Genomic DNA, 115,343 nt, shown 5'->3' on the forward strand with positions numbered 1-115,343 from the left:
GGTGGTAACCGGTTTTCTGCCAAGCATCAAGGGATTACCCAGACGGCACCGGTTCTTAATCTCGCTGATATTGAGGCGGAAGAAGTGCCACGTTTTGGCACCGGTATTGACGAGTTTGACCGGGTATTGGGCGGCGGTCTGGTGGCTGGTGGCGTGGTTCTGATCGGCGGTGACCCGGGTATCGGCAAATCAACCTTGCTGTTACAGGCTTTGTCGAATTTATCGAAGATCAAAAAAGTCTTGTATGTCAGCGGTGAGGAGTCCGGTTCTCAGATCGCCTTGCGTGCAAAGCGACTGGCCGTTGATGCGAGAGATCTGCAGTTGCAAGCAGAAATTCAACTGGAAAAAATCCTGAATACGCTTGCCGATCACAAGCCACAGGTCGTCGTGATCGACTCGATTCAAACCATGTATTCCGATGCACTGAGTTCGGCGCCCGGATCGGTCGCGCAAGTGAGAGAATGCGCGGCCCAATTGACTCGTGTCGCCAAAACGATGGACATCACGATGATATTAGTAGGACATGTGACCAAGGAGGGTGCTCTGGCAGGCCCTCGTGTGCTTGAGCATATTGTTGATACGGTGCTGTATTTTGAAGGGGATACGCATTCGAGCTTCCGTCTGGTGCGTGCCATCAAAAATCGATTCGGTGCGGTCAATGAGCTTGGTGTATTTGCCATGACGGAGCGTGGCTTGAAAGGCGTTTCCAATCCTTCGGCCCTGTTTTTGTCGCAGCATGACACTCAGGTCGCCGGATCGTGCGTGATGGTAACGCAAGAAGGCACCAGACCTTTGCTGGTCGAGATACAGGCCTTGGTCGACAGCTCGCACGCACCGAATGCCAAGCGGCTCTCTGTCGGGCTGGAGCAGAATCGTCTGGCGATGTTGCTGGCCGTGTTGCATCGCCATGCCGGTGTGGCGGCCTTTGATCAGGATGTATTCATTAATGCTGTGGGCGGCGTCAAGATCACCGAGCCAGCGGCGGATCTCGCCGTCCTGCTGGCGATTAACTCATCCATGCGCAATAAACCCTTACCAAGAGGTCTGGTGGTATTTGGCGAAGTGGGATTGGCGGGAGAAATTCGCCCGGCACCGCGCGGTCAGGAGCGTCTGCGAGAGGCTGCCAAGCTCGGTTTTTCGATTGCGATGATTCCGAAGTCCAATGCACCGAAACAAGCGATTGAAGGATTGACGCTGATTCCGGTGGACAGGATTGACGAGGCTTTGAATAAAATCAGGGATGTAGACAGTTATATCAAAGACGATAAGTAAGCTGTCTTTGACCAGGCGTTTTTACAATCTTCGCACTCATTGCTGAACTTATATCTGATGGAGCCGCTTACTCCGGCCTCTTCTCTGCGTCTCCTGGTCTCTTTAGTGAGGAGTCTTGATTTTTGCATCAGTCCTATCGACGGCACTTTTCAATTCAGAGATTTTTAGATGTTTCTGATTTGAATCCACTAATGTTCATGCGGCCTTTAGCCTGAAATATGCCGGAAAGCCGCGTCTCTATTGCGGATTGGTTGTTGAGATTGGAATTTTGATGCATGTGCTGAGCTTGTCTGCATCCACTGATTTGTGCATAAATTCATGCGATTTCAACACGGCTGTTCATAGTGCATCAACAAAGCCTGGCTGCGGCAATACCGCTGCGTACGGCGGCTTCCAGTGTTGCCGGGTAATCACACTTGGTGTAATCCCCGGCGATGAAGCAATTTTCTAATCCTATCTGGTTGTCCGGTCTTTGCAAGGAGGGCGTGCAGGAGAAGGTGGCGCGCTTTTCTGAAATAATTTGCTGCCACTTCGGTTTTGCCAGCTCGGGCATCTTAAACATGGTCGCCAGTTGCAAGGCGATTGCGTTACTCAGAGCCTCATTACCCAGATCGGTCGCCTGATCCGATGCACTGACGACGACTGCCAGCAAGCCGGCCTGGTCCGCGTGTAGTTGACCTCGATCAAAGACAAATTGTCCCCAATGTTGCCGTTCTGGCTGGTCTCTTAAGGCAAAGAACGGGCGGGACAAGCGCAGCTCAGGTGAGTATTGCAGATAGCAAGTTGTGATCGACTCGTACTCCAGTGCTGGTAGTGGCGTGATTTTTTGCTCAGTTAATACTGTGTTGAGCAAACGGCCAGCCTGTTCGGCGCCAGTGGCAATAATCACGGCGTCAAATTCCTGGTTACTGAGGACCTCATCGGTATCGTATCCCAGCCGCCACTTCATTATGTTTTTTTCAGTAGTATTTTTATTTTCTCTATTTTCTATCAGACGTTTGATATTCATGCCTGATCTGACACTGCCACCTGCGTTTTCAATGAATTTTTGTGCATTTTCGGGGAGCAGCGCGGACAAATCCCATTTGGGAATCAGCATGTCGGATGCTGCACGACCGGCTCCGAGGCTATCTCTTAGTACATGTAAAAATACTTGTGCCGATGCGCGCTCCGGCGGTGTGTTGAGCGCCGCGATACATAGAGGCACCCACATCAACTGGCATAGTGCTGGCGTTTGATCAAAACGTTCCAACAGCTCACTGACACTGCAATCCTGATGTAGTTGCCAGCCCATCCAGCGCGCCGTTGTAGAAAAGCGTGCCAGCGCCATTTTGTCCTGCCTGCTTAAGCCTTTGGCCCGAAGCAGGGCGACCAGCAGATGCAGTGGGGCCGGTAATTGCGGTGCTATAAATTCCATGCCCTCGTCGAGCGATGGATAGACCATCTGCAAAGGGAGCCGCAAAAACGCTTGATTCAGAGGAATACCGATCTGGCGCATCATGGTCAGCGTAGCATCGTAGGCGCCGAGCAGGATGTGCTGGCCGTTGTCCAGAGTATGCTCTTGAATCGCGACTTTGCGAGCCCGTCCACCCAACGTACGTGAGGCTTCTAGCAGGGTGACTTGCGCTTGACGGCGACTTAGTTCGACCGCTGCTGCGCAGCCCGCCCAGCCGGCACCAATGACGGCAATGCGTTTACCGGCAACGGACTTGTCTTTAGCCACGGATATAAGTTTTCCAGGCTAGCCAGAGTTTGCGGATTGGCGTTAATGAAATGCGCTGATTGAGTACATGGAAGCCATCATGCTGAATCTCTACCAGCAAGGCACGATAAATGGCCGCCATGATGAGTCCCGTGCGCTGAGCTTTACGATCCTCTGCAGGTAATAACGCGAATGCCTCGTCGTACAGACGCTGCGCGCGCTCGTACTGAAACTGCATCAAGGCGACAAATTCCGGGCTGTGACGCGCATTCAGAATATCGGCTACTGTCACTTTATATTGTTGCAGCTCATTCACTGGCAGATAAATGCGTCCTTTGCGGGCATCTTCTCCGACATCACGGATGATATTCGTCATCTGAAACGCCAGTCCCAATTTCTCGGCAAATTCTTTGGTTTGCGGATTGGTGATACCGAAAATACTTGCAGACAAAATACCAACCACGCCCGCCACATGCCAGCAGTATTTTTGCAGGGCGATAAAATCGAGGTAACGGGTCTGGTTTAAATCCATCTCCATGCCGTCGATGATGGCCTGTAAATGGGCACCGTCCAGAGCAAAACGTGTCATGTGAGGTAGCAGTGCTTTCGTCACGGGGTGGGTCGGACTATTCGCCAGCATGGCTTTAATTTCGCCTCGCCACCAGTTCAACTTGCTGCGCGCGACGGTATCGTCGGTACTTTCGTCAACAACATCGTCGACTTCACGACAAAATGCATAAAGCGCTGTAATTGCCAGCCGTCTTTCTTGCGGTAAAAATAAAAAGCTGTAATAAAAACTAGAGCCGCTTTGCGCTGCTTTTTGTTGGCAATATTCGTCTGGTGACATATGGGATGCGGTATGCGGATAAGGGATGCGTAATAAGCGTTTAGACTGCTGTCAATAAGGTCAGCAAGCCGAAACAGGCATGGAAGCGTTATTGCAGCATGAAAGCCGCTATGTTAACCGACTGTGGCGGAGACCACAAATGTTGCCTGTTAAAATAGTGTGCCTGTTCAATCTGTTGTAAATAAAAATGGATATGGCAAGCCAGCTTTTTGGTAAAGCGCGCATCGCCTGCTTGCCATGACCTGTAATAGTTTGTAAGCGGAATAAAGCTTTTTGTATCAGGCATGCACTTTTTGACTCAAGCTCATATACCATTACGAACTTGCTGAAATTTTGCGTTGATTGATCAGTTACATTGATCTAATCGATTTAAGCCGCAATCAGTTTCCCCCGTTTGACCTAGACCAATTTGGAACATCGAATGAATAAAATGAAAAAAATGAGCCTTTTCGCCCTTGCAACAGGCTTGATTCTCGCTGTGGCTGCTTGTGGCGGTTTTGTGTACACCACGATTGGTGGCACTGTGAGTGGTCTGGGTAGCGGGACCACATCAGGCGGAACTTTGGTATTGGTGGATACGGCCGGATACAAACAGTCCTTAACTTTAGACGGTACTTTTTCATTTAAAATTGCCAGTAATGCTGACTACAACATTACAGTAGGAATCCAGCCTGCACAGGTGAATTGCACCGTGACTAACGGTTCTGGTCATATGACCAGTGACGCGGCAGTCAGCAATATTGTTGTTAAGTGTGTGCCAAAAGTACCTGTTACTGCGACCGTGTCCGGATTAACCTCAGGATCAGTTGTTTTGTACAATAATGCGAACGTTAACTACGATGCGCTGACATTGTCTACAAACACTGCCGGAACGTTTAGTTACTACATTGCGAGTGGTCAGACGTATGCGGTAACCGTAGGCGTACAAGCCGCAGCACAGACATGTACGGTACAAAACGGTACTGGCACGGTAGACAACAGTAATTTAACTGGCGCCAGCAATGTGCTTGTGAAGTGTATCCCTAGCGTACCAGTCTCAGTCGTACTGACCGGTTTAGGTTCAGGTAAAACAGTGACGATTGCTGATAATGCGACTGATTTCCTGTATCTGTCGGCCACGGGTACCTACACTTTTACTAATTCGATTGTTGACGGACAAACCTATGCGGTGACGGTAACAACTCAACCGACTGGTCAGACGTGTACTGTGGTGAGTGGTTCCGGTACTGCGCTATTAAGCAATCCTACAGGTGCGAGCAATATTGCGATTAATTGCGTGAATAACTAAACGGGCATGCAATAAGATCCATTCAGCCTGTTTGAATCGATAAAAAGCCGGCATCTTGATAGATGCCGGCTTTTTTAATTTTGCGTGCTTATTAAATTTTCTTGGGTTTGCTGATATTCAGCTTGGGGGCGTCAATCCCACTAAGTGCTAGAGACTCTGTAACTGTCCGTCTTGATTGAAGAAGAAAATATCTTCATGTTTAAAGCCCCAGCGACCACCTTTGAGGCGAACAAATGGTTCAAAGCTAAAGAATGGCACATCTCCCAGCGTAGCGTTGTTGCGCGCTTCAATAAACTGGCGTTGATCGCGGCTGGTCGCAATGCTATGCCCAACATTGCCACGATAATCAAGGTTCACAAAACCGCTCTCGCGAATACGGACATTCGCCCATTCAAATAATTGCTCAAACGTAGTGTTTGGTTTGACCAGTCGTAGCATTTGCCGATGCAGTTGTTGTAAAAAATGTAGCCCATTTTTAAACTCCAGCTGTTTCGGCTGCGTAATAACCTTTCCATCTTCGACCACCAGAGAGCGTGCATAGTCGCCCCAATACTCGCTTCTCGCCGGACTCAGGTCGATCGTGATCAGGTTGGATGTGCCTACTGTTTCCGTACTCGCCTGATAGTCGCGCCCCGAAATTGACACGCAACTTCTTGATCCAAGTAACACTAAGGCAGGGCACTGGTAGTACCAGGTATCTTGATAACCGGCTTCGCACAGGAACTCATGTGCTTTGCGGGCGATACTTTGTTCTGTATCGCTTGCATCGATCACGACGGCAAGATGCGCCATTGCCTCTTTCGCAGCCTGTTGCGCTTTGCGATGCTCGGCAATTTGGTGTTCAGTTGGCATGGCGGTTTGCTATCGCAGAGAAAATGGGTTTGATGTGTGTTCTGACGCAAGGCCTGGCAAAATATGACACGAATGCTATTTTTCTTTATTACTACTAGTTACCGCTCTTACGCCAGCGGCGGTGACATCGACAGCCGTACCAACGACGGCGCTGCCAACTTTCACTGTCGTTGATACGGCGGCATCTGCGACGGCTAATACGGTGCAGCCGCTACTTAACACTATAGTCAAAGTCATGACCACTAGCGGATAAATACGTTTCATGATGGTTTTGTCTGCGTTTGAGCGTTGTTAAATTCGTCATCACGAATCATAGCGGGATAGTCAGATTCAGTCATGTTCTTTGAAAGATTAATTTTGAAACAAGCTGTAATGGCATGCTTGTTTGGGGCGCTTATTTACCGCTCATCCCTCTCAGAGCGGCTACATCCTGAGTGCACGCCATAGCATGATGAGCCAATCTGCTTTTCCTAATTGAGGGCGATGGTGAAACACGTCGCCCTGAACGGCGTCTATGCGTTCCAGTATTCTTAGCCCCCCCTGACTTACCAGACGCAATTCCCACCCTATCCGTCCGGGTAACCGCTTGCACAAAGGCATACCGCTGATGAGCAAAGCTCTTGCCCTGCTTGTTTCGAATTGCATCAGGGCTGTCCATTGAGCGTTATGGAGTTGATTGGCGATCTGTTCTTCTTGTATGTCGAACCGGATCAAATCCTCCTGAGGGATATAAACACGTTGCTTGTCCCAGTCGATTGCGACGTCTTGCCAAAAATTAATTAATTGCAAAGCGGAGCATATCGCATCTGAATCACGCTTATTCTCTGCTGATGCGGCGCCGTAGAGGTGTAGCATCAGTAGCCCGACTGGATTGGCAGATCTGCTGCAATAATCGAGTAAGGCCTTGTAATTATTGTATCGGGTAGTCGTAACGTCTTGCTTAAAGGCAGACAGCAAGTCCCGGAATGCCGGCACAGGGAGGGCATACTCCAGAATGACTTTTCGCAAGCGTGTGAACAAAGAATGCCCGGGCGGTTGGTTTGTTATTATTCTATCCAGCTCAGTTTCATACTGAGACAATCCTGCTAAGCGTTGCTCAGGCGTTGCATCTCCTTCGTCCGCAATATCATCGGCGGTTCTGGCGAAGGCGTAAATAGCCTCCACTGCCGGACGTAAACGTGCCGGAAGTAGAAATGAGGCAACAGGGAAGTTTTCGTAATGCTCTACAGTCATATTCAGGCTTGAATCGGTGAGTGCCATACAGGCTTAAAATTAATGACCCAAAAGTCATTGGCAAAAAAATGACTCGCTACTATAATTACTAACCATTAAGTCAGTAACAGAATTTAATCGGCTGATTCGCGAGCCATCAATCACAGCGATATGCCTGAATTGACAGTGCGCTCCATGCATCGAATCACAGTAACCGGCAATTCGTACTACGCATCAACGAATAACCTTGGCTTTTGTAGCCAGCATAGTAAAGGAAAACTCCCGTGCCAACATCGCAAAATACCGTTTTTAATGAGTCAGCCAGATCCACCGGCAGACGCTTTTTTACAGGAAAACCCTTCAATCTTTTACCTGTTATCGCTTTGTTGTTGCTGGCTGGATGTTCAAAACCAGCTGAAAAGACGGAGGATATCCGTCCGGTAAGAGTTATTAAAGCGAGTACAGATGGTGCAGATCAATCAGCAGAGTTTTCGGGGGAAGTGCGTCCTCGTATTGAATCTCGCCTGGGATTTCGTGTTGGCGGAAAAATCGTTGCCCGTAAGGTGGATGTCGGTAGCATAGTGAAGCGAGGTCAGGTTTTGATGCAGCTAGATCCGCAAGATCTTGCATTGGCGCAGTCTCAGGCAAAGGCTGGTCTGACCGCAGCAGAGAGCAACCGCGATCTGGCGAAGGCCGAGTTAAAACGTTATGAAGATTTAAGAGAAAAGAATTTTGTCGCTGCGGCGGTTCTGGATGGCAAAGTGACTACGTTTAAAGCAGCACAGGCCAGCTACGAACAAGCACTCGCTTCCTACCGGAACCAGACGAATCAATCTGGATATACGACCTTGATATCGGATGTTGATGGCGTGGTGACGGGGATTGATGCTGAAGTAGGGCAAGTCGTTGCGACGGGCACATCCGTGGTACGTGTGGCGCAGACGGGGGAAACCGATGTTGTGGTCGGTATTCCTGAGGATAAAGTGAATTCGATCCGGCAAATTTCTGACATTCGTGTGCGTCTGTGGGCGAACCAGGGCGAGGTATTGAGTGCCAAATTACGCGAGCTTTCCCCAATTGCCGACCCTGTTACCCGCACCTTTACGGCTAAGCTGGCCTTGCTGGCGAGCGCGAAAGATGTCAAGTTGGGCATGACTGCATATGTCACATTTGCTGCGAAAAATCCGAACGCAATGATCAGATTACCGATGACAGCTTTGTTTAATGATAAAAACACCACTTCCGTCTGGATTGTGGATGGTGGTGTTGTCAAACTAAGTCCTGTCGTGGTTGCCGGATCTGCCGGACAAGATATTCTGGTTGCCAAAGGCGTGACCTCAGGCCAAAGCGTAGTAACAGCCGGTGTAAATTTGCTTAAAGTTGGTCAGCGGGTAAGCATTCTTGGCATGGAGTCTGGCAGCACGGATAAAGCAGGCGAGAAAGCACCTGAAAAAGTTAGTGCAGCTTCCGCTAATGATGTTGCTGCCGCAGGAGTTGCTAAATGAGTGAATCCTCAGGCGGTTTTAATCTGTCAAGGTGGGCGTTAGAGCATATTCCGCTGACGCGCTATCTGATTGTCGTCTTGTTATTGGGCGGCATCATGAGTTATGGTCGTTTGGGGCAGGATGAAGATCCGCCTTTTACTTTTCGTGCGATGGTGGTCCGAGCAATCTGGCCCGGTGCGACTGCTTTGCAAATGGCAGAGCAAGTTACTGACAAGCTTGAGAAAAAGCTTCAGGAAACACCGTATATCGACAAGATTCGTAGTTACTCCAAGCCTGGGGAAACTTTAATCATCTTGCAGTTGCGCGAATCGACGCCACCAAAAGAAACAGCGCAGTCCTGGTATCAGGTGCGCAAGAAAATCGGGGATATAAAAAGCACCTTGCCGTCAGGTGTATTAGGACCGTTTTTTAATGATGAGTTCGGTGATACTTACGGTTCTATTTTCGCTTTGTCTGGCGATGGGTTTACCTATGAGCAGGTCAAAGAATATGCGGACTTTGTCCGTCAGCAATTTTTACGCATTCCTGCCGTATCTAAGGTCGAGTTATTTGGCGTTCAGGATGAGAAAATCAACATTGAATTTTCTCAGAAAAAATTCTCGCAATTGGGCGTTTCATTTGATGCGATTGTCAGTCAGATTAATTCGCAGAACACGGTCGAGGCAACGGGTGTTTTAACCACGTCGAGTGATAATTTGCAGGTCAGGATTTCCGGCGCGTTAATGACTGTTAAAGATCTGGAGAACCTGCAGTTGCGCGCGAATGGAACGACATTCCGCCTGGGTGATTTTGCCACCATCAAACGTGAGTACAAAAACCCGCCGCAAGACAAGATGCGCTTCAATGGTAAAGAAGTCATCGGCCTTGGTATCTCAATGGAAAAGGGTGGCAATATCATTGAGCTGGGTAAAAATTTGCAAAAGGTGACGAACGATATCAAGAGCAAAATGCCGGTGGGTATTCAGGTTGAGCGTGTTTCTGATCAGCCTAAAATGGTAGCGTCGTCTGTCGGCGAGTTCGTTAATACCTTGATTGAAGCTGTCGTGATCGTATTGGCTGTCAGTTTCTTGTCGTTGGGTCTGCATACCAAGCCGTTTCGCCTGGATATCTGGCCAGGTCTGGTTGTTGGTTTGACGATTCCGCTGGTACTGGCAGTGACTTTCTTATTTATGCGCATTTTGGATATCGATCTGCATAAAATTTCATTGGGAGCCTTGATTATTGCCTTGGGCTTGCTGGTGGATGATGCAATTATCGCGGTAGAGATGATGGTGCGCAAAATGGAGGAAGGCTTCTCGCGTTTTGATGCGGCGACGTTTGCATACACCTCAACAGCGATGCCGATGTTGACGGGGACCTTGATCACTGCGGCAGGGTTTTTGCCTATCGGTCTGGCGAAATCCGCCGCAGGTGAGTACACCTTTTCCATGTTTTCGGTGAATGCGCTGGCGCTGATCATTTCCTGGTTGGCTGCCGTTCTATTTACCCCTTATCTAGGTTACCTGCTGCTGAAAGTAAAGCCGGCAGCGAACGCTGATGGTCACCATGAGTTGTTTGATACGCCGTTTTATTCACGTTTTCGCAAGTTGGTGAACTGGTGTGTTGAGTGGCGCAAAACCACCATTGTGATTACCTTGGCTGTATTTGGACTGGGGATATTTGGATTCAAATTCATTGAGCAGCAATTTTTCCCTGATTCAAGCCGTCCTGAATTGATGGTGGAATTGTGGCTGCCCGAGGGGAGTGCGTTTGCTGCGACTGAGGCACAAGCGAAAAAGTTTGAAAATTTCATTCAAAAACAAGAGGGTGTCGAGAGCGTTACCAGCTATGTCGGAACCGGTAGTCCACGTTTTTATTTGCCACTGGATCAGATTTTCCCTCAGACTAATGTAGCGCAAATCGTTGTACTGCCTGTCAATCTGAAGTCCAGGGAAGCCTTGCGATTGAAAATTGTGAATGCTTTCAAAGTTGACTTTCCTGAAGTGCGGGGCCGGGTGAAAATTCTGCCGAATGGACCGCCGGTACCTTATCCAGTGCAGTTCCGTGTCACAGGTCTGGAGGTGGCGAAAGTGCGTGAAATCGCCGATCGCGTAAAAGATGTGATGCGCGCTAATCCAAATGCGATAGGGGTCAATGACAACTGGAATGAGTCGGTGAAGGTAGTGCGCATCGACCTGGATCAGGATAAATTGCGTGCTTTAGGTGTTACGTCGCAAACGGTCATGCGTGCAGCCAATACGATTTTGACAGGAACAACGGTCGGACAATTCCGTGATGATAATAAATTGATCGATATCGTTGTTCGTCAGCCTGTTGATGAACGCTCTACGATTAATGCGTTAGGTGACGCGAATATTCCGACAGCAAGCGGCAAGTCTGTACCATTGTCGCAATTGGCGCGTATTAAGCTGGTCTGGGAGCCGGGTGTGGTGTGGAGAGAAGGTCGTGAATGGGCTGTCACAGTTCAGTCAGACGTGGTGGATGGCATCCAAGGTCCAACGGTCTCCAGTCAGATTTCACCCAAGCTGGATAAGATTCGCGCAGAACTTTTGCCTGGTTATAAGATTGAACTGGCCGGTGCAGCAGCAGATAGCGGTAAAGCACAGGAGTCAATCGCTGCCAACGTTCCCTTGGTTATTTTCATCATCTTTACTTTACTGATGCTGCAATTACATAGTTTCTCCCGCTCGCTGCTGGTATTTCTTACCGGCCCACTTGGTGTTGCCGGTGCGGCAATGGCATTACTCTTGTTGCAAAGGCCTTTTGGCTTTGTTGCTCAGCTCGGCGTGATTGCTTTGTTCGGTATGATCATTCGTAACTCTGTGATCTTGATTGACCAGATCGAGCAGGATATTCAAGCAGGTGCTCCTGCCTGGGATGCGATTGTTGAGTCAGCGGTAAGGCGTTTTCGTCCAATTATCTTGACCGCAGCAGCAGCGGTGCTGGCGATGATCCCTCTCTCAAGGTCGGTATTTTGGGGTCCAATGGCGGTGGCGATCATGGGTGGTTTAATTATCGCCACTGCATTGACTTTGTTATTCTTGCCGGCTTTGTATGCAGCCTGGTTCAGAGTAAAAAAACCGGCATAGCTAAATAGTCAGATGAATGTTGCGGGCTTGCTTATAATTTTTGAGCAAGTCCGCACAGGATTAATTGCAAATCAATACGAAAAAAAGAGACACATGAGATTAAAATCCAGTAGAATACGCGGCTGGAGTTGAAATGCCACATACGATAGTTCTGGGCGACACTTGAATTTCGGGTCGCCCTTTGCTTTTGTGCCAGTTTTTAATTTGGTTAGTATTCTCATCCCGCGAGGATGGCGAAATTGGTAGACGCACCAGGTTTAGGTCCTGACGCCAGCAATGGTGTGGGGGTTCGAGTCCCCCTCCTCGCACCACAGAATTTTTTTATATTTGGACGATTTTCATGGCAACTGCAGTCGAAACTTTAGATAAATTGGAACGCCGTATTACTATTTCCTTCCCGATTTCAGAAGTGCAGTCGGAAGTGGAAAAGCGTTTGAAGGTACGTGCACGTACAGCAAAAGCACCGGGTTTCCGTCCTGGCAAAGTGCCTATGAAAATGGTCGCTGCGCAGTATGGCTACCAAGTGGAAACCGAAGTCCTGAACGATAAAGTAGGTCAGGCTTTCAGTGTTGCTGCAAACGAAAACAAATTACGCGTTGCTGGCTATCCAAAGATTGAGCCAAAAAATACGGAAGGTGCTGTCGAAGGCAGTTTGGCATTCGATGCAACTTTTGAAATTTATCCGGAATTTGTCGTCGGTGATTTGTCTGCTGCAGAAGTAGAGCAAGTTAAAACGGAAGTGTCTGACGCTGAGATCGATAAAACGATCGATATTCTGCGCAAGCAACGCGTCCATTTTCACATAAAAGGTGAGCAGGGTGCTCACGGCGACGGCGGTGAACCAGTTGCTCAAAATGGTGATCGCGCAACCTTGGACTTCGTCGGTAAGATTGACGGCGTTGAATTTGCAGGTGGCAAAGCGGATGATTTCGCTTTTGTCTTGGGCGAAGGTCGTATGTTGCCAGAATTCGAGGCCGCAACTTTGGGTTTGAAATCCGGCGAAAGCAAAACTTTCCCACTGGCTTTCCCTGAGGACTATCACGGTAAGGATGTAGCAGGAAAAACTGCTGAGTTTACTGTCACTCTGAAAAAATTGGAATGGGCACATTTGCCAGAGGTTGATGCAGAATTCGCTAAGAGTTTAGGCGTGGAAGACGGCGACCTGGCTAAAATGCGTGCTGATATCAAAGAAAATTTAGAGCGTGAAGTCAAGGGCCGTGTAAAAGCAAAAACTAAAGATAGCGTGATGGATGCTTTAGTGAAAGCGGTTGAGTTTGATGTGCCTAAAGCTCTGGTAGAGCAAGATGGTCAGCGCTTAGCTGAAATGACTCGTCAGGATATGGCGCAACGTGGTATGAACGTCAAAGATGTTCCATTCCCGCCAGAACTGTTTGCTGCGCAAGCTGAACGTCGCGTTCGTCTGGGTCTGATCTTGGCTGAGTTAGTCAAAGCGAACAATCTGCAGGCAACCGCAGAGCAGATCAAAGCGCAAGTAGAAGATTTTGCACAGAGTTACGAAGATCCGCAGCAAGTTGTAAAGTACTACTATAGTGATCGCAACCGCTTAGCGGAAGTCGAAGCCCTTGTATTAGAAGAAAACGTCGTTAACTACGTATTAGGTAAGTCGAAGGTTACGGATAAAATGTTGCCATTCGACGAATTAATGGGTAACAACGCGCAATAATTAAAGGAAATCACATGACAGGCATCATTCAGAATTCAGCATTAGATACCAATATGCTAGGCATGGTGCCGATGGTCATAGAGCAAAGTGGTCGTGGGGAGCGTGCTTACGATATCTACTCACGTTTGCTGAAAGAACGTGTGATTTTTTTGGTTGGTCCTGTGAATGATCAGGCCGCTAATCTGATCGTAGCGCAATTGCTGTTTTTGGAAAGTGAAAATCCAGATAAAGATATTTCACTTTACATCAACTCTCCCGGTGGTTCAGTGTCTGCTGGCATGGCGATCTACGATACGATGCAATTTATTAAGCCTGACGTCTCAACCTTGTGTACGGGCTTGGCTGCATCAATGGGTGCTTTTTTATTGGCCGCGGGTGCGAAAGGTAAACGTTTCTCTTTGCCGAACTCACGGGTTATGATTCATCAGCCTTTGGGTGGTGCGCAAGGACAGGCATCAGATATCGAAATCCAGGCTCGCGAGATTTTGTATTTGCGCGAACGCCTGAATGGTATTTTGGCTGATAAAACAGGCCAAACTATCGAGCAGATAGGTAAAGATACTGACCGCGATAATTTTATGTCAGCAGATGCCGCCGTAGAATATGGTTTGATAGATAAAGTTCTGACCCATCGCGCTTGATGTACTAAAAGAATATTGAAAATAGAGAAAGCGCCCGCACTTACAAGTCCGGGCGTTTTTTATTGAACGCTACAAAATAATTGTGGCAAGATTTTTTAAATCATTTATAACCTAAACATGTTCGATGACTTATGTCGAATTTGCAGGTAATATCAAAAACAAATCCGCTAAATTTTCGTTAAGAACCTAAGTACCATGCCCGATAAAAAATCCTCCACTGGCGAAAAACTGCTCTATTGTTCCTTTTGTGGCAAGAGTCAGCATGAGGTTAAAAAACTGATTGCCGGGCCTTCTGTTTTCATCTGCGATGAATGTATCGACTTATGTAATGACATTATTCGTGACGAGGTTAGTAATCTGGAGTCCATTTCCAGTGCCAAAACTGATTTGCCAACTCCGTCAGAAATAACGGCCCTATTAGATCAATATGTGATTGGTCAGGTAACGGCTAAGCGTATCTTGGCCGTTGCTGTTTATAACCATTACAAACGCCTTAAGCATCTCGGTAAAAAAGACGATGTTGAACTGGCTAAAAGTAATATTTTGCTAGTAGGGCCAACCGGCTCAGGCAAGACTTTACTGGCGCAAACTTTGGCCCGTATGCTGAATGTTCCTTTCGTCATTGCCGACGCGACGACTTTAACCGAGGCAGGTTATGTCGGTGAGGACGTTGAAAACATCATTCAAAAATTATTGCAAAATTGCAATTATGAAGTTGAACGTGCACAAAAAGGGATTGTCTACATTGATGAAATTGATAAGATTTCGCGTAAATCCGATAATCCATCGATTACACGCGATGTATCCGGTGAGGGTGTTCAGCAAGCTCTGTTGAAATTGGTTGAGGGTACTATGGCTTCCGTGCCGCCACAAGGTGGTCGTAAGCATCCCAATCAGGACTTTATTCAGATTGATACAACTAACATCATGTTCATCTGTGGCGGCGCTTTTGATGGCCTTGCCAAGATTATTTCTGATCGCTCTGAGCGCAGCGGTATCGGTTTCGGTGCCAGCGTAAAGAGTCAGTCGGAAAAAAGTGCCAGTCAGGTTATGCAGGATGCTGAGCCGCAAGATTTGATCCGGTTTGGTCTTATTCCAGAATTGGTTGGTCGTTTGCCAGTTATTGCCACGCTGAATGAATTGGATGAAGCTGCCTTAATTCAGATTTTGGTAGAACCCAAAAATGCGTTGATCAAACAGTATTCAAAACTGTTGGAAATGGAAGGGTCTGAACTGGAGATTCGTCCTGCAGCACTGCAAGCGATTGCGAAGAAAGCAATTGCCCGGAAAACTGGTGCGCGTGGATTACGTTCGATTCTTGAACATGCATTGCTTGATATTATGTATGACTTACCAAGCGAGCAAAATGTATCAAAAGTCGTGATTGATGAAAATACCATCAATAATGGCGCTAAGCCTTTGTTGATTTATGACGAGCAACCGAAAGTCTCGGGCGTGAAGTCTTAATTCCTAAAAAGTGTGGGTGAATGTCACAATTGATCCTCTAATACTAGGAATACGCAGTACAATTAATTACACAATAAAATTGAGCTTCAATCGAAAAGCTACCCGGAGGTGCCTCTGAGTGGCTTTTTTTATTGTTTTTCGGATGACGGGCTTGAGTTTTAGCCTAGTGCGCCAATCTATCTACTAGAAATTTTGAATAAGGTGCGCCATGACAACTTCCATAATCACTGAACAAACAGAATTGCCGTTATTGCCTTTGCGCGATGTGGTAGTTTTTCCGCATATGGTTATCCCCTTATTTGTTGGCCGGCCAAAGTCTATCAAGGCTTTAGAAGCGGCAATGGAGCAGGGAAAGAGCATTATGCTCGCAGCGCAAAAAGCTGCTGCCAAAGACGAACCATCCGCTGACGATATTTATGAGATTGGTTGTATTGCCAACATTTTGCAAATGTTGAAATTGCCAGACGGTACCGTCAAAGTATTGGTTGAAGGTGCGCAGCGTGCGCGTATCCATAAGATTACTGAAACTGAATCGCATTTTACGGCGGACCTAACTCCTGTGCCTCCAGAAGAGGGTGATGATTCCGAGGTTGAGGCAATGCGACGCGCAATCGTTCAGCAATTTGATCAATACGTCAAACTGAATAAAAAAATTCCTCCTGAAATTTTGGCTTCTTTGTCTGGTATTGACGACGCTGGTCGTCTTGCCGATACGATTGCGGCTCATCTGCCATTAAAACTTGAGCAGAAGCAGGTTATTTTGGAAATTTTCAGTGTGTCCAAGCGGCTCGAACATTTACTTGGACAATTGGAAGGCGAACTCGATATTCTGCAGGTAGAGAAGCGTATCCGTGGACGAGTCAAGCGTCAGATGGAAAAGTCTCAGCGCGAATATTATTTGAATGAGCAGGTCAAAGCGATTCAAAAAGAGTTGGGTGAGGGCGATGAGGGTGCGGACATCGATGAGCTCGAAAAGAAAATTGTTGCCGCCAAAATGCCCAAAGAGGCACGCGATAAGGCGATGGCTGAGCTGAAAAAACTCAAGATGATGTCTCCTATGTCGGCAGAGGCGACCGTCGTAAGAAATTACATCGATACCATCGTTAATTTACCTTGGAAGAAAAAATCCAAAGTTAATAATGATCTGACCAATGCAGAAAAAGTGTTGGAAGATGATCACTATGGCTTAGATAAGGTCAAAGAACGGATCTTGGAATATCTTGCCGTTCAGCAGCGCGTCGACAAGTTAAAAGCGCCGATCTTGTGCCTGGTCGGTCCCCCGGGTGTTGGTAAGACTTCACTAGGACAGTCGATTGCTCGTGCAACGAATCGCAAGTTTGTGCGTATGGCTTTGGGTGGAGTGCGCGATGAAGCTGAAATCCGTGGCCATCGTCGTACTTACATCGGTTCTATGCCAGGTAAAATTTTGCAGAGTTTGTCTAAGGTTGGCGTACGCAATCCCTTATTCTTGCTGGATGAGGTCGATAAAATGGGGGCTGATTTCCGCGGTGATCCGTCGTCTGCATTGCTGGAGGTTTTGGATCCTGAGCAAAATCATACTTTTTCAGACCATTACATCGAAGTTGACTTCGATTTATCCGATGTAATGTTTGTGGCGACTTCTAATTCGTACAATATTCCGCCCGCTTTGTTAGACCGGATGGAGGTAATACGTCTGTCAGGTTATACGGAAGATGAAAAAACCAGTATTGCTCAGCGTTATCTGTTGCCAAAACAGATTAAGAATAATGGCTTAAAAGACGGCGAGATCAATGTGTCCGAAAGCGCGATTCGCGACATTATTCGTTACTACACCAGAGAAGCTGGCGTGCGCTCCTTGGAACGTGAAGTTTCAAAGATTTGCCGTAAAGTAGTGAAGATGCTTTTATTGAAAAAGAGCGAGAAAAAAGCAACGATCACCTCTAAGAATCTTGATAAGTTCCTTGGTGTCCGTCGCTATGATTTTGGCGTTGCAGTGAAAGAAAATCAAGTGGGGCAGGTCGTTGGCCTGGCATGGACAGAGGTCGGCGGCGATTTGTTAACGATTGAGGCAGTTGCAATGCCCGGAAAAGGCGGCGTAATACGTACAGGCACTTTGGGTGATGTCATGAAGGAGTCAATTGAAGCCGCTCGTACAGTAGTTCGTAGTCGTGCTAAGCGCTTAGGTATCAAGAATGATGTTTTTGAAAAAAGTGACATTCACATTCATGTACCAGAGGGGGCAACTCCTAAGGATGGCCCTTCAGCCGGTATTGCGATGACGACGGCACTGGTTTCTGTTTTTACCGGTATCCCTGTTCGTGCTGATGTTGCGATGACTGGCGAAATTACTTTGCGCGGCGAAGTTTTACCTATCGGAGGATTGAAAGAGAAATTGTTGGCAGCTCACCGCGGTGGTATTAAGACGGTATTGATACCAGAGGAAAATGCCAAAGATTTAGCCGATATTCCTGATAATGTAAAAAATAAATTGGAAATTATTCCTGTGCGCTGGATTGACAAGGTTTTGGAAATTGCACTTGAACGCATGCCGGTTGCGTTAACTGATGAGGAAGTTTTGGTTGCTGCTGCAGCCAAAACAGAAACTGTCAGTGATACGGGCGTCGTAAAACATTGATTGTTTAATCTCCTAGGTTTTACCTCGAAAATAGCCGCTGTTTAAATCAGCGGCTATTTTATTTGCATCGTAATTTAAATCACGATGCTATGGATTTATTTTGGATTTAATCGAGAAATCAAATAATGATTCATATTAAAAAAGACCAATGGTTCAGTGATGTGTATGGAAGGGCTATATATTTAATGGATGTATTGAGACATCCTGAACCGGCTTACTTATCGATGAGCTCCGATGAAAAAGACCGGTTCCGTCAAACTCAGTGCGATGTCGGAGAAGTTATCCGGATACTTGGTGCTCACCTTGATTTTGCCTTAGTTATGAAGTGGGATGGAGTGATAGGCTGGGTTCCTGCTGCTGCAGTTAATATTGATGCAGATATTCATGCCTATATTCCTGTTGAATCTTTAGGCCAAAGTTCTGATGTATTTTTTCAATATTGGTATGCAACGCCTTATATATGGGGCGGTATAACTCGTGCAGGAATTGACTGCTCTGGTTTTACTCAGCGCTATTATTACGATGTTTTGGCTAAGAGCATTCCTAAAAATTCTTATGATCAACGTCGCCTTGGTCGTTCAAAAAAAATATTAGAAGTGGTTAATCATGACCTGATTTTTTGCACAAGAAAAGGTGGCAGAGGTATCCACCACGTTGGCATATATTTTGAGGGTGACGTCTGGCATGCTCATTCTGAGCGGGGTGTTACCTGTCAATCAATGGCTGAATTTCTTGCGAATTATGAAGTACTGCAGGTGGCGGATATAGTTGAAAAATAAAGTCACTATTTTTGATCAACATGCGCAAGCCAGTTGTTTGATTGCGCATGTTTAGAGTCTTGCTAAGTTTGCTTAAGTCCAGGCGCGGACTAAGCCAACGGCCAAACCCTCCAGAGAAAAATCTTCATCCTGTTCAGCAATTTTAATGTTGGGGTAGTCGGGATTCTCAGCGAGTAACTCAATAATGTTACCGTTTTTTTTGTATCGTTTGACAGTCACATCATCGCCCATACGAGCAATAACGATCTGTCCATTTTTTGCCTCACTCGATTTTTTTACAGCGAGTAAATCTCCATCAAAAATACCTGCGTCACGCATAGACATGCCGCGGACTTTGAGTAAATAGTCAGGTATTGCAGAAAATAATGCAGGGTCAACCTGGTAATTTGTGTCTACATGTTCTTGAGCCAGAATGGGTGAGCCAGCGGCTACTCTGCCAACTAAGGGCAGACTAAGTTGCATCAAAGCAGGGTGAGGTAGTGCCATTTGCGTTCCAGAGCTAAATTTTCCTTTGACATTACTCAAAGCAGAGTCAAGCAGACGGATGCCACGGGATGTTCCGGGAGCTATTTCAATAACTCCCTTGCGGGCTAGTGCTTGCAAGTGCTCTTCTGCTGCATTGGTTGAACGGAACCCTAGTTCGTTGGCAATCTCTGCTCTGGTCGGTGGAAAACCGGTATTTCGAATGGCATCTTTAATCAAATTCAGAATCTGTTCTTGGCGGGCAGTAAGTTTGAGCATGTCAGAATTCCAATTGGGTAAAGTTTGACTGGGTTTATAAGCAGCCTGTATTTTTGTACAGTATAAGCGTAAATTTCTGAATAGCCAAAATTTTTTCATTTAGAACCTTGGTCTGATACAGGGAAAGTGCATTGAAAATTAATAATTTTTCTGCGTACGCAATAAGTGCTTGAAACTATTGAGTAAATTCAAAAAGTGCAGTATAGTCATGGGCTTTTCCTCTTCCCGCACTCGTCTTGACGCCGAGGCGGGCTATTTTATTGTCCACAAGGAGAATATATGCGTCATTATGAAATCGTATTTATCGTACATCCTGATCAAAGCGAGCAAGTGCCTGCAATGATCGAGCGTTACAAAGCTTCTGTAGTAGCACGCAGTGGCCAAGTACATCGCGTCGAAGACTGGGGCCGTCGTCAATTGGCTTACATGATTCAAAAACTGGCTAAAGCACATTATGTTTGCATGAACATTGAGTGCGATGCTGAGACTCTGCTCGAGTTGGAAACCGCATTCAAATTCAATGATGCAGTTCTGCGCCACCTCACAGTCAAAATGAAAAAAGCTGAAACAGCACCATCTCCAATGATGAAAGCTGTACAGAAAGAAGATGCTGCTAAAACGCAACGCGTAGAAGCGCCAGCGGCATAGTTGACCTTTAGAGGACGCAACATAAATCAGTGAATCAGCTTAAAGTTGTTGCCAGTATTTTAGAAAAATCGGCGCTGCGCTATACGCCAGCAGGAATTCCGATAGCTTCCGCGGTACTGACGCATACTTCAAAGCAAGAGCAGGCAAATACTCAGCGTGTAGTCGAATTTGAAATTAATGCCATTGCAGCAGGCAATATTTCAAAACGATTTTTGGAGATAGAGCTGGGAGTGGTTATGCAATTCACGGGTTTTTTGTCGCGCAAGAACCGTAACAGCAAAAGTCTCGTATTTCACATCACTGATTTCGAGACGACTTTACTAGATTAGGAGCCAAAAATGGCATTCGGTAAAAAATTTGACAAAAGCAAACTGAAACAAAAGCGTCAGCAACAAAATCCTTTGTTCAAGCGCAAAAAATTCTGCCGCTTCACCGCAGCGCATGTAGCGCAAGTTGACTACAAAGACGTCGACACATTAAAAGATTTCGTGCAAGAAAACGGCAAAATTATGCCAGCACGTTTGACAGGTACTAAAGCACTGTACCAACGTCAAGTTGACACAGCGATCAAACGCGCACGTTATCTCGCGTTGCTGCCGTACACTGATCTGCACACAGCGTAATTGACGACAAGGTACTAGGAGAAAAATATGCAAGTTATTCTGATTGATAAAGTCGTTAATCTCGGCAATCTGGGCGATGTAGTTAAAGTTAAAGACGGTTACGCACGTAACTTCTTGATCCCGCAACGTATGGCTCGTCGTGCAACAGCTGCTGCAATCGCTGAATTCGAAGCGAAACGTGCAGACTTAGAAAAAGCTGCTGCTGAACGTTTGGCTGTAGCGCAAGCTGCTGGTGAAAAACTGTCAGGTTTGACAGTTCAGATCTCGCAAAAATCTGGTGTTGATGGCCGTTTGTTCGGTTCTGTGACTAACTTTGACATCGCTGAAGCTTTGGTAAAACAAGGTTTCGCGGTTGAGAAAGCGCAGATTCGCATGCCACAAGGCCCATTGAAAATTGTTGGCGATCATTCTGTTGCTGTTGCATTGCACACAGACGTCGTTGTTGACGTGACTGTTGCTGTATTGGGCGAACACGCTTAATACGCTTATTTCAGCAGCATAAAAAGCCGGGCTTGCCCGGCTTTTTTACGTTAATAACAGCTTGATGTATGTTCAGTGATTTTTTGATGATGTTTTGCATGCTTGCTCCATCTTTAATGTGTCAAATGCGTATAGTTTGGGTAAGGCGTTTGCTTTGCTTTCTTTGTTTTTGAAGTTGAATAAAAAGGTATAATGCGCGCCATGAAAGCACCTTCCGATCCGCAATTAGATTCCATTCGCGTTCCCCCGCATTCCATCGAGGCAGAGCAGTCTGTGCTTGGGGGGCTGTTATTGGATAATGCCGCCTGGGACCGGATCGCTGACTTCATCCGTGAGGATGACTTCTACCGCTATGATCACCGTATTATTTTTCAGGCGATTGTTAAGCTGATTAATGCGACAAAACCCGCTGACGTCATCACGGTATATGAAGCCTTAACCGGTATCAATAAGGCTGATGATGCCGGTGGCCTGACCTATCTGAACGCATTAGCACAAAATACTCCGTCTGCAGCCAATATTCGTCGTTATGCGGAGATTGTGCGTGACCGTGGCGTCTTGCGTAAATTGATATCTGTCTCGGATGAAATTGCCGGGAATGCGTTTAATCCGCAAGGTAAAGAAGTTAAGCAGATGCTTGATGAAGCTGAGTCCAAGATTTTTGCGATTGCGGAAGAGGGAGCGCGCGGCGCTCAAGGCTTTACGGCGATTCAGCCTTTGTTGACGCAAGTTGTTGAGCGGATTGATGAGTTATATAACCGTGACCATACGAGTGATATTACAGGAGTCCCTACTGGCTTTGCTGATTTGGACCGTATGACCTCAGGATTGCAACCTGGTGATTTGATTATTGTTGCAGGTCGTCCATCGATGGGTAAAACGGCATTTTCTATTAATATCGGTGAGAACGTTGCTATTGAAAGTGGTTTGCCAGTTGCCGTGTTTTCGATGGAAATGGGTGGCGCGCAATTAGCAATGCGTATGCTGGGATCCGTTGGTCGCCTCGATCAACACCGGTTGCGTACGGGACGCTTGGTAGATGAGGATTGGCCGCGCTTAACCCATGCAATTCAAAAAATGAACGATGCGCAGTTATATATTGATGAGACGCCGGCACTGAGTTCTATTGAGTTGCGCGCTCGCTCACGTCGTTTGTCACGTCAATGTGGCAAATTGGGATTGATCATTATCGATTACTTGCAACTGATGTCAGGTAACTCTGGCGGTGAAAACCGGGCAACAGAAATTTCTGAAATATCTCGTAGCTTAAAAGGTCTGGCGAAGGAATTACAGTGTCCTGTTATCGCATTATCCCAGTTGAACCGCTCGCTTGAGCAACGTCCTAATAAACGCCCTGTTATGTCGGATTTGCGCGAATCTGGTGCGATTGAGCAGGATGCAGACGTGATCTTGTTTATTTATCGTGATCAGGTCTACAACCCTGACTCACCTGATAAAGGTACTGCAGAAATTATCATCGGCAAACAGCGTAATGGTCCGATTGGCAGCGTACGCCTGACATTTCTGGGTGAGTACACCAAATTTGATAATTACACCGGATCATTGTCTGTCTATGGCGATAACGAATAATCGACTTTTCGTCGTTAGTTTTAGTAAATTTATTCAATATGAAGCAGCGTCTGAAGTTGCGGGACAAGGTCCTGTAGCTTCGACACAATTTTAGTGTTACTACTTTAGTGAGAAAAAAATGTTTGGACGATTGATGCCCACAGAGGGAAAGTTTTTTGAACTCTTTAATCAGCATGCTGAGTTGTGCGTAAAAGGATCGAAGGAAATGGTTGCTCTGATGACTAATTTTGATGATCTGGAAATCAGGGTTCATGCGATCGAAGCAATTGAAAAGCAAGCAGATACCGTTACCTACAATACAATCGAACTGCTGCATAAGACATTTATTACACCGCTAGATAGAGATGACATTCATAAGCTGATTACTCGCATGGACGATATTCTTGATTTGCTGGAGGATGCTGGTCAGACTATTTCTTTGTATGATATCCGTGAGATTACGCCTGAAGCAAAGCGTCTCGCCGAACTCTGCCTGGCTTGCGCTGAAAAAGTGAGAGATGCTGTAGCGCTGTTACCGAATATGGCGAATTCACGTCAGATGTTATCGATCTGCGAAGAGATTGATCGCCTGGAGTCCGATGCAGATCACGTCATGCGTGCTGCAATGTCCAAGCTGTTCCGTGATGAACCGGATGTGCGCAATCTGATCAAGCTGAAAGCGATTTACGAGATTCTCGAAACCGTCACTGATCGTTGCGAAGATGTTGCTAATATCATTGAAGGTATCATTGTCGAAAACGCATAAATTCAAGCGTGAGGGTGATTGAGCCACCTTCACCTGCCTTGGTTTGTGGCTGTCCCCTGCTTAGCCGACGGGGCAGATAAGTTAATAGATTTAACAAGTACTCGTTCTCTATCGTTCAGAGTTTAGAGAATTGACATGAGAACTTAAAAGAGAAGTGAATTCCATGCAAACCGTCCACATGAGCCTGTACGTTATCGCCTTACTGGTGATCTTGGCTTTGTTATTTGATTTTATGAATGGCTTCCATGATGCCGCTAACGCAATTGCGACAGTGGTATCGACAGGAGTTTTAAAGCCGCAGCAAGCGGTCGCGATGGCAGCGTTTTTTAACGTCATCGCTATTTTGTTTTTTCAGCTGAAAGTCGCCGCCACAATCGGTAAAGGCACAATTGATCCATCTGTTGTTGACCACTATGTGATTTTCGGTGCGTTGGTTGGCGCTATTTTTTGGAACCTGGTTACCTGGTATTTTGGTATTCCATCCTCATCATCACATGCCTTGATCGGCGGTCTGGTCGGTGCTGCCGTAGCCAAAGCGGGTACTGGTGCTCTGGTTTCTAAAGGCTTGTGGACCACGATTACTTTTATTGTGTTATCACCGTTGCTGGGTTTCGTGCTTGGATCGGTCATGATGCTGATTGTGTCATGGCTATTTGTGAAGTCGACGCCATTGAAGGTTGATAAGTGGTTCCGGCGTTTGCAATTAGTGTCCGCTTCAATGTTCAGCCTTGGTCACGGCGGCAACGATGCACAAAAAACTATCGGTATTATCTGGATGTTGCTGGTGTCTGCTGGCTATGTATCTAATAGCGATGCGTTACCCCCAATGTGGGTCGTCATTTCCTGCTATGCATCCATCGGACTGGGTACTCTGTTTGGTGGCTGGCGCATCGTAAAAACCATGGGCCAAAAAATCACTAAATTAAAACCTGTCGGTGGTTTTTGTGCTGAGACTGGTGGTGCTATCACCTTGTTTGTTGCATCCCATTTTGGCATTCCGGTATCAACTACACATACCATCACGGGTGCAATCGTTGGTGTCGGTTCAGCGCAAAAAATGTCTGCCGTCCGCTGGGGGGTTGCCGGCAATATTGTGTGGGCCTGGATTTTGACTATTCCGGCTAGTGCATTTGTCGCGGCAATTGCATGGTGGATAGGGCGGCATATTCTATAATACTCCCTGCTAAATCAATACAAACAAGGTTGATTCCGCACTATTGACAAGGGTCTTTAAAAAATACATGAGGGGAGTATGTTTTCTCATTAAAGCCACATCCATTTAATATGGCGGTGGCTTTTGTATTTTTGGGAGGCGTCATCGCCGGTCCCGGAATCCTAATGTTGTTTGTACTTGCCCGAGGCAAGACCAACTAAGCCTAGTGTATTCATCCTCTGAATCTAAGGCAGCTTGCAAGTCTTCAATTTTCTCCAGTTCATTCTTAACGAATGGCATCCATACACGGTTAATTTCATCGTTTAGTTGCTCCTTGGTTTTTCCAATAGGGCCGATTAAAGGTGTGTTCTCATAGCGTCTGCCCATCTTTGCTCGTACTAGGTCAGCTAAAGCAGGTAATTTTTCTTTGTAAAGTTTTACATGCTGCATTTCATGTTCGAGAATTTCGTTATAAGCGCAGGAATTTTCTGGAAACTCTTTGCCTACATAGACATTAATTGCAGGATGTTCCATGTTTATTTCGATACGTGGAGCAAAACATTCTTGATTACTGTTCTTGTCATCAATGATCGGACCTTCAAAATCGATTTGAATAATACTGTGCCTGGCAGTGAGGCCGAGAATGTAGTCAGTGGAGTAGGTTTTCGTACTCATCGTACGCAATTTTTGGCTGCTAACGTTGTTGTGTACGAGGTAGGGACCTTCAGACTCGGAGACGACGATACTGGTTTGTGGTAATTCTTTGTTACAGCGCCATTCAAAATTGTTTTGGCTCAAGGCAACATTAGTGAGTAGTGCAGAGAGACAAAGGGGCAATATCGACAATAGTTGATTTTTCCTCATTGTTATTCTCCTTCTTCCTGTTCGCCATTTCGATAAGCTGATGGATTGATTTTCTCAGCGCAACATCCTTACGCAAGCCGGTTGAATTTGCTAGAGATACCATGATGTTCGCCTGGCAAATCAGTATGATCAATATAAGTAATTTTTTAACTAGAGGAATATGTTTTTTTAGAGGGCGATATAGATCAACTTAGTTATGAATGCCTCTTTACTCAGCCCGTGGAAGCAGCATTCGAAAAATGTCAGATTACATTTGCTTAAACAAATGCACAAAGCTGCGGCTGACTTCGAGTTTTTCTGTCAGTCCTTTTATCTGTACCAAGTGGCGGCCCCTTAAATCACGGACAACACCTGATATTGCTTTTGCGTTAACTAATGTTGCGCGATGGATTTGCCAGAATAAAGCCGGATCAAGCTCTTCAGCGAGATCGCGAACCGGTTTTCTGATTAACGCCTCATAGCTTGCTGTCTGTACACGGGTATATTTTTCATCCGACTGAAAAAATAAAATTTCCTCTACCGGAATCAGGCGTAGTTCCTGCCCGATCGATGCTTGTATCCATTGCAAATAATTGACTTTGGTACCGATACCCATTTGCTTGGCAAGCTGGGCCAGCATATTGCTCATGTCATTTGGTTCATCTTTACTACTCAGCCGTGCTTTCAATCTGTCGACTGTTTTGGTTAGCCGTTCTATGTCGGCTGGTTTCAATACATAATCAACAGCGCCATGATCAAATGCTTCAATTGCGTATTGATCGTACGCCGTAATGAAAACGATATGCGCTTTGCCTCCGATCTCTTTCGCCGCCTCTAATCCGGTTTTGACTGGCATGCGTATGTCGAGGAATACGAAGTCTGGCATCAGGCTATCAACCAGTTGTACGGCCTCTTCGCCATTTTTTGCTTCATCAAGGATGTGCAATTCTGGCCAGACCTGCTCCAGTCGTGACCTTAATTGGTCGCGCATCAGTCTTTCATCATCGGCTAGTATCGCTGTAGGCATAGTAAAAGTTCTGGTTAATTAGTTGGCTAACTCATAAGGTATTTCTATAGTAACGCAAACTCCTGTCGGTTGATTGGGTGTAATGATCATTTGTGCTTTTTCTTTGTAAATGAGCTTCAAGCGTTCGCGAATATTTTGTAATCCCAGACCGGTACCGTTGCTAGGCATTGCGCCGAAACCGAGACCATTGTCACTGACGGAGACGCGTAATTTATTGTGCGCGACCTCAGCATGAAAGCGAACGGTGCCGCCTTCCGCTTTAACTTCCAATCCATGCTTGATCGCGTTCTCAACCAGTGATTGCAACATCATGGGTGGGAATGATGCGCTGCGTAATCCTTCCGGCATATTAAAGTCGACTTCCAGTCGTTCTTCCATCCGCATTTTTAAGAGTTCGAGATAAGACTTCACCATGTCGGCTTCGCGTCCGAGGTTCGTTTTGGCCGCATTCTCGCGCATTTGCGGCAATACGGCACGCAGGTAAGAGATCAGACTGCGTTGCATCGCTGCTGCTCTTGGCGGATCGGTCTCGATTAAATACTCGACGGATGCCAGCGTGTTGAAAAGGAAATGCGGCTCGACTTGGGCCTGCATCATTTGCATTTGTGCTTCACTTACCTGGCGTAATAAAGATTCCCGTTCCGCGGACAGATTGGCTTCTTTGGCTTTTTCTTCGGCACGAACTTTGCCGCCCATTAATGCCTTCATCCCGAGAAGGCCAAAGATCAGAAGCATGACAAAGTTCATAAACCACTTAGATGATTTCTTCTGGTAGCTTTTTACTTCCTCATCGGCAGCGTCGGCAACAGCATCTTCAATGTCGTTACTGATTTCCTGGGCAATGTCTGGCGGTAGTTTGATATGGATGTCATCCTGGCCGGCTTTGGGCATGACTGGTATTGCCGGGGCGTTTGGCGGTGAGGCTGGATTGGATGCATTGGGTGCCTCAGGTGGTGCCGGTACTGCCGATGGAGCAGGTGGTGTGGAGGGGCCGCCCTCTTTCAGAACACGGATGCCATTTTCATCTATTTCGATTTGCTTGCCGCCACCATCGGTCTTATTTTTGCGGATATGAATCCCTGTGCCGTCGATCTCAATATTCGTATCACCATCATTGATACTTTTTGTCTTACTTGCTTTCTTCGCAGCTTTTTTATTGGTGACAATGACACCATCGTCTGAGTTCAGAATATTGTCCTGGAAGATGGAGCCGGTAATCATCATGATTAACGCGAACAGAAAAAATTTCCACCAGGATAAGGTTGTTACCCAGGCAGCAGTTTTATCAAACGCTTTGCTTAACCAATGCAAGAATGCAGTGATAAGTTCTTTGATGGTTTGGATCGCGTTGGGATTCATGATGAAGCTTTCTGATAATGATTTACTTTTTTGCGTTGCCAATCAAGTTGAGATCAGGCTTTGCATACTGTTTTGCTGCATGTTGTCACTCTAAAGAAATAGAGTAGCGATTACCATCAGCATGCGACAGTCTGCAAAATCGGGGGAATAGAAATAGAAAATTCTATTCTGGTGTGCAAACGAAAATACAGACAAAAGCCTAGATGGAAGCGAAGCTAATGGATAACTCTTCGCCTGGAGACTGTTTGCGGTGGCAATCTGTGGTGAAATAGGCAATTTAATGGCAACACAATTCATTTGTGTGCAATATAATAAAAATGGCATACGTAGTGGCTTGAAGCCATCACATATGCCATTTTTTGATCTGGGAAATTAATTGTTCTTGAGTTGCCGTTTATTTTCTAACCAAGGGTGTAAGTCTTCTCTGGTCATTGGTTTTGCATACAGATAGCCTTGCGCTAAATGGCAGCCGAATGAGAGCAGCGTCTGCGCTTGCATCTCGCTTTCTACTCCCTCTGCGATGATGGCGATGCCTAAACTTTTGCCTAGTTGAACGACCATTTTGGCAATGCTGCCTTCACCTGAGTCTTGTCTTATTTCATTGACAAAAGCCCGGTCAATTTTCAGTTTGTCGATATCGAGTTTTTGTAAATGGCTCAGTGATGAGAATCCTGTACCAAAATCATCAATCGAAATCTTAATGCCCAGTTGTTTAATCTGATGCAGGGTTTTGATCAGCAGTTCCGGGTCCTTCATCGCCATCGATTCGGTGATTTCCAACTCAATTGATTCTGGCGGTGCCTGGGTATCTAGTAAGGCACTGTTGAGTGATTGCATAAACAGCGGATGAGAAAATTGTGCCTGCGAGACGTTAATCGCCATCTGGAAGTCGTTATACCCAAGACTGCGTAAATGTACCAATTCACGACATGCTGTGCGCAGCACCCATTCACCTATATCAACGATCAGGCCGGAATATTCGGCGATCGGGATAAATAAATCGGGCGGAACAAATTTGCCTTCCTCAGTTTTCCAGCGGAGTAAGGCTTCTGCGCCGACTACCCGTCCATTTGACATATCGATTTGAGGCTGGAACACCAGAAATAATTTTTCATTTTCAAATGCTGCGCGCAAAGCGTGCATCAGACGCACACGTTCCCGTATTTCCACGCCCATATCCCGTGTGAAGTAGACGAAACTACCTCGCTGGTGTGTTTTTGCTCGTTTGAGTGCAATGTTGGTATCTTTGAGGGCTTCAGACCCGTCACCATCGTAGTCAGATAGTGCAACCAAACCGATGGTTGCTGATAATTGCACATCCTGACGGTCGACCTGAAAGGGCGGAGTAAACAAGGTCAGGATCGCTTGCGGACACACCATTTCTTCGTCACCCAGCAGGGCAAAAGTATCGCTGCCTACGCGTGCAAGCTGACAATCTTCGCCAAAATGCTTGACCAGACGCTGAGCAACTGCGCAAAGTAACATGTCACCAAACTGATGACCTAAGGCATCATTGGTTTCAGCGAAATGATCGATGTCGATCAATGATAGTGCACTATGTTTTTTGAGTGGCGATTGCAGTGTTTCATTTAGTGTCTGCAATAATTTGAGCCGGTTTGCCAGGCTGGTCAGCGGGTCATAAAACGCATAGCTGTGTAACCGTGAGGTCAGCATGACGTTATCCAGGCCAACCGAAACATTATTACAAAAGACTTCGAGCAGACGCTTGTCCATCTCGCTCAGATTTAGTCCTACATTCAGGTAGACCGTCAAATCTCGATCTGCAACATTGCTAAAATATAGTGTTGTTGATTCAGCCTCGTATAAATTGTAGCGTTCTTGCATTGACCTTTGTACGATGGCATTCGCTTTCTCATCGACGACATCGCTTACGGGATGATCGATCAGGTGTTGGAATGAATTAGTCGCTGCGATAATTTTAAGTTCTTTTTCTCCATCGGCTCCCTGTTGTGAACATACAAAGCCTTCTGCCTGATTGCCAAGCAAGCCGGAGATTTGGGTGAGCACGCCTGAGGAAAAATTTTGTAAACCACGCAATGCCATCAGCTCAGTACTGGCATTGATAATTAGTTCAAGTCCGCGACGGCTGGCGCTAATTGCGCAAATTTGTTCGTAGGAGCGTATGGCAGATGTAACTGCAGTGTAGAGTTTAGTGCGGGTTAGTTCGGATTTGGTTTTGTAGTCATTGATGTCGTAGTCGCGTATGGCATCAATCTCGGGCGCATAACCTGGTTGGCCTGTGCGCAGGATAATGCGTACATCCACCAGACCCAGCGTTTTACGTATGTGGCTGACGAGCTGGAGTCCCGCATCCTCTTGCTCCATCACGACGTCTAGCAGAATGATTGCTATGTCTGTTTCGTTTTGCAGTATGTCGCGAGCTTCTGCTGCCGAGTAAGCATGTAAAAAGCTTAGCGGACGATGCTGGATCTCCAGGCTGCCCAGGGCAAATGTTGTCGCTGAATGTACATCCGGATCATCGTCGATGATCATGATTCGCCACGTGGGGTGAAGCCTGGTCACTGCCGAAGACTCACTTGCCTCTGGTTCATCCAGAAAGACCAGATCATCTTCGGAAGAGTGGATCATTGCATTCATCTGAGAAGCGACTCCAAGGATGGATTTATATATTGACTACAAATCTTAATGATTATGTTTGTATGGAACTATCGCATTAAATTTACAAACAGCCAAGTCACAAATGCTCTGTGTACTCAGTATAAAACAAGAAAACTTAATAAATGGCAGTTTGCCTCCATAAAAACTGATTTTGTAGATGCATGTCGATGTTTTGTCGGTAGTTTTTGATGTTTTGGATCGGTCTGTTTCAGGGTTTTTGTCCGGTTAATGGGTGATCGCTGTTAAAATTGCGTCAATTCTGAATAAAATTTTGCAAAACACTATGTCCGGTAATACTTTTGGAACTTTATTTACTGTAACCACATTTGGCGAGTCTCACGGACCAGCGATTGGTTGTGTTATTGATGGTTGTCCTCCGGGTCTGGAGTTATCTGAGCTGGATATCCAGCCAGAACTGGATCGTCGCAAACCTGGTACTTCGCGCCATGTCACGCAGAGGCAGGAGCCGGATACGGTAGAAATCCTGTCGGGTGTGTATCAAGGTAAAACGACGGGTACGCCGATTGCCTTGCTGATTCGTAACCAGGATCAGCGTAGTAAGGACTATGGCAATATCACCGAAACCTTTCGTCCGGGGCATGCCGATTTCACCTATTGGAACAAGTACGGCATCCGTGATCCGCGCGGTGGTGGCCGCTCCTCTGCACGTTTGACAGCACCTGTTGTCGGCGCCGCAGCGATAGCTAAAAAATGGTTACATCAGCAATATGGCACCACATTTAAAGGTGGCATGAGTCAGTTGGGCGATATTGTGATTCCCTTCCAGTCTTGGGATTATGTGCCTGAAAACCCATTTTTTGCGCCAAACAATGATGCGGCGTTGATTACGCTGCTTGAAGATTATATGGACGCGCTGCGTAAAGACGGCGATTCCATCGGGGCGCGTATTGATGTGGTTGCCAGTGGTGTACCGGTAGGCTTGGGCGAGCCTATCTATGACAAGCTGGATGCCGAGATCGCTTACGCCATGATGGGAATTAATGCGGTCAAAGGTGTAGAAATCGGTGCTGGATTTCAATGCATCGCTCAACGTGGTTCCGAGCATGGCGACGAGTTAACGCCGGAAGGTTTTGTCGGCAATAATGCAGGTGGTGTCTTGGGTGGTATTTCAACCGGGCAGGACATCACTGTGTCGATCGCGATCAAGCCAACTTCCTCCATCCGGACGCCGCGCCGATCAATCGATAAGGACGGCAATGCTGTAATGGTGGAAACCTTTGGTCGTCACGATCCGTGTGTTGGTATTCGCGCCACGCCGATCGCTGAGGCCATGCTGGCATTGGTGCTAATGGATCATGCGTTGAGGCACAGAGCGCAATGCGGTGATGTGCAAGTCAGCACTTTTAAATAGAAAAATATGAAATAAGGGGAGTATGCTTAAAAACACCCTTAATTGCGCTGTTCTTTATTGGCGCTGAAATATATACTTATCCTGAGTATGTTTAATTTCCATCAAGCTCGTCCTTGACGCATTGTTTTATCTCAGTACGCTTGCAGCGCCAAATAAAATAGGGGAATTTTTCTGATTCCCCTGATTTTTCCAACAAAAATTTTGCTTTAAGTCCCTATTCAGCTTTTTTATATTGAAACCTGAATGCCTTAAATTGATGCGTGACACGGTTCTGCAATGCACAATTGTGGCATAATCAAACGCAAATCTTGCATAAGAGTCTCCCGGGCTCGGTCTTCAAGGCCACAAAATCACTTGCGTGGTGCACGATTGATCGGTTTTGCTGCATAGTCATCCGACAGCGCTGTGTAAATTCGCTCATCCATCACGCTTAATTCTTTGTGTTCGCTTAATGGTTGCTCCAATCAGATTAAACGAATCGATGTCCGGCATCCTCTGTGTATGTGTTGTGTCTCTGATGATCAATTCTTGGCCTATTTCTGCCGTTTGTTCATTTTTTTCACAGCATATGATTTGTTTTTCACCATTTATCGTTTTTTAAATCATCGCGCAGGCTTCAGATCATGCTTAAAACGCTTTACGACAAACTGTGGGAATCCCACGTAGTTCATGCCGACGACGATGGTACGGCTATTTTGTATATTGACCGTCATTTGCTGCATGAAGTCACCAGCCCGCAGGCTTTTGAGGGGCTCAAACTGGCAGGGCGCCAGCCCTGGCGCTTGTCGGCGAATTTAGTCGTTGCGGATCACAATGTACCGACGACGAATCGCATTAACGGTATTGACGATCCTACCTCGCGTTTGCAAGTGGAGACGCTGGACGCTAATGCAAAGCAATACGGACTGACTTACTTTGGTATGAACGATAAGCGTCAGGGAATTGTGCACGTCATCGGACCGGAGCAGGGTGCCACTTTGCCAGGAATGACGGTTGTCTGTGGTGATTCGCATACCTCGACTCATGGCGCGTTTGCCTGCCTGGCGCATGGCATTGGTACGTCAGAAGTCGAGCATGTATTGGCCACGCAAACACTGATTGCTAAAAAATCCAAAGCCATGCTGGTTCAGGTGGACGGTGCAATGCCAGCAGGCGTTACCGCAAAGGATATTGTGCTTGCCGTCATTGGCAAAATTGGTACGGCTGGTGGTACCGGCTATGCGATTGAATTTGCTGGCTCAACGATCCGAAGTCTGTCGATGGAAGGTCGTATGACTGTCTGTAATATGGCCATCGAGGCAGGTGCCCGTGCAGGGATGATCGCGGTCGATCAGACCACGATTGAGTATGTAAAAGGTCGTCCATTTTCGCCTGTTGGCCCGCACTGGGATACCGCGGTCTCTTATTGGAATACATTACATACGGATGCCGGTGCGAAATTTGACATGGTCGTCACGCTGAATGCTGCGGAGATCAAGCCGCAAGTTACTTGGGGCACATCGCCAGAGATGGTGGTCAGTATCGATGCCCGCGTACCAGATCCTGATCAGGAAAAAGATGCCGTTAAGCGGGATGCAATGGAAAAGGCCCTGGTTTACATGGCATTGAAGCCAAACACAGCAATTGAAGATATCCGTATCGACAAAGTATTTATCGGCTCTTGCACCAATTCCCGTATCGAAGATTTGCGTGCTGCGGCTGCGGTCGTGCGCGGCAAATTCCGCGCGTCGAATGTCAAACTGGCCATGGTGGTGCCTGGCTCTGGTCTGGTCAAAGATCAGGCTGAGCGCGAAGGTTTAGATAAAATTTTCCGTGATGCAGGTTTTGAATGGCGTGAGCCGGGTTGCTCGATGTGCTTGGCCATGAATGCAGATCGCCTGGAGCCGGGTGAGCGCTGCGCCTCCACATCTAATCGTAATTTTGAAGGTCGTCAGGGGCAGGGCGGCCGTACTCATCTGGTGTCTCCTGCGATGGCTGCTGCGGCAGGTATTGCTGGTCATTTTGTTGATGTCCGCGCTTTGCGCTAATTTTTATTTGAAGGAATTAACATGAAAAAATTATTTACTTTGGCTATCTGCGTGTTTGTTCTGGCTGCTTGCAATACAGTGCAAGGCATTGGTAAAGACGTCAAAAAAGCAGGCGAAGTGGTTGAAGGCGCCGGTAAAAAATAATCATGGAAAAATTTACCGTTCTTGATGGTCTCGTTGCGCCTATGGATAGAGCCAATGTCGACACCGATGCCATCATTCCTAAGCAATTTTTAAAATCAATACAGCGTAGTGGTTTTGGCCCTAACCTGTTTGATGAGTGGCGCTATCTCGATCACGGTGAGCCGGGAATGGATAATTCCAAGCGTCCGTTAAACCCAGATTTTGTGTTGAATCAGGCGCGCTATCAAGGCGCGTCGATTTTGTTGACGCGTAAAAATTTTGGCTGTGGTTCTTCTCGTGAACATGCCCCCTGGGCGTTAGATCAATTTGGCTTTCGTGCGGTGATTGCGCCTAGTTTTGCGGACATTTTTTTTAATAATTGTTTTAAAAATGGACTGCTGCCGATTGTTTTGAGTGAGTCCCAAGTTGATCAGTTATTTAACGAGGTCAAGGCTTTTCCCGGTTTTCGCCTGATTGTAGATCTGGAAAAGCAAGTCGTGACCACATTGAGCGGGAGTGTGAGTTATCCGTTTGACGTGGATACCTTCCGCAAATATTGTTTGCTCAATGGACTCGATGACATCGGTTTGACCTTGCGTCAGGCCGACAAGATCCGCGCATTTGAAGAGCGTCATATCGCAATGCAACCCTGGTTGACTAATACGATTTAATTGAATTTGGTAAAACATGAAAATAGCAATTTTGCCGGGTGACGGCATTGGTCCCGAGATTATCGAACAGGCGGTAAAGGTTTTGAATGTGCTGGGTGAGTCATTTGAAATGGAAACAGCGCCAGTCGGAGGTGCGGGCTACGAAGCGAGCGGACATCCGCTGCCAGAAGCAACGCTGAAACTGGCGCTGGATGCAGATGCGGTGCTGTTTGGCTCGGTTGGTGACTGGAAGTACGACACATTAGAGCGTGCGTTGCGCCCGGAGCAGGCGATTCTTGGTTTGCGTAAGAACTTGAATCTGTTTGCGAATCTGCGTCCAGCGATTTTATACCCTGAACTTGCGGGCGCTTCGACTTTAAAGCCTGAAGTGGTTTCTGGTCTGGATATATTGATTATCCGTGAATTGACTGGTGATATTTATTTCGGTCAGCCGCGTGGTGTAAGAGAATGCCCGGATGGCCCGTTTAAAGGTCAGCGCGAAGGTTTCGATACCATGCGTTACGCAGAGGGGGAAATCCGTCGTATCGCTCATGTCGCTTTTCAGGCAGCGCAAAAACGTTCTAAACGTCTGACCAGCGTTGACAAGGCGAACGTACTGGAGACTTTTCAGTTCTGGAAAGATATCGTGACCGACGTGCATAAAGAATATCCTGACGTGGCTCTGGATCATATGTATGTTGATAACGCTGCGATGCAACTGGTACGTGCGCCGAAAAAATTCGATGTGATTGTGACCGGCAATATGTTTGGTGATATTTTGTCTGACGCGGCGGCAATGCTGACTGGCTCGATCGGCATGCTGCCATCTGCGTCTCTGGATGCAAATAATAAGGGTCTGTATGAGCCTTCGCATGGTTCTGCACCGGATATCGCCGGTAAGAACGTGGCAAATCCTTTGGCAACGATACTCTCTGCGGCCATGATGTTGCGTTTTTCTATGGGTAAAGCTGAGCAGGCTGACCGTATTGAGAATGCTGTTAAGAAGGTCTTGTCACAAGGTTTGCGTACACCGGATATTTATGAGGCGGGTACAACGAAAGTTGGTACCGTCGAAATGGGTAATGCGGTTGTAAGTGCCTTGGCTTAGAAAGTGGTTGGCGTGTAAATCAGCAGGGATTGCCTGCAAATTTTAGGGAAAGATGATGAAACTAGTTGGTCTGGTAGGTTGGCGTGGAATGGTGGGTTCAGTCCTGATGCAGCGCATGCAGGAAGAGGGTGATTTTGCTCATATCGAACCCGTGTTTTTTTCAACATCCAATACAGGTGGCACGGCTCCTGCGGTGGCAAAAAATGAAAAAACATTGAAAGACGCAAATGATATTGATGCGCTGAAGAAGTGCGACATTATTATTACCTGCCAGGGCGGCGACTACACGACGGAAATTTTCCCTAAATTACGTGCATCGGGCTGGGACGGCTATTGGATTGATGCGGCATCTACTCTGCGTATGGACGACAATGCAGTGATTGTTCTTGACCCGGTTAATCTCGACGTGATCAAGACCGCATTAAGTCGAGGCGTGAAGAATTATATCGGCGGTAATTGCACGGTCTCATGCATGTTGATGGGCTTGGGTGGACTGTTTCAACATAACCTGGTTGACTGGATGTCTTCCATGACATATCAGGCTGCTTCTGGCGGTGGGGCGCAACACATGCGTGAACTGTTGACGCAATTTGGCAGTATCAACGCCGAAGTTAAGGCCTTGCTGGATAACCCGGCAGCGGCAATTTTGGAAATTGACCGCAAAGTGCTGGCTAAGCAGCATGCCTTTACTGGTGATGAAACCAAGCAGTTTGGTGTGCCATTAGCTGGCAATCTGATTCCTTGGATTGATAAAGATCTGGGAAATGGCGTTTCTAAAGAAGAGTGGAAAGCTGGTGCTGAAACTAACAAAATCTTAGGCAAAGGCGCTGCCTTCGGTTCTGAGGCAATCCCAGTCGACGGTTTGTGCATCCGTATCGGCGCGATGCGTTGTCACTCTCAGGCATTGACCATCAAGCTCAAGAAAGATGTGCCCTTAGATGAAATCAACGACATCATCGCGCAAAATAATCAATGGGTTAAAGTTGTGCCGAACGAGCGCGAAGCATCTATGCGTGATTTGACTCCCGCCGCAGTGACTGGCAGCTTAACTATTCCTGTCGGACGTTTGCGTAAAATGCAGATGGGTGGTGAATATTTATCTGCTTTCACGGTTGGCGATCAACTATTGTGGGGGGCTGCAGAGCCGTTGCGTCGTATGTTGCGTCTTCTTGTCGCCGATTAACTTGGTACTTTATATTAGCAGAGCGAAAAGGAGTGAATTCACTCCTTTTTTAATTTTCTGAGGGGTTTTTACCGTTCTTATCTCTGGATTGTCAAACTGCAACAACGATTTATACTAAACGGAAATAGTTTGACCTCTTAATGTATTTACCATACTGACAAATCGAGTTAAGCTTGCACGGCTAAGTTTGTAATGTTATCTTGCGACAATATGATGCATCCATCCGCTATTTGATGTGATTGCTATCGCCAACTGGATTGACCAAATTACCCAAATATGTCCTATAAAATGCATAACTATAAACGCTCACCAGTCATTTCTCTGGGAGGCAAAATGCTGGGTGCAGCGGTAGCCTCATCTTTATTCATGTTGTCCAGTGCCTATGCAACAGGCCTGGGTAAATTAACTGTCTTATCCTCTCTGGGGCAACCTCTGCGTGCAGAGATTGAGCTGACATCTCCCAATAAGGATGAGATTGGTTCACTAGTGCCAAAATTGGCATCGTCCGAGTCTTTTCGTCAGGCAAGTATTGATTTTAATCCTGCCTTATTATCTTTGCGCTTTAGTGTGGAGCAGCGTGGGGCCGGATATGTGATACGTATCAGTTCAAATCAGGCGATGAACGAGCCTTTCGTCGATATGTTGCTGGAGCTGAATTCAAGTAATGGCAAGTTGTTGCGCGAGTACACCTTTTTGCTCGATCCTGCAGAATTAAGAAATAGCCAGTCAGCACAGGTGGCAAATCCTGTGACTGTTGCAGGTTCGACACAGTCGACGACTCCCAATGTTGTGCAGACACGTCCTGTTACGAATTCGGCGCAGCAACCGGCTCAACAGCCAGCACCTGTAGAACGCAAAACATCAACACCAAAAAATGAAACAGCAGCACAATCCAAGCCGGCCGGTGACTATCAGGTAAAGCCTGGTGATACCTTGAGCAAAATCGCAGGTAGCTACAAGGCAGAAGGCGTTTCTCTGGATCAGATGCTGGTCAGCTTGTATAAAGCTAATCCGCAAGCATTTGCTGGCAACAATATGAATCGCCTGAAGAGCGGGCAGATTTTAACTGTTCCTGATGGTGAGACTAGCCGTTCCTCGATTAATGCCTCAGAGGCACATTCAGTTGTCATGGCGCATGCCAATGACTTTAGCTCGTATAGAAACAAACTTGCAGGACAAGTCGCAACTGCCCCAGCGGAGAAAGTAACCGCTACTAAGCAGACTGCCAGCGGTGTTATTACCGCCAAAGTGAAGGAAGTGCCTACAGCAACGAATGAGTCATTAGATAAACTGAAATTATCAAAAGCGGCTCCTAGCGCTTCAGCGAAATCGGCGACGGGCAAGGCGACCGATGAAGATAAAATTGCAAAAGACAAAGCAATAGCAGATGCAAATGCCAGAGTAAAAGAGTTAGAGAAGAACGTTGAAAGTTTGCAAAAAATTCTTGAAGTTAAAAACAAGGATTTAAGTGACAAACAAGCTGCTGCAAAATTGGCATCGGCATCAGCGAAAGCTGCTTCTGCATCCTCCCCATTGCCAGCAGCATCGGTGCCAGCATCAGCTTCTACTCCAGTGCAGGCTGTAGCACCAGCTATTGCGTCCAGTCCGGCGCCTGTAATTGCCAGTGTGGCCAGTGCAGATGGTGTAGCATCTGCACCACCTGCAAAAACACCGCCCAAGAAAAAAATACTGCCACCTCCGCCACCTGAGCCAGGATTTTTTGATAGCTTGATGGATAGTGGTTTCCTGTTACCTGGTGCCGGTGTGTTATTGGCCTTACTTGGTGGTTACGGTATTTTTGCAAGCCAGCGTAAGAAAAAGTTACAACAGTTCGAAGATAGCATCCTGACTGGTTCCAGCATGAAAGCCAACTCAATGTTTGGCTCCACTGGTGGTCAGAGTGTTGATACTAATAACAGTGTCTTTAACTCGAATTTCGCACCATCGGCAAGTCAATTAGACGCGAATGAGGTTGATCCGGTTGCTGAGGCAGATGTGTACATTGCCTATGGACGTGATTCTCAGGCAGAGGAAATTCTGAAAGAGGCTTTGCGCACTCAGCCAGACAGACATGCAGTCAGAGTGAAATTGCTGGAAATTTATTTTACTCGTAAAGATGCTAAATCATTCGAGCGCCTGGCAGGCGAATTGTATGGCATGACCAGCGGTGAGGGTGATGATTGGGCTCAAGCCGCTTCCATGGGCATTTCATTGGATCCAACGAATCCTCTGTACGCGGGTGGTAAGGCGCCTGCGGATGCGACTGGTGTGATGGGATCAGGCACTCAGCCATTGGAAGATCTGGATCCGGATGCACTGCTAGCTAATTCTTTGACTCATGATATGTTGGAATCTATCAGTATCATTGATACTGCTCATGGTTCGGGTGATGAAAAAGCGCCTGAGTTACATCAGGAGGACATGAGCTTTACCGCTGTTGATGCAAATGCGGGTCTAGGTGCATTGGATTTTGATTTGGAAATACCAGGAGCTGATACTACTCCTGCGTTGGCTGAGTTGGAAGTGCCGAAAATACCTGAGACGTCCGCAAGTTCTCATGCAGCGAAACATGTAGAGCCAGTTGTCGAGGAAATCGTTGATTTTGCCTCAATTGATTTTGACATGGGTGGAGAGGCGCATGTTGCTGAGCCTGCAGTTGTCGATATTCCTGTTGCAGTTCATGCCGGGCATACTGATAATCAATTCAATATTGATCATCTTTCTTTAGATTTGAACGCACCTGAGAGTGTTTCAGATGACCTAGGTGGCATTGCTTTTGAATCTTCGGTACAGCCAGACCCGCATATGCCCGTATCTGAGGTTGCTGAGCATGTAGTGTCGCAAGCGATTGTTCCTGATGCGCCTGCTGCTTTTGAATTTGATTTGTCCGGCATTGATCTGGATCTCGAGCCGGAAGCCAGTAACTCGGAAGTGGTCAACCTGGATCACCAGGAATCGCCAGCTTATAACGCTGAAATGGCAACCAAGCTTGATCTTGCTGTTGCTTATCATGAAATCGGCGACAAGGATGGGGCGCGTGAATTATTGGATGAGGTTGTCAAAGGCGGAACACCAGATCAGGTAATCAAAGCACAGGAGATGCTGGCTCAATTATCTTGATTCTGCATTGACGCAACGACGGGCGCGGCATTTTGCCTGCGCCCGTTTTTATTTTAACGGTTAATTAAATGGATTTGAATTGAAGCGCTTGGTATTAGGTGTGCAATATGACGGTAGTTGCTGGCAGGGCTGGCAAACACAGCCGTCGGGTAAAACGGTTCAAGATCAACTGGAGAAAGCACTTTCTGCTTTTGCTCAAACGCCAATCGCTACTGCTTGTGCTGGCCGTACGGATGCCGGTGTTCATGCGGTTGAGCAGGTTGTGCATTTTGATACTGAACTTGATCGATCCATGTATTCTTGGGTCAACGGTGTTAATGCGTTTTTGCCAGACTCGGTATCAGTTCAATGGGCGACGGAAGTCCCTTTTGCTGATCCCGATGCTCAAGATAATTTTCATGCACGATTCAGTGCTTATGCAAGGACATATCATTATGTTTTGTACAATAATCCAGTGAGGTCAGCACTGTTATCGCAACGAGCAGGTTGGGTTTTTCGGTCTTTGGATCTTGAGCGAATGCGGGCAGCGATCCCTTTTTTAACTGGTGTGCATGACTTTACCGTTTTTCGTGCCGCAGCATGTCAGGCGAAATCTCCGGTTAAACACATGTATGACGTTCAAATAAGCCAGGAGGGATCTCTGTTTATTTTTAGTTTGCGAGCGAATGCTTTTTTACATCATATGGTTCGTAATATCGTTGGTGCCTTGATTTTTGTAGGTACTGGTAAGCGTGAGCCAAAGTGGATTGAGGAACTGATATCGAGTCGCGATCGTAGTATGTCAGCGCCTACCTTTATGCCTGACGGGCTTTACCTTGCTCGTATAGATTACGACCCTAAATGGTGTTTGCCGCAGCGTAAAATAGAGGCGAATTTTCATTTTTCTCCTTTTGTGTAAGTGTCTGATTAGATTTTGCGTATTCTTTATTTTGTTTTATTGTTATTGATTTAATTCGTTGGGATTAACGTTTGCCCGATGCAATATCATTTTTGGGCTTTCTGTGGCGAAATCCGGTAAAATGTCATTTTGCATAACCCAATATTAAGGCGCTCGCCTAGGGATTTTTTGCCCGGCTAAGAGCGCCTTTTTCGTAATAGGCCTCCTGTCCCCCTAATGAAGAACATTCGCAATTTTTCAATCATTGCCCATATTGACCACGGTAAATCTACGCTTGCTGACCGAATTATCCAATTGTGCGGCGGATTGTCCGATCGCGAAATGGAAGCTCAGGTGCTGGACTCGATGGATATCGAGCGTGAGCGTGGCATTACAATTAAGGCACAAACTGCCGCACTGCACTACAAGTCTCTCGATGGCCAGATCTATAACTTAAATCTGATCGACACCCCAGGTCACGTTGACTTCAGCTATGAGGTAAGTCGCTCGCTATCTGCCTGCGAAGGTGCATTACTAGTAGTGGATGCATCGCAAGGGGTAGAAGCGCAAACCGTTGCAAACTGCTATACAGCAATTGAATTGGGCGTGGAAGTCGTTCCTGTTCTAAACAAGATTGATTTGCCTTCTGCTGACCCGGATAATGCCATCAATGAAATTGAGGAAGTGATTGGGATTGAGGCTGGTGATGCTGTACATTGCTCCGCTAAGACCGGATTGGGGGTGCAGGACGTACTCGAGTCATTGATCAAAAAAGTACCACCACCAAAAGGCGACCCCGATGCGCCCTTACAAGCTTTGATCGTTGACTCCTGGTTTGATAACTATGTCGGCGTGGTGATGCTGGTCCGCATCGTCAATGGCACTTTGCGTCCCAAAGACAAAATCTTGTTTATGGCAACCGAAGCTCAGCACCTGGTTGAAAGTGTCGGCGTATTTACTCCAAAATCATTATCTCGTACCGAGCTGACTGCAGGTCAGGTTGGCTTCATTATTGCAGGCATTAAGGAGCTCAAAGCAGCCAAGGTTGGCGATACGATTACTATCGTTGGTAAGGCAGCCAAAGAGCCGTTGCCAGGATTTAAAGAGGTTCAGCCACAAGTTTTTGCCGGATTATTTCCGGTTGAGGCAAATCAGTATGATGCCTTGCGCGATTCTCTGGAAAAGTTAAAACTGAACGATGCTGCTTTAATGTACGAACCAGAAGTGTCGCAGGCCTTGGGTTTTGGATTTCGTTGCGGGTTTCTTGGTCTTTTACATATGGAGATTGTGCAGGAGCGTCTTGAGCGTGAGTTCGATATGGACTTGATCACGACAGCACCTACCGTAATTTACGAAGTTGTCATGGGCGATGGCAGTATTCTGATGGTAGATAATCCGTCCAAAATGCCTGAGCCATCACGGACAGAGGAGATTCGTGAACCAATCGTAACGGTGAATCTTTATATGCCTCAAGAGTATGTAGGCGCCGTCATTACTCTTTGTACTTCAAAGCGCGGGGTGCAGCTTGATATGAATTATCACGGGCGACAGGTGAAGTTGACCTACGAAATGCCGATGGCTGAAATCGTACTCGACTTTTTTGATCGTTTGAAATCGACTTCGCGCGGTTATGCATCGATGGATTACGAATTTAAAGAATATCGAGCAGCAGATGTGGTCAAAGTCGATATGCTGATTAATAGTGAAAAAGTCGATGCGTTGGCGATTATTGTGCATCGTGCCAATAGCCAATATCGTGGTCGCGCAGTTGCAGCGAAAATGCGTGAATTGATTCCTCGTCAAATGTTTGACGTAGCAATTCAGGCTGCGATTGGTGCAAACATTATTTCCCGAGAGAACGTCAAAGCTTTGCGTAAAAATGTATTGGCAAAATGTTATGGTGGTGACATAAGCCGAAAGCGTAAACTGCTTGAGAAGCAAAAGGCAGGTAAAAAACGTATGAAACAAGTTGGTTCTGTGGAAATTCCACAAGAAGCATTTTTGGCAATTTTACAAGTGGATGAGAAATGAGTTTTCAATCGATTTTGGGTAACTTTGCATTAATTCTCTTCGTACTTACCATTGCGACGGGAGTTATCTGGTTTTTGGACATGTTTGTATGGAGCAAGCAACGACGACTTACAGCAGATCAGGCGCTGGCTGAGTTTGATGCACGCACAGCCAGGTTAACGTCCGAAGGAATTCGTGTTGAAGAGGGCGGCCGTAACGAATTGGAGTCAAGATTGCTGAAGCAGCCAACCTGGATTGAATATTCCGGTAGCTTTTTTCCTGTGATTGCCTTGGTATTCTTTTTGCGTTCGTTTCTTTACGAGCCATTTAAGATTCCATCCAGCTCGATGTTGCCGACACTTTTTGTTGGTGATTTGATTCTTGTTAATAAGTTTACTTATGGGATTCGCTTACCAATTCTGAATAAGAAAGTTATAGAAATTAACAATCCGCAGCGTGGTGATGTGATGGTGTTTAAGTACCCAGAAAATCCGGCAGTGGACTATATTAAACGTGTGGTTGGTGTTCCAGGCGATAAAATAATTTATAAAAACAAACGATTATCTGTAAATGGTAAAGATATTTCCTACGAAATGTTGCCTGATTTTCTGGATGAGGAGCGGCTGAGTTATTCAAAGCAATTAAAGGAAGATTTAACTGGCGTACAACATAGTATTTTGAATGACGAGCAATCACCAGCGTTCGTACGGGATCCCCATCAGTTTCCTTTGCGAGAGTTATGTAATTATGATAACGAAGGATTTAGCTGCACTGTACCAGCCGGACAATACTTTATGATGGGCGACAACCGGGATAATAGCTTGGATAGTCGTTATTGGGGGTTTGTGCCTGACCAGAATATTGTTGGTAAAGCTTTTGCAATCTGGATGAATTTTAGCCATTTGAAAAGAATTGGCAGTTTTAAATAATTGATTGGAGCGTACATTTTATGCAAACTATAAATGATAGAAGATTCACTCAGCAAAGCGGTATTTCCCTTATTGGATTGATACTTACGTTGGGTGTTTTAGTCATGATTGCTATGTTGGGGATGAAAGTGGTGCCCACGGTTGTTGAGTATTTGTCAATAAAAAAAGCTATAGTAATTGCCAAGCAAGCTGGCAGCACTGTGCGCGACATACAAATTTCTTTTGATAAGCAATCTGCAGCCGGATATTTTGATGCTGTTAGCGGAAAAGATTTATCTATCGTAAAAGGTGCTGATGGGATGGATGTCAGCTTTGCTTATACAAAAAAAATTCCCTTATTTGGCCCTGCAAGCTTACTGTTAGAGTACGAGGGAACAACAGCTAAAAGCGGTGCTCCCGCTAAAAGGCTGGAATAATCAGAGCTGATATGAACGACCAATTATTGCAAAAACGACTGGGGCATCAGTTTTCAAATGCGGCGCTATTGCAACAGGCCTTGACGCACCGCAGTCACAGTGGTTTGCATAACGAACGCCTGGAATTTTTAGGCGATTCAATTTTAAATTGCGTTATCGCTTCTTTATTATTTGATAGTTTTGCAAATATAGATGAAGGTGACCTCTCGCGTGTGCGTGCCAATTTAGTAAAGCAACAATCTCTATATGAAATTGCTCAAAGAATCGAGCTGTCGCAATTTCTGCGTTTGGGTGAGGGGGAGCTGAAGTCAGGTGGATTTCGTCGACCATCTATACTGGCAGATACGCTCGAAGCCTTATTTGGGGCGATTTTTCTCGATGCGGGATTTGATGCGGCTCGCGAGGTAATCAAGTCACTGTATGCGCCAGTGTTAAGCACTGTTGACCCGACTACACTAGGTAAAGACGCAAAAACCTTGCTTCAAGAATTTTTACAGAGTAAAAAAATCGCTTTACCTCAATACAATGTAGTCGCTACTCATGGTGCTGCCCACAATCAAGAGTTTGAAATCGAATGCTTAGTGCCAAAGCTGGAAATCCAGGTTTTTGGAGCCGGTGGCAGTCGCCGAGCTGGTGAGCAAGCCGCGGCCAAACTTGCACTGGAAACAGCGCTGACTCTATTGGCAAAATCACCTGGATCACGCAAGGCTAAACCTCGTACCTCTCAATTAAAACTTGCTGGCATTGCTACCGTTCAAACTGAGGTGAGTGATGAAAAAAAATTGAATATTGCCTCACAAAAATCGTTGCTGGATACAGCAAATGATCAAGGAGTGCCCTCCGCTGAACTTAGCGTACCTACCCAACGTCCAAAGACCGCATGACAGATCAATTGAATAATACCGAATTCCGTTGTGGCTATATCGCCATTGTCGGCCGCCCAAACGTTGGTAAATCGACTTTGATGAACACCTTGATTGGCGCCAAAGTCAGTATCACTTCTCGCAAAGCGCAGACTACTCGTCATCGAATTACAGGTATTCAGACCAAAGATAATACCCAGTATGTGTATGTTGATACGCCGGGATTTCAGACTAGGCATTCGAATCCTTTAAATCGTACCTTGAACCGCACGGTTACAAATACCTTGACCGCATCTGATGTCATTCTCTTTATTATTGAAGCAGGTACCTTCGGCGCTGCGGATCAGCAAGTTATCGATTTATTGCCGAAGAATGTGCCTTGTATTCTGGTAATCAATAAGTCTGATCGCGTCAAGGACAAGGCTGTCATGATGCCTTTTGCGCAGAAAATCATGGCTTTATATCCTTTCGCTGCGGTAGTGCCAGTCTCTGCGACTTTGCGTTTTCAGTTAGAGAATTTAGAAGGCGAAATTAAAAAGTATTTGCCATTCAATCCGCCGATTTTTGCTGAGGATGATATTACTGACCGTAGTGAAAAATTTTTGGCAACGGAAATTGTTCGGGAAAAGTTATTTCGTTTTGTCGGAGACGAACTCCCCTATACGAGCACAGTTCTGATTGAGAAATTTGAACAGGAAGGTAACTTGCGACGCGTTTTTGTGGCTATCCTGGTCGATAGAAACACACATAAATCTATGGTCATCGGCAATAAGGGGGCGAGATTGAAAGAGATTTCAACGCAATCGCGGCAAGATATGGAGAAGTTGTTTGGCGGCCCTATTTATCTTGAAATCTGGGTAAAAGTAAAATCCGGATGGGCGGATAACGAAGCTGGTTTGCGCGCATACGGTTACGAATAATTTATCTATGAATACCCAGGTGATAGACCTGAAGATAGACGATGTAATGCCGCTCGATAGCATTGCCGATGTACCTTTGACTGTAGTACTCCCAAAGACGTCGAAGGTGTCTGTAAGAAAAACGAGCTCGCCTGCGCGGCCAGTAAGAGCTTTTACCAAAGATATTCGTATCTTTGGTCAGCCCGGTTTTGTGCTTCATTCCTATCCCTACAAAGAAACTAGTCTGATCATCGATGTATTCACGCGTGACTACGGTCGCCTGGCTTTAGTGGCAAAAGGGGCAAAGCGGCCACATTCTCAATTGCGAAATATCTTACAGACCTTTCAGCCGTTAACGATGGCCTGGAGTGGAAAATCAGATATCAAGACGCTAAGCGCAGCAGAGTGGGTAGGCGGCATGCTGCCATTAGAGAAATCGGCGTTGTTGTGCGGATTTTATCTGAATGAATTGCTCGTCAAATTTTTAGTCCGGGACGAACCTCATCCTGAGTTATTTGATCAATATGTGTCAACACTCAATCAGCTTGCGCATAATGAACCTGCGCTGACTGTCTTGAGAAAATTTGAACATACCCTATTACAGCAGTCCGGTCTGGTCGGCGATCTTACCCGCTGCACTCTGACCCAAATGGCGGTTTTTCCGCAAGAAAATTATGTGGTGGATCCTGAACGTGGAGCCCGACCTGCCAGAGCTGCGGATACCAGCCCCAGGGTGAAGGGTAAGACTCTGTTGGATATGCACACGGGTGATTATCAGGATCCCATAACGCAATCTCAAAGTAAAATGTTGATGCGCTTTTTACTGGCGCATCATTTGCATGGCGCATCGCTGAATACGCGCCAAATTCTGATTGATTTGCAGAATCTATGAACATACATCAACAAACTCAAACAATTGATTTGGGTATTAATATCGATCATGTTGCTACTTTGCGTAATGCCCGTGGCACAAGTTATCCGGATCCTTTAGATGCTGCTTTAATGGCGGAGGAGGCGGGAGCGGATTGTATTACCCTGCACATGCGTGAAGATCGACGTCATATCAAAGATGCAGATGTTGAGCGTATTCGTCCCCGCCTGATTACCCGCATGAATCTTGAGGCGGCGGTCACCAATGAAATGATTGATTTCGCTTGCAAGATCCAGCCTCAAGACGTTTGTCTGGTGCCAGAACGTAGAGAGGAAGTCACCACGGAAGGCGGCTTGGATGTGGTGAAATATTTTGTCCAGGTACAGGCCGCAGTGCGTCAGCTGCAAGAAAAAAATATACGTGTCAGTTTATTTATTGATTCCGACGTTCACCAAATTCAAGCTGCGTCAGAAACCGGTGCCACAGTAATCGAGATTCATACCGGTCGTTACGCTGATGCGCATGATGAGGCGCAGCAATTAGCTGAATTGCAGCGTGTCAAACTCGGTGCTTTTGAGGGAATCAGGCGCGGACTCAAGGTTAACGCCGGACACGGCTTACATTACTTGAACGTTCAGGCTATTGCATCGATTCCTGATATCACTGAACTCAATATTGGACATGCCATCGTTGCTCAGGCAGTTTTTGTCGGCTGGAAAAAAGCAGTCAGCGATATGAAAGCGATCATGACGCAAGCCAGATTGCATCACCTTTAATCGAATATAAATGATCTACGGTATCGGTACCGATATTCTGCAAATTTCACGTGTCGAAGCTGCGTTGCAGCGACACGGTGATCGTTTTGCAGAAAAGATTTTAGGCCCGGATGAATTAAAGAAATACCATAGTCGCAAAGCCAAAGTAGAGGTCCGGGGTTTACGTTTTTTGGCGACTCGTTTTGCGGCGAAGGAAGCCTTTTCCAAAGCCATTGGTTTAGGTATGCGTATGCCGATGACCTGGCGATCTGCGCAAATAATAAACGCCCCTGGCGGACAGCCGATTCTGGTAACGCATGGCGCATTAGCCGATTGGATGCGTGAGCAAAACTTAACAGTGCGAGTCTCTATCACCGATGAGGCTGACTATGCTGTGGCATTTGTGATCGTTGAAAAAAATACTTCACATGTCTGATCAGTCTCCACAATCTCCAGTAATATCAAATTCAATTGCAGATGCGCGCAGTACGGTGCTTGATACTGTTGCCAAGCTTCCGAATCTGCCCGGTGTGTATCGCTACTTTGATATGCAAGATCAAGTGCTATACGTCGGCAAGGCACGTGACCTCAAGAAACGTGTTTCCAGTTATTTTCAAAAGACCTTAAGCAGTCCCCGTATTGCTATGATGGTCGAAAAAATTACCCGATTAGAAACGACAGTAACGCGCAGTGAGGCAGAGGCCTTAATCCTTGAAAATAATCTGATCAAGGCTTTGCGCCCACGTTATAACATTTTATTTCGAGACGACAAGTCTTATCCCTATCTGAAGATAACAAATCAAACATCGCCACGCATGACGTACTACCGTGGTGCGGTCGATAAAAAACATCAATATTTCGGGCCATTTCCTTCCGGTTGGGCGGTCAAGGAGTCAATGCAAATTTTGCAGAAAGTGTTCTTGCTGCGAAGCTGCGAGGATAGCGTTTTTTCGAACCGTACTCGCCCTTGCTTATTGCATCAGATTCATCGTTGTAGCGCACCTTGTGTCGACATTATTTCACACGAAGACTATATGGCAGATGTTGATAATGCTTCCAAATTTTTGCGAGGGAGACAATCTGAAGTAATGCAAACGCTAGAGAAAAAAATGCTGGCTTATGCGCAAGATCTGAAATTTGAACAAGCTGCGATTGTACGAAACCAAATGTCTGCCTTGTCAAAGGTGCTGCACCAGCAAAGCATGGAAACGACAGGCGATGCCGATATAGACATCATTGCAGTGATTGTCGAGGGTGGACGTGCTTGCGTGAATTTGGCAATGGTACGTGGTGGTCGCCATCTTGGTGATCGTGCTTATTTTCCTGCCCACGTCGACGATGCGCAATTGGCGATGGAAGATTCAATTGAAGTCGAAGTGCTATCGGCTTTTTTGGCGCAGCATTACGTCGATCAGTTTATTCCTTCGACTTTGATTTTAAATATTGAGCTAGATGCACCAGATCTTATTCTGGCACTGACAGCGCAATGCGGGCATAGGATTCACCTGTCGTTTCAACCTCAGGAGCAGCGCCGTGCCTGGTTGGAAATGGCAATCAAGGGTGCACAACTGGCGTTGGCGAGGATGTTGTCCGAGCAAGGGTCGCAACAATCCAGAACCCGTGCGTTAGTGAGTGTGCTGGAGCTAGAGGTGGAAGACCTTGAGGCGTTGCGCGTAGAATGCTTTGATATCAGTCATACCCAAGGCGAGGCGACGCAAGCCTCCTGCGTGGTATTTCATCATCATGTAATGCAGAACGGGGAATATCGTCGCTATAACATCAACGATATTACACCCGGCGATGATTATGCCGCCATGCGTCAGGTTCTGATGCGGCGGTATGAAAAGGTTGCAAATGGCGATGGTGTGATGCCGGATGTCGTTCTGATTGATGGCGGTAAAGGACAAGTCGAAATGGCACGGCAAGTGTTTGTCGAGTTGGCACTGGATATCAGCCTGATTGTCGGAGTTGCTAAAGGTGAGGGGCGTAAAGTAGGTTTGGAGACCCTGATTTTTGTAGATGGCAGAGCAGAGAAAGAGTTGGGTAAGGAGTCAGCTGCGTTGATGTTAATCGCACAAATTCGCGATGAAGCTCATCGCTTCGCTATTACCGGCATGCGCGCCAAGCGCGCTAAGGCAAGGCAAACATCACAGCTAGAGGAAATTGAAGGCGTCGGACCAAAGCGCAGGCAACGCTTATTAGTGAGGTTTGGCGGGCTAAAGGGAGTCGCCGATGCAAGTGTGGACGATTTGGCTTCAGTCGATGGCATTTCCCGTCAATTAGCTGAAGAAATTTACAAGCGATTGCGTTAGACAAATATAATACAAAAATTAATAGGTAAATACCTTACGCAAATCATCCATGCCTTTCAATATTCCCATCTTGCTCACCTGGTTACGCGTCGCGCTTATTCCGCTAGTAGTCGGCGTTTTTTATTTGCCTGATTCCTGGCTGAGTTCTTTTGATCGGGGACTAGCCTCCACTCTGGTGTTCATTGTCGCGGCAGTCACTGATTGGTTTGACGGTTTTCTTGCACGCCGCTGGAACCAAACCTCTGCGTTTGGTGCTTTCCTCGATCCGGTTGCCGATAAATTGATGGTGGCAGGTGCTTTGTTGGTGCTGGTTCAGCTGGACCGTGTCAACGCAGTCATTGCTTTTGTAATCATAGGACGTGAGATTACGATCTCCGCATTGCGTGAATGGATGGCGCAAATCGGAGCATCAAAATCGGTAGCAGTAAGCTCGTTAGGTAAGATTAAAACGACCGCACAAATGGTCGCTATCCCTATGTTGCTGTATTACGATGTGCTCTTCAATGTGATTGATACAGCGTATTGGGGCGCATGGCTGCTCCTGATTGCAGCTGTGTTGACTGTGTGGTCTATGTTTTATTATTTGCGCCGTGCATGGCCTTTAATCAAAGAGACAACGGACAAAATGTCTTGACAGAGTAATTGGCTGATATATAATGTGCGCCTGTCGTTGATGCGGGAGTAGCTCAGTTGGTAGAGCGCAACCTTGCCAAGGTTGAGGTCGAGAGTTCGAGACTCTTCTCCCGCTCCATTAATGACAGGGCGTAAAAAATTCTGCGGGAGTAGCTCAGTTGGTAGAGCGCAACCTTGCCAAGGTTGAGGTCGAGAGTTCGAGACTCTTCTCCCGCTCCAGATTTTTTAAGCATAGATGTTTGTTTCGAATGCGGGAGTAGCTCAGTTGGTAGAGCGCAACCTTGCCAAGGTTGAGGTCGAGAGTTCGAGACTCTTCTCCCGCTCCAGAATTTGAAGGGAAGCAGTGCTTCCCTTTTTTATTCAGCGAGTTGGCTGAAATAAGTTTTAGATGTAAAGTGATCTTAGTGACTTCATAATCCAAGTTCAGTTTGTTCGCTTTAAAATTATAGTTTTGGCGGGATAGCAAAGAGGTTATGCAGCGGCCTGCAAAGCCGTTTAGAGCGGTTCGATTCCGCTTCCCGCCTCCATTTATAGCGCCTCAGGCGCTTGATAGGCTTTGATGGATGGTGCATTAGCACTGTTCTTTAAGTAGCGTGCCCGAGTGGTGAAATTGGTAGACACATCGGACTTAAAATCCGCCGCTTCGTTAATAGCGGGCGTGCCGGTTCAATTCCGGCCTCGGGCACCAATTGCTATAAGAAATAATACTAACCCGCCCTTCTGGTCACAGGAGCGCGGGTTTTTTTATGCTGTTACACTAAGTTTTTGACCCTGTTGAGAATGCATATGGAAGCAACCAAAGTCATTGAATTTGAACGTCCGCAAATGGATTCTGGAACCAGTTGTACCGCCGCAGCATGGGCTCGTGTTCCGGATGCGCCCAATGCAGCAGAAAAAGAGCAACTGAGGACTCGCATCAAACAATTGCTGCATGAAAAGCAAGCTGTTTTAGTCGCACATTATTATGTAGATGCCGACTTGCAGGATCTGGCTGAGGAGACCGGCGGTTGTGTCTCTGATTCCCTGGAGATGGCACGTTTTGGACGTGATCATGCGGCAAAAACGTTGATCGTTGCTGGCGTCAAATTTATGGGGGAGACGGCAAAAATCCTCAGTCCTGAAAAAACGATTTTGATGCCGGATCTGGATGCGACCTGCTCGCTGGATCTCGGCTGTCCATCGGACGAGTTTGCTGCGTTTTGTGATGCACGTCCCGATCGTACTGTAGTGGTGTATGCCAACACCAGTGCTGCTGTCAAAGCGCGTGCCGACTGGATGGTGACATCAAGTATCGGCCTGGATATCGTGGCGCATTTGCACGCGCAAGGTAAAAAAATTCTGTGGGCACCGGATAAGCACTTGGGCTCTTACATACAACAGAAGACGGGTGCTGATATGCTGCTGTGGCAGGGTTCATGTTTGGTGCATGATGAGTTTAAGGGGATCGAGCTTGACGTGTTGAAGGCGGAGCATCCGAACGCTAAGGTGCTGGTGCATCCAGAGTCGCCGGCTGCAGTGGTGGCGCTGGCAGATGTGGTCGGCTCAACTTCTCAAATGATTTATGCGGCCAAAACTATGGAGGCGACAGAATTCATTGTAGCGACGGACAACGGCATCTTGCACAAAATGCAGATGGCAGCGCCAGGAAAAAAATTTATCGTCGCGCCGACTGCAGGCAATAGCGCTACCTGTAAGAGTTGCGCCCATTGCCCGTGGATGGCGATGAATGGTTTGCGTAATTTATTACAGGTACTTGAGCAGGGTCATAATGAAATTCAGGTCGACACTGCAGTCAGTGTCAAGGCAAAATTGTGCATTGATCGTATGCTGGATTTTGCCGCGGCAAAAAAAGCGAATGTGCGCCCGGGCGCAGATTTGGCTAAAGAGCAAAAATTGTTTTCAGGGATAGGTCCGGCATGAGTCATTCCATGAGTAATCTGAAAAATGTATTCGCACCGTTTGATGCGGATTTGTCAGCAGCATTTGAACGTAATATTGCAGATGCGATTGCCGAGGATGTAGGTGGCTGTGATGTGACTGGTTTACTGGTTCCGGAAGATCAGATGGTATTGGCGCAAGTGATTGTGCGCGAAGAGGCGGTGCTATGCGGTGCCCCCTGGTTTGATGCTGTGATGGCAGCGCTGGATAGCCGCATTAAAGTCGAGTGGATGTGGGAGGAGGGGGCATTGATGAAAGCGAATAGCCCGGTGTGCAAAATCACGGCTCCTGCACGTGCCTTGCTGACTGCTGAGCGCAGCGCGCTGAACTTCTTGCAATTGCTGTCTGGTGTGGCAACGGTAACGCGTCAGTACGTGACCTTGATTGCGGGCACTGCTGCGGCGATTCTTGATACCCGAAAAACCTTGCCAGGGCTGCGTCTCGCACAAAAATATGCCGTACGGGTAGGTGGAGGTAAAAATCAACGTCTGGCTTTGTACGACGGTATTCTCATTAAAGAAAATCATATTGCGGCAGCAGGTGGTATCGAAGCGGCGATGCAGGCTGCGCATGCCTTGCAGGCGGATGTCAGTATACAAATTGAGGTCGAAAGTCTGGAGCAGCTGCAAACTTCTCTGCGCGCGGGTGCTGCGTCGATTCTTTTGGATAACTTTAGTACCGAGATGATGCGGGCTGCTGTAGATCTGAATGCTGGCCGTGCCTTGCTGGAGGCATCCGGCGGTGTTGATAAGAGTTCGGTGCGTGCAATTGCTGAAACAGGTGTGGACAGGATTTCGATCGGTAGTTTGACCAAAGACATCAAGGCTACGGACTATTCGTTACGGATTATCTGATTTTTACGATACTCCCCATCTATAGGCATAAAAACAGGCTTAATCCGCAATGATTGGTGGGAATGTTAAATAATACTGGGTGGCAGTATATTTTTCTTAGCACTTTGCTGTAATCCAGAATAGATAAAAAACGCGCTACCATGTTGGCAATAACACGGTAGCGCGCTTTGATTTTTGTAATACTGCAGACTATTTCTTCCGCTTCGGTGATAAGACTGTCGGCAGCGCTTTTGGCAGCGTATCAGGATAATCGCGACTAAAATGCAAGCCGCGGCTTTCACGACGCGACAGCGCGCTATTCACGATCAGTGAGGCGACATCAACCAGATTTCGCAACTCAAGCAAGTTATTAGAGATGCGGAAATTCGCGTAATATTCATCGATCTCTTCCTTCAGCAAACGGATGCGGTGCTTGGCGCGCTCCAGTCGTTTGTTGGTTCTGACGATGCCAACGTAATTCCACATAAAGCGTCGTAACTCATCCCAGTTATGAGCGATCACGACTTCTTCGTCTGCATCGGATACACGGCTTTCATCCCAGGCGGGTAGGTTTGGTGAGACAGTTTGTTCTTGTGCTGCGATATGTTGTGCCGTGGCTTTGCCGATGACCAGGCATTCGAGCAGAGAGTTGCTGGCAAGCCGATTCGCCCCATGCAATCCTGTATAAGCCGTCTCGCCAACGGCGTACAGGCCAGGCAAATCCGTTCTGCCAGTCGTGTCGGTGACGATGCCGCCGCAGGTGAAGTGAACGGCAGGCACGACGGGAATAGCTTGTTTTGTGATGTCAATACCCAGCTCCAGGCAGCGGGCATAGATCATCGGGAAATGTTCTTTTAAAAATTCCGGCGGCTGATGTGTGATATCCAGTTCGACATAATCCAGTCCGCGCTTTTTCATCTCGAAGTCAATTGCCCGCGCAACTACATCGCGTGGCGCAAGTTCTGCACGTGCATCATGATCCAGCATAAAGCGCGCACCCGCACTGGTACCTGCTTCGGCGGGCAGTTTGAGAATGCCGCCTTCGCCGCGTACCGCTTCGGTGATCAAAAATGATTTAGCGTAAGGGTGATACAGGCACGTCGGGTGAAATTGCATGAACTCCATATTCGCAACACGGCAGCCAGCGCGCCATGCCATTGCAATGCCGTCGCCTGTCGCTGTATCCGGATTGGTCGTGTAAAGATAAACCTTGCCAGCGCCGCCAGTCGCCATCACGGTATGCTGTGCCTCAAAGGTATGTACTTTTCCGGTTTTAACATCCTGTACATACAAGCCCAGACAGCGCGGGGTTGCCGAGGTCTCGCCTAGTTTGGCAGAGGTAATGACGTCGATGGCGTAATGGTGTTCAAACAAGCTGATATTGGGATGTGCACGTACGATTTGCTCGAGAGTCAGTTGTACGGCATGGCCTGTCGCATCCGCTGCATGAATGATACGGCGCTGGCTATGACCACCTTCCCGCGTCAGATGGAAGCCCAGTTCGGCATCGTCGTCGCGTGTGAACGGCACACCTTGCTCAATCAGCCAGTCAATCGCCTCGCGACCATGTTCAATGATATAGCGGGTTGCCCCTTCGTCGCACAAGCCTCCACCGGCGATCAGTGTGTCCGAGATGTGTTGTTCATGGCTGTCGTGCGAATCAAGTACTGCGGCAATGCCGCCTTGTGCCCAGTCACTGGCGCCGTCCAGTAAAGCACGTTTTGAAATCACTGCGACTTTACGCGTTTTAGCGAGATGCAGCGCGACGGATAAACCAGCGAGGCCACTGCCTACAATTGCAACATCAAATTTCATATATATGCTTTGAATATTTTGAACAAACAACGACGGAAGGACTAACTATAGGTGAAATCAAGAAAGTTGGAGGAAACACACAAAATGTTAAGCTGAAATAAAAGCCTGGCAAAGCAGGCTTTTAGAGGTGCCAGATATTCACTCAGTGGGATGTGTCCAGAAATTTTTTGCGATTTCTCAGTACATCAATCAATAATCACCGGACGTACTTTTGCCGCTGCTGCTTTAGCGAGTGTTCTTGCAGTATCGGTATCTTTGGCCGTTGCCAGTGCCACGCCCATGCGGCGGCGGTTAAAGGACTCTGGCTTCCCAAATAAGCGGATATCCGTGCCTTCAACCTGTAATGCTTCTGCCACGCCTTCAAAGGCAATCGCTTTGTGGTTGTGTTGTCCGTAGATGACAGCAGAGGCGGCAGGACTACGCAAGCTGACGTTGACCGGCAATCCAAGGATGGCCTTGGCATGTAATTCAAATTCGCTTTGCACCTGGCTCGACATGGTTACCATGCCTGTGTCATGCGGACGAGGGCTGACTTCTGAGAACCAGACCATCTCATCTTTGACAAATAATTCGACGCCAAACAATCCAAGTCCTCCTAGATCATCGGTCACTTTTTTTGCGATATCGCGAGCTCGTTCTAGTGCTTTGTTATGCATAATTTGCGGCTGCCATGACTCGACATAATCGCCTTGTACTTGAACATGGCCAATAGGCTCACAGAAATGCGTTTCGATCTGACCATCGCGGCCCATTGCACGTACCGTCAGCAATGTGATTTCGTATTCAAAATCAATGAAACCTTCGACAATGACGCGGCCGGAGTTCACGCGACCACCTGCTGCTGCGTAATCCCAGGCGGACTGTACTTCATCCGTGCTGTCAATTTTGGATTGACCTTTACCTGATGAGGACATGACTGGTTTGATGATGCACGGAAAGCCGATGTCGTTGCATGCTGCCTGTAGTTCTGCAAGGCTGTCGGCAAAGCGATAAGGTGAAGTCGGCAGCGCCAGAGTCTCAGCTGCAAGGCGACGAATGCCCTCGCGGTTCATTGTCAGCCATGCAGCGCGGGCGGTAGGGATGACGCGGGCTTTGCCTGCTTTTTCTAATTCCATCAACATGGGCGTGGCGATTGCCTCGATTTCCGGTACAACCAGATCGGGCTGCTCTTTTTCAATCAAGCTAGCAAGTGCCGCGCCATCTGTCATATCTATTACATAGGCGCGGTGCGCAACCTGGTGTCCGGGTGCGTTGTCGTAGCGATCAACTGCGATGACTTCAACCCCCAGACGCTGCAGAGAAATGATGACTTCCTTGCCTAATTCGCCCGAGCCGAGGAGCATGACTTTGGTCGCATTTGCGGAAAGAGGTGTGCCGAATTGCTGTATGGTTTTCATAAATTATTTCTCGGGATGATTGATTAATTTGCGGAATAATTTCTGCGATCAAAAATAGACTTTTGATTAAATGGTTTGATTCGATGGTTTAAAACAACAGGTCTGATCTTGTCTGATGAGGCTGTTTTGAGGGTAAATGCATGCGAAATCCGAATTTCGAAATTATACTTTTGATTTAACAAAGAAAACCCAAGAAGATTGTAGGAAAACGCTGCAAACCGCTTGACACAAGGCTTTCCGGCTTGATTTAATACTGGATGCAGATTTTCTGCCTGCCGTGATAGATGGCCGACCAATAAATAATCGAATACATCATCGCGAAGTTAAACTAGACTTTTGTGAGGAGGACGTAAGTGAATAAAACTGAATTGATCGATCACATTGCGAAAACAGCTGATATTTCAAAGGCAGCATCATCACGTGCATTAGACGCAGTGATTGGCGCAGTTAAAACAACATTGAAAAAAAGTGGCACAGTGACTCTGGTCGGCTTTGGCACATTTTCTGTTGGTAAACGTGCAGCAAGAACAGGCCGTAATCCACGCACTGGTGAAGCAATTAAGATCAAATCTGCTAAGGTTCCTAAATTTAAGCCTGGCAAAGCTTTGAAAGATGCGGTAAACTAATTGACTTCGTGGTGCAGTGACAAGCACCACACTGTTGTAAATTTGATGGGGCGCTTAGCTCAGTTGGTAGAGCGGAGCCCTTACAAGGCTTAGGTCGGGAGTTCGAGCCTCTCAGCGCCCACCACAAATTTTCAGCATTTGCAGTATATAAGGAGTGGTAGTTCAGTTGGTTAGAATACCGGCCTGTCACGCCGGGGGTCGCGGGTTCGAGCCCCGTCCGCTCCGCCAAGATTAAAAAGGTGAACGCAAGTTCACCTTTTTTCATATTCGGTAACAGTTTGTCAGAGTGATCGGTTGACCATGTTTGAGTATATTCGTACACACCAACGCTTGATGCAGTTTTTATTGCTGCTGATTATTTTTCCTTCCTTCGCCTTTTTTGGCCTGGAAAGCTATACACGTTCACGTGGCGCTAATGAGCCTGTTGCGACGGTAGCCGGACAATCGATTAGTCAACAAGAGTTTGATACAGCCCAGCGTGACCAGTTGGAGCGTCTGCGCCAGATGTATGGCCCGCAATTCGACTCCAAGTTGTTGAATACCGCCGAGGCTCGCCAAAATATTCTCGATGATCTGATCACACGTAAAGTGATTAATGTCGAAATAGCCAATCAACACCTGAGCGTATCGGATGAGGCATTGCAGCAGGCAATTTTGGCAGAGCCAGCTTTGCTCAAGCCCGACGGTACTCGTGACGTTGAGCAATTTAAAAAATTATTGGCAATGCAGGGTATGACGCCAGAGAGCTATGCACAACGTTTGCGTCAAAGTATGTCACTTCAGCAGTTGCTGGGTGCCGTGCAGTCCACGGCAATTGTTCCAAAAACGGTCGCTAATTCTTTGTCTGTTATTAACGAACAGGAAAGAGAAGTTCAGGCTCTGAATTTTCAGTCAGCTGATTTTGCCTCACAGGTAAAAGTGACGGATGAGATGCTGAAGTCCTACTACGAAAAAAATTCAGCTCAGTTTGAAATTCCTGAAACCATCAAAGCTGAGTATGTTGTGTTGAACAATGAGGCGCTGAGTTCGCAAATCACTGTGTCCGACGCAGAGATTCAAGTTTTTTACGAACAAAATAAAAAGTCTGCTACGACTGAAGAGCAGCGTCGTGCAAGCCATATTTTGATTTCATCCAACAAAGATGCAAAAGATGCGGATAAAGCGGCAGCCAAACAAAAGGCTGAAAAGCTATTAGCTGATGTGCGCAAGAGCCCTGAATCCTTTGCAAAATTAGCGAAAGAACATTCTCAGGATCCGGTGTCAGCAGAGCGTGGCGGAGATCTGGATTATTTCGGTAAGGGTGCAATGACTAAAGCATTCGAAGACACTGTATTCAAGTTGAAACAAGGTGAAATCAGTGAGCTTGTTCAAACAGAATTCGGTTATCACATCATCCAGTTGACGGCGATTAAACCAGCGAGTGTGAAGTCTTTGGAAGAGATGAAGTCACAAATCGTGGCAGACATCAAAAAACAAAAAGCAGCTAAAGCTTATGCTGAAGCAGCAGAAACATTTACCAACACCGTCTACGAGCAAGCAGATAGTTTGAAGCCGGTTGCCGATAAACTGAAACTGCAAGTGCAAACGACTAATGTGTTGACTCGCCAACCGAATCCGGCTTTGCCAGCAGTGGCTTTGTTTAATAATCCAAAGTTCTTGAAGGCGATTTTTTCTGATGAATCCGTCAAGAAGAAACACAACACAGAAGCTGTTGAAGTAGCGCCTAGTACACTGGTCTCCGGTCGTGTCATTGAGTACAAAGCGGCGAGCAAACGTCCATTCGAAGAAGTGAAGGCGATCATACTGGCTCGTGTTACTTTGACAGAATCAGTTGCTCTTGCAAAAAAAGCGGGTGAGGATAAACTGAAGGCATTGAAATTGGCGGACAACGCTGCTGGCTTCTCTGAAAGTAAGATAGTATCCCGTTTGAAAAATCAAGATGTTGCACCAGCAGTTTTTACTGAAGTCATGAAAGCCGATCTGCAAAAATTGCCCGCATTCGTTGGTGTTGAGACCCCCGGTTCTGGCTATAGTATTTATCGTATTGCAAAGGTAAATGCAGGTACGGTAGATGCGGGACGACGTAAAATTGAACAATCGCAGTTTGCTGATGCCATCGCGCAAAACGATATGTTCTCTTATGTAGAAGCGCTCAAGCAAAAATCCAAAGTTACTATCAATAAGGCGCTTGTTTCTGCTCCTCCTGCAGCAGCTCCTCAATAATAGGATCTGACATGGAAAAAAAGCACCGTAAGGTGCTTTTTTTACGTCTGCTTTAAGCATGAGAAGCTCAATAAATTCAGATTTCACTGAAATTATTGATTAAAATTTTCTCAAAATTTTTTCCTAATTCCTACTTTTTGATTTGTATCAATATCGCATGTAAGCATGCTCGCTATTCTGTCAATGAATTCTATTAACAGAGTGAGATCATGACGATATCTAAAGAAAGTTCTTACAATTATCGCGTAGTGCGGCAATTCTCTCTCATGGCAGTCGTATGGGGAATAGTTGGTATGCTGGTAGGCGTAATTATCGCTTCACAGCTTGCCTGGCCCGAGTTGTTTTCAGGAATACCCTGGCTAAGTTACGGGCGACTGCGACCTTTACATACCAATGCAGTTATTTTTGCATTCGGTGGTTGTGCCTTGATGGGTACTTCCTACTATGTGGTGCAGCGTACATCGAGTGTGCGCCTGTTCTCTGATGCACTCGCAGGCTTTACCTTCTGGGGTTGGCAGCTCGTTATTCTGGCGGCGGCAATTTCCTTGCCACTTGGCTATACCCAGGGTAAAGAATATGCTGAACTGGAATGGCCGATTGATATCCTGATTGCTGTGGTATGGGTTGCGTATGCCATTGTTTTTTTCGGTACGTTAGTCAAGCGCAAGGTCGAACATATCTATGTTGCCAACTGGTTTTATGGCGCCTTTATCGTGGCTGTCGCCGTATTGCACATCGTCAATAGCGCGGCTATTCCGGTATCTCTGACTAAGTCTTATTCTGCATATGCCGGTGTACAGGATGCAATGGTGCAGTGGTGGTATGGGCACAACGCAGTCGGTTTCTTTTTGACGGCAGGTTTCCTGGGCATGATGTATTACTTCATTCCTAAACAAATCGAGCGTCCAGTTTATTCTTATCGACTGTCAATTGTTCACTTTTGGGCATTGATTTTTACCTATATGTGGGCCGGTCCACATCATCTGCATTACACCGCATTGCCTGACTGGGCGCAGTCTATTGGTATGGTGTTTTCCCTGATTTTGCTGGCACCTTCCTGGGGCGGTATGGTTAACGGCATCATGACTTTATCCGGTGCCTGGAGCAAGCTGCGTTCTGATCCTATCCTGCGCTTTCTCATCGTCTCCTTGTCTTTTTACGGTATGTCTACCTTTGAAGGCCCGATGATGGCAATCAAAACAGTCAATGCTTTATCTCATTACACAGACTGGACTGTCGGGCACGTACATTCTGGGGCGTTGGGCTGGGTGGGTTTTATCTCTATCGGTAGTTTGTACTACTTGATTCCGCGATTATTTGGTCAGACAGAGATGTATAGCAAGCGGTTGATCGAAGTGCACTTCTGGGTGGCGACGATTGGTGTGGTCTTATACATCGCTTCGATGTGGATTGCTGGCGTGATGCAAGGCTTAATGTGGCGCGCAGTGAATGAAGACGGCACCTTGACTTATTCGTTTGTAGAGACAGTGAAGGCTACCTATCCGTACTACGTCATTCGTATGACCGGTGGCCTGATGTATTTCAGTGGCATGTTGGTGATGGCATATAACGTTGTAAAAACCGTCGCTGGTGCAAAGCCTGTCAACAATGCGGTTCCCATGTTAAGCCCAGTTACGGCTCATGCCTGATCAGAGAAATAAGGAGAATTTATATGCGTAATTTTACTCATGATCTGATTGAGCGAAATGTGGGATTGTTATTGGTACTGGTCATACTGACGATCAGCATCGGTGGACTGGTAGAAATCGTTCCCTTATTTTTCCAGAAATCGACAACGCAGCCAGTCCAGGGGATGCAGCCATATTCATCATTGCAATTGACCGGCCGGGATATCTATTTACGTGAGGGCTGCTATGGCTGTCACTCACAAATGATTCGTCCATTCCGTGCAGAAACTGAGCGTTATGGCCACTACTCGGTAGCAGGAGAGTCTGTCTACGATCATCCATTTCAGTGGGGTAGCAAGCGTACCGGCCCCGATCTGGCCCGGGTTGGTGGCCGTTACAGCGACGCCTGGCACAGAGATCATCTGAATGATCCACGTTCAGTTGTTCCTGAGTCGAATATGCCTTCGTATTCCTGGCTGGCAAAAACGAAACTCGATAAAGCAGAGATCACTCCGAAGTTGAAAGCGATGAAAACCTTGGGCGTACCTTATACAGATCAGCAAATCGCAGCTGCCCCGGATGAAATTGCCGATAAAACAGAGCTTGACGCATTGATCGCCTATTTACAGATTTTAGGCACATCGATCAAAAATAAAAATTAAGGAAATTTTGGGTACGACAATTTGAACTATGCCTGTTAATGGTGTTGTCGTTATCCGGATTCCATGACTACTAGCAAGTCAGATTTCTAAGAGAGAGGATGAACCATGGACATTAATTTCACCATCGTCAGCAGTGTCGTGACTGTGATCAGCCTGATCGTGTTTTTGGGCATTCTCTACTGGGCATTCAGTAGTAAAAACAAAGCCCGATTCGAAGAGCTGGCACGCTTGCCAATTGAGAGTGAGAACGGAAAATAATCATGGCAGATTTTTTTAACCAATGGTGGAGTATAGGGATTGCAGTGTTGGTTGCAATCAGTATTTTTGTATGCGGATTGTTGCTGTGGTCGCAATCTACAGTCAAAGTAAAAATAGGTAGTGATGGCAAACCATTGCCAGCCGAAACAACGGGTCATGTATGGGACGGAGATTTAACAGAGAAAAATAATCCGTTGCCACGCTGGTGGATGTGGTTGTTTTATCTCACCATTATTTACAGTATCGGCTATCTGATTGTCTATCCTGGCCTTGGTGACAGGCAAGGTAGTTTCGGCTGGAGTCAGGCCGGAGCGTATGAAAAAGAAATGGCGGATGGTGAAGCGCAATACGGACCTATCTTTAACAAGTATCTGGCGATGGACATCAAAGAAGTTGCTAAAGATCCACAGGCAAAAGAAATTGGTCAACGTCTGTTTTTGAATACTTGCTCACAATGTCATGGTTCTGATGCACAAGGTAGTAAGGGATATCCAAATTTGGCTGATAGTGACTGGTTATATGGTGGTGATCCGCAAACGATCGTCACGACAATTACTGAGGGCCGTCATGGCCAGATGCCGCCGATGGGAGCTGCGCTAGGTACTGATGATGATGTGCGCAATGTCGCCAATTACGTATTGAGCTTATCCAATTCTACTCATGATCCGATCAAGGCCGCACTGGGTAAATCCAAATTTGCAGCATGTGCCGCCTGCCATGGCGCTGAAGGTAAAGGTACGCAGGCGTTGGGGGCACCGAATTTGACCGATAAAATCTGGTTATATGGTGGCAGCATTGATGCCGTGATGGAAACCATCAACAAAGGCCGTAATAATCAAATGCCAGCACATAAAACTATTTTGACGCCTGCAAAAATTCATTTGCTCGCTGCGTATGTGTGGAGTTTATCTAATGACCCGTCGGCAGTGATAAAAACGGCAGAGCTAGCCACCGTTCAACAAATCGCGGAAGTTTCAAGTGCCCCGGCCGCTACATCAGAGGCAGCAAAATAAGAGATCACCATGAATTCAGTGCCAGTCGTTCTGACACTGAATGATCAGAAGTGCTGATGTTGTTGCGAAGATGTTCGCTATTCATATCATCACTTCCTTTGATAGAAACTATGAAGCATATTCCCATCATACCGGTACCGATAGAAGAGGCTGAAATAGCCTTATTTGAAGAGCGTCGCAAAATATATCCACGTTCACAAAAGGGATGGTTTGCCAGTTGGCGCTGGGTACTGGTATTTTTTACGCAAGCTCTTTTTTATGGTGCCGCCTGGCTTACCTGGAATGACAGGCAGGCAGTATTGTTTGATCTGGTCACACGAAAATTTTATATTTTTGGATTGGTCCTGTGGCCACAAGATTTTATTTATCTGGCGGTCTTACTGGTGATCTCGGCATTATCGTTATTTTTATTTACCGCTATTGCAGGTCGTTTGTTTTGCGGATATGCCTGTCCGCAAACGGTCTATACAGAGATATTTTTATGGATAGAAGCCAGGCTCGAAGGTAATCGCAATGCACGTATCAAGCTTGATGCATCCCCTATATCTGCACGTAAATTTGGTATCAAATCATTGAAGCACAGTGCATGGCTTATTTTATCTTTATGGACAGGGTTTACTTTTGTCGCTTACTTCACGCCAATCCATCAACTGGCAGCGGAAGTATTCAGCTTTACCCTCGGCCCCTGGGAAACCTTCTGGGTACTATTTTATAGCTTTGCAACTTATGGCAATGCAGGCTGGATGCGTGAGCAGGTCTGTAAATATATGTGTCCTTATGCCCGCTTTCAAAGCGCGATGTTTGATAAAGATACGCTGACAATTACTTACGATACCGCACGCGGCGAACCTCGTGGTTCGCGAAATAAAAAAGTCGATTATAAGGTGGAAGGTAAGGGTGATTGCGTCGATTGCGGTATTTGTGTACAGGTTTGTCCGACGGGAATTGATATCCGCAATGGCTTGCAATATGAATGTATCGCCTGCGGAGCGTGCATTGACGGTTGTAATCAGGTGATGGATAAGATGGGTTATGAGCGTGGTTTAATTCGCTACACCACGGATCATGCACTGACTAAACAACTTGATTCCAATGCGATGTGGAGACGTGTTTTTCGTCCGCGTACTTTGGTCTATTCCGGTATTCTCGGCCTCATCATTCTCGCAGCTGGATTGTCTTTGGCTTTGCATGTTCCTTTAAAAGTGGATGTGATCCGTGACCGCGGTATGCCACGTGTGACGGAAACCGGTGCGATTGATAATGTCTACAAAATTCAGATCATGAATACGGAAGAGCTTGCCAAAGAAGTGCAGTTTGAAGTCAAAGGTATCAACGGTATTCGCATCGTAGGCGAGACCACGGTGAGTATTAACGCGGCAACGACTAAAGCAATACCAATGCGCGTTCGCATACCTCCCGGCGCGGCGGAGCCAGGCTCTAACCGTATCAGATTTGTCGTCAAGGATAGTAAGGCTGCCAAATTCACAGTCACTGAAAAGGCTGTGTTTCTGGTGCCAAAATAGGAGAATGATATGAGTGCGATATTCATGCAGGTAAAACCAAAAGCCGACCGCTGGTACAAAGAACCTTGGCTTCTGCTGGTTGTTGGTGGGCCTGCGATTGTGGTGTGTGCAAGTCTGTTCACCGGATTTCTTGCGTGGCGTGGTGCCGACAAAGTTATTGCTGAGGACTATTACAAGCAAGGCTTGATGATTAATAAAGATATCCAAAGAGATGCCCGTGCCAGAGCACTTCAATTGACCTCGGCAATTACATTAGATTCTTCCGGACGTGTATTGATGCAGCTATCCGGTAACGGTGTATTGCCTGATACCGTTCAGTTGAGTCTGGCGAATGCCGCAGCAAACGCAACGTCGGTGAATGAGTTAGTCAGGCGTCTGCCTTTGAAGCAAATTGTGCCGGGGAGTTATGAAGGTCATCTGCCAGCACAATCATCATCGTCATTTAATCAGGTTAAGTTATTTCACGCCAAGCTGGAGACAAGCGAATGGCGTCTGACAGGTGACTGGTTTAATCCAGAGCAAAAACCCTTACAACTACAAGCAGCAAAATAACTTTACTCATCGTATCGAGACTGTTAACTTTGACATTGAATAAAAAGGGACAGGATTTGGAATCGCACAATTCGACTCACCGTCAAACACGGGTACGACCATTATTGATGGTCGTGTTGTGGCCAGCTTTTTTAATGGCTTGTGTCATGACGGGCTTATTTTTCAGTCTGGTTGATCCTATGGAGTTGATCATTCTGGATGAACGCATCAAGATACATATCACCGGTGTTTACACCATCGGTTTTTTCTCCTTCTGGTTGCTGGGAATATTATCCAGTGGCTTAACTGCTTTGTTAATGACGGAAACGCATTGAACCCGGATTTTTCATTAGACCGCTATTACTTCATAGAGATGCGGATGGCATGCGGCTTCCAAGAGAATCCGCCATCGCCGTTGTTCTGACGAAAAATCCGACTTAAATCAAGGACAGATCGTCATGCCCAATCTGACAGAACATACGGGCTATTGGTTCGTCGCTCGTCGCTTTACTCTTCATTGCTTATGTTGACGCTACCACTCGTCATTGCCGCAGTGTCCGCTGGTCTGGCAGGCGGGATTCACTGCGTCGGTATGTGCGGAGGTATCTCCAGTCTGCTGGGTGATGCGGATAGTGAACGCCTCGGTGATGAGAAATCATCGGGTGACTCTGCCCAAAAAAAAGTGATCCATATCCGAGTAGCGGACACCACACCTGATGCTAGCAGTCAAGCTACTGTACAAAGCGTTGCCCCGGTTATTCCCCCATTAATCTTAAGGCATGCCGGGCGCATTTTTATTTATATGCTGGTTGGTGCATTGTTTGGCAGTCTAGGGACTGCCGGTATGCTGTTCAGACCTTATCTACCGGTTCAGCAAATCTTATTTATAGTTGGGAATCTCGCATTAATTTATTTGGGAATGCGTTTGTCAGGCTGGACAGATCTGGTTCGGGCACTGATTCCGTCGTCAGCGTTATTTGCTCGCCTGAACTCATCTGTTACTAATATCCTCAGCTTGGCGATGCGTAATGCATCTCGGTATCCGTTTTTTACCGGTATGGCTTGGGGATGTTTACCTTGCGGTTTATTGTATGGTGTTGCACCGTTTGCTTTGCTGGCGGGTGACGCAAGGTCTGGTGCGATGTTGATGTTGATTTTTGGTCTGAGTGCCTTGCCCTATTTGTTATTAGCGCCAGGTCTCATACGATATGCAAAAATTAGCCGCTATGCGCGATATGTCCGTGTTGTTGCAGCTAGCTTGCTACTAGCAATCGGACTCTCAGGTTTATGGTATTTTGATATGTCGCTGATGCCTGATTTTTTGTGCATCACACCTAGATGAGCTTGTCGGATAGGTGCGTGACTCAGCTGGAATCGGCTAAAGACAGTCAAACACAGTTGGGGTGGTCAACGATTACGCTTTGATATTGATGATCGTGCCCAGTATGTCATCTGCCGTTTTGACGACTTTTGCGTTGATGTCAAATCCTGCTTTAAACTCTAAAGATTGAATAATTTCTTTTGTCAGATCCGTGCTGCTAGGGGTAGCTGAGCTGCCATCTGTTTCTAGGCCATTACTGATCGTTGTCGTAACGCCACCATTTTTTTGCTCCTGGAATGACACTTGTTGCGCTTGAAATCCATTGGTGCTCGCATTCGCAACACTGTTCGCTGAGTTGTCCAAGGCACGCTGGTAAGATTGCAAGCCTGATAAACCTGCATTAAGGGCTGAAATCGACATAATCATTCTCCGGAAGGTACATCGTCAGGATACGCCACTTTACGCTTTTAAGCTGACTCCTGTGATTGTTCTAATGATGACTCAAATTTCGGGTGATTCACGCGCCGGATTCGCTAAATACGATGCTTGTCAGCGGCAAATGGATTTCTATCCGCGTGCCTTCGCCATGATTGCTGCCGACTGAAAATTCACCTTGCATTGCTTTTACCCGTTCGCGCATTCCTACCAGTCCAAACGAACGTGATTTGCGCATATCTTCTTCCTCAATGCCGCGACCATTATCACTGATGGAGAAGCTCAGCTCGTCCTTCGTACGCTCAAACTCAATCACGACTTTATTCGCCTTAGCATGCCGAGTTACGTTCGTCAGTGATTCTTGGATAATCCGGAAGATCGCCGTACTATGCGCATCATCCAGGTTAAGCAGATCCTCGTCTGCCCGCAATTGGCATTCGATCTGATGGCGTTGGGTGAAATCTTTTTGCAATGTTTGCAGGGCAAAGTAGAGTCCCCCTTCATCCAGCGCGCGTGGGCGTAAATCGGTTGCGATACGGCGTAAGGTTGTGATGGAAGTTAATATCAACTGATCCATGCTGGACAAGGCCTTTTGTGATTTGCCTGATATTTCGGTATCGCGTTGCAGCAGGGATAAATCCATCCTCAATGCAGCCAGAAGTTGACCGAGATCATCATGTAATTCGCGTGCAATATGTTTGCGCTCCTCTTCCCGGATACTTTGTAATGCACTGGAGAGTTGACTCAATTGCGAGTGATATTGCGCCATTTTTTCTTTAGCAATTTTTCTCTCAGTGATATCCCGGAAAATCACGGTATAGAAGCGATGTCCATTTTCCATCAAGCTTGAGATCGATGCTTCGATGGGAAATTCTTCACCGCTGGCGCGCAAGCCTGTGACATAAAAATCTTCGAAATTGCCGCCCATTTTTCGCCTTGTGTCACCGGTCTGGCCAAACTTTTTGACGTGACTGCCATGCGACTTACGATGCCGCTCCGGAATTACTGCATTAAGCGAGGTGCCGTTCATGTGCTCTATGGCGTAGCCAAACATCGCCGCAGCAGCAGGATTCGCCAGAATGATATTCTGATGCTCATCGATAGTGATGATGCCATCAATCGCGGTTTCGATGATGCCGGTAAGGCGTTCTTTATGGACAGACAATTCGTCGGCACTCCTCGCAATTTTTTTATTTGCGGCGCTCAAGGTAGCGTAAGGGGCATGAATGTTTACCGCAACCATGCTGCGATAGATCGCCGTCGCTGCCAGAAATTGATAAACATGTCCTGCGATGACATAGATATCACTGGCATCGGTATATAAAGAGAAATACACTTCCGACATCGCCATGGTTGAACTGGCGACAAATAACGAAGCTCTATCGATATGCAGTCGCTCCTCCGCGTGCTTATCCTTGATACGGACAGCCTGACGATATAACAGAGTCGCCGTCAAAACATTGAGGCCGATCAACAGTGACTCACCCATCAGCTTGAAAGTCGTCTGGCCTGATTCCGCCGAGTACGTCAAAGGTACGTACTCAGGTGCAATTAAGATGAAAGCGACACAAATAGTGGTTAGCAGGACTCCCGCGACGAGTATCGCAACCGATTGTGACGGCGATGAAAACGTATCTCTGGAACTAAGTGTAAGTCCTAGTAAGGTGACCGCGACGATCAGCCTTGATATGAGCCAGAAGCTGAGTGATTTATGCATATCAATTGCTTGCAAAAAACCCGGCATACCCTGGAAGCTGATCGCGTGAAAAAAAACTAAAATCGCCGTACATAAAAAAGCGACGGCGAGTATGACGCTACTCTTTTTACGGCGCTCGCCAAAGGCGTTCCAGCAGACGATAAACACAGAGGAAAAAATGACGATAGTTGCTGTTTCTAATGCCGTATGCAAAGGTAAGGAGGCAATGATTTTGTAATGTGCGAAGTTGGCTTTATTCAGCCACATGACACAAGACAACACCAGCAGGCACAGCGCAATCCATTTGGCTTGTTTTAGTTCTTTGGGCATATGGAGCAACATAGAGCGGCGGATCCGGGCGGCTAAATTCGGGTTGTATCAAACAAGTCTATATTTTAGGGGAGTTTGTCGCATGTTAGATATTTTTCTCCGTCTCTGTTTTTAGCTCTGACGAACATAGCGTCGTTAGTAATTAGCGGAAAAAAGTAGATGAAAAAAAGGCACGAATTCACGTGCCTTCATCCATCGATTGTATCAATGCTGATTTTAATGTGACATCAAAACGGGAATGGTCATACTTTCCAAAATAGTTCTGGTCACACCGCCCATGATCATTTCACGGAAACGTGAGTGGCCATAACCGCCCATTACCAGCATATCGCTGTCTAAGTCATGAGCGAGTGAGAGTAGGGCATTGCCAATATCGGTCGAAGTCTTGTGTACTGATACTTCTAATTTGATACCGTGACGGGCAAGATAGAGTGCGATATCCGCACCCGGTTGTTCGCCGTGCGCATCTGGGGTTGCCTTTGGATTGAAGATTGCCACTTGCACTAGATCAGCACGTTTTAATAAAGGAATCGCATCGGTGACCGCGCGTGTCGATTCGCGGCTGGCGTCCCATGAAATCAACGGACGTTTTGCAACCGTCGTGAAATCGCCGGTATAAGGAATGATTAATACCGGGCGACCAGAATTCATCACGATGTATTCAGGAAAATCTGGCAATACAGAAGGCGAGGGCTCATCACGATTCGTTTGGCCGACCACGACCAGATCGCTGTAGCGCGCCTGTAAGCCAATACCACCGCCAGCCTCATCGTTAGCGATCACACTCTCGAAAGATGCTACGCCGAATTCCTGCATACTTTTACCAAAACTGGCGATCGCTTTTTCTGCACGTTCACGTAAAAAATTCAGATGGATCGTCAAATTAGGATCGCTTGCGCTGATGTTGCCGTCTTGATAGATAAAGCGTGAAACACCGGTCACCGCTGTACCGATCAGATGCGCATTGTCCGCAATCGCGATCTCTGCAGCAACCTTGACTCTGAGCGCAGAGCGGCTTGATTCATCCAGATGGACCAGTACGGTTTTGTAAGTCATGTCGGACTCCTTGATGTCATAGAGAAAGCAGGTCTCAGGGTTAAGACCAAGTGTCGATATATTAACTAAGCTTATACTAATTCAGTGCAACCGCAACCTCTTTACTCCATTGCGGGAGTAAGCTCTTTCCTACGAGCGCGGTGACTTTTTCACCCACTTTGAGACGGGTTTTGGCGGGTGGTAAGCGACGCAATGTTTTTAATGCGACAGGATCAAGAATGCCAATCTGGCGTTGCTCAACACGGATCAGTCCCAATTCATTGAAGGCAGACAAGGTACGGCTGACTGTCTCCAGGGTCAAGCCTAGATAACTACCAATTTCATGACGGGTCATGCGTAAATTAAAGAGTTTGTTCGAATAACCGAGTTGTGCAAAACGGTCACCCAGATTAAGCAGAAAGCGGGCGACTTTAGCTTCTGCACTTAATGCACTGAGCATACCGATCATGATTTGTTCACGCACTAATTCTCGGCTCATGGCCCGGAACATGGCCTGTTCCAATTCTGCATACAGGCGGCCAAGGGACGAAAATATTGTGTACGGGACTAAGATGACATCGCAATCAGAGAGGGCAACCGCTTCCGATGCGTGACGTTGCGTATGTATACCGTCGATACCAAGCAAATCGCCTTTCATAGGAAAGCTTAATACCTGCTCGTTGCCGTATTCATCGATTAATACGGTCTTCAAAAAACCAGAATTGACGATATATAAGGTATCGAAATTCTGACCAATGGTATGTATACGCTGACCAGCTTTATAACGCACATGTTGGAATAAAACTTGTTCGTCATCAGACGCTGACGGAGTGGCAATGCCGAGCAAGTCACACACCTCATGCAGATTTGACCATAGTGTGCCGTGGCAGCGCCAGCCAGCATCATTAGACGCAGATGCCGATACGCTTGTCGACAAATAGGCGGCCTGGCTGGCGGTCACTTTGGTATTCGACAACGATGTAGAAACAGTGGCGGTAGACATGGTTTTCCCTCACGAGGTAGATTAATTCAAATTCTTTGATGGCTCTGCATGAATCCAGTTATGCAGGATGCGTAGTATTTGTGCGAAATCGGTGGATTTATCCAGAAAACCATCGGCACCGGCTCGCATGGCTTGCAAGTGATTTGCATCAGTGGCGTGGTTGGTGAGCACGATAATTTTGACCTCAGGTTTCTTTTGTTTGACGCTTTTTAATAAGCTCAGTCCGTTGCCGTCACTAAGCTGCACATCCAAAATCATCGCGTTGATATCCGACTCCAGAATCGCCTGGTAGGCGCTCTTGATATCAGCTGCGACGCCGATAATATGGACATCAGGCAGATCGTCCATGAAATCGACCAGGCGATTTTGGATCAATACAGAATCTTCAACGATGTACAGGTTTAAGCTCGGGCTCATTTTTCTGATCTTGGGTAAATTTGTAATACACTTCTCAATCATTCTTGAGATAAATTCACGGACGCATGCATGTGTTTGCATGAATTCATTATGATCAGTAAGGGAATTGATTTATATCAGGGAATGCTGATTTGACTGACGGAAATTACTGAGTCCTTTGTAGGAATACTCCTAACGGAAGAGCGATGACTCAATCTGTCTTTTCAGGCATTAAGCAAGATAGGCACGCGATCCTGTAGTACTCGTGTGCGTCAAAGAGCGATGTGGGTAGTAGGAAGGTTCTGACAGTGCAGTTCAGACAGATTGAAGCAGATGATGAGAAATCGCGTATTGCACCAGATCAGACATATTGTTCATGCCCATTTTTTGCAGAATACGTGTCTTGTGCGTGCTGACCGTTTTTACGCTGAGGTGTAACAGGTCGCCAATTTCAGTAATAGAACGTCCCTTTACCAGGTGGTTAAATACCTCGAATTCGCGATCAGATAACTGTGTGTGCGGCAAGCCGTTATCGGCGGGCATGGCAGACATCGCGAGTTGTTCGGCAACTTCCATGCTGATATATGGACGTCCTGAGGCGACTTTGCGTAAAGCAGTTACCAGTTGTGTGCCAGCACTCTCTTTGGTCAGATAACCGCGTGCACCGGCACGGATTGCCCGCACTGCATATTGTTCTTCTTCATGCATGGTCAGGATCAGGATCGGCAATTTAGGCATCTCATCCTTGATCTGGCGAATCAGATCAACACCACTGCGCCCTGGCATGGATAAGTCCATCAGCAACACATCAAAATTGCCTAATCTCGCTTTTTCCAATGTATCGAATCCATCTACCGCTTCGGCCACAACCTGTATATCTTCAATGCCATCCAGGATGCGCTTTAAACCTTCGCGCATGATGGTGTGGTCGTCTGCAATCAGTATGCGAATCATCGATAGAGTAGGATAAGAAGGGCAAAATAAAATACGTTTTACCTCATCGGAATCATTGAAGATCGCTATGAGGTAAAACATATTGTACTTTACATCTGGGGACTTCTAGAGGTTCGCCAGTCTACTGCGTCAGCTTTTCCTCAATTTTTTCAGCAGTATGATCTGAGGATGTCGAGCCGTCATTTTTAGCGATGCTTGATACGGTGCACTAATACCGGAATCTGGCAAATGGATAGAACTTTAGTCGTGACGCTACCAAGCAAAAAATTGCCAAGGCCACTGCGGCCATGTGATCCCATAAAAATCAGGTCACAACTATATTGCCCGGCAATATGAACGATTTCTTTGGCGGTTGAATCACTGAATGTCGTCTCACTTTGGACGGCAACGCCTATCATGTTTGCAGATTCTTTGATTGTCTGGAAATAGTGATCGCCGAGCGCTCGCATTGCTGCCTGATATTCCTCTTCGGTCTGGGTAACTGGTGGAATGAATTCACCATACATCGGGTATTGAAAGGTCGGCGCAATAAATGCAATAACGATGCTTGCTGTCAATTGTTGAGCGAATTCCAGTCCTGCGTTGGCGCTACTTAGCGACAGTGCTGAGCCATCAACGGGTAAAAGAATCTTGTTGTACATGATATGCCTTCCCTTGCATGAACATCCAGTATCAAGTGAGCGGACGATATCTGCAGCCTGGATGCTCCAGCGAGCGGGACTTTGCGTCAGCACAAAGTCTCTATCAAAATAGTAGTTTATTTTTTGAGAATTACAAATGGAGTCAGGTTAAGGCGCCAAGCCTAAACCTTAGCGGATGAAGGCATCGAGGGCCTTATCCGCTGTAAGACTCGATTGGATGAATCAGACAAACAGAGAGCAATTGAGTTCCGCAGTCTGCCTAACAAGCGGCGTGATTGACGGTCACTACATGCACGGCCAGACCGCCTAAAGAGGTTTCTTTATACTTGGTTTGCATATCCGCACCGGTCTGACGCATGGTTTCTATCACCTGATCCAGACTGACGTGATGCGTGCCGTCGCTCCTCAGCGCAAGAGAGGCTGCGGTAATCGCTTTGACGGCGCCCATGCCATTACGTTCTATACAGGGAATTTGTACCAGTCCGCCGATAGGGTCACAGGTCATTCCTAGATGATGTTCGATACCAATTTCAGCGGCGGATTCGATTTGTTCGTTAGTGCCGCCTAGTGCGGCAGTCAAGCCTGCTGCGGCCATGGCGCAGGCGACGCCGACTTCTCCCTGGCAGCCGATCTCTGCGCCGGAGATAGAGGCATTTTTCTTGCACAGCATACCGATCGCCGAGGCGACTAATAAAAATTGCCGTATGCCTTGCTCGGGATTACTTGGTTTGCAGTCTTCTGCGTAGTAGCGTAAAACTGCCGGGATAATGCCCGCAGCTCCATTGGTCGGCGCAGTGACTACGCGACCGCCAGCGGCATTTTCTTCATTAACGGCCATCGCGTAGAGGCTTACCTTGTGCATGCCGTCATGCGGCAATACATCCGCGCTTTCATTGGCGCTGCGCCACAATTTGGCCGCCCGTCGCTTGACATGCAGACCACCGGGTAATTCACCGGAGATTTGCAGACCCCGCGAAATACAACCCTTCATAACGGACCAGATTTTGTCGACGCCCGCATCCAGTTCAGCATCACTGCAGCGCGTGACTTCATTGGCGCGCAGCATTGCGGCGATGGAGAATCCGCTACGCTGACCATGTGCCAGCAATTCGGCCATCGTCCCAAAATGAAAGGGCAGCGAGGAACTTGCAGCGCTGTCGGCACTGCCTTGAGCAGATTGCTGTAGCTCTGCTTCAGTCGAAATAAAGCCACCGCCAGTAGAGTAAAACACTTGTTCGCATACCGTACCGTCATTGCGCGTCAGGGTAAAACGCATACCGTTCGGGTGACCTGGCAAGACTTCCTGCTTGTGCCACAGCAGATCGTCCATCATGTCGAATTTGACTGGATATTCTCCCAGCAGATTCATGCTGCCACTGTCAGCAAGGGCAGTGAGTTTGTCTTCTACTGTGTCGGGAATGACATCTTGTGGCGTCTCGCCCATGAGCCCCAGCAACACGGCTTTATCCGTTGCATGACCATGGCCAGTCAATGCGAGAGAGCCGTACAACGCAACCTGGACTTTGCTGACTTTAAATAATTCAGGACATTCGAGTAAAAACCGTCGCGCCGCCAGCATGGGGCCGACGGTGTGGGAGCTGGATGGACCTACACCTATTTTAAATAAATCAAATACCCGCATGTCCATACATTGTCCTTTGTCTCGTATATCCTGATCATGTCTGATTCGGCATCGCTATGATCGCTATCATCGCGATGTCAGAATGTCTTGCTGATCCGGATTTTTTTGTTTTATGCAGCAAGCGCTCCGTTACTGACTTTGACGTTCTTCAACATGTCGCTTACCAATTGTTGCAGACCGATTTGCGCTTGCCATCCCCAGTCTTTGCTGGCGATGCTGTCATCCAGGCTCTGCGGCCAGGTTGCAGCAATCGCTTGGCGGCTGTCCGGGGCGTAGTGTATGTCAAAGCCTGGCAAATTTTGTTTGATTGCGAGGGCTAATTCCCGTGGATTAAAGCTTAAACCGGCCACATTGTAGGAGGAACGTATAGAAAGTTTGCCTGCAGGTGCATCCATCAGGGAAATCGTGGCACGAATCGCATCGGGCATGTAGATCATCGGCAGCGTTGTCTCTGCTTCGAGGAAGCAGTCATAGCGCTCACCACGTAAGGCAGAATGGAAAATCGCAATCGCATAATCAGTCGTACCGCCGCCAGGAGGCGATTTGTAGCTGATGATGCCAGGGTAGCGAATACTGCGGACATCGACACCATACTTCTGGAAGTAGTATTCGCACAGACGTTCACCCGCCAGTTTGCTAATGCCGTAAATCGTGCTTGGATCCATGACCGTATACTGCGGCGTATTAACGGCCGGTGTGTTGGGGCCGAATGCGGCAATTGACGATGGCCAAAAGACTTTCAGAGGCTTGCCCGCTTCTCCGCGGATACGGGCGAGTTCCAGAATGTTCAGCAAGCCATCCATGTTCAAGGTCCAGGCTTTTAGCGGTACCTGTTCGCCTGTCGCAGATAACAATGCAGCCAGTTGATACACCTGGGTGATCTGATATTGCTCGACGACTTCAGCAAGGCGGACTGGATTCAGCACGTCGATAACCTGATAGATCTTGGCACCGTACAGGCTGTTTGGGCTGATATCGGCGGCAACGACATTGTCTGCGCCATGTTGTGCGGCTAAGGCATCAACCAGTTCGCTGCCGATCTGGCCGTTGGCACCAATGACTAATATTTTTTCCATGTGATTTCCTGAGTACCTCTGATTGAATTGGATTTACTTGATCAAGCCCAGTTCGCGACCTGCCTGGGCGAAGGCGGCGAGAGCGGTGTTTAGTTGCCCGGTGGTGTGCGCTGCAGACAATTGCACACGCACGCGGGCTTGCCCCATCGGTACCACTGGATAAAAGAAGCCGGTTACCAGGATGCCGAGTTCATACAGGCGAGCCGCAAATTGTTGGGCGATAGGGGCATCGAACAGCATCACAGGCACCACCGGATGTGTGCCAGGCTTGGTCGTAAATCCGAGTGCGGCAATTTCTTTGCGGAAATGCGCTGTATTGGCATGCAAGCGATCACGTAATTCGGTTGACGAAGACAGGCGCTCTAACACGGCGAGTGAGGCGCCGGCGATCGAGGGTGCCAGTGTGTTGGAAAATAAGTACGGACGGGATTTTTGACGCAAGGTATCGATTACCTCTTTGCGTGCCGAGGTGAATCCACCCATTGCGCCGCCCAGTGCTTTACCCAACGTGCCAGTGATGATGTCGATACGACCCAAAACATTGTGGTGTTCATGTGTGCCGCGACCTGTTGCACCCATAAAGCCCGATGCATGGCATTCATCAATCATTACCAGGGCATCGTATTTATCTGCCAGATCGCAAATTTTATCGAGCTTGGCAATCGTGCCATCCATTGAAAATACACCGTCGGTCACGATCACCCGATGGCGCTTGCCAGCGGCGGCTTGTAATTGGACTTCCAGATCCGCCATATCGTTATGTGCATAACGGAAGCGTGCCGCTTTACACAGACGGATACCATCGATGATCGAAGCATGGTTCAGAGCATCCGAGATGATCGCATCGTTTTCATCGAATAAAGGTTCAAATACGCCGCCGTTTGCATCAAATGCGGCTGCGTACAAAATAGTATCTTCTGTTCCCAGGAAGCTGGAGATTGCGCTTTCCAACTGTTTATGTACTGTTTGTGTGCCGCAGATAAAACGTACCGAGGACAGACCGTAACCATATTGTTCTGTCGCCTTGATCGAGGCCTGTACCATCGCCTCATCGCCGGATAAGCCAAGATAGTTGTTTGCGCATAGATTAATGAGTTGGCGGCCATCGTCGCAGGTCACTTCCGCACCCTGGCGAGAGGCAATCACACGCTCTGGTTTATAGAGTCCTTGCTGACGCAGCGTATCCAGATTCTGGCTCAGACCATTAAAAAAAGTTTGCTTCGTCTGGGTAGTCCCTGCGGTCAGTGTTGTCGTTGCTGTGTTTGTTGTGCTCATGGTCACCTCCGGTATGGCTGAATAAAACATCCCAGCAGCGTTGCGCTCTGGTAAGATGTTTTTAATCTATTGAAATATTCGATATGAAGAACTAAAGTTCGATATAGTGGATATTATCTGTGCTTATAAAACTATGCAAGCGGAAATATGAAAAAAAATCTGGCTAATACCCCGCCCGAAGTTGGCGCAACTCTGCAAAGAATGCGTCTGGATCGTAATCTGACGCTGGAGGATTTATCCCGTACCGCGGGAGTCTCAAAATCCATGCTGTCACAAATTGAGAGGGAAAAAGCTAATCCGACCATCGCCGTCGCATGGCGTCTGGCCAATGCCTTGGGGGTTGGTATTGCCGAGTTGCTATCGGCAGAGACGCCGAAGGTCGATGTGATCCGTATGCTGGAGCCGCATGAGACACCGACTCTCCCGGGAGAGCATGCCGGTTATGTACTAAAAATCCTTGGACCTATGGAGCTGGCGGGTAAATATGAGTGGTATGAGCTCAGTTTGGCTCCGGGCGGTGCACTGGTGTCAAACTCGCATGATCCGGGCGCTACCGAGCATTTGACCCTATTGAACGGTAGTGTCGAGGTGGAGGTCGATGGTGTGAAGAAGAAACTCAAGGTCGGTGGCACGGCGCGCTATGAGGCGGATAAAAATCACGCGATACGTAATACAGGCAAGACCGAGGCAAAGGCTCTGATGGTGGTTATTCATCGCTAATGCGTGCTGCTTGATGAGCTGCTAATATGAATTGCTGATGCTAGATTGTTTAAATTGTAAATAAATGAAGTATGCAGTTGGCCATTGATCGGCTCCAGCCTGATTCTGGATTGTGAATGTCATTATTTGATGCAATGTTTCTGGAATAGGGGTTTGTACCGGTAATAATATACTCCCTCTATTTTTTTATAAAATACCTTCTATCCGCAGCATTTACGGGGGCTTTGTAAAAATACTTCCTCCCTGTACTTCATCTTTTACTTAAAGGTCTGATTGTCAGGCTTATTTATATACCGCTATCATTTACCTGTCAGGAATATTGATTAACCTTGTACGTAGTAAGGAAATGTTGCAAAACAATCTTGCTACAATTTAATGAATTGTCAAAAAGAATTTTTCATAAGACAATTCAGCAGCATTTAATTAAATGCTTACGCTATTTGTTTGTCTATTCCCCTTAATTATTCAAGCTTGATCAAGCTAAGGATGGATTCCCATGTCTCAATCTCAATATTCCTTACTGGCAAAGGAACGCACCATTGCAGGTGAAGGTTTCAACCGCTGGCTAGTACCACCCGCCGCACTGGCAATCCATTTATGTATCGGTATGGCGTACGGCTTCTCGGTGTTCTGGTTGCCGTTATCTAAAGCGATCGGTATCGATAAACCGCTGGCTTGCGCTGCTGACATGGGCTTAATCGCCGAATTGTTTGCCAGCAACTGCGACTGGAAAATCTCCACGCTGAGTCTGATGTATACCCTGTTCTTCATCTTCCTCGGTTCCTCTGCTGCCTTGTTCGGTGGCTGGCTGGAGCATGCAGGTCCGCGCAAAGCCGGTGTTGTTTCGGCGATCTGCTGGTGTAGCGGTCTGGTGATCTCTGCGCTTGGCGTGTACTCGCATCAAGCCTGGTTGTTATGGCTTGGCGGCGGTGTGATCGGCGGTATCGGTCTGGGTCTGGGTTACATCTCGCCTGTGTCCACTTTGATTAAATGGTTCCCTGATCGTCGCGGTATGGCGACGGGTATGGCGATCATGGGTTTCGGCGGCGGCGCAATGATCGGCTCGCCTATGGCAGATTGGCTGATGCGTCATTTCGCTACACCGACCTCAGTCGGCGTATGGGAAACTTTCTTGGTCATGGCGGCTATTTATTTCGTCTTCATGATGGCAGGTGCCTTCGGCTATCGCGTACCAGCTTCCGGCTGGAAACCAGCGGGCTGGACCCCACCTGTTGCGGCAAATAATGCCATGATCACTAGCAAGCATGTGCATTTGTCCAAGGCCTGGAAGACCAAGCAATTCTGGTTGATCTGGGGCGTCTTGTGCCTCAACGTGTCAGCCGGTATCGGTATTTTGGGAATGGCCTCACCTTTGCTGCAAGAAGTATTCGGCGGTAAATTAATTGGTCTCGATATTGGTTTCAATGACTTGAGTGGCGATCAAAAGAAACAGATCGCTACTATCGCTGCCGCATTTACCGGTTTGCTGTCCTTGTTTAATATTGGTGGCCGCTTCTTCTGGGCATCAATCTCTGATTACATCGGCCGTAAAGGAACATATTTTGTTTTCCTGATGCTCGGTTTCATTTTGTATGTCTCCATTCCGACCGTCGCGCACGCTGGTAGCCTGGCGTTGTTCGTCCTGTTTTTCTGTATTATTTTGTCGATGTACGGCGGTGGTTTTGCGACAGTGCCTGCGTATCTCGCCGATATGTTCGGTTCACAAATGGTGGGTGCGATCCACGGCCGTCTGTTGACTGCCTGGTCAACTGCGGGTGTGCTCGGTCCGATTCTGGTGACGTATATCCGTGAATACCAATTGGCACATGGCGTACCAAAAGCTCAGGCCTATGACGTCACGATGTACATTCTGGCAGGCATGTTAGTACTCGGATTTATCTGTAATTTGCTGGTGCGTCCAGTGAAAGACAGCGTCTTTATGACCGATGAAGAGTTAGCTGCTGAGCGCAAGCTTGCCCATGATCGCAGCGTTGCAGCGACCACTGACAGTAGCGGTGTGGTCGTCGCGGCTACGGCCAGCAGCCCTGTCACTGTCGTATTTGCTTGGGCAGCAGTAGGAATTCCACTTTCAATCGGCATCTGGATTACCTTGCAAAAAGCAATCGTCTTGTTTAAATAAGAACAGACTAAACAGAAAAAAAGATCGCCTCTGTGCGATCTTTTTTTCTAAGGTAGACTTAATCCGTATTAAGCAGTATCGATCAGCGTTAATCAGCGCTGAACAGTAATAAGTAGTAGTCGTATTAGTAGCAGGTAGCAGTAAATGGTAGTAAGTAGTAAGTAGTAAGTAGTCAATAAATCATTCTTTCCTCCGGTTTGTTTCTTTCTTCACCTGGTCTCTTTGTGTATACATTTGGTTCGTTCGGTTTGTTCGCTTCGTTCAATTACTCAATACATAAAGCATGTAAGAAACTGACTGGCTTGCCGTGTTGATGTTTGAGGTTGTTATGAATAAAAAAGTGGTTCAGGTCTATAACCGCCCAGCGGGTGGTTGGGGGGCGCTGAAAAGCGTTGCACAACAAATTATCGAGCAAGGTATTCCTGGCAAAGGCGCAAAGACCCTGCTGTCTGCGAACCAGCCCGATGGTTTCGATTGTCCCGGCTGCGCCTGGCCTGATGCGGATCACACCTCGACTTTTGAATTTTGCGAAAACGGTGCCAAAGCAGTCGCCGCCGAATCGACCGCGCGTCGCGCAACACCGGATATCATCGCCGCGCATACCGTCAAAGAACTCACCACCCATAGCGATTACTGGCTAGAAGGTCTGGGGCGCATGACCCAGCCTATGCAATATGATCGCAGCAGCGACCGTTACCAGGCGATTTCCTGGGAAAGTGCATTTAACTTGATCGCGACGCACTTAAATGCCTTGCCGTCGCCGGACGATGCAATTTTTTATACCTCAGGTCGCACAAGTAACGAAGCAGCTTTCTTATACCAATTATTTGTGCGTGAATTTGGTACGAATAATTTTCCGGATTGCTCGAATATGTGTCACGAACCATCGGGTTTCGCGATGCGTGAAGCGATCGGTGTCGGCAAAGGAACCGTGCTTTTATCGGATTTCCAGATTGCCGATGCAATTCTTATTTTTGGACAAAATCCCGGCACCAATCACCCGCGTATGCTAGGTGAGTTGCGCGGCGCATCGAAGCGCGGTGCGGCGATTGTGTCGTTTAATCCGCTGCGTGAACGTGGTTTGGAAAAATTCCAGAATCCGCAAGACATGACAGAGATGATCAGCGGGCAATCGACGGCGATTTCATCCGACTATTTTCAGCTGAAAATAGGTGGCGATCTGGCAACCGTCAAGGGCATGATTAAATGTGTGCTTGAAGCCGATATAGCGGCGCAGGCTGCCAATGCCAAGCGCATTATCGACGTCGGGTTTATCGCTGAACACACGGCGAATTTTGATCAGTTTGCTGCGGAAGTACTGGCGGAACCTTGGGATGTAATTGTGCGTGAATCTGGCTTGGAACGCACACAGATCCAACGTGCTGCCGATATCTACATGGCCGCCGGCAAAGTCATTGCCTGCTGGGGCATGGGTATTACCCAGCATAAGCATTCCGTCGCCACGATCCAGATGATCGTGAACCTGCTGCTCTTGCGTGGCAATATCGGTCGTCCCGGTGCCGGACCTTGTCCTGTGCGTGGTCACAGCAATGTGCAGGGTGACCGCACTATGGGTATTTATGAAAAACCGAATGCTGCTTTCCTGGATCGGCTTGGACAGGTATTTGATTTTGTGCCGCCACAGGAGCATGGCTACGACACTGTTGGCGCAATTCAGGCGATGCTGGATGCGCCAAATAAAGTCTTCTTCGCGCTCGGCGGTAATTTCGCCACGGCGACACCCGATACAGAACTCACACATAGAGCTTTACAAAATTGCGCCCTGACCGTGCATGTGGCGACCAAGCTCAATCGCAGTCATCTGGTTTGCGGACGTGACGCCTTGATCCTGCCTTGCCTTGGACGTACTGAGATTGATATTCAGGCGACCGGGCCGCAAGCGGTCAGTGTCGAGGATTCCATGAGTATGGTGCATTTGTCCTCAGGCATTAATGCGCCAGCTTCTCCTGATCTTTTGTCCGAGCCGATGATTGTTGCAAGACTGGCTGCATCAACCCTGAAGGGGCGCAGCAAAACCGACTGGATGTGGCTGGTTGCAGACTATGACCGTATCCGCGACAAGATTGCTGCTGTGTTCGATGATTTCGCCGACTTTAATACCCGCGTCAAAGTACCGGGCGGATTTCATTTGCGTAATACTGCATCAGAACGTTTGTGGAAAACGGCGACAAATAAAGCGAATTTTTATGCGCATGCGGTTCCTACAGATTTGCCGATTCATCAGGCACGTGAGAGCCGAAGCTCGCCAGTATTCAATCTCGCGACGATGCGTTCCCATGATCAGTACAACACCACGATCTATGGCATGAATGATCGCTATCGCGGCGTATTTGGTGAACGCAGAGTCTTGTTCATCAATAAGGAAGATATGGCTGAGCTGGCGATGCAAGCTGGCGACTGGGTCGATATCGAGAGTCTGTGTGACGACAATGCGCGACGTCAGGTGAAACGCTTCATGCTGGTGGAATACAATATTCCTCGTGGTTGCCTGGCGGCATATTTTCCCGAAACAAACGGCCTGGTTCCTTTGTCGAGTTTCGCCGATTATGCCCGTACACCGACCTCTAAATCGATCCCGGTCGTGATTGCACCCCATATAGAGACCGCAGTGCTAGCGGCGGTAGTGGAATAGTTTCGGGCAAATAATGACGGAGGATGCACTAATAGATCAACCAGATCGGCCGCCGGGTGCTAATCCGGTTGCCGATCTGGCCGATGCGTTGCTGGCAGAGCTGGTGACGCAGTCTGAACCTGTATCAATCGCACGTTTGAGTAAGAAGCTCCGTGCACGACATAGCAGCTTGTTGCGCTGCGTTGCCTATCTGGCGGATGACTGCATCGGCCAGCAGCCCGGTCTGGGTTGGGTGCATGCCGAGCAAGACGGCGACAGAACGATGCTGGTATTGACTGAAAAAGGGCGTGCAGCATGCATCGCGACAAAATGACTCAACCCGATGAAATGGCACGTGCCAGCCGTCGCTTGCACATAGAGCGGCACAAATTTTCCACCACCACAAGTGAGCGTACCGATGATGCCATTGCGGAAGAGATTCCGGTAGCGCTGGTTTTTAACGGTATTTCGCATGCAGTCATGATGGCGACACCGATGGATCTCGAAGACTTCGCTATCGGCTTCAGTCTGGCAGAGCAAATCGTGGACCGGCCTGATCAGATTTACGATATTGAGTGCATACAAAATATAGCGGCATTGGGTATAGAAGTACAGATCACGATTGCATCCGATTGCTTCGTGCGTTTAAAAGATAAGCGACGCAGTTTGTCCGGCAAAACCGGCTGCGGCCTGTGTGGACTAGAGAGCCTGACGGCGCTGGATCTGGCGACGCCACTCGTCATGCGTGACGTACAGGTCGGCAAGCAGGCACTCGCAAAAGCTTTTGAAGAATTACAGTCTAAGCAACCCGTCAACGCGCTGACCGGTGCTCTACATGCGGCTGCATGGAGTGACTTGGATGGAGAAATACAGATCGTCAGAGAAGATGTAGGCCGCCATAATGCACTTGATAAGTTGATTGGTGCAATGACGGCGGATACTCCGCGTCAGACCTGCGAACAATCAGCCATCTCGTTGATAGCGACATCACTTGCATCCCGGACGGGGTTTGCAGTCATGACGAGTCGTGCAAGCTATGAGCTGGTGCAAAAGGCAGCACGTGCCGGTATCGCGATACTGGCAACCATCTCGGCGCCGACCACACTGGCGATCAGTATTGCCGAACGCGGGGGTATTTGCCTGATTGGCTTCGTCCGTGAACAAGGTTTTGTCGTGTACAGCCATCCTGAGCGTTTAGCCGGATAGGGTGCGGAGTAAGTTATAAATGAAGCTATACCTATCTGATAATGTTTTGCAGGTACTTCACTCCAGTCGCAGATATTTACGTACAACTGACTTTGCACTCAATACAGCCAAAGACGTACAATTGCTCTAAACCGAGATTTGACCAAATTTTCGCAGGCTGGAGCAGGGTAAGGGCGATATAATGCAGAGAATATTCGTCTAACTCTTCCAATTTCGTCAGTCATCCTATGCAATACGCTTCAACTCGCGGATATGCCGCACGCCCCAATTTTTCCGAAATACTCTTAGGTGGTCTGGCTCCTGATGGTGGCCTGTATTTGCCAACATCTTATCCGCAAGTGAGCGGTGAAGAACTCAATGTCTGGCGCACACTGTCTTACGCCGATCTGGCATTGGAAGTGCTCAAAAAATTTGCGACGGATATTCCTGTCGCTGATCTCAAAGCCATCACGGACAAAACCTACACTGCGGATGTCTACCGCAATGTCCGTACAGGCGAAAATGCTGCTCAAATCACGCCTTTGCGGGTTCTGGAAGAGAAGGACGGTCGCAAACTGATATTGCAAGCCCTGTCGAATGGCCCGACGCTTGCCTTCAAGGACATGGCGATGCAATTGCTGGGTAATTTGTTTGAATACACCCTCGCTAAGCATCAGGCTGAACTCAACATTTTTGGTGCGACCTCCGGTGACACAGGCAGTGCTGCCGAATATGCGATGCGCGGCAAGCAAGGCATTCGTGTTTTCATGCTGTCACCGCATAAAAAAATGAGTGCCTTCCAGACTGCGCAAATGTTCAGTTTGCAAGACCCGAATATTATTAACATCGCTGTCGAAGGCGTGTTCGATGATTGTCAGGATATGGTCAAGGCCGTCTCCAATGATCTTGACTACAAGGCCCGCCAAAAAATCGGCACCGTTAATTCGATCAACTGGGCACGTGTTGTCGCTCAGGTGGTGTACTACTTCCGTGGGTATTTGAGCGCGACTAGCAGCAATGACCAAAAGGTCTCATTCACAGTGCCATCGGGTAATTTCGGTAATATCTGTGCCGGACATATCGCTCGCATGATGGGCCTGCCTATTGCCAAACTCGTAGTAGCGACGAATGAAAACGATGTGCTTGATGAATTCTTCCGCACTGGCGTGTACCGAGTACGAAAATCAGCCGAGACCTGGCATACCACCAGCCCTTCAATGGATATTTCCAAGGCCTCCAATTTTGAACGCTTCATCCATGATCTGCTGGATGGTGACAGCGCCCGCGTAGCAGCCTTATTCCGCAAGGTAGAAACGGAAGGTGGTTTCGATTTATCCGGTAAGCCAGGCAGCGATGGCGATGAATTTAATAAAATCGCCCGCTTCGGTTTTGAGTCAGGCAAGTCTGTTCACGCTGATCGCTTGACGACGATACGTCAGGTTGAAAAAAAATATGGCATCACGGTCGATACGCATACGGCCGACGGCATCAAGGTCGCTCTGGAGCGCATAGAGCAAGGCGTTCCCATGATCGTATTGGAAACCGCCTTGCCAGCAAAATTTAATGAAACCATACAAGAAGCGTTGGGGCGAGACGCAGAGCGTCCGGCTGGTTTTGAAAACATCGAAGCCTTACCGCAACGATTTGAGCTAATGACGGCGGATGTCGAAAAAATGAAAGCGTTTATCGCGAGCCACACTGGTTTGTAGAATCGCAGCGAGCCAGAATCTGAAAACCGGACGTATTGAAAAATACTTCCGGTTTTTTTATGAAAACTTCAAAAAAAAACAGATATCAATAGATGAACAATGTCCGGTCTACACACAACGGATACTTTCGTTCGCTCATGTGAGCGAATAGCAATACACAATCATCCAACATTACACACATACACATGCGGGTGAGGACGGGGTAGGGCGCTGGCAAGTTCGTATGCACGACCAAGTCCGGGATAAGATTTAGTTATTATGGGCGCAGGCAGACTACATAATGCAGACAGGGATATGTTCAACACTATCCCTCATTGCAGCATAAGCATACAACCATGCAATCACATCACTTTCCCGCGCAACTTACTTTATGCATGGGGAAGTTAATACCCTTGTCGACATCCTGCAAACGACCTTCAATCCTGCCTAGTAAATTACCATTATCCTGCAAATGGTAAATCACTCTTTGCGGAAATTCCGGACGCAGGTTTTCAAATACAACTTTCTGCCTATCGATGGATAACAGCAAAAAACTAGCTTCGGCCTTGCCAGACGGTTTTGCCGTAAAGATCAGTGCATTTTTGTCTTCGTGTATCCGCATATATTCATACGCCACGGTTTTACCTCCGTGTACAGTGCGTGCCACACCAAGCATGCTGCCGCCTGCCGGTGACAGCCAGTGCTCTTCTGACCCGGCATCGCCGCCGACCGCTTGCCAGCAGCCGCTTAGCCAACTGACATCGTTGATGGTGCTCTGTGCATATAAAGGCAAAGGTAGAACAGTACCCAGCACACAAAGTAATTTCAGAAACCTGCGCATCCGTATCTCCCTAATTTTTTATCCATGGTGCCAGAGCTTGACGCAATCCGGCTTCGCTATATCCATGCATTACTTCGCCGTTGATAACGATTAAAGGGACGCCGCCGCCACCGAGTTTTTTATGCCCCTGATAGCCCTCGGTGGTTTTTTCTGTATCCAGATCCGTATAGGCAATACCATTCGCTTTAAAGAATTCACGTGCGGCAGCGCAATAGCCGCACCAGGTAGTGCCGTATAAAATCACGATGGGTTGTTGCATGGTTTGCCTGCCGTCAGCCGATTGCTGAGTGGTGGATTTGCTGCCAAACCTTCCTGCTGGCTTGAGTTGCCACAACACAGCACCGAGTAGTACGGCAACGAGCAGCCATTTCCAGATTGCAGAATGATCTCTGTCTAGACGATTTGTGCGCGCTGCGGGGTGCAGTAATTGAGGCCGGATGGTGTCGCCCGCCTTGGTGTATGCGACCTGACATGAGGGACATTGCCATGGCGGGCAGGTGTCAGTCTCTTTGCGGATGTAACTGCATTTGGGGCAAATTTGGGTCATGACAGGGTCTCGATCAGAGTACCAATAAATATCTCTCATGATAGCGCAAGATGCTGGCAAATTATGCGGCTTACTTGCATGTGGTTAGACGCTGGCTGTGCTGGTTGTTTGATACCCAGCTTTCTAGCGATGCAGCCCTGGCGGCTCTGCATACGCGTTTCTCCAGACCCGGCGAAATTGCCTGACCGAGCCGAAGCCTGCCGCTTGCGCGACTTGCTCTATCGGCCAGTTAGTTTGGGTTAATAATTTACTCGCCAAAGAAAGTCGAAGGCTACTGATGTAATCCTGCACAGAAATCTCTGCATGGGATTTGAATAAGCGTGTCAGATGGCGGGTACTGGTGCAGGCCAGTTCTGCGAGCAGCGGCAGGCTCCAGGCAAAATCCGGTTGTTTGATAATCGCATCCTGTACTTTGTGTACGACCGGATGGATATGATTGCGATGCATGAACCACGGCGATAATTGCGGATCTGAGCCGGCGCGCCGCATGTACACAACCATATTCCGGGCAACGGCTGTTGCCGTCAACGGATCTGCAATATCACTGATCAGTTGCAAGGCCAGATCAATCCCGGCGGTCACGCCCGCACTGGTATTGATATTGTCATGCTGAACAAATATACGGTTTTCCTCGACACGGATAGAGCTGTCGATCTGCGCCAGGTCCTGGCAATGATCGTGGTGCGTCGTCGCCATGTGACCCGCCAATAGTCCGGCATGCGCCGCCAGCAAAGCGCCCGAGCAGATGCATACCAGCCGGTGTGTCGCGCTGACGTGTTCACGCAACCAGCGCATGCAGGCCTGTTCATGCGCTTCCTGGTACGGAAAATCCATGCCAACCAAACCGGGCAATACCACGATCGCATCGGATTCTATCTGTTCTGGCAGCGGCAATAAAGGACTGAGTTGCAATCCTATAGAGCAGATAATCCGATCCTTGGGGCTGATAAATTTCAGCTCAAAACGAATTTTCTGCTGATAACGGTTCGCGAATAAAAAAGCATCCGCCGGACCCGCTAGATCAATCAGCAAGGTATCTGGCAACAGTAAAAAATAAACGATTTGTGTACGCACGATCGCAGGATCAACGGGTAAACAAAGTGCGGGCACGCTCCAGCAAGCGCGCACCAAACACATTAATCAGCAAGCCGCACATCACGATCAGCGCACCGATGATTTGCAAGGGGCGCAGCGCCTCACCAAGTAAAACCCATGCGGCAGTCAGTCCAATCACCGGCACCATCAGGGTCAGCGGCGCCACCATATGCGTAGGCAGGCTGGACAATAAACGTCCCCACAAGGTATAACCAATCAGGGTCGCTGCCACGGCCAGATACACAATCGTCAACGCAGAAGGCAGGCTCATATTACTCAGGCTATGCACAATTACATCACCGCCTTCAAAAACGAGCGATAGCAAGAGAAATGGAATAATCGGAATCAGTGCACTCCATGACACCAGGCTCAGAACTGCTGTCGGACCAATTTTTTTATTAATTACATTGCCGCTGGCCCAGGATAAAGCTGCGCAAATCGTCAGCGCAAAACCCAATAAACTTACCTGGCTGGCAGAATTTGCAATGCCAGGCATACTAGGAATACTCGCACTGCCAAGCAGTACCAATCCCGCACTGGCAACCAGCATGCCAATCAGGTTACTGGCACGTAGCTTGTCGCCAAATACAATCGCAGACAGGCCGACCGTAAAAAAAGCCTGCGCCTGGAGCACTAGCGAAGCCAGTCCCGCCGGCATACCGACCGCCATCGCCGAAAATAAAAAAGCAAACTGACCGAGGCTGATCGTCAACGCATATGCCGCCAATAATTTAAAGGACACCTTAGGTCGCGGCAAGAACAAGATCGCAGGAAAAGCAACCAGCATAAAACGCAATGCCCCCATCAAAAATGGTGGAATGCCTTTTAAACCAATCTTAATCACGACAAAATTCATTCCCCATAAAAACACGACAATCAGTGCCGTCAATAAATGACGCGTAGTAAGGACGTTTTTAGACATGGAAATAGATGTGCAGTAAATTGAGTGGAGAAGGCCGCAGGGCTTGAGCTTACAACAAAAATGTGAATCAGGTCGCAGGCCTATGCACACGTTCCTGTGACGCCGGATAGTTTATGAGTTTATTCGCCGGCCGAACCGGTCTGGCGACCAGATTGCCACCGCAATTCGGACATATGCCCTTGTACACCTGATCAGCGCAGCTTACGCAAAATGTGCACTCAAAAGTGCAGATGCGCGCCATCTCAGAATCAGGAGGCAGATCACAATCGCAATGCTCACAGTTAGGTCGAAGTTGTAACATGGTTTTTTCTGAAGGAAGAACTGAGGGTGAACTCAGAATATCACGCATATTCTTAAAAAACTGCCTGATCAGAGACCAATTACGGACGTTTTAGGACATCCCTGTAAATGAATTCCGAGGGCGAGTACGATCAGCGTTACTATGAGTGAGTGAACACGCAGATAAACCACTACATGATCTGCCAGATTTTCTCTCCTTCTGTTTGATGAACAAAATTAGCCATACCCGCCGCATGATATTCGCATGCACCTCAGACATCGTCTGATCACCCTATACAGAAAATAATTTCATGTTGATCGCTATTCAGTGAGCATCGTTCCCGCGGACGATGACTCACCATCCACTATGCCAGCCGGTTTTATCAATCATCTCGTTGAATATGGTTGGGCACGTCAGGCAATTTTCCTCGATGCTGACTTAACCCTGGCATTGGCAGCAGAGTGTCAGGGACTCAACGACCAACAATTATTGCGCATTGCCAAGACGGGGCGTGCAACAAAGTCTGACATGCACGTAAGTCCCCAAGCTAAAATACAAATCCAGACAAAAATAGAAGCGCAACTCCGCAGCGATCAGATCAGTTGGTTGTCGGCGGGACAGTCACCGGCTTGTGATCAATATCTGCTGCGGATGGAATCATTGCGACAGCAATTGAACCGTGATCTATTCCTGAACCTGGACGACTACGAAAGTCATTTCGCTTTTTATGCGCCCGGTGCATTCTATGCGCAACACAAAGATCGCTTTCAAGACGATGATCGCCGGACGATATCCGTCGTCATTTATCTGAATCGAGACTGGCAGACAGAGCAGGGCGGCGCATTGCGCCTGCATCTCAGCGACTCAGAGTCCCTGGACATCGCACCCGAAGCAAGCAGTATGATTTTATTTTTGTCCGCCACCATGTTGCATGAAGTATTGCCTGCGACCCGCGACAGATTGTCGTTGGCTGGGTGGTTTCGGAGGAGATAAGGTAAAAGTAGATTTTCTAATTTGATATCATGAACATAAAAATTAGCAGTAATCCACCATATTTACGTCCTTTTGAGCAATCAATTACGCGACACTATTGATTGGTGACATCTCTCTGCATTTGAATAAAAGCGTTCTCGCAGCTTGCATGAGGAGTTCCCGATGTAGGGTGAGTTTCGTTGGTGGCAACTGAGTAAATGCGACGTTGGATTATCGGTAATAAGTGCCAACTTTCAAACAAAGTGACGGTATACCCAGAGTCAGATGCGGCCATTCCCCAGTGATGGACTTCACATGTTAAAGATGTAGATATTCTTTGCACTTTGATCGGGGATTCCGCATAGTCGGCAACGATGAAAAACAGCCCAAGAGAACCAACCGTAGCCATTACATAGCCGATCACGATTGGCGTATTGGTGACAAAAAATGCTGCAGCTCGCACGAATTTGTTTTTGATGAGTTGGGTAGATGCGGCGATCAAGCAGTACGCGAAATATCCGAGGCCTAATGCGCTAAAATTAATGTAGCTAATTGTCGAACTGACTCCAATAGCGATTGCGAATGACAGCAGTACAAGACTGCCAACGCTAATGATAAGTGGTCGACGTAAGCTTTTATCGGGGTTTTTGCCTACAAGTCGAACAACCCAAAAGCATAGCGCCGGACAAAAGACTAAGCTACTCCAGATGATGACTAACGCAAACTGCATGTTCATGACACTTAACTTGTTTTAATATATTAAATAATAAATTAACAGAATGTCAGAATAGTAGCAATTAGTTCAATTTCGTTGTAACCCTTATCAAGCTCGGCTGTCCTTAGTTTTATTCATTAGTTACGCTGTTTGAAAGTACTGCACAACCATAGTTAAGTCTGATTCAGTGAAATTCTGAACTCTAATTCAGTATCAATTCCAAATGCATTTCGTACGAGACTTGTTGTCTGAATAACCGTGAAGCAAACCAAGCCATGTTCTCCCACATCTCCATCGGCATCACAGATTTTCCCAGAGCCTTAACGTTTTATTCTGCGTTGATGGATACGCTGGATTTACGATTGAAATTCTGTGATCATGACAAACCCTGGGCGGGGTGGATGTCTCCGTTTGCTGCTCGTCCTTTGTTGGTAATCGGCCGGCCTTTTAACGGTGAGATTGCTACGGTGGGTAATGGGCAGATGGTGGCTTTGTTAGCGTCTGACCGGGCTGCGGTTGATCGTGCTTATCATGTGGCGCTGGCGTCTGGTGGGCGTTGCGAAGGGGCGCCGGGTTTGCGGCCTGAATATCATCCTGATTATTACGGCGCGTATTTTCGTGATCCTGATGGTAATAAAATTTGTGTCTGTTGCCATGGACCGTTGTAAGTTATCTCGCTGGTTTTTCGCAGTCATGAGTAGCTGTATGTTCGTCATGACGGTGGCATTTTAAAAGACTGTTGGATGTTAAGCAGTCATTTAAATACCACTCATTCGTCAATGGACTGTCACTCGACAGTCGCTAAGTAATTTCCGACATTGTGATTGTTTGCTATTGACAGCCAGAGGTATCGTCGCCTACATTAGTGGCATGTATCTCGCACAATCACAATCCCTACTAGCTCTATCGCACGGCGCCAGCACTTTGCTAGCGCTGCTGCTACTAGCTGCGCCACTACTAAGCGCTGCTCAGTAATTCTCCCTGCTGTTGCTGTATCTCCGGTGCTCAGGCACCACCTCCAAACAAAATAGTCCGACGTTGTAGAAAGCTGGTATATGCACTTTAAGTCCATACTCGTAACGCTCATCTCTGGCGATGTTATCGCTGTGATGATCTTTGCGCGTGCGCTAGCTCTACTACCACTACCGATCGGTTACCTGGCCTAGTGTTCTGTGGCCGTCAGGTAGCCTGGTGCCACAACCGATTCTCTCCCGATTCAAAATTCTCGCTTTATCCAATTATCCAATTACGATAATTGGCCCAATTTGACCCGCATTGACCATAACAGGACTCATCATGATGTTGACTAATCCAGCAGCGAAGTACCGCGCTTTTCCACCTGTGCAATTGACTAACCGTACCTGGCCAGACAAAGTCATTACCCATCCGCCGATCTGGATGAGTACCGATTTGCGCGATGGTAATCAGGCTTTGATCGAACCGATGAGTCCTGAGAAAAAATTGCGATTCTTCGAGATGTTGGTGCAGATCGGCTTGAAAGAAATTGAAGTTGGCTTCCCCTCGGCATCCCAAACGGATTTTGATTTTGTGCGTAAGCTGATTGATGAAAACCGTATCCCTGATGATGTCACGATCATCGTGTTAACGCAGTCGCGTGATGAGTTGATCCGTCGCACCGTAGAGTCGGTTGTCGGTGCAAAACAGGCGATAGTGCATTTGTATAATTCGATTGCGCCAGCGTTCCGTCGCATTGTCTTTGGCATGTCGCGTGAAGAGATTAAAGCCATCGCCGTCAACGGTACCAAGCTTGTCAAAGAACTGGTCGCACAACATCCTGAGACTAAATGGGGTTTTGAATATTCGCCAGAATCCTTCAGCCTGACCGAACTTGATTTTTCAAAAAACGTCTGTGATGCCGTATCCGAAGTTTGGCAACCGACGCCGTATAACAAGATGATTTTTAACTTGCCATCGACGGTTGAGTCGAGCACGCCTAACGTGTATGCCGATCAGATCGAATGGATGCATCGCAAATTGGCACGTCGCGATTCCATCATCATCAGCGTACATCCGCACAATGATCGCGGCACAGCAGTCGCCTCGGCTGAACTGGCCGTGATGGCGGGTGCGGATCGGGTTGAAGGCTGTTTGTTCGGTAATGGCGAGCGCACTGGTAATGTCGATCTGGTGACTTTGGCCTTGAATCTTTATACCCAGGGCGTGCATCCAGGACTCGATTTTTCTGATATCGACATGGTGCGTCAATGTGTGGAGGACTGTAATCAGTTGCCGGTGCACCCGCGCCATCCGTACGTCGGTGATCTGGTGTACACCGCGTTCTCCGGCTCGCATCAGGACGCGATCAAAAAAGGTTTTGCTCAGCAAAAACCGGACGCGCTGTGGGAGGTACCTTACTTGCCGATCGACCCGGCGGATCTCGGACGCAGCTATGACGCGGTCATTCGCGTGAATAGTCAGTCCGGTAAGGGCGGCATGGCGTATTTGCTGGAGCAGGATTACGGTTTGTCATTGCCACGTCGCTTGCAGATCGAGTTCAGCCGTGCGGTGCAGGTGGCGACTGATGCCAGCGGTAAGGAAATTGTCTCCAGCGATATTTATGCGATTTTTAAACAGCAATATCTTGACCAGAAGATTCCTTACGCCTACATCGGACATCGCATGAGCGAGGACACAGCCCAGGCTGAATCGGTTCAGATCGAGGTCGACATCACCCAAAACGGAAAACCAGCGACTCTGCGGGGCCAGGGCAATGGTCCGATTGATGCGTTTGTAAATGCGCTGGGATTAAATATCAAACTCATGGACTATCACGAGCACGCGATCACCTCTGGTGCAGATGCACAGGCGGCTTGCTACGTCGAATTGCGTGTTGATCAGGGCGCGACGCAATTCGGTGCTGCACTGGATGGCAACATCGTCCGCGCCTCATTCAAAGCTGTAATCAGCGCAGTGAATCGCAGCAGGGCAGCGACATCTGTGATTTCAGAGAATGTGGCGCCAGTGTTTGAAGACGCGGTGGCGGTGGCCGTAGTCTGATGCGGTCGCTTTGAGCTTGTCAGAGGGATGTCATATTTCTGATTTTTTCTGTATTCGGTAATGAATCCGCAATCTGGATGCGGCTTCCAGGGGTATTTCACTCCAGAAGGCGCATCGATGTTGCGAATTTGATTTTTGGAATTGTTAAAAACTTCCAAATTAAAATATCCCATCGATAAAACTGACGCAAAAACCAAGACCTCTCACCACAGAGTCACGGAGACACAGAGAAAAGGCAGGAGTAGTAGGAGTGAGTGGTTCCATGCAGTGTCGATTAAAAGGTTTTAGAAATTCCTGATAATCAATCCGCAATGCTGGCGCCGCTTCCAGAGGTATTTCATTCCGGAAGTCGCGCCAGCATTGCGGGTTCGATTATTGAGATATTGAACTAGTCAAGATACGGTTATCCTGAGCCATGCGGTTTGTCGCAGATTCTTTATTCGTAACGCCATCAATGCACTGAATGTTCGTTATGATGATTGCTACTTCCCTCACTTGGCGATCTATCATGCGCAGTTATTCTTACCGGTTATTGAATGTATTTGCAGAAGCGACATTCGGTGGCAATCCTCTATGTGTTTTTGAGCACGCCGATGGTTTAAGTGATGCAGAGATGCAGGCACTGGCTCTGCAATTTAACTTATCCGAGACGGTTTTTATTCTTCCATCCGATCAGGCGACTGCACGGATGCGTATCTTTACGACCGGTGCGGAGATGCCGTTTGCAGGGCATCCGACCCTGGGTACGGCATATGTCGTCAATGAGCTGGTCACGCAATCTCAAGCCCAATCTCAAGCGGAATCAAGCGTACCCAATTGCGTAACACTCGAATGTAAGGCGGGCATTGTTGCTGCCGCGTTGGCACAAGATATCTGGACCTTTATCGCGCCGACTAAGGCAGCGCCGCAAATCCTGTCGTGTGAACTCTCATGTCAGCAAGTGGCGACTATTTTTGGCTTGGATGAATCAGATTTGCTGTGTGAGCCTTTATGGGTGAATACCGGGACAGATCAGTTGCTAATTGCTCTTAACAGCGTCGATGCCGTGCAACGCGCTCAGCCAGATGGTGCGCAGCTGGAACACTGGCCGCCAAACAGCATGGGACGCCGAGTCGCCTATCTGTTTGCCTTTGATGCTGCTGCTCAGGGTGATGCCAGACGCCAGCAAATTCGTTCGCGATATTTCTTTGTCAAACCAGGCGGTGGCGTCAACGAGGATCCGGGTACCGGTTCTGCCTGCGCCAATCTAGGTGGCTGGTGGATCGCAACCGAGCGAGATTTGCCCGCAAGTCTGGCGATTTCTCAAGGTGCGCACGTGCTTCGGCCTAGTCATCTTTATCTCGACATCAGTGCGGAGCGTCAGATCAAGGTCGGCGGCAAAGTGCGTGAGATCGGGCGTGGCGTGATTCAATTGCCATAGGCTGTGGACAATGCTGGTTGTATGGTCGATATTCCCGAAAAACGTCCGTAATAGCAGACGGTGAAGCAAGCCTGCGTTCTGCAAGCGAGCCAAGCTGGGCGCGGTAAGGCTGCATCAACAAAGCCTGAGATCGTTATACAATCTGGTTCATCCAATATTGATTGCTTTCAGTGCTTTTTTAGATTGCCAGAGCTGTTATCGATCCGTTCACTGATCTATTTATTGATCTAATTATTGATCTATTTACCGATTTTTTATGACGACAAAAAAACCGATGTTGAGTGTGGCTGAAGCGCTGGATTTTTTATTGCGTGCTGCCAAACCGATTACCGAGACGCAACTCATACCGACCTTGTCGGCAAATGGTCGGGTACTGGCGCAAGCGCAGCTATCTCAGTTGCATGTGCCGCCGATGGATAATACGCAAATGGACGGTTACGCCGTGCGTGCCGCTGATTGCGTGAGCGGGCAGGCGCGTTTGCGTGTGTCGCAGCGAGTGCCGGCAGGGCACATCGGTGATCCGCTGGAGCCTGGCACCGCAGCACGGATTTTTACCGGTGCGATGATTCCTGCCGGAGCCGATGCGGTCGTGATGCAAGAGCAATGCAGCGTTGACGGCGATATGGTGACGATTTCTCATACACCGGCAAGCGGCGAGTGGATACGCCGTCAGGGCGAAGATATCCGCGCCGGATCAACTATTTTGACAGCGGGTACACGCTTGCGGGCGCAGGAGTTGGGGCTGGCGGCATCAGTCGGCCTGGCGCAATTGCCAGTGTTACGTAAGCTGAAAGTAGCCGTGTTCTTTACCGGTGACGAGTTGGCGATGCCGGGCGAAGCTTTAAAGCCAGGCGCGATCTACAACTCGAATCGTTTTACCCTGACCGGTTTGCTGGACAACATGGGATGCGACATCACTGATTACGGCATCGTGCCGGATCAGTTGCAAGCGACACGCGATACCTTGCGTATGGCGGCAAAATCGCATGACCTGATCATCACCTCCGGCGGCGTATCGGTCGGCGAAGAAGATCATATCAAGCCCGCAGTCGAAGCCGAAGGGCGACTCAATATGTGGCAGATCGCGGTCAAGCCCGGCAAGCCTCTGGCGTTCGGTGAGGTTGTGAGTAGTGGTGTGGCCGGCGATGTAAGTGGCGATGTAAGTGGTGATGTAAGCTGTGATGTGGATAGCAATCATGCTGCTTTCTTCCTCGGCTTACCCGGCAATCCTGTGTCTAGCTTCGTGACCTTTTTATTGTTTGTGCGACCGTTTATTTTGGCCTTGCAAGGGGTGCCCGACGTGACGCCACAGGCGTATACAATGCGCGCTGATTTTGCCTGGACAAAACCGGATCGTCGCAATGAATTTTTACGCGTCAAAATCAACGCCAGTGGCGGCCTTGATCTATTCGCCAATCAAAGCTCTGCTGTGCTGACTTCTACCGTATGGGGTGATGGCATGGTCGATGTGGCGCCAGGCCAGGTGATTGCACCGGGAGATCTGGTGCGCTTTATTCCGTTTGCTAGCCTCATGTCCTGATGTCTTGATTGTTGTAGTTCACTTCTCCATTATGAAAATTCACTTACGTTTTTTTGCCAGTATCCGCGAGAAGCTGGCGACTTCCGAAGAGCTGGTCAGCTTGCCGGATACGGTCCTGACCGTCGGCGATGTGCGTCACTGGCTGGTTGCGCGCGGCGGCGTCTGGGCAGAGGCGCTTGCTGAAGGGCGTGCCTTGCGCATGGCCTGCAATCAGCAGATGACAGATGCAGCGACGTTGATTGAGGATGGCTGCGAAGTCGCGTTTTTCCCTCCTGTGACGGGTGGTTAAACGTCATGGCCGTCTTTGTACAAACTGAAGATTTTGACGTCAGCACCGAGCTGGCAAAAATGCGTGCTGGCAAACCAGCGATCGGTGCGGTAGTGAGTTTTGTTGGCCTCGTGCGTGACCTCAATGATGGTCTGGATGTGCAGGCAATGGAGCTGGAACATTATCCCGGCATGACCGAAAAATCTCTGGACGATATCGTGCAGCAGGCAGGGCAGCGCTGGCAGTTGCTGGATACCTTGGTGATCCATCGGGTAGGCGTATTGCAGCCGCTGGATCAGATCGTACTGGTTGCCGTCGCGTCGGCACACCGTGGACAAGCTTTCGCCGCCTGCGAATTCATCATGGACTATTTAAAGACGCAAGCGCCGTTCTGGAAAAAAGAACAAACATCCCAAGGCGCGCGCTGGGTCGATGCGCGGGAAGCCGATGATCATGCACTCAATAAATGGCAGCTCGCTGGTACGATTTCAACAAATTCTGGTAAGGAGCCAGTATGAATGGATTAGGATTTATTGCCGTCGGTGTCGGTGCCGCATTGGGTGCGTGGCTGCGCTGGGCACTGGGAGTCTGGTTCAACAGCGTCGCGCTGCAAGTGCCGGTCGGCACCTTGATTGCGAATCTCGGTGGCGGGTATATGATCGGCATCTGCGTCGCATTTTTTGCCGCGAATCCGCATTTGTCCCCCGAGTGGCGCTTGCTTGCCGTGACGGGTTTTTTGGGGGGATTGACGACATTCTCGACCTTCTCCGCAGAGGCCATGGGACTGTTGCAGCGCGGTGATTATGGCTGGGCGCTGGCGCATAGCGGCCTGCATCTGATCGGATCAATCGTATTTTGTTTTGCAGGTTTTGCGACCTGGCGCGCGTTGTCTGCATCGTAAAAGGTGCATAACACGCATAGGAATGTATAAAAACGCATAAAAGCAATTAAATAGGGAGTATGTGCAAAAATAGGTATATACCCGCAATATCTCTCTAGTCAATTTTTAATACTCTTACCCAGTATATATGTAGATATCTGCCGGAGTAAGTGATCAAATGTCAGGTAACTATGTCGAATCCTTCTCCGAATTTCTCTCTGTTTCCGCCGATTGAGCCCTACAAGACCGGCATGCTCAAGGTTGATGAATTGCACACCCTGTATTGGGAAGAGTGCGGCAATCCCGATGGGCAGCCTGTGCTGTTTTTGCATGGCGGTCCAGGCGGTGGCACGTCGCCAACGCACCGGCGCTTTTTTGATCCGGCGCATTACCGCATCGTCCTGTTCGATCAGCGTGGTGCGGGCAAATCGACACCATTAGGCGAATACCGTAATAACACGACGCCACTGCTTATCGACGATATTGAAAAAATCCGCATCATGCTCGGCATCTCCGAATGGCTGGTCTTCGGCGGATCATGGGGCTCCACACTCGCGCTGGCGTATGGCGAAGCACATCCGGAGCGCTGTCTCGGCTTCATCCTGCGCGGCATCTTCCTGTGTACCAAGGCAGAGGTCGATTGGTTCGTCAACGGCATGGGCAATTTTTATCCCGAAGTACATCAGCGCTTTGCCGACGCCATCCCCGCCGAAGAGCGCCACGATCTGCTGCAAGCCTATGTAAAACGCCTGTTTTGCGACGACCCCGCAATCTACATGGAAGCCGCCCGCAACTGGAGCCGCTACGAAGGATCTTGCCTCTTCCTGGAGCCGCAGCCGCAAGCAATTGAAGATTTTGAGTCAGACGCGGTTAGCCTCGGCATCGGTCGTTTAGAAGCGCATTACATGCTGCACGGCGCCTTCATGGAAGAAGATCAGTTGATCCAGCAAATCGGCAAAATCCGCCATCTGCCAGCCGTCATCGTGCAAGGCCGCTACGACGTCATCTGCCCACCGATCTCAGCCTACCGCCTGCATCAGGCCTGGCCAGAAGCGGCTTATCACGTGATTGGCGATGCTGGGCATGCTGCGATGGAGCCGGGGATTGCTAGTGCGTTGGTGAAGGCGACTGAGGAATTTAAAGCTGGTGGGCGGTTTTTTTAGGGAATTAAATATGAGTTTTACGCGCGTTGCGCCTGCTGGTAATTGTTCGGTAAGTTTGTACTAATGAAATCAAATTTCCGCCGAAAGATCATCTGCTATGCCTTTTTGGCTGGGATACTCCATTGCTTTGCTTGGTCATTGCTTATTTATGATCTGAGAAATAGCGAGTTTCAGGATATAGAGAAGCGTCCAGTGCTACTCGTTTCTGCAGTCTTTACTGACCAAGACCCATATCGTCATGCAAGTAGTTATTGGCGTTTATATTTGAAATTGAAAAATTCGAACTCTTCGCAAGCCGAAATTCAAACGATCATTCCAGATCACCCAATTCCAATGTTGCATGAATTTCACGAGCATCACGGGAAGGACATTACATTAGTAGCTTGGGTGAATAAACGTTCTGGTCAGATTGTTGATGTTTTTCCACCTGCGGCACCAGAGTTCCTGACGTTATTTTATATTTTATTGCCTACTCTTGGCCTTGTTACGGCACTGTGTATTGCTGTTGGGTTCTTACCAGATGCAAAGCCGTTTGACTCAAATATTTAAGTGAGCAAACGTAGGGTTCTTTTCAGCAAGCGTAGGGTGCGTTCTACGCACCGAATTCTATTCACACCACGATCAGTTATTGTTTGCCTAGCTATTGATTGAATATATTGATCGAAGAATAGAAATAGATGGATTGATGTTTATAAGCGCGTTCATGTATTTTTGGTGCGTTAAATGCACCCTGCGCCTATTAGGCTCTGTGTAACTCTTTATGGAAGAAGTGGATAACAAATTTTGTATCAGTAAATTTATGAAATGAAGATTCACTTAACGTAAGGTATCCAATGAACCCAAATGATTTTAAAGATTTAAAAGAATTCGCATCAATCGTGACCCCATTCTTTAGTCCATTGATTCTCTTATTTGTGGGTTTAAAAATAAATAGAACTTTAGAGAAAAATAAAGTACAAATTACAAAGGATAAAGAATGGAGAGGAGAGTGGGCCAAGCGGTTTTATGTGCAAGCAATATTTTATAACGAGGCTATCGAGGATATGATTATGTTGCTTCATTCTGATCAACGGGAGACAACTGAAAAATTGGCTGGTTGGGAAAAAAGAATTGAGGAATTGCAAATGAAAGTTTATGAGATCGTTCCTCGCATACGAAAAGCAGAATGGTCATTAATTACAATGTGTGAATTTTGTCCAAATTCGAAAAGTGAAGTTCTGCTAACTGCAAAGCAGGCATTTAATCAATTGGCTGATCTTATGGCAAATAAACAAGGAAATGTTGAAGTAATTCGCACGTCATTACATTTGTTCAATGTTGCGGCAATGAAGGCTCATCGTGAAATTTTAGGGTAAGCAAGCGTAGAGTGCATTGTACTTACCGAATCTTATGAGTTCTTCGACCTGATTCGTAGCCAGCGTAGGGTGCGTTCCACGCACCGAATTCTATTCACGCCACGATCAGGTATTGTTTGCCGAGCTATTGACTGAATATATTGATCGAAGAGTGGAAATACATGGATTGATATTTATAGGCACGTTCATGTATTTTCGGTGCGTTAAATGCACCCTACTTACTGCGTACGATGCACACAAACCGAAGAGCAAATGATTTATAAAGTGTCAAACTTCGAAACGCCAATATGCGCAGTTTCCGAGTTGAGCGTCATGTTAAAGCACATGTCACGCTATTTTCGTAAATTCCCCCTCATTAAAACTGTCCGTAAAATTTACGGCCAATATATTTGGAAGATGTTACGTTTTTGATCCGAAATTTCGCGAGTGGTATGACGGGAATGAAGGCTAGACAAAACCATTTTCTCTTTACCACTGAACTGCATTTAGGACACTTCGATCCCCATCCGTACAAATGCGTTCCTATGCCATTGAATGTAAAAGTACCTCCAGGCGATTCATCAATCGTTTCGTCAAGGCAATCGTTGCAAAAATTCGGATGCTTGAATATTTCTAGGCATACGTTATTGCAGAAATTGTTGCCGCTTTCTTTTTTTCCTCCAAAAAGAATGGTTGATGAACAGGATGCGCAGTTGGTAGCCATGATTTTCCCTAGTGCTTTAACGTTTGAGACGAGAGGCGTGACCCGGCTTGCCGGGGCACGTCCTCTCGATTGAATGGTTAGCTTGCTGACCACACTTCATAGATGCCCTTTTGACCTAGAAGCCAGACCTTCCTGAACGGGCCATCAATTGCGTTGGCCCAGCGCTGTGCTCCACTAAGAATCTGATCATCTGGGCTGACAGTGCGACCATTCGTATAGCAAAGCAGTTCAATGGGGAGCATGGTTTGGTAGGTTTTATGCAGCTTCTGCCGAAGTGTCTTTTCCGTTGGATCAGATGTGGCTAAAACTATTGAGCCGCCATTCCTAAGCTTTGAGAGATTGGCTGCAATATCTGATGAGCAGATCTCAACCAGCTCATACGCAATCTTTTCTCCGCTACTCAACGTGCAGAAGATGTCGGGTTCAGACTGAGTACCGGGCTTGCTGACGCTCTCTGGGTCGATAGAGATGCCTGCCTTGGAGATGAACTCTCGGAAGACAGCAAGTTCGACCTCTGCTTTTTGTTGCTCTGTGCTCATACGCGCCTCAGCCAGCTAACGTTTGACATGAGAGGCGGCGCCCGGCCTGCCGGGCGACGTCCTCTCGATGGAAGGGTTAGGCACCAGTGCCGCGCGCCTCATGCCGGCAAAACTTCCGTAAGGGTCTTTGTCAAGGCGTATCGGGCCCCGCCCTTCGGGAAGTCAGGAATTCGACTGACCACTGAATAGCCGCACTTCTCGTAGAACGACAGCGCCTGAAAGCTGTAGGTCTCCAAATGCGCCCTATCGCACCCACGCCGGAGAGCTTCGTCCTCCGCCTGCTTCATGAGCACGCGGCCGTAGCCTTGCCCGCGCAAACTGTCGGAGAGCCAGACCGCTTGCACTTGCAGCCACCCTATGTAGGTTGCGCCGAGCAAACCACCGACAAGAGCGCCTTCACTGTCTCGAACCGTGACGAGGAGGTACTGGTGAACTGCACCATCGGTGTGTTGTGCATTGAACTCCGTCAGCCCCTTGATGACGGCATGCATGTCGCCAGGTTGTGGCTCAGATTCGACTGAGATTTTGTGCGAGCCTTTCATTTCACTCCGTTAATATTTGCTGGTGCCTAACGCAGATTTGAAGGGCGCGCGCGCCAATCTGTAAGTTTCAAGAGAGCGCTTATTCGCGCGTCATTTTCGAAAGTCATGTTAGCCCTGTGTAAGAACATCTTTTCGATCTCTTGTAATAATAGTTGAAGGCTTCATTCGTCTCCGAATGACAAAAACAGGTTTTGAAAAATCGTAAAATTCTTCTGACCACGGAGACGCACCAAGTCGAGCTAAAAGTTGTGAAACTCGTTCTTCGCTAAGTCGATCTCGCTTAAGCCTGGTCTTATAAAGTTGAACATCTTCTTCGACCAACGGCTTTCCACTTTCGAAGAACAACCACTTTCTATCTTGCTGCGCAGCTTGTACGGTTCGCTCAAAAACATCTCCATCTTTCACGTACCGATAAGTGAAAACAGCCCCTGATTGCATGGATGTCCACTCGTCATGTGCCGACCAATGTAATGTAGTTAAAGCGTGGTTTATTGTAAGGCAGTGGCACAAAGAATCATATCCATCACATAGAAAACTATTATTCCAAAGCACAACCCATTTCGAAAATGTAGGCATCACCAAGTAGAAAGTGGGGACATTTGCAAATTCGTTTGCAGTACCAAAAGCCGCGTCAAGGTTTGGGAAAATCTCCCAATCACCATCAACAACTTCTTCTCCACAAAATCGTGATACTTCAGCGTGAACAGCCTTCGCCACTAAATCGCAATCGCCTTCGACGAGATCGAGTGCTTGTGTAGTTGGCCACCATTTCTGTATCGATTGGCTGCGGAGTTCGTTCATTTATTGTAGGGCTAACGTTGAGCTGCCCGGCACTGCGCATACCGCGCCGAAACCGAAGAGTAGTGAATTGAAAAATCGGCTTTCGTCGAGACACCGAGTTGCGCAGCGTCCATGTCGAGCGTGATGTTAAACATCTTCATATTGGCTCCAAATCATTTGGAAATTTGCTCGCATTCGTCCACTCTTCATCAACAAAATCCCTATTTAGATCACGTCGATGCCAAGCTCTATTTAAATGCGAAAAGACATGCCCCAACTGAATTCTTAAGACAGTTTCGTCGAATTCCGGATCTTTTTCCATATCAACGATTAAGGCAGCTAAATGTTCACTAGCGTCTTCAAGTTCGTACATTAACCCCGCCCATTCAACAGGATTCGCTTCCTTGTTTATCATGAACGTTGATTCCTCATTGATGTTTAACGTTGAAGCTGAGCCGCGAGCGACGGCTTGCCGACGCGAGTCGGCTCGAGCGACCGGTTAGGGCTCATGCCGCCACCGCACGCAGAGAGAGAACACAAGCCCAACGGCCAACGGTATGGGAAGCATGGCGAGGAAGTGCCTTTCAAACCCCCACCACGGAAACGCATCGTAGACCCGAATTGGCTTTGCAGCCCACCAAGCAAAGATAAGTAACAGCCAGCAAGCAGAGATGCAGACTGCTTGAATGGCGGATGGCCGCCAGCCGAGAAGAGCTGACAAGGCCAACACAGCGACTGGCACGGCCGCGTAGATGACGGTGCCAAGGAGCCCAAAATCCCAAAGCTCGCCCAGACGCCCCCACATGCCAGGAGACCGCGCCAACTGGAGCGCAACAACTCCAAGCACACCGGCGATCAACGCAGCCAACGCGGAAATCGTGACTCTGGCAAAACGCATTCTTTGAGCCCTAACGTGTTTTAATTTTCATTTTGCAATGATAACCGACGATACAAAAATAACAAGCTTGCTCTACATCTCTTGAAACCCTCATGAACGCGAGCTGTATTTGGTTATACTGATTAAAAATACAGTATAACTAAATGGGCAAAAACATCACGCCTGTAAAACCGCGTTTATTTGACCAAGTGCGTGAACGCTTGCGTTTTAAGCATTACAGCCAGCATAGAGTGCCGTTCCACGCACCGACTATACGCACGCTTTAATTACATAAAAGTTTGCCTGTATCAACTAGACCAATATCACCCCACTCAATTCAACAAATGCGCCGGCAAAGACTCCTGATCGGCCCCGGGCATTTCTAATTCAAATCCCCAATCGGCTTCCGTCACGGTGGTTTGCAGCAGCTTGCAAAATGCATGCAGTACGACGGGTGTCAGGTTCACTGCAAATCCTTCACCGCTCAGCGGGATGAACTCGATGCGCATGGGTTCGTCCTGGCTTACATGGAATTGTATCGTTGCCAGTAGTAGCGGTGTTTCGCCTAGTGGCCAGGTCTGGACTTGTTCTTCGTAAGGTGCGCTGAAGCCGCCGTGTTGTTCTAGCAGGGCGACGGACGATTGGTGTTCCATCTGGACGATATCATTGCTGAACATGGCGGATGCTGGTTGATTGATGGCAACTTGTTTGTCCATTGATTCCATGATGGCAGGCCATAGCCGCAGCGTTAGCCTGCGTGTCAGGTGGCAGCGAATCTCTTGTCGGCCTTGATCTGCTGGCTTTGTTGTAGTGCTTGTCGCCAAGTCCTCGCTTGCAGTGCTTGCCTCGACTATCGGTGTGAAGGAGAATTTTGCGAGTAGCCGGTCTTGTTCGGGCTGATAATGTATGTTGATCTGATGTAATTCCATAAATTCTTTGATGTGGCACAAACAAAGCGCAATGCTTCTTTGCCTGCTATAGGTCACTTCTTGAAATAGTCCTGACAGCCCCAAACTCCGTTCGTAGCTTGTACTCAGGCAATTCACTCATTTGTATCACATGTTTCTGTGCGGTCTGGCCGCCGGAACCTCAGGAGAAAACAATGCGACTCGATAAACTTACGACGAAATTACAAGAAGCTCTTGCTGATGCGCAAAGTCAGGCTGTCGGCAATGATAACCAATACATAGAGCCAGTGCACATTCTGTTGGCGCTGATCAATCAGGATGATGGCGGCAGCCGCTCGCTCTTGCAGCGTGCTGGCGTGAATGTGGCCGCATTGACGAATGCTTTAAAGAGTGCCTTGGATCGTCTGGCAAAGGTCACCGGTACTGACGGTCAAGTGCAGATTGGCCGTGAGCTGATGGGCTTGTTGAATCTGGCTGATAAAGAATCCCAAAAGCGCGGCGATGAATTTCTGGCTAGCGAAATGGTATTGCTGGCGCTGGCCGATGATAAGTCCGAGGCGGGTAAATTAGCACGCGAAAATGGCTTGACGCGTAAATCGCTGGAGGCCGCAATTGCTGCTGTTCGTGGCGGCACCAATGTGAATTCGCAGGAGGCTGAAGGGCAACGTGAAGCACTCAAAAAATATACACTCGATCTGACGGAACGTGCGCGTTTGGGCAAGCTCGATCCGGTGATCGGTCGTGATGATGAGATTCGCCGTGCGATTCAGGTATTACAGCGCCGCAGTAAAAATAATCCGGTCCTGATCGGTGAGCCGGGCGTGGGTAAAACCGCGATTGTTGAGGGACTGGCGCAACGAATTGTGAATGGTGAAGTGCCCGATAGCCTGAAATCAAAACGGGTGTTGTCACTCGACATGGCGGCCTTGCTTGCAGGTGCTAAGTTCCGTGGTGAGTTTGAAGAACGTCTCAAAGCGGTGCTCAAAGAAATCGCTATGGACGAGGGACAAACCATCGTTTTTATTGACGAGTTGCACACCATGGTCGGCGCGGGTAAGGCCGAAGGTGCGATGGATGCAGGCAATATGCTCAAGCCCGCATTGGCTCGCGGCGAACTGCATTGCGTCGGCGCGACCACGCTCGATGAATACCGTAAATACATAGAAAAAGATGCAGCACTGGAGCGTCGCTTCCAGAAAATCATCGTTGATGAACCAAGTGTCGAAGCGACGATTGCGATTTTGCGCGGACTGCAAGAGAAGTACGAAGTACATCATGGCGTTGACATCACGGATCCTGCGATTATCGCAGCGGCGGAGTTGTCGCATCGTTACATCACGGATCGTTTTTTACCCGATAAAGCGATTGATCTGATCGATGAGGCTGCTGCAAAAATCAAGATCGAGATCGACTCCAAGCCAGAGGTCATGGACAAACTTGATCGTCGTCTGATTCAGTTAAAGATCGAACGCGAAGCAGTAAAAAGAGAAAAAGACGAGGGCTCGAAAAAGCGCCTGACTCTGATCGAAGAAGAGATCGCCAAGCTGTCACGCGAATATGCGGATCTGGAAGAAATCTGGAAGTCCGAAAAAGCGACGGTACAAGGCAGTACGCATATCAAGGAAGAGATCGAAAAAATCCGTCTCCAGATGGAGGATGCTAAACGCCGTGGCGACTGGCAGACCATGTCTGAGTTGCAGTACGGGCGTTTGCCCGAGCTGGAGGCGCAGCTCAAGCAGGCCGATGCGACGCAATCGAATACCCACGGCAAGCTGAAACTATTACGCACGCAGGTTGGCGCGGAAGAGATCGCTGAAATTGTGTCACGTGCAACTGGGATTCCGGTGTCGCGCATGATGCAAGGCGAGCGCGAAAAACTTCTGCACATGGAAGAGGAGCTGCATAAGCGTGTGGTCGGTCAGAACGAGGCGATTGGCGCGGTCTCTGATGCGATCCGGCGCTCGCGTGCAGGTCTGGGTGATCCGGGGCGTCCGTATGGTTCTTTCTTATTCCTCGGCCCTACAGGTGTGGGTAAGACGGAGTTGTGTAAAGCGCTTGCGGGTTTTATGTTCGATACCGAAGAATCGCTGATCCGCATCGATATGAGCGAGTTTATGGAGAAGCATTCGGTCGCCCGCCTGATCGGTGCGCCACCTGGCTATGTGGGCTATGAAGAGGGCGGTTATCTGACCGAGGCGGTGCGCCGCAAACCGTACAGCGTGATCTTGCTTGATGAAGTCGAAAAAGCGCATCACGACGTGTTTAATGTCTTGTTGCAGGTGCTGGATGATGGCCGCATGACGGATGGTCAGGGCCGTACTGTTGATTTTAAAAATACGGTGATTGTCATGACCTCGAATCTCGGTTCGCATCAGATTCAGGCGATGGAAGGCAGTGATCCTGGCGTGATCAAGATGGCGGTGATGGGCGAGGTGAAAACGCACTTCCGTCCTGAGTTCATCAACCGGATTGATGAGATCGTGGTGTTTCATGCGCTTGATGCGAAAAATATCGGTGCGATTGCCAAAATCCAGTTGCATGTGCTGGAACAGCGTCTGGTGCAAATGGATATGAGCTTGCAAGTCAGCGACGCCGCATTGCAAAAAATTGCGGAGGCAGGATTTGATCCGGTGTACGGTGCACGTCCATTAAAACGGGCGATACAGCAAGAGATAGAAAATCCGTTGTCGAAAATGCTGTTGCAAGGGAAATTCGGACCGAAGGACGTGATTCTCGTTGAGGTGGAAAGTGGTGATCTGGTTTTTAAGAAAAAATCTGAAGAAGTTTGAAATGTAGACTTATCGTCACAGTCTGGTGGCCTTGGCAAGGCTGCTGGGTTCAATGGTAATGAGGTCCTGAAATGCCTGTCGTATTGAACGCGACAGGCATTTTTTTAATTCACTTAGGTAAACGCAATTCAGCACAATGCGGCACCAGTCAAAGCAATGCAATTGGCTGGGAAGTCGTTATCGCTGCGTTGTTTGTCGGTGAGTAAGAGGCGAAGTTTGAACGTGAGCTTCATGCGGACATCCGCTCGGTACGCGCTGAGCTTGTCGCATGAGGTCGCGGCACTGCGCGAAGAATTGCGGTCAAGGCATCAAAAACACAATATTGAGTAATCGCTGCGAATCATCCCCACGAATCATCCCCACGAATCATCGCCACGAATCATCGCCACGAATCATCGCCACGAATCATCGCCACGAATATGCGCAGCGAACAAACGCGGAGGTGCTGTTTGTTAAAAAGCAATCCCCATTACCGCGTGCCTTATAAAAAAGCATCTGAGTTCTGCTTAATGAGTACGTGTTCTGCCGACTTATTTACGATATTTCAATCCAGCACTTATAATCCAGACCAGATTCTTCGCTAGTCTTGAAGAAGTGACAAAATCAAAACAGGATGCGTTAGCGGAATAAGGTAAAATCTCGCCATGTCATATCAAGTTCTCGCCCGAAAATATCGTCCCAAAAGCTTTGAAACGCTGGTGGGGCAGGAGCACGTGGTTCGTGCCTTATCTCATGCGCTGGAGCAGCAACGGCTGCACCATGCCTATCTGTTTACGGGGACGCGCGGAGTCGGTAAAACAACGCTCTCGCGCATCCTCGCCAAATCCTTCAATTGTCAGGGTGTCGATGGCAACGGCGGCATCACGGCCCATCCTTGCGGTGTGTGCGAGGCGTGCACGGCGATTGATGCGGGTCGTTTTGTCGACTACATCGAGATGGATGCGGCATCCAATCGTGGTGTTGACGAAATGGCGTCGTTGCTGGAGCAGGCGGTCTACGCGCCGTCGAATGCCCGCTTCAAGGTCTATATGATCGATGAGGTGCACATGCTGACCAACCATGCCTTTAACTCGATGTTAAAGACACTGGAAGAGCCGCCTGAGCATGTGAAGTTCATCCTGGCGACGACTGATCCGCAAAAAATTCCTGTGACGGTGTTATCCCGCTGCCTGCAATTCAATCTGAAGCAGATGCCGCCGGGGCATATCGTCTCGCATCTGGAAAATATTCTTGGACAGGAGCAAATCGAGTTTGAAGTGCCCGCGCTGCGCTTGCTGGCGCAAGGTGCTCATGGCTCTATGCGCGATGCTTTGTCACTGACCGATCAGTCGATTGCTTATGCAGCAGGTAAAGTGACTCTGGAAGCGGTGCAAGGCATGCTGGGTGCGCTGGATCAGTCATATCTGATCCGTTTGCTTGATGCGTTGGCGGTCAAAGATGGCAAGGCCTTACTGGATGTCGCTGATGAGATGGCTGCCCGTAGTTTGTCCTATAAAGCAGCATTGCAAGATTTAGGTAGTTTGCTGCACCAGATTGCGATTGCTCAAATGGTGCCGGATGCGGTTGCGGATGATGCCCCTGAACGTGAAGAGGTATTACGACTCGCCACTCTGTTTGGCAAAGAAGAAATTCAATTGTTTTACCAGATCGCTGTGCATGGCCGCAATGAGCTGGCTTTGGCGCCGGATGAATACGCCGGTTTCAGCATGACCTTGTTGCGCTTGCTGGCTTTCCGTCCGTCTGATAGCGCAGCAGGTGGCTCTGGTAGCGGTGGCGGTTCTGGTGGGGTTGCACCATCTGGTCATGTGCCACAACGTCCTGGCCCCGCAATGACAGCGTCACTGAGGTCTGCTCCGGCGCAGGGAGCAAGTCAAAACTCAACGCCAGTGCCAGCGTCAGTGACAGGGCAGGTATCTCATCAAATACTGAATCAAATACCGACGACAGTGTCGCTTGCTCCAGTTGCTCCTACCGTGGTGTCGCCTGCTGCGGTGGCGGATGCGTTTGCACCTTTGACTCCTGCACTGCCATCTGCGCCTGTCGTGCAAGATACTCCGGCAACTGCCACCACGGTCAGTACAGGAGCAATCGCACCTGCGTCTCCGCCATCTTCTGTTGTTGCGGCGGTTGTTCCTGAATCAGTAGTCAGTAGTGTTGGGAGTCAGCCGGTATCACCAGCAATGTCGGGAAGAGCTGCCGCACTGGCCGCTGCGGGTTTAAATAAATCGACTGCAGGAAGTCGAGCCGCAGCCGCAAAGGCGTTGTCGCCTCAGCCTGCTGTTGCGCCAGTTGTGCCTGTCGCAGCAGCACAGTCTGCTCCGGCGCAGATACAATCCCCGGCATTAGCACCGATACCTGCACCTGCAAGCGTTGTCACACCTCAGCCGACGGCACCAGTGGCTCAGGCAAAAGCAGCAAGCTCATCTAATGCACCCTATGCCCCCGATGGCATGCCGCCACCCTGGGATGAGGATTTGATGGAGGCAAGCTATTCTGCAACGTCGAATGAACCGCCACCGCATTTTGGTGCGTTTGATGATGAGTTTGAATCGGTCGGGGTGGCTGGCCTCGCTGTACGCCCCCCTTTGATGCAGCAACGAGCGAACCTGGCTGGCCGTCAACAAGCTGAAGCTGTATCTGCTGACGCTTTGACCGACGTAGTGAGCGACACACCGGTGACGCCCGCTTTTGCGCAAGCTGTTATGGCAATCGAACCGGCAGAGGACATCGTGCGACCTACTGCGCTGGTACCGATTCCTGAACTAAATTGGGATGGACACTGGCCCAATCTGGCGGCGAGTTTGCCTATGCGCGGTGTAGCCCAGCAGCTTGCACAGCAAAGTGAATTGATTCAATGCCAGATCAACGGGAATACTTTTTTATTCCAATTGCGCGTGCCTTTGCAAACCTTATTGTCGTCTGGCAGCGTAGAGAAATTAGAAATGGCATTGGCGGAACGTTTCTCAAAGCCCGTCAAGGTCGAGACTAAGATTGGTGCAGTCGAGCAGACAGCGAATGCACAGGCTGTTGCCGAGCGCGCAGAGCGCCAGCAACAGGCGGAACACTCGATACAAAGTGATTCCTTCATACAGAGTTTAATGCGAGAATTCGGCGCGACAATTGTGACGGGTAGTATCAAACCAATTTAAGTGAATTGTTGATAGATTCCCGGCTCGCGAAAGCTCGAAACCCCAGATTGCTGTACCGGGCAGAGATTGCCACTATTTTTTGAATATGTTTTAGGAGAAGTATTATGATGAAAAACCAGCTCGCTGGCCTGATGAAACAAGCGCAGGCAATGCAAGACAATATGAAAAAAGCCCAGGATCAATTGGCTTTGGTTGAAGTAGAAGGTCAGTCTGGTGCTGGTCTGGTCAAAGTAGTGATGACTTGCAAAAACGATGTGAAGCGCGTCACTATTGACCCGTCTCTGCTGGGCGATGACAAAGATATGCTGGAAGATCTTGTGGCAGCGGCATTTAACGACGCAGTGCGTAAAGCAGAAGCGACTTCATCAGAAAAAATGTCTGCATTGACGGCAGGCATGCCAATGCCACCTGGTTTTAAAATGCCGTTCTAAGTCCTGTTGATATAACGAGTGCGCACAGAGTCTGCTCTCTGCGTGCTTGTTTAGGTCGGTACAGGAATTCAAAAAAAGTCTGAAAAATCTGACGAAACTATGATCAGGTCGATGAATCATCAGGTAGGTGACTCGTTCGGTAGATGAATCAGAATAAAGCCTGACTGGCAAGAGACACATCCTCAGCCGTATTTACTATTCAGTATGTCTTTCGCTTCTAACTCACAACGACCACCTACTACGTGAAATCCCAAACCAGTCTTGAAATTCTCGCGGAAGCTCTGCGCCGTTTGCCCGGCGTCGGTCCAAAATCTGCGCAGCGTATGGCTTATCATCTGTTACAGCATGATCGCGATGGTGCTGCGCAACTGGGGCGAGCATTGATGCAGGCCGTTGAGAAAATTCATCACTGCGCGATGTGCAATACCTTTACCGAAAGTGATGTCTGCGAAACTTGTCTGGATCCCGAGCGTGATGTATCGATGCTCTGTGTCGTCGAGACGCCATCGGATCAAATGATGATCGAGCAGACGATGACGTATAAAGGTCTGTACTTCGTGTTGATGGGACGATTATCCCCGCTGGATGGGATAGGCCCAAAAGATATACACCTTGAGAAACTGATTGTTCGTGCTACCGACGGGCTGGTGACTGAGGTAGTGCTGGCGACGAATTTTACGAATGAAGGTGAGGCTACTGCGCACTACATCAGTGAAACGTTGAAAGCACGAGGCCTCAAAGCGAGCCGTCTGGCGCGTGGTGTACCAGTGGGCGGGGAACTCGAATACGTTGACGCAGGCACGATTGCCCGCGCCATGCTGGACCGCCGCAGCACTTAAATTAATGCTGAAACGATGACTGAACACGCTCAAAAAAAATTGACTGGCCCGTTAGCGGGAATCAAAGTGCTGGAATTGGGCACCTTGATTGCCGGACCGTTTTGTGCGCGTATGCTGGCAGAGTTCGGCGCAGAAGTCATCAAGATAGAATCGCCCGACGGAGGCGATCCTATCCGTCAATGGCGTGTGTTGAAAGACGGTACTTCACTATGGTGGAGTGTTCAGGCGCGAAATAAAAAGAGCCTGACCCTTAATCTGAAGCAGATTCAGGCGCAAGCGATTGCCCGGCGGCTGGCGTTGGATGCCGATATTATTATCGAGAATTATCGTCCTGGCGTGCTTGAGAAATGGCAGCTTGGTTACGACAGTTTGAAGGACATTAATCCCGCAACCATCATGGTACGTCTGTCCGGGTATGGACAGACAGGGCCGATGAAAGACTTGCCCGGTTTTGGCGCGATTGGCGAGTCCATGGGTGGTTTACGCTATGTCTCGGGACATCCCGATCGTCCGCCAGTGCGCGTCGGCATATCGATTGGCGACTCAGTCGCTGCTTTGCATGGTGTGATTGGTGCGATGATGGCGCTGCGTCACCGCGATGCAACAGGTGGTCGCTGGAACGGCAAGCAGGGTACTGATTGCATTGCCGGACAAGGACAGATGGTCGATGTAGCGCTGTACGAATCGGTATTTAATCTGATGGAATCGCTCGTGCCTGAGTTTGATCATGCAGGTATGGTGCGTGAGCGGACTGGCGGTGCTCTGCCGGGTATTGTGCCATCGAATACCTACACGACAGGCGATGGCGAGAACATTGTGATTGCAGGCAATGGCGATGCGATTTTTAAGCGCTTGATGATGGCGATTGGTCGTGAAGATATGGCGAACGATCCCGGTCTGGCCCGCAATGATGGACGCGTTCCGCGCACGGTAGAGATCGATACGGCAATCAGTGACTGGTGTCAGCAACAAACGATTGACAGCGCGTTGCAACTGTTGCAAACAGCCGATGTGCCTGTGGGTAAAATCTATTCGGTCCGGGATATGATGAGCGATCCTCAATTCCTTGCACGGAATATGTTTGAACAGCATGCATTTGCCGATGGTACACCAGTCAAGCTGCCAGCTATCTCGCCAAAATTATCTGAAACGCCTGGTCATACCAACTGGCTGGGACCGAAGCTGGGGCAGCATAATCATGAGGTGTTGCAACAACTAGGTTATTCCGAATCCGAGATAGCGCAGTTTGAGCGCGACAAAATTGTCTGACACTATTTTCTCACTCATTGATATCGTTGCTGCCTCCACAAAGCAGGTAGCGATGTAGAAAATTTATAAGAAAGCAGAGTCCACTTATGAACCGTCAGTTCTTTAAACAATTCGCTATCGCCCTCGTATTGTTTTTACTCGGCTACTTCACTTTTAACGGCAAACTGTTTGCGCAAGATGTGAGTAGCCGGACCCCACAAGCTGTCGTGGTCACACCTGTTAATTGAGATACTGATGCAATTTAAAGAGTATCGGTTGGTTAGCTCAGGATAAAGTTTTTAAATAATCCCGGATGCCAGCAAGCAGCATTTCTACCGAGGCTGCCGTCAAGATCAAACCCATCAATCGTTCAAACGCTGTCATGACACGTTTGCCAAGTACACGCTGCATGCGTTCAGCACTTAATAACACCACTAGCCATACGATAGCGACCGATGTCAATGCCGCGACATGAACTGCTACATCCAATCTGCTGCTTGACGAAAACAGGAGCACGGTAGCCAATGCTGATGGTCCTGCAAGTGCCGGAATGGCCAGTGGCACAATGAAAGGTTCGTGATCGTCTTCTGTATCACCAAAAATCCCGCCCTCTTGCGGAAACACCATGCGAAGCGCAATCAGGAACAGAATCACGCCGCCACCGATACGTAGCGACACATCTGATAGCTGCATCGCTGTCAGGAAATGCCGGCCAAAGAACATGAACAGCAGTAATAACGCAAAGGCAATCGCACATTCACGTACGACGACACGCCAGCGCCGCTCGGGGGCAACATGAGAAAGTGCCGCAACAAAAATAGGTACGTTCCCAAACGGATCGGTGACCAGGATAAGCAGAATGAAGGATTGGAAAAAATCTTGCGTCATGTTTTGTTCGCTTTGAGGTCATTGATATGTCTGTAAGGCATCGTATGTGAATTGCCATAGCCATTCAAGCGAATTATAGAAATCGCGTTACTATTGGGGTAATCTGGCGTTTCCAGCACGCTCGTATTATTTTTAGACAGGTAAGAATTTTCTATGACGATTGAAAAAAAAGAACGGCCTGATACGCCCTGTGTTGCTGTGTGCTCCACGACTTTTGATGATGTATGCCGGGGATGCGGCAGGACGGTGGCGGAGGTCGCTGAATGGGTATTCATGAATCAGGATCAAAAGGAAGTCGTGTGGCAAAGAATCCTGGCTGAGGGTTATCCTCGCAGGAATACCTGATTGATCAAATTAATCAAATAAAATCCATAATTAACAATAAAAATCACAATCACGGAGACATTGTTATGGCAGAAGCAAAGTTAAAAACAGAACCCCAAAAGAAGTCGCGCCGGCGTTTTATTTTAGGTGGATTAGGTGTTGCCGGAGCGCTGGTTGTCGGCTGGGGCTTCACGCCGCCGAGGCAACGACTTAACAGCACCAGCTCTTTGCCAGTGACAAATGGTGAAATCAGTTTAAACGGGTGGATCAAGATTGCGAAAGATGGCATGGTCACGGTCGCCATGCATAAAAGCGAAATGGGACAGGGCATACACACGGCATTGCAGATGCTGATTGCCGAGGAACTCGATGTTCCCATGCATATGGTCAAGCCTGTTCATGCACCTATCGATAAAATTTACGGCAATGTTGCCATGCTTGCCGATGGACTGCCTTTTCATCCAGATAATACCGGCACTGTTAAAAGTACCGCACGCTGGATGACAGCAAAGTTTGCCCGTGAACTTGGTTTGCAGGTTACTGGTGGATCCTCTAGCATCAAGGACTCATGGCTACCTATGCGTGAAGCAGGGGCGACTGCCCGGGCAATGCTGATTGCCGCTGCCGCAAAAGAGTGGAACGTGCCAGCAGATCAATGTAAGACGAGTGAAGGAAAAGTGATTCATGCTTCAGGTAAGAGCGCTGGTTATGGTGAACTGGCTGCCAGGGCGGTATTAATTAC

At 48.0% G+C, this 115,343-nt stretch carries 107 protein-coding genes and 8 tRNA genes (2 of these 115 only partly in view); 81 read left to right on the forward strand and 34 right to left on the reverse strand.

Annotated features, from left to right (window positions below):
* Positions 1-1,272, forward strand: partial view of a DNA repair protein RadA gene (gene radA, locus ACO0K4_RS09955; RefSeq protein WP_422956469.1) — the 3' portion only. Its footprint begins 120 nt before the window's first position; the window shows 1,272 of its 1,392 coding nt (coding positions 121-1,392); the start codon falls outside the window, past its left edge; the stop codon is at positions 1,270-1,272.
* A gap of 349 nt (positions 1,273-1,621) precedes the next feature.
* Here the strand turns inward: radA and hpnE are convergent, their stop codons facing one another.
* On the reverse strand, positions 1,622-2,995 hold the full coding sequence (gene hpnE, locus ACO0K4_RS09960) for a hydroxysqualene dehydroxylase HpnE (RefSeq protein ID WP_422956470.1): 1,374 nt from the start codon (positions 2,993-2,995) through the stop codon (positions 1,622-1,624).
* Positions 2,988-3,821 carry a presqualene diphosphate synthase HpnD gene (gene hpnD / locus ACO0K4_RS09965; protein ID WP_422956471.1) on the reverse strand — a complete coding sequence of 278 codons (834 nt, stop codon included), beginning with the start codon at positions 3,819-3,821 and terminating at the stop codon, positions 2,988-2,990. Before hpnD ends, hpnE begins: the two co-directional genes overlap by 8 nt.
* A 439-nt stretch (positions 3,822-4,260) precedes the next feature.
* Between hpnD and ACO0K4_RS09970 the strand changes: the two genes are divergently transcribed.
* Complete coding sequence (locus ACO0K4_RS09970) at positions 4,261-5,109, forward strand: hypothetical protein (RefSeq protein ID WP_422956472.1); 849 nt, start codon at positions 4,261-4,263, stop codon at positions 5,107-5,109.
* 147 nt (positions 5,110-5,256) lie between these two features.
* Here the strand turns inward: ACO0K4_RS09970 and ACO0K4_RS09975 are convergent, their stop codons facing one another.
* The 3 genes from ACO0K4_RS09975 to hpnC all read right to left on the reverse strand — a co-directional run bounded on the left by ACO0K4_RS09975 (position 5,257) and on the right by hpnC (position 7,194).
* Complete coding sequence (locus tag ACO0K4_RS09975; RefSeq protein ID WP_422956473.1) at positions 5,257-5,961, reverse strand: M24 family metallopeptidase; 705 nt, start codon at positions 5,959-5,961, stop codon at positions 5,257-5,259.
* A gap of 75 nt (positions 5,962-6,036) precedes the next feature.
* Positions 6,037-6,225 (reverse strand): hypothetical protein, encoded by a 189-nt coding sequence (locus ACO0K4_RS09980; RefSeq protein ID WP_422956474.1) that lies wholly within the window; start codon positions 6,223-6,225, stop codon positions 6,037-6,039.
* Positions 6,226-6,384: 159 nt separating this feature from the next.
* Complete coding sequence (hpnC, locus tag ACO0K4_RS09985) at positions 6,385-7,194, reverse strand: squalene synthase HpnC (RefSeq protein ID WP_422956636.1); 810 nt, start codon at positions 7,192-7,194, stop codon at positions 6,385-6,387.
* 263 nt (positions 7,195-7,457) lie between these two features.
* Between hpnC and ACO0K4_RS09990 the strand changes: the two genes are divergently transcribed.
* The 8 genes from ACO0K4_RS09990 to ACO0K4_RS10025 all read left to right on the forward strand — a co-directional run bounded on the left by ACO0K4_RS09990 (position 7,458) and on the right by ACO0K4_RS10025 (position 18,955).
* Positions 7,458-8,678, forward strand: a complete 1,221-nt coding sequence (locus tag ACO0K4_RS09990; protein WP_422956475.1) for an efflux RND transporter periplasmic adaptor subunit — start codon at positions 7,458-7,460, stop codon at positions 8,676-8,678.
* Positions 8,675-11,767, forward strand: coding sequence for an efflux RND transporter permease subunit (locus ACO0K4_RS09995; RefSeq protein ID WP_422956476.1), 3,093 nt, complete (start codon positions 8,675-8,677; stop codon positions 11,765-11,767). Before ACO0K4_RS09990 ends, ACO0K4_RS09995 begins: the two co-directional genes overlap by 4 nt.
* Positions 11,768-11,991: 224 nt before the next feature.
* A tRNA-Leu gene (locus ACO0K4_RS10000) sits at positions 11,992-12,078 on the forward strand.
* A 29-nt stretch (positions 12,079-12,107) separates the two neighbouring features.
* The gene (gene tig, locus ACO0K4_RS10005; RefSeq protein ID WP_422956477.1) at positions 12,108-13,451 is read left to right on the forward strand and encodes a trigger factor; all 1,344 of its coding nucleotides are present in this window, start codon (positions 12,108-12,110) and stop codon (positions 13,449-13,451) included.
* A gap of 14 nt (positions 13,452-13,465) precedes the next feature.
* Positions 13,466-14,092 (forward strand): ATP-dependent Clp endopeptidase proteolytic subunit ClpP, encoded by a 627-nt coding sequence (gene clpP / locus ACO0K4_RS10010; RefSeq protein WP_422956478.1) that lies wholly within the window; start codon positions 13,466-13,468, stop codon positions 14,090-14,092.
* Between the two features lie 195 nt (positions 14,093-14,287).
* Complete coding sequence (gene clpX / locus ACO0K4_RS10015) at positions 14,288-15,559, forward strand: ATP-dependent Clp protease ATP-binding subunit ClpX (protein WP_422956479.1); 1,272 nt, start codon at positions 14,288-14,290, stop codon at positions 15,557-15,559.
* Between the two features lie 208 nt (positions 15,560-15,767).
* Positions 15,768-18,176 (forward strand): endopeptidase La, encoded by a 2,409-nt coding sequence (gene lon / locus ACO0K4_RS10020; protein ID WP_422956480.1) that lies wholly within the window; start codon positions 15,768-15,770, stop codon positions 18,174-18,176.
* 125 nt (positions 18,177-18,301) lie between these two features.
* The gene (locus ACO0K4_RS10025) at positions 18,302-18,955 is read left to right on the forward strand and encodes an NlpC/P60 family protein (RefSeq protein ID WP_422956481.1); all 654 of its coding nucleotides are present in this window, start codon (positions 18,302-18,304) and stop codon (positions 18,953-18,955) included.
* A gap of 72 nt (positions 18,956-19,027) precedes the next feature.
* On the opposite strand, the gene lexA is transcribed toward ACO0K4_RS10025, so the two are convergent.
* Positions 19,028-19,696, reverse strand: coding sequence for a transcriptional repressor LexA (lexA, locus tag ACO0K4_RS10030; RefSeq protein ID WP_422956637.1), 669 nt, complete (start codon positions 19,694-19,696; stop codon positions 19,028-19,030).
* A gap of 279 nt (positions 19,697-19,975) precedes the next feature.
* Between lexA and rpsF the strand changes: the two genes are divergently transcribed.
* From rpsF to ACO0K4_RS10065, 7 genes are all read left to right on the forward strand, one after another.
* Positions 19,976-20,344: a 30S ribosomal protein S6 gene (gene rpsF, locus ACO0K4_RS10035; RefSeq protein WP_422956482.1), complete on the forward strand. Its 369-nt coding sequence runs from the start codon at positions 19,976-19,978 to the stop codon at positions 20,342-20,344.
* Positions 20,345-20,373: 29 nt separating this feature from the next.
* The gene (gene priB, locus ACO0K4_RS10040) at positions 20,374-20,673 is read left to right on the forward strand and encodes a primosomal replication protein N (RefSeq protein ID WP_422956483.1); all 300 of its coding nucleotides are present in this window, start codon (positions 20,374-20,376) and stop codon (positions 20,671-20,673) included.
* Positions 20,674-20,682: 9 nt separating this feature from the next.
* Positions 20,683-20,967, forward strand: a complete 285-nt coding sequence (gene rpsR / locus ACO0K4_RS10045; protein WP_126773305.1) for a 30S ribosomal protein S18 — start codon at positions 20,683-20,685, stop codon at positions 20,965-20,967.
* A gap of 27 nt (positions 20,968-20,994) precedes the next feature.
* Positions 20,995-21,447: a 50S ribosomal protein L9 gene (rplI, locus tag ACO0K4_RS10050; protein ID WP_422956484.1), complete on the forward strand. Its 453-nt coding sequence runs from the start codon at positions 20,995-20,997 to the stop codon at positions 21,445-21,447.
* A gap of 201 nt (positions 21,448-21,648) precedes the next feature.
* Positions 21,649-23,037, forward strand: coding sequence for a replicative DNA helicase (locus ACO0K4_RS10055; protein WP_422956485.1), 1,389 nt, complete (start codon positions 21,649-21,651; stop codon positions 23,035-23,037).
* Between the two features lie 118 nt (positions 23,038-23,155).
* Positions 23,156-23,782, forward strand: coding sequence for a DUF47 domain-containing protein (locus ACO0K4_RS10060; RefSeq protein WP_422956486.1), 627 nt, complete (start codon positions 23,156-23,158; stop codon positions 23,780-23,782).
* Positions 23,783-23,945: 163 nt separating this feature from the next.
* Positions 23,946-24,956, forward strand: a complete 1,011-nt coding sequence (locus ACO0K4_RS10065; RefSeq protein ID WP_422956487.1) for an inorganic phosphate transporter — start codon at positions 23,946-23,948, stop codon at positions 24,954-24,956.
* Between the two features lie 141 nt (positions 24,957-25,097).
* Here the strand turns inward: ACO0K4_RS10065 and ACO0K4_RS10070 are convergent, their stop codons facing one another.
* The 4 genes from ACO0K4_RS10070 to ACO0K4_RS10085 form a co-directional block, all read right to left on the reverse strand.
* Positions 25,098-25,799, reverse strand: coding sequence for a hypothetical protein (locus tag ACO0K4_RS10070; RefSeq protein WP_422956488.1), 702 nt, complete (start codon positions 25,797-25,799; stop codon positions 25,098-25,100).
* A gap of 247 nt (positions 25,800-26,046) precedes the next feature.
* Complete coding sequence (locus ACO0K4_RS10075) at positions 26,047-26,805, reverse strand: LytR/AlgR family response regulator transcription factor (RefSeq protein WP_422956489.1); 759 nt, start codon at positions 26,803-26,805, stop codon at positions 26,047-26,049.
* Between the two features lie 18 nt (positions 26,806-26,823).
* On the reverse strand, positions 26,824-28,164 hold the full coding sequence (locus ACO0K4_RS10080) for a sensor histidine kinase (RefSeq protein WP_422956490.1): 1,341 nt from the start codon (positions 28,162-28,164) through the stop codon (positions 26,824-26,826).
* A gap of 372 nt (positions 28,165-28,536) precedes the next feature.
* Complete coding sequence (locus ACO0K4_RS10085) at positions 28,537-30,774, reverse strand: bifunctional diguanylate cyclase/phosphodiesterase (protein WP_422956491.1); 2,238 nt, start codon at positions 30,772-30,774, stop codon at positions 28,537-28,539.
* Positions 30,775-31,087: 313 nt separating this feature from the next.
* Between ACO0K4_RS10085 and aroC the strand changes: the two genes are divergently transcribed.
* The 25 genes from aroC to nadC all read left to right on the forward strand — a co-directional run bounded on the left by aroC (position 31,088) and on the right by nadC (position 53,744).
* A complete protein-coding gene (gene aroC, locus ACO0K4_RS10090; protein ID WP_422956492.1) occupies positions 31,088-32,176 on the forward strand; it encodes a chorismate synthase in 1,089 nt (362 codons plus the stop codon).
* Between the two features lie 623 nt (positions 32,177-32,799).
* Positions 32,800-34,203: a 3-isopropylmalate dehydratase large subunit gene (leuC, locus tag ACO0K4_RS10095; protein WP_422956493.1), complete on the forward strand. Its 1,404-nt coding sequence runs from the start codon at positions 32,800-32,802 to the stop codon at positions 34,201-34,203.
* A gap of 21 nt (positions 34,204-34,224) precedes the next feature.
* Positions 34,225-34,347: an entericidin A/B family lipoprotein gene (locus ACO0K4_RS10100; protein WP_422956494.1), complete on the forward strand. Its 123-nt coding sequence runs from the start codon at positions 34,225-34,227 to the stop codon at positions 34,345-34,347.
* A 2-nt stretch (positions 34,348-34,349) separates the two neighbouring features.
* Positions 34,350-34,997, forward strand: a complete 648-nt coding sequence (leuD, locus tag ACO0K4_RS10105) for a 3-isopropylmalate dehydratase small subunit (protein WP_422956495.1) — start codon at positions 34,350-34,352, stop codon at positions 34,995-34,997.
* A gap of 16 nt (positions 34,998-35,013) precedes the next feature.
* Positions 35,014-36,084, forward strand: a complete 1,071-nt coding sequence (gene leuB, locus ACO0K4_RS10110) for a 3-isopropylmalate dehydrogenase (protein WP_422956496.1) — start codon at positions 35,014-35,016, stop codon at positions 36,082-36,084.
* 55 nt (positions 36,085-36,139) lie between these two features.
* Positions 36,140-37,267 (forward strand): aspartate-semialdehyde dehydrogenase, encoded by a 1,128-nt coding sequence (asd, locus tag ACO0K4_RS10115; protein WP_422956638.1) that lies wholly within the window; start codon positions 36,140-36,142, stop codon positions 37,265-37,267.
* A gap of 288 nt (positions 37,268-37,555) precedes the next feature.
* Entirely contained in the window at positions 37,556-40,387 is a 2,832-nt protein-coding gene (locus ACO0K4_RS10120) for a FimV/HubP family polar landmark protein (protein ID WP_422956497.1), read from the forward strand.
* A 79-nt stretch (positions 40,388-40,466) separates the two neighbouring features.
* Positions 40,467-41,285, forward strand: coding sequence for a tRNA pseudouridine(38-40) synthase TruA (truA, locus tag ACO0K4_RS10125; protein ID WP_422956498.1), 819 nt, complete (start codon positions 40,467-40,469; stop codon positions 41,283-41,285).
* 216 nt (positions 41,286-41,501) lie between these two features.
* Positions 41,502-43,295 (forward strand): translation elongation factor 4, encoded by a 1,794-nt coding sequence (lepA, locus tag ACO0K4_RS10130; RefSeq protein ID WP_422956499.1) that lies wholly within the window; start codon positions 41,502-41,504, stop codon positions 43,293-43,295.
* Complete coding sequence (gene lepB, locus ACO0K4_RS10135; RefSeq protein WP_422956500.1) at positions 43,292-44,203, forward strand: signal peptidase I; 912 nt, start codon at positions 43,292-43,294, stop codon at positions 44,201-44,203. Before lepA ends, lepB begins: the two co-directional genes overlap by 4 nt.
* A gap of 20 nt (positions 44,204-44,223) precedes the next feature.
* Positions 44,224-44,619, forward strand: coding sequence for a DUF4845 domain-containing protein (locus tag ACO0K4_RS10140; RefSeq protein ID WP_422956501.1), 396 nt, complete (start codon positions 44,224-44,226; stop codon positions 44,617-44,619).
* 11 nt (positions 44,620-44,630) lie between these two features.
* Positions 44,631-45,503, forward strand: a complete 873-nt coding sequence (gene rnc, locus ACO0K4_RS10145; protein ID WP_422956502.1) for a ribonuclease III — start codon at positions 44,631-44,633, stop codon at positions 45,501-45,503.
* Positions 45,500-46,402, forward strand: coding sequence for a GTPase Era (gene era, locus ACO0K4_RS10150; RefSeq protein WP_422956503.1), 903 nt, complete (start codon positions 45,500-45,502; stop codon positions 46,400-46,402). Before rnc ends, era begins: the two co-directional genes overlap by 4 nt.
* 7 nt (positions 46,403-46,409) lie before the next feature.
* Positions 46,410-47,273: a DNA repair protein RecO gene (recO, locus tag ACO0K4_RS10155; RefSeq protein ID WP_422956504.1), complete on the forward strand. Its 864-nt coding sequence runs from the start codon at positions 46,410-46,412 to the stop codon at positions 47,271-47,273.
* On the forward strand, positions 47,270-48,028 hold the full coding sequence (gene pdxJ / locus ACO0K4_RS10160) for a pyridoxine 5'-phosphate synthase (protein WP_422956505.1): 759 nt from the start codon (positions 47,270-47,272) through the stop codon (positions 48,026-48,028). Before recO ends, pdxJ begins: the two co-directional genes overlap by 4 nt.
* A 10-nt stretch (positions 48,029-48,038) precedes the next feature.
* On the forward strand, positions 48,039-48,443 hold the full coding sequence (gene acpS / locus ACO0K4_RS10165) for a holo-ACP synthase (RefSeq protein ID WP_422956506.1): 405 nt from the start codon (positions 48,039-48,041) through the stop codon (positions 48,441-48,443).
* On the forward strand, positions 48,436-50,319 hold the full coding sequence (uvrC, locus tag ACO0K4_RS10170) for an excinuclease ABC subunit UvrC (protein WP_422956507.1): 1,884 nt from the start codon (positions 48,436-48,438) through the stop codon (positions 50,317-50,319). Before acpS ends, uvrC begins: the two co-directional genes overlap by 8 nt.
* A gap of 49 nt (positions 50,320-50,368) precedes the next feature.
* On the forward strand, positions 50,369-50,953 hold the full coding sequence (pgsA, locus tag ACO0K4_RS10175) for a CDP-diacylglycerol--glycerol-3-phosphate 3-phosphatidyltransferase (protein ID WP_422956508.1): 585 nt from the start codon (positions 50,369-50,371) through the stop codon (positions 50,951-50,953).
* Positions 50,954-50,994: 41 nt separating this feature from the next.
* Positions 50,995-51,070 (forward strand) — tRNA-Gly (locus tag ACO0K4_RS10180).
* Positions 51,071-51,095: 25 nt separating this feature from the next.
* Positions 51,096-51,171 (forward strand) — tRNA-Gly (locus tag ACO0K4_RS10185).
* A 31-nt stretch (positions 51,172-51,202) separates the two neighbouring features.
* Positions 51,203-51,278 (forward strand) — tRNA-Gly (locus ACO0K4_RS10190).
* A gap of 127 nt (positions 51,279-51,405) precedes the next feature.
* Positions 51,406-51,479 (forward strand) — tRNA-Cys (locus ACO0K4_RS10195).
* Between the two features lie 68 nt (positions 51,480-51,547).
* Positions 51,548-51,640: transfer RNA gene (locus ACO0K4_RS10200), tRNA-Leu, on the forward strand.
* Positions 51,641-51,732: 92 nt separating this feature from the next.
* Positions 51,733-52,872, forward strand: coding sequence for a quinolinate synthase NadA (gene nadA, locus ACO0K4_RS10205; protein ID WP_422956509.1), 1,140 nt, complete (start codon positions 51,733-51,735; stop codon positions 52,870-52,872).
* Positions 52,873-52,880: 8 nt separating this feature from the next.
* Positions 52,881-53,744, forward strand: coding sequence for a carboxylating nicotinate-nucleotide diphosphorylase (nadC, locus tag ACO0K4_RS10210; protein WP_422956510.1), 864 nt, complete (start codon positions 52,881-52,883; stop codon positions 53,742-53,744).
* Positions 53,745-53,933: 189 nt separating this feature from the next.
* On the opposite strand, the gene nadB is transcribed toward nadC, so the two are convergent.
* Both nadB and purT read right to left on the reverse strand, forming a co-directional pair.
* Positions 53,934-55,538, reverse strand: coding sequence for an L-aspartate oxidase (nadB, locus tag ACO0K4_RS10215; RefSeq protein ID WP_422956511.1), 1,605 nt, complete (start codon positions 55,536-55,538; stop codon positions 53,934-53,936).
* A gap of 185 nt (positions 55,539-55,723) precedes the next feature.
* Positions 55,724-56,935 (reverse strand): formate-dependent phosphoribosylglycinamide formyltransferase, encoded by a 1,212-nt coding sequence (gene purT, locus ACO0K4_RS10220; protein ID WP_422956512.1) that lies wholly within the window; start codon positions 56,933-56,935, stop codon positions 55,724-55,726.
* A 353-nt stretch (positions 56,936-57,288) separates the two neighbouring features.
* Between purT and ACO0K4_RS10225 the strand changes: the two genes are divergently transcribed.
* The 12 genes from ACO0K4_RS10225 (at position 57,289) to ACO0K4_RS10280 (ending at position 66,741) form a co-directional block, all read left to right on the forward strand.
* On the forward strand, positions 57,289-57,561 hold the full coding sequence (locus tag ACO0K4_RS10225; protein WP_422956513.1) for an HU family DNA-binding protein: 273 nt from the start codon (positions 57,289-57,291) through the stop codon (positions 57,559-57,561).
* A gap of 48 nt (positions 57,562-57,609) precedes the next feature.
* A tRNA-Val gene (locus ACO0K4_RS10230) sits at positions 57,610-57,685 on the forward strand.
* 27 nt (positions 57,686-57,712) lie between these two features.
* Positions 57,713-57,789 (forward strand) — tRNA-Asp (locus ACO0K4_RS10235).
* A 72-nt stretch (positions 57,790-57,861) separates the two neighbouring features.
* The gene (locus ACO0K4_RS10240) at positions 57,862-59,784 is read left to right on the forward strand and encodes a SurA N-terminal domain-containing protein (RefSeq protein WP_422956514.1); all 1,923 of its coding nucleotides are present in this window, start codon (positions 57,862-57,864) and stop codon (positions 59,782-59,784) included.
* Between the two features lie 209 nt (positions 59,785-59,993).
* Positions 59,994-61,433, forward strand: coding sequence for a cytochrome-c oxidase, cbb3-type subunit I (gene ccoN / locus ACO0K4_RS10245; RefSeq protein ID WP_422956515.1), 1,440 nt, complete (start codon positions 59,994-59,996; stop codon positions 61,431-61,433).
* 23 nt (positions 61,434-61,456) lie between these two features.
* Positions 61,457-62,074, forward strand: a complete 618-nt coding sequence (ccoO, locus tag ACO0K4_RS10250) for a cytochrome-c oxidase, cbb3-type subunit II (protein WP_422956516.1) — start codon at positions 61,457-61,459, stop codon at positions 62,072-62,074.
* A 105-nt stretch (positions 62,075-62,179) separates the two neighbouring features.
* Complete coding sequence (locus ACO0K4_RS10255) at positions 62,180-62,332, forward strand: cbb3-type cytochrome oxidase subunit 3 (protein ID WP_422956517.1); 153 nt, start codon at positions 62,180-62,182, stop codon at positions 62,330-62,332.
* Between the two features lie 2 nt (positions 62,333-62,334).
* Positions 62,335-63,345: a cytochrome-c oxidase, cbb3-type subunit III gene (ccoP, locus tag ACO0K4_RS10260; RefSeq protein ID WP_422956518.1), complete on the forward strand. Its 1,011-nt coding sequence runs from the start codon at positions 62,335-62,337 to the stop codon at positions 63,343-63,345.
* A 110-nt stretch (positions 63,346-63,455) separates the two neighbouring features.
* Positions 63,456-64,868 carry a cytochrome c oxidase accessory protein CcoG gene (gene ccoG / locus ACO0K4_RS10265; protein WP_422956519.1) on the forward strand — a complete coding sequence of 471 codons (1,413 nt, stop codon included), beginning with the start codon at positions 63,456-63,458 and terminating at the stop codon, positions 64,866-64,868.
* A 9-nt stretch (positions 64,869-64,877) separates the two neighbouring features.
* Positions 64,878-65,420, forward strand: a complete 543-nt coding sequence (locus ACO0K4_RS10270; protein ID WP_422956520.1) for a FixH family protein — start codon at positions 64,878-64,880, stop codon at positions 65,418-65,420.
* Positions 65,421-65,476: 56 nt separating this feature from the next.
* The gene (locus ACO0K4_RS10275) at positions 65,477-65,734 is read left to right on the forward strand and encodes a hypothetical protein (RefSeq protein ID WP_422956521.1); all 258 of its coding nucleotides are present in this window, start codon (positions 65,477-65,479) and stop codon (positions 65,732-65,734) included.
* A gap of 188 nt (positions 65,735-65,922) precedes the next feature.
* On the forward strand, positions 65,923-66,741 hold the full coding sequence (locus ACO0K4_RS10280; RefSeq protein ID WP_422956522.1) for a sulfite exporter TauE/SafE family protein: 819 nt from the start codon (positions 65,923-65,925) through the stop codon (positions 66,739-66,741).
* Between the two features lie 72 nt (positions 66,742-66,813).
* Here the strand turns inward: ACO0K4_RS10280 and ACO0K4_RS10285 are convergent, their stop codons facing one another.
* The 10 genes from ACO0K4_RS10285 to kbl all read right to left on the reverse strand — a co-directional run bounded on the left by ACO0K4_RS10285 (position 66,814) and on the right by kbl (position 77,203).
* Positions 66,814-67,140 carry a flagellar basal body rod C-terminal domain-containing protein gene (locus tag ACO0K4_RS10285; protein ID WP_422956523.1) on the reverse strand — a complete coding sequence of 109 codons (327 nt, stop codon included), beginning with the start codon at positions 67,138-67,140 and terminating at the stop codon, positions 66,814-66,816.
* A 97-nt stretch (positions 67,141-67,237) separates the two neighbouring features.
* Positions 67,238-69,193 carry an MASE3 domain-containing protein gene (locus tag ACO0K4_RS10290; RefSeq protein ID WP_422956524.1) on the reverse strand — a complete coding sequence of 652 codons (1,956 nt, stop codon included), beginning with the start codon at positions 69,191-69,193 and terminating at the stop codon, positions 67,238-67,240.
* Between the two features lie 204 nt (positions 69,194-69,397).
* The gene (locus ACO0K4_RS10295; protein WP_422956525.1) at positions 69,398-70,237 is read right to left on the reverse strand and encodes a universal stress protein; all 840 of its coding nucleotides are present in this window, start codon (positions 70,235-70,237) and stop codon (positions 69,398-69,400) included.
* A gap of 76 nt (positions 70,238-70,313) precedes the next feature.
* The gene (locus ACO0K4_RS10300) at positions 70,314-71,219 is read right to left on the reverse strand and encodes a helix-turn-helix domain-containing protein (protein WP_422956526.1); all 906 of its coding nucleotides are present in this window, start codon (positions 71,217-71,219) and stop codon (positions 70,314-70,316) included.
* Positions 71,220-71,240: 21 nt separating this feature from the next.
* Positions 71,241-71,636: a response regulator gene (locus ACO0K4_RS10305; protein WP_422956527.1), complete on the reverse strand. Its 396-nt coding sequence runs from the start codon at positions 71,634-71,636 to the stop codon at positions 71,241-71,243.
* A gap of 294 nt (positions 71,637-71,930) precedes the next feature.
* Positions 71,931-72,569, reverse strand: coding sequence for a response regulator (locus ACO0K4_RS10310; protein ID WP_422956639.1), 639 nt, complete (start codon positions 72,567-72,569; stop codon positions 71,931-71,933).
* Between the two features lie 185 nt (positions 72,570-72,754).
* Positions 72,755-73,210 carry a universal stress protein gene (locus ACO0K4_RS10315; protein WP_422956528.1) on the reverse strand — a complete coding sequence of 152 codons (456 nt, stop codon included), beginning with the start codon at positions 73,208-73,210 and terminating at the stop codon, positions 72,755-72,757.
* 259 nt (positions 73,211-73,469) lie between these two features.
* Complete coding sequence (locus ACO0K4_RS10320; RefSeq protein WP_422956529.1) at positions 73,470-74,858, reverse strand: L-serine ammonia-lyase; 1,389 nt, start codon at positions 74,856-74,858, stop codon at positions 73,470-73,472.
* Between the two features lie 104 nt (positions 74,859-74,962).
* Complete coding sequence (locus ACO0K4_RS10325; RefSeq protein ID WP_422956530.1) at positions 74,963-75,928, reverse strand: NAD-dependent epimerase/dehydratase family protein; 966 nt, start codon at positions 75,926-75,928, stop codon at positions 74,963-74,965.
* Positions 75,929-75,961: 33 nt separating this feature from the next.
* Positions 75,962-77,203, reverse strand: coding sequence for a glycine C-acetyltransferase (gene kbl, locus ACO0K4_RS10330; protein ID WP_422956531.1), 1,242 nt, complete (start codon positions 77,201-77,203; stop codon positions 75,962-75,964).
* Between the two features lie 147 nt (positions 77,204-77,350).
* Between kbl and ACO0K4_RS10335 the strand changes: the two genes are divergently transcribed.
* The 6 genes from ACO0K4_RS10335 to thrC all read left to right on the forward strand — a co-directional run bounded on the left by ACO0K4_RS10335 (position 77,351) and on the right by thrC (position 85,589).
* On the forward strand, positions 77,351-77,923 hold the full coding sequence (locus ACO0K4_RS10335; RefSeq protein ID WP_422956532.1) for a helix-turn-helix domain-containing protein: 573 nt from the start codon (positions 77,351-77,353) through the stop codon (positions 77,921-77,923).
* Positions 77,924-78,419: 496 nt separating this feature from the next.
* Complete coding sequence (locus ACO0K4_RS10340) at positions 78,420-80,063, forward strand: OFA family MFS transporter (protein ID WP_422956533.1); 1,644 nt, start codon at positions 78,420-78,422, stop codon at positions 80,061-80,063.
* 328 nt (positions 80,064-80,391) lie between these two features.
* The gene (locus ACO0K4_RS10345) at positions 80,392-82,716 is read left to right on the forward strand and encodes an FdhF/YdeP family oxidoreductase (RefSeq protein ID WP_422956534.1); all 2,325 of its coding nucleotides are present in this window, start codon (positions 80,392-80,394) and stop codon (positions 82,714-82,716) included.
* Between the two features lie 13 nt (positions 82,717-82,729).
* The gene (locus ACO0K4_RS10350; protein ID WP_422956535.1) at positions 82,730-83,029 is read left to right on the forward strand and encodes a hypothetical protein; all 300 of its coding nucleotides are present in this window, start codon (positions 82,730-82,732) and stop codon (positions 83,027-83,029) included.
* On the forward strand, positions 83,011-83,901 hold the full coding sequence (gene fdhD / locus ACO0K4_RS10355; RefSeq protein ID WP_422956536.1) for a formate dehydrogenase accessory sulfurtransferase FdhD: 891 nt from the start codon (positions 83,011-83,013) through the stop codon (positions 83,899-83,901). The genes ACO0K4_RS10350 and fdhD overlap by 19 nt, the downstream gene beginning before the upstream one ends.
* A gap of 227 nt (positions 83,902-84,128) precedes the next feature.
* The gene (gene thrC / locus ACO0K4_RS10360) at positions 84,129-85,589 is read left to right on the forward strand and encodes a threonine synthase (RefSeq protein WP_422956537.1); all 1,461 of its coding nucleotides are present in this window, start codon (positions 84,129-84,131) and stop codon (positions 85,587-85,589) included.
* A gap of 346 nt (positions 85,590-85,935) precedes the next feature.
* On the opposite strand, the gene ACO0K4_RS10365 is transcribed toward thrC, so the two are convergent.
* From ACO0K4_RS10365 to ACO0K4_RS10385, 5 genes are all read right to left on the reverse strand, one after another.
* Positions 85,936-86,409: a DUF6265 family protein gene (locus ACO0K4_RS10365; protein WP_422956538.1), complete on the reverse strand. Its 474-nt coding sequence runs from the start codon at positions 86,407-86,409 to the stop codon at positions 85,936-85,938.
* Between the two features lie 10 nt (positions 86,410-86,419).
* Positions 86,420-86,956, reverse strand: coding sequence for a glutaredoxin family protein (locus ACO0K4_RS10370; protein ID WP_422956539.1), 537 nt, complete (start codon positions 86,954-86,956; stop codon positions 86,420-86,422).
* Positions 86,957-87,079: 123 nt separating this feature from the next.
* Positions 87,080-88,030: a GlxA family transcriptional regulator gene (locus ACO0K4_RS10375; RefSeq protein WP_422956540.1), complete on the reverse strand. Its 951-nt coding sequence runs from the start codon at positions 88,028-88,030 to the stop codon at positions 87,080-87,082.
* Between the two features lie 10 nt (positions 88,031-88,040).
* Entirely contained in the window at positions 88,041-88,973 is a 933-nt protein-coding gene (locus tag ACO0K4_RS10380; protein WP_422956541.1) for an EamA family transporter, read from the reverse strand.
* 67 nt (positions 88,974-89,040) lie between these two features.
* Positions 89,041-89,274, reverse strand: a complete 234-nt coding sequence (locus tag ACO0K4_RS10385) for a DUF1272 domain-containing protein (RefSeq protein ID WP_422956542.1) — start codon at positions 89,272-89,274, stop codon at positions 89,041-89,043.
* 306 nt (positions 89,275-89,580) lie between these two features.
* Between ACO0K4_RS10385 and ACO0K4_RS10390 the strand changes: the two genes are divergently transcribed.
* Positions 89,581-90,246, forward strand: coding sequence for a 2OG-Fe(II) oxygenase (locus tag ACO0K4_RS10390; protein WP_422956543.1), 666 nt, complete (start codon positions 89,581-89,583; stop codon positions 90,244-90,246).
* Positions 90,247-90,340: 94 nt separating this feature from the next.
* Here the strand turns inward: ACO0K4_RS10390 and ACO0K4_RS10395 are convergent, their stop codons facing one another.
* Positions 90,341-90,961 carry a hypothetical protein gene (locus ACO0K4_RS10395; protein WP_422956544.1) on the reverse strand — a complete coding sequence of 207 codons (621 nt, stop codon included), beginning with the start codon at positions 90,959-90,961 and terminating at the stop codon, positions 90,341-90,343.
* Between the two features lie 254 nt (positions 90,962-91,215).
* On the opposite strand from ACO0K4_RS10395, the gene ACO0K4_RS10400 reads away from it, so the two are divergent.
* The 11 genes from ACO0K4_RS10400 (at position 91,216) to ACO0K4_RS10450 (ending at position 101,360) form a co-directional block, all read left to right on the forward strand.
* Positions 91,216-91,608, forward strand: coding sequence for a VOC family protein (locus ACO0K4_RS10400; RefSeq protein WP_422956545.1), 393 nt, complete (start codon positions 91,216-91,218; stop codon positions 91,606-91,608).
* Between the two features lie 628 nt (positions 91,609-92,236).
* The gene (gene leuA, locus ACO0K4_RS10405; RefSeq protein WP_422956546.1) at positions 92,237-93,958 is read left to right on the forward strand and encodes a 2-isopropylmalate synthase; all 1,722 of its coding nucleotides are present in this window, start codon (positions 92,237-92,239) and stop codon (positions 93,956-93,958) included.
* Between the two features lie 508 nt (positions 93,959-94,466).
* Positions 94,467-95,378, forward strand: coding sequence for a PhzF family phenazine biosynthesis protein (locus ACO0K4_RS10410; protein WP_422956547.1), 912 nt, complete (start codon positions 94,467-94,469; stop codon positions 95,376-95,378).
* Between the two features lie 256 nt (positions 95,379-95,634).
* Complete coding sequence (gene glp / locus ACO0K4_RS10415; protein ID WP_422956548.1) at positions 95,635-96,918, forward strand: gephyrin-like molybdotransferase Glp; 1,284 nt, start codon at positions 95,635-95,637, stop codon at positions 96,916-96,918.
* Between the two features lie 31 nt (positions 96,919-96,949).
* Positions 96,950-97,207, forward strand: a complete 258-nt coding sequence (moaD, locus tag ACO0K4_RS10420) for a molybdopterin converting factor subunit 1 (RefSeq protein ID WP_422956549.1) — start codon at positions 96,950-96,952, stop codon at positions 97,205-97,207.
* Positions 97,208-97,212: 5 nt separating this feature from the next.
* The gene (gene moaE, locus ACO0K4_RS10425; RefSeq protein ID WP_422956550.1) at positions 97,213-97,704 is read left to right on the forward strand and encodes a molybdopterin synthase catalytic subunit MoaE; all 492 of its coding nucleotides are present in this window, start codon (positions 97,213-97,215) and stop codon (positions 97,702-97,704) included.
* Complete coding sequence (crcB, locus tag ACO0K4_RS10430; protein WP_422956551.1) at positions 97,701-98,087, forward strand: fluoride efflux transporter CrcB; 387 nt, start codon at positions 97,701-97,703, stop codon at positions 98,085-98,087. Before moaE ends, crcB begins: the two co-directional genes overlap by 4 nt.
* Before the next feature lie 170 nt (positions 98,088-98,257).
* On the forward strand, positions 98,258-99,229 hold the full coding sequence (gene pip / locus ACO0K4_RS10435; protein ID WP_422956552.1) for a prolyl aminopeptidase: 972 nt from the start codon (positions 98,258-98,260) through the stop codon (positions 99,227-99,229).
* Between the two features lie 63 nt (positions 99,230-99,292).
* Positions 99,293-99,778: a hypothetical protein gene (locus ACO0K4_RS10440; protein WP_422956553.1), complete on the forward strand. Its 486-nt coding sequence runs from the start codon at positions 99,293-99,295 to the stop codon at positions 99,776-99,778.
* 284 nt (positions 99,779-100,062) lie between these two features.
* Positions 100,063-100,584: a hypothetical protein gene (locus ACO0K4_RS10445; protein WP_422956554.1), complete on the forward strand. Its 522-nt coding sequence runs from the start codon at positions 100,063-100,065 to the stop codon at positions 100,582-100,584.
* Positions 100,585-101,015: 431 nt separating this feature from the next.
* Positions 101,016-101,360: a hypothetical protein gene (locus ACO0K4_RS10450; RefSeq protein ID WP_422956555.1), complete on the forward strand. Its 345-nt coding sequence runs from the start codon at positions 101,016-101,018 to the stop codon at positions 101,358-101,360.
* A gap of 4 nt (positions 101,361-101,364) precedes the next feature.
* Here ACO0K4_RS10450 and ACO0K4_RS10455 read toward each other — a convergent pair whose 3' ends face one another.
* The 5 genes from ACO0K4_RS10455 to ACO0K4_RS10475 form a co-directional block, all read right to left on the reverse strand.
* A complete protein-coding gene (locus ACO0K4_RS10455; protein WP_422956556.1) occupies positions 101,365-101,826 on the reverse strand; it encodes a hypothetical protein in 462 nt (153 codons plus the stop codon).
* Positions 101,827-101,924: 98 nt separating this feature from the next.
* Positions 101,925-102,368: a GNAT family N-acetyltransferase gene (locus ACO0K4_RS10460; protein ID WP_422956557.1), complete on the reverse strand. Its 444-nt coding sequence runs from the start codon at positions 102,366-102,368 to the stop codon at positions 101,925-101,927.
* 108 nt (positions 102,369-102,476) lie between these two features.
* Positions 102,477-103,169 (reverse strand): hypothetical protein, encoded by a 693-nt coding sequence (locus tag ACO0K4_RS10465; protein WP_422956558.1) that lies wholly within the window; start codon positions 103,167-103,169, stop codon positions 102,477-102,479.
* A gap of 136 nt (positions 103,170-103,305) precedes the next feature.
* Positions 103,306-103,563: a hypothetical protein gene (locus ACO0K4_RS10470; RefSeq protein ID WP_422956559.1), complete on the reverse strand. Its 258-nt coding sequence runs from the start codon at positions 103,561-103,563 to the stop codon at positions 103,306-103,308.
* A gap of 794 nt (positions 103,564-104,357) precedes the next feature.
* Entirely contained in the window at positions 104,358-104,954 is a 597-nt protein-coding gene (locus ACO0K4_RS10475) for a hypothetical protein (protein WP_422956560.1), read from the reverse strand.
* A 173-nt stretch (positions 104,955-105,127) separates the two neighbouring features.
* Here ACO0K4_RS10475 and clpB point away from each other — a divergent pair, with 173 nt between their 5' ends.
* The 7 genes from clpB (at position 105,128) to ACO0K4_RS10510 (ending at position 113,637) form a co-directional block, all read left to right on the forward strand.
* Positions 105,128-107,722 (forward strand): ATP-dependent chaperone ClpB, encoded by a 2,595-nt coding sequence (clpB, locus tag ACO0K4_RS10480; protein WP_422956561.1) that lies wholly within the window; start codon positions 105,128-105,130, stop codon positions 107,720-107,722.
* A 71-nt stretch (positions 107,723-107,793) separates the two neighbouring features.
* Positions 107,794-107,928, forward strand: a complete 135-nt coding sequence (locus tag ACO0K4_RS10485) for a hypothetical protein (protein WP_422956562.1) — start codon at positions 107,794-107,796, stop codon at positions 107,926-107,928.
* Between the two features lie 438 nt (positions 107,929-108,366).
* Positions 108,367-110,871, forward strand: coding sequence for a DNA polymerase III subunit gamma/tau (gene dnaX, locus ACO0K4_RS10490; protein ID WP_422956563.1), 2,505 nt, complete (start codon positions 108,367-108,369; stop codon positions 110,869-110,871).
* A 104-nt stretch (positions 110,872-110,975) separates the two neighbouring features.
* Positions 110,976-111,302 (forward strand): YbaB/EbfC family nucleoid-associated protein, encoded by a 327-nt coding sequence (locus ACO0K4_RS10495; protein ID WP_422956564.1) that lies wholly within the window; start codon positions 110,976-110,978, stop codon positions 111,300-111,302.
* A gap of 242 nt (positions 111,303-111,544) precedes the next feature.
* Positions 111,545-112,141, forward strand: coding sequence for a recombination mediator RecR (gene recR / locus ACO0K4_RS10500; RefSeq protein WP_422956565.1), 597 nt, complete (start codon positions 111,545-111,547; stop codon positions 112,139-112,141).
* A gap of 15 nt (positions 112,142-112,156) precedes the next feature.
* On the forward strand, positions 112,157-113,410 hold the full coding sequence (locus tag ACO0K4_RS10505) for a CaiB/BaiF CoA transferase family protein (RefSeq protein ID WP_422956566.1): 1,254 nt from the start codon (positions 112,157-112,159) through the stop codon (positions 113,408-113,410).
* A gap of 86 nt (positions 113,411-113,496) precedes the next feature.
* On the forward strand, positions 113,497-113,637 hold the full coding sequence (locus tag ACO0K4_RS10510) for a hypothetical protein (RefSeq protein ID WP_422956567.1): 141 nt from the start codon (positions 113,497-113,499) through the stop codon (positions 113,635-113,637).
* 37 nt (positions 113,638-113,674) lie between these two features.
* On the opposite strand, the gene ACO0K4_RS10515 is transcribed toward ACO0K4_RS10510, so the two are convergent.
* On the reverse strand, positions 113,675-114,277 hold the full coding sequence (locus tag ACO0K4_RS10515; protein WP_422956568.1) for a MarC family protein: 603 nt from the start codon (positions 114,275-114,277) through the stop codon (positions 113,675-113,677).
* A gap of 153 nt (positions 114,278-114,430) precedes the next feature.
* On the opposite strand from ACO0K4_RS10515, the gene ACO0K4_RS10520 reads away from it, so the two are divergent.
* Entirely contained in the window at positions 114,431-114,622 is a 192-nt protein-coding gene (locus tag ACO0K4_RS10520; RefSeq protein ID WP_422956569.1) for a DUF1289 domain-containing protein, read from the forward strand.
* A 65-nt stretch (positions 114,623-114,687) separates the two neighbouring features.
* A protein-coding gene (locus ACO0K4_RS10525) for a molybdopterin cofactor-binding domain-containing protein (RefSeq protein WP_422956570.1) crosses the window boundary here: on the forward strand, positions 114,688-115,343 show its beginning. It continues 1,627 nt past the right edge of the window; 656 of the gene's 2,283 nt are visible here — the first part of the coding sequence; it begins with the start codon at positions 114,688-114,690; its stop codon lies off the right edge, out of view.

The sequence above is a fragment of the Undibacterium sp. RuTC16W genome, from assembly GCF_049339445.1.
Taxonomy (GTDB): Bacteria; Pseudomonadota; Gammaproteobacteria; order Burkholderiales; family Burkholderiaceae_D; genus Undibacterium.

Excerpts from the sequence above, each read along its gene's own strand:
- hpnD (WP_422956471.1), bottom strand. The coding sequence starts at position 3,821 with ATGTCACCAGACGAATATTGCCAACAAAAAGCAGCGCAAAGCGGCTCT.
- ACO0K4_RS09970 (WP_422956472.1), top strand. The coding sequence starts at position 4,261 with ATGAGCCTTTTCGCCCTTGCAACAGGCTTGATTCTCGCTGTGGCTGCT.
- ACO0K4_RS09975 (WP_422956473.1), bottom strand. The coding sequence starts at position 5,961 with ATGCCAACTGAACACCAAATTGCCGAGCATCGCAAAGCGCAACAGGCT.
- ACO0K4_RS09980 (WP_422956474.1), bottom strand. The coding sequence starts at position 6,225 with ATGAAACGTATTTATCCGCTAGTGGTCATGACTTTGACTATAGTGTTA.
- hpnC (WP_422956636.1), bottom strand. The coding sequence starts at position 7,194 with ATGACTGTAGAGCATTACGAAAACTTCCCTGTTGCCTCATTTCTACTT.
- ACO0K4_RS09995 (WP_422956476.1), top strand. The coding sequence starts at position 8,675 with ATGAGTGAATCCTCAGGCGGTTTTAATCTGTCAAGGTGGGCGTTAGAG.
- tig (WP_422956477.1), top strand. The coding sequence starts at position 12,108 with ATGGCAACTGCAGTCGAAACTTTAGATAAATTGGAACGCCGTATTACT.
- clpP (WP_422956478.1), top strand. The coding sequence starts at position 13,466 with ATGACAGGCATCATTCAGAATTCAGCATTAGATACCAATATGCTAGGC.
- clpX (WP_422956479.1), top strand. The coding sequence starts at position 14,288 with ATGCCCGATAAAAAATCCTCCACTGGCGAAAAACTGCTCTATTGTTCC.
- lon (WP_422956480.1), top strand. The coding sequence starts at position 15,768 with ATGACAACTTCCATAATCACTGAACAAACAGAATTGCCGTTATTGCCT.
- ACO0K4_RS10025 (WP_422956481.1), top strand. The coding sequence starts at position 18,302 with ATGATTCATATTAAAAAAGACCAATGGTTCAGTGATGTGTATGGAAGG.
- lexA (WP_422956637.1), bottom strand. The coding sequence starts at position 19,696 with ATGCTCAAACTTACTGCCCGCCAAGAACAGATTCTGAATTTGATTAAA.
- rpsF (WP_422956482.1), top strand. The coding sequence starts at position 19,976 with ATGCGTCATTATGAAATCGTATTTATCGTACATCCTGATCAAAGCGAG.
- rpsR (WP_126773305.1), top strand. The coding sequence starts at position 20,683 with ATGGCATTCGGTAAAAAATTTGACAAAAGCAAACTGAAACAAAAGCGT.
- rplI (WP_422956484.1), top strand. The coding sequence starts at position 20,995 with ATGCAAGTTATTCTGATTGATAAAGTCGTTAATCTCGGCAATCTGGGC.
- ACO0K4_RS10055 (WP_422956485.1), top strand. The coding sequence starts at position 21,649 with ATGAAAGCACCTTCCGATCCGCAATTAGATTCCATTCGCGTTCCCCCG.
- ACO0K4_RS10060 (WP_422956486.1), top strand. The coding sequence starts at position 23,156 with ATGTTTGGACGATTGATGCCCACAGAGGGAAAGTTTTTTGAACTCTTT.
- ACO0K4_RS10065 (WP_422956487.1), top strand. The coding sequence starts at position 23,946 with ATGCAAACCGTCCACATGAGCCTGTACGTTATCGCCTTACTGGTGATC.
- ACO0K4_RS10070 (WP_422956488.1), bottom strand. The coding sequence starts at position 25,799 with ATGAGGAAAAATCAACTATTGTCGATATTGCCCCTTTGTCTCTCTGCA.
- ACO0K4_RS10075 (WP_422956489.1), bottom strand. The coding sequence starts at position 26,805 with ATGCCTACAGCGATACTAGCCGATGATGAAAGACTGATGCGCGACCAA.
- ACO0K4_RS10080 (WP_422956490.1), bottom strand. The coding sequence starts at position 28,164 with ATGAATCCCAACGCGATCCAAACCATCAAAGAACTTATCACTGCATTC.
- ACO0K4_RS10085 (WP_422956491.1), bottom strand. The coding sequence starts at position 30,774 with ATGATCCACTCTTCCGAAGATGATCTGGTCTTTCTGGATGAACCAGAG.
- aroC (WP_422956492.1), top strand. The coding sequence starts at position 31,088 with ATGTCCGGTAATACTTTTGGAACTTTATTTACTGTAACCACATTTGGC.
- leuC (WP_422956493.1), top strand. The coding sequence starts at position 32,800 with ATGCTTAAAACGCTTTACGACAAACTGTGGGAATCCCACGTAGTTCAT.
- ACO0K4_RS10100 (WP_422956494.1), top strand. The coding sequence starts at position 34,225 with ATGAAAAAATTATTTACTTTGGCTATCTGCGTGTTTGTTCTGGCTGCT.
- leuD (WP_422956495.1), top strand. The coding sequence starts at position 34,350 with ATGGAAAAATTTACCGTTCTTGATGGTCTCGTTGCGCCTATGGATAGA.
- leuB (WP_422956496.1), top strand. The coding sequence starts at position 35,014 with ATGAAAATAGCAATTTTGCCGGGTGACGGCATTGGTCCCGAGATTATC.
- asd (WP_422956638.1), top strand. The coding sequence starts at position 36,140 with ATGAAACTAGTTGGTCTGGTAGGTTGGCGTGGAATGGTGGGTTCAGTC.
- ACO0K4_RS10120 (WP_422956497.1), top strand. The coding sequence starts at position 37,556 with ATGCATAACTATAAACGCTCACCAGTCATTTCTCTGGGAGGCAAAATG.
- lepA (WP_422956499.1), top strand. The coding sequence starts at position 41,502 with ATGAAGAACATTCGCAATTTTTCAATCATTGCCCATATTGACCACGGT.
- lepB (WP_422956500.1), top strand. The coding sequence starts at position 43,292 with ATGAGTTTTCAATCGATTTTGGGTAACTTTGCATTAATTCTCTTCGTA.
- ACO0K4_RS10140 (WP_422956501.1), top strand. The coding sequence starts at position 44,224 with ATGCAAACTATAAATGATAGAAGATTCACTCAGCAAAGCGGTATTTCC.
- rnc (WP_422956502.1), top strand. The coding sequence starts at position 44,631 with ATGAACGACCAATTATTGCAAAAACGACTGGGGCATCAGTTTTCAAAT.
- era (WP_422956503.1), top strand. The coding sequence starts at position 45,500 with ATGACAGATCAATTGAATAATACCGAATTCCGTTGTGGCTATATCGCC.
- recO (WP_422956504.1), top strand. The coding sequence starts at position 46,410 with ATGAATACCCAGGTGATAGACCTGAAGATAGACGATGTAATGCCGCTC.
- pdxJ (WP_422956505.1), top strand. The coding sequence starts at position 47,270 with ATGAACATACATCAACAAACTCAAACAATTGATTTGGGTATTAATATC.
- acpS (WP_422956506.1), top strand. The coding sequence starts at position 48,039 with ATGATCTACGGTATCGGTACCGATATTCTGCAAATTTCACGTGTCGAA.
- uvrC (WP_422956507.1), top strand. The coding sequence starts at position 48,436 with ATGTCTGATCAGTCTCCACAATCTCCAGTAATATCAAATTCAATTGCA.
- pgsA (WP_422956508.1), top strand. The coding sequence starts at position 50,369 with ATGCCTTTCAATATTCCCATCTTGCTCACCTGGTTACGCGTCGCGCTT.
- nadA (WP_422956509.1), top strand. The coding sequence starts at position 51,733 with ATGCATATGGAAGCAACCAAAGTCATTGAATTTGAACGTCCGCAAATG.
- nadC (WP_422956510.1), top strand. The coding sequence starts at position 52,881 with ATGAGTAATCTGAAAAATGTATTCGCACCGTTTGATGCGGATTTGTCA.
- nadB (WP_422956511.1), bottom strand. The coding sequence starts at position 55,538 with ATGAAATTTGATGTTGCAATTGTAGGCAGTGGCCTCGCTGGTTTATCC.
- purT (WP_422956512.1), bottom strand. The coding sequence starts at position 56,935 with ATGAAAACCATACAGCAATTCGGCACACCTCTTTCCGCAAATGCGACC.
- ACO0K4_RS10240 (WP_422956514.1), top strand. The coding sequence starts at position 57,862 with ATGTTTGAGTATATTCGTACACACCAACGCTTGATGCAGTTTTTATTG.
- ccoN (WP_422956515.1), top strand. The coding sequence starts at position 59,994 with ATGACGATATCTAAAGAAAGTTCTTACAATTATCGCGTAGTGCGGCAA.
- ccoO (WP_422956516.1), top strand. The coding sequence starts at position 61,457 with ATGCGTAATTTTACTCATGATCTGATTGAGCGAAATGTGGGATTGTTA.
- ACO0K4_RS10255 (WP_422956517.1), top strand. The coding sequence starts at position 62,180 with ATGGACATTAATTTCACCATCGTCAGCAGTGTCGTGACTGTGATCAGC.
- ccoP (WP_422956518.1), top strand. The coding sequence starts at position 62,335 with ATGGCAGATTTTTTTAACCAATGGTGGAGTATAGGGATTGCAGTGTTG.
- ccoG (WP_422956519.1), top strand. The coding sequence starts at position 63,456 with ATGAAGCATATTCCCATCATACCGGTACCGATAGAAGAGGCTGAAATA.
- ACO0K4_RS10270 (WP_422956520.1), top strand. The coding sequence starts at position 64,878 with ATGAGTGCGATATTCATGCAGGTAAAACCAAAAGCCGACCGCTGGTAC.
- ACO0K4_RS10280 (WP_422956522.1), top strand. The coding sequence starts at position 65,923 with ATGTTGACGCTACCACTCGTCATTGCCGCAGTGTCCGCTGGTCTGGCA.
- ACO0K4_RS10285 (WP_422956523.1), bottom strand. The coding sequence starts at position 67,140 with ATGTCGATTTCAGCCCTTAATGCAGGTTTATCAGGCTTGCAATCTTAC.
- ACO0K4_RS10290 (WP_422956524.1), bottom strand. The coding sequence starts at position 69,193 with ATGTTGCTCCATATGCCCAAAGAACTAAAACAAGCCAAATGGATTGCG.
- ACO0K4_RS10295 (WP_422956525.1), bottom strand. The coding sequence starts at position 70,237 with ATGACTTACAAAACCGTACTGGTCCATCTGGATGAATCAAGCCGCTCT.
- ACO0K4_RS10300 (WP_422956526.1), bottom strand. The coding sequence starts at position 71,219 with ATGTCTACCGCCACTGTTTCTACATCGTTGTCGAATACCAAAGTGACC.
- ACO0K4_RS10305 (WP_422956527.1), bottom strand. The coding sequence starts at position 71,636 with ATGAGCCCGAGCTTAAACCTGTACATCGTTGAAGATTCTGTATTGATC.
- ACO0K4_RS10310 (WP_422956639.1), bottom strand. The coding sequence starts at position 72,569 with ATGATTCGCATACTGATTGCAGACGACCACACCATCATGCGCGAAGGT.
- ACO0K4_RS10315 (WP_422956528.1), bottom strand. The coding sequence starts at position 73,210 with ATGTACAACAAGATTCTTTTACCCGTTGATGGCTCAGCACTGTCGCTA.
- ACO0K4_RS10320 (WP_422956529.1), bottom strand. The coding sequence starts at position 74,858 with ATGGACATGCGGGTATTTGATTTATTTAAAATAGGTGTAGGTCCATCC.
- ACO0K4_RS10325 (WP_422956530.1), bottom strand. The coding sequence starts at position 75,928 with ATGGAAAAAATATTAGTCATTGGTGCCAACGGCCAGATCGGCAGCGAA.
- kbl (WP_422956531.1), bottom strand. The coding sequence starts at position 77,203 with ATGAGCACAACAAACACAGCAACGACAACACTGACCGCAGGGACTACC.
- ACO0K4_RS10335 (WP_422956532.1), top strand. The coding sequence starts at position 77,351 with ATGAAAAAAAATCTGGCTAATACCCCGCCCGAAGTTGGCGCAACTCTG.
- ACO0K4_RS10340 (WP_422956533.1), top strand. The coding sequence starts at position 78,420 with ATGTCTCAATCTCAATATTCCTTACTGGCAAAGGAACGCACCATTGCA.
- ACO0K4_RS10345 (WP_422956534.1), top strand. The coding sequence starts at position 80,392 with ATGAATAAAAAAGTGGTTCAGGTCTATAACCGCCCAGCGGGTGGTTGG.
- ACO0K4_RS10350 (WP_422956535.1), top strand. The coding sequence starts at position 82,730 with ATGACGGAGGATGCACTAATAGATCAACCAGATCGGCCGCCGGGTGCT.
- fdhD (WP_422956536.1), top strand. The coding sequence starts at position 83,011 with ATGCATCGCGACAAAATGACTCAACCCGATGAAATGGCACGTGCCAGC.
- thrC (WP_422956537.1), top strand. The coding sequence starts at position 84,129 with ATGCAATACGCTTCAACTCGCGGATATGCCGCACGCCCCAATTTTTCC.
- ACO0K4_RS10365 (WP_422956538.1), bottom strand. The coding sequence starts at position 86,409 with ATGCGCAGGTTTCTGAAATTACTTTGTGTGCTGGGTACTGTTCTACCT.
- ACO0K4_RS10370 (WP_422956539.1), bottom strand. The coding sequence starts at position 86,956 with ATGACCCAAATTTGCCCCAAATGCAGTTACATCCGCAAAGAGACTGAC.
- ACO0K4_RS10380 (WP_422956541.1), bottom strand. The coding sequence starts at position 88,973 with ATGTCTAAAAACGTCCTTACTACGCGTCATTTATTGACGGCACTGATT.
- ACO0K4_RS10385 (WP_422956542.1), bottom strand. The coding sequence starts at position 89,274 with ATGTTACAACTTCGACCTAACTGTGAGCATTGCGATTGTGATCTGCCT.
- ACO0K4_RS10395 (WP_422956544.1), bottom strand. The coding sequence starts at position 90,961 with ATGAACATGCAGTTTGCGTTAGTCATCATCTGGAGTAGCTTAGTCTTT.
- ACO0K4_RS10400 (WP_422956545.1), top strand. The coding sequence starts at position 91,216 with ATGTTCTCCCACATCTCCATCGGCATCACAGATTTTCCCAGAGCCTTA.
- leuA (WP_422956546.1), top strand. The coding sequence starts at position 92,237 with ATGATGTTGACTAATCCAGCAGCGAAGTACCGCGCTTTTCCACCTGTG.
- ACO0K4_RS10410 (WP_422956547.1), top strand. The coding sequence starts at position 94,467 with ATGCGCAGTTATTCTTACCGGTTATTGAATGTATTTGCAGAAGCGACA.
- glp (WP_422956548.1), top strand. The coding sequence starts at position 95,635 with ATGACGACAAAAAAACCGATGTTGAGTGTGGCTGAAGCGCTGGATTTT.
- moaD (WP_422956549.1), top strand. The coding sequence starts at position 96,950 with ATGAAAATTCACTTACGTTTTTTTGCCAGTATCCGCGAGAAGCTGGCG.
- moaE (WP_422956550.1), top strand. The coding sequence starts at position 97,213 with ATGGCCGTCTTTGTACAAACTGAAGATTTTGACGTCAGCACCGAGCTG.
- crcB (WP_422956551.1), top strand. The coding sequence starts at position 97,701 with ATGAATGGATTAGGATTTATTGCCGTCGGTGTCGGTGCCGCATTGGGT.
- pip (WP_422956552.1), top strand. The coding sequence starts at position 98,258 with ATGTCGAATCCTTCTCCGAATTTCTCTCTGTTTCCGCCGATTGAGCCC.
- ACO0K4_RS10440 (WP_422956553.1), top strand. The coding sequence starts at position 99,293 with ATGAAATCAAATTTCCGCCGAAAGATCATCTGCTATGCCTTTTTGGCT.
- ACO0K4_RS10445 (WP_422956554.1), top strand. The coding sequence starts at position 100,063 with ATGAACCCAAATGATTTTAAAGATTTAAAAGAATTCGCATCAATCGTG.
- ACO0K4_RS10450 (WP_422956555.1), top strand. The coding sequence starts at position 101,016 with ATGACGGGAATGAAGGCTAGACAAAACCATTTTCTCTTTACCACTGAA.
- ACO0K4_RS10455 (WP_422956556.1), bottom strand. The coding sequence starts at position 101,826 with ATGAGCACAGAGCAACAAAAAGCAGAGGTCGAACTTGCTGTCTTCCGA.
- ACO0K4_RS10460 (WP_422956557.1), bottom strand. The coding sequence starts at position 102,368 with ATGAAAGGCTCGCACAAAATCTCAGTCGAATCTGAGCCACAACCTGGC.
- ACO0K4_RS10465 (WP_422956558.1), bottom strand. The coding sequence starts at position 103,169 with ATGAACGAACTCCGCAGCCAATCGATACAGAAATGGTGGCCAACTACA.
- ACO0K4_RS10470 (WP_422956559.1), bottom strand. The coding sequence starts at position 103,563 with ATGATAAACAAGGAAGCGAATCCTGTTGAATGGGCGGGGTTAATGTAC.
- ACO0K4_RS10475 (WP_422956560.1), bottom strand. The coding sequence starts at position 104,954 with ATGGAATTACATCAGATCAACATACATTATCAGCCCGAACAAGACCGG.
- clpB (WP_422956561.1), top strand. The coding sequence starts at position 105,128 with ATGCGACTCGATAAACTTACGACGAAATTACAAGAAGCTCTTGCTGAT.
- ACO0K4_RS10485 (WP_422956562.1), top strand. The coding sequence starts at position 107,794 with ATGCCTGTCGTATTGAACGCGACAGGCATTTTTTTAATTCACTTAGGT.
- dnaX (WP_422956563.1), top strand. The coding sequence starts at position 108,367 with ATGTCATATCAAGTTCTCGCCCGAAAATATCGTCCCAAAAGCTTTGAA.
- ACO0K4_RS10495 (WP_422956564.1), top strand. The coding sequence starts at position 110,976 with ATGATGAAAAACCAGCTCGCTGGCCTGATGAAACAAGCGCAGGCAATG.
- ACO0K4_RS10505 (WP_422956566.1), top strand. The coding sequence starts at position 112,157 with ATGACTGAACACGCTCAAAAAAAATTGACTGGCCCGTTAGCGGGAATC.
- ACO0K4_RS10510 (WP_422956567.1), top strand. The coding sequence starts at position 113,497 with ATGAACCGTCAGTTCTTTAAACAATTCGCTATCGCCCTCGTATTGTTT.
- ACO0K4_RS10515 (WP_422956568.1), bottom strand. The coding sequence starts at position 114,277 with ATGACGCAAGATTTTTTCCAATCCTTCATTCTGCTTATCCTGGTCACC.
- ACO0K4_RS10520 (WP_422956569.1), top strand. The coding sequence starts at position 114,431 with ATGACGATTGAAAAAAAAGAACGGCCTGATACGCCCTGTGTTGCTGTG.